The organism is Pedobacter africanus (assembly GCF_900176535.1).
Lineage (GTDB): Bacteria > Bacteroidota > Bacteroidia > Sphingobacteriales > Sphingobacteriaceae > Pedobacter > Pedobacter africanus.
On sequence record NZ_FWXT01000001.1, the window covers coordinates 2,479,878 to 2,595,220 of the forward strand.

110 protein-coding genes (2 of these 110 cut by a window edge) are annotated in these 115,343 nt (G+C 44.3%); 61 read left to right on the forward strand and 49 right to left on the reverse strand.

What is annotated here, in order from left to right; all coding sequences use genetic code 11:
* The 4 genes from B9A91_RS10250 to gltX all read right to left on the reverse strand — a co-directional run.
* Positions 1-809, reverse strand: partial view of a response regulator gene (locus tag B9A91_RS10250; RefSeq protein ID WP_084238237.1) — the 5' end (the start) only. Its footprint begins 2,782 nt before the window's first position; the window shows 809 of its 3,591 coding nt (coding positions 1-809); the start codon lies at positions 807-809; its stop codon lies off the left edge, out of view.
* 11 nt (positions 810-820) lie between these two features.
* The gene (locus B9A91_RS10255) at positions 821-1,945 is read right to left on the reverse strand and encodes a hybrid sensor histidine kinase/response regulator (RefSeq protein ID WP_084238238.1); all 1,125 of its coding nucleotides are present in this window, start codon (positions 1,943-1,945) and stop codon (positions 821-823) included.
* Positions 1,946-2,061: 116 nt separating this feature from the next.
* Positions 2,062-2,901 carry a KPN_02809 family neutral zinc metallopeptidase gene (gene ypfJ, locus B9A91_RS10260; protein WP_084238239.1) on the reverse strand — a complete coding sequence of 280 codons (840 nt, stop codon included), beginning with the start codon at positions 2,899-2,901 and terminating at the stop codon, positions 2,062-2,064.
* A gap of 69 nt (positions 2,902-2,970) precedes the next feature.
* Entirely contained in the window at positions 2,971-4,479 is a 1,509-nt protein-coding gene (gene gltX / locus B9A91_RS10265; protein ID WP_084239668.1) for a glutamate--tRNA ligase, read from the reverse strand.
* 47 nt (positions 4,480-4,526) lie between these two features.
* Between gltX and B9A91_RS10270 the strand changes: the two genes are divergently transcribed.
* The 3 genes from B9A91_RS10270 to B9A91_RS10280 are packed head-to-tail and all read left to right on the forward strand — an operon-like array spanning position 4,527 to position 6,644.
* On the forward strand, positions 4,527-5,744 hold the full coding sequence (locus tag B9A91_RS10270) for a sensor histidine kinase (protein ID WP_084238240.1): 1,218 nt from the start codon (positions 4,527-4,529) through the stop codon (positions 5,742-5,744).
* A complete protein-coding gene (locus B9A91_RS10275; RefSeq protein WP_084238241.1) occupies positions 5,722-6,225 on the forward strand; it encodes a DinB family protein in 504 nt (167 codons plus the stop codon). The genes B9A91_RS10270 and B9A91_RS10275 overlap by 23 nt, the downstream gene beginning before the upstream one ends.
* A complete protein-coding gene (locus B9A91_RS10280) occupies positions 6,222-6,644 on the forward strand; it encodes a hotdog fold thioesterase (protein ID WP_084238242.1) in 423 nt (140 codons plus the stop codon). Before B9A91_RS10275 ends, B9A91_RS10280 begins: the two co-directional genes overlap by 4 nt.
* An 8-nt stretch (positions 6,645-6,652) precedes the next feature.
* Here the strand turns inward: B9A91_RS10280 and B9A91_RS10285 are convergent, their stop codons facing one another.
* Positions 6,653-7,219, reverse strand: a complete 567-nt coding sequence (locus tag B9A91_RS10285; RefSeq protein ID WP_144008891.1) for a Crp/Fnr family transcriptional regulator — start codon at positions 7,217-7,219, stop codon at positions 6,653-6,655.
* A gap of 103 nt (positions 7,220-7,322) precedes the next feature.
* Here B9A91_RS10285 and B9A91_RS10290 point away from each other — a divergent pair, with 103 nt between their 5' ends.
* The gene (locus tag B9A91_RS10290) at positions 7,323-7,646 is read left to right on the forward strand and encodes a DMT family transporter (protein WP_084238244.1); all 324 of its coding nucleotides are present in this window, start codon (positions 7,323-7,325) and stop codon (positions 7,644-7,646) included.
* 6 nt (positions 7,647-7,652) lie between these two features.
* Here the strand turns inward: B9A91_RS10290 and B9A91_RS10295 are convergent, their stop codons facing one another.
* The 3 genes from B9A91_RS10295 to B9A91_RS10305 all read right to left on the reverse strand — a co-directional run bounded on the left by B9A91_RS10295 (position 7,653) and on the right by B9A91_RS10305 (position 10,290).
* A complete protein-coding gene (locus B9A91_RS10295) occupies positions 7,653-8,207 on the reverse strand; it encodes a DUF2911 domain-containing protein (protein ID WP_084238245.1) in 555 nt (184 codons plus the stop codon).
* Between the two features lie 28 nt (positions 8,208-8,235).
* On the reverse strand, positions 8,236-8,418 hold the full coding sequence (locus B9A91_RS10300; protein ID WP_084238246.1) for a hypothetical protein: 183 nt from the start codon (positions 8,416-8,418) through the stop codon (positions 8,236-8,238).
* Positions 8,419-8,484: 66 nt separating this feature from the next.
* Positions 8,485-10,290, reverse strand: a complete 1,806-nt coding sequence (locus B9A91_RS10305; RefSeq protein ID WP_084238247.1) for a glycoside hydrolase family 9 protein — start codon at positions 10,288-10,290, stop codon at positions 8,485-8,487.
* A 148-nt stretch (positions 10,291-10,438) separates the two neighbouring features.
* On the opposite strand from B9A91_RS10305, the gene B9A91_RS10310 reads away from it, so the two are divergent.
* From B9A91_RS10310 to B9A91_RS10335, 5 genes are all read left to right on the forward strand, one after another.
* Positions 10,439-11,065: a TetR/AcrR family transcriptional regulator gene (locus tag B9A91_RS10310; RefSeq protein ID WP_084238248.1), complete on the forward strand. Its 627-nt coding sequence runs from the start codon at positions 10,439-10,441 to the stop codon at positions 11,063-11,065.
* A complete protein-coding gene (locus B9A91_RS10315) occupies positions 11,058-12,371 on the forward strand; it encodes a TolC family protein (RefSeq protein ID WP_084238249.1) in 1,314 nt (437 codons plus the stop codon). Before B9A91_RS10310 ends, B9A91_RS10315 begins: the two co-directional genes overlap by 8 nt.
* Positions 12,372-12,391: 20 nt before the next feature.
* Positions 12,392-13,435 (forward strand): HlyD family secretion protein, encoded by a 1,044-nt coding sequence (locus B9A91_RS10320; RefSeq protein WP_084238250.1) that lies wholly within the window; start codon positions 12,392-12,394, stop codon positions 13,433-13,435.
* Between the two features lie 3 nt (positions 13,436-13,438).
* Entirely contained in the window at positions 13,439-14,986 is a 1,548-nt protein-coding gene (locus B9A91_RS10325; RefSeq protein ID WP_084238251.1) for a DHA2 family efflux MFS transporter permease subunit, read from the forward strand.
* Between the two features lie 236 nt (positions 14,987-15,222).
* Complete coding sequence (locus tag B9A91_RS10335; protein WP_084238253.1) at positions 15,223-17,811, forward strand: phosphoenolpyruvate carboxylase; 2,589 nt, start codon at positions 15,223-15,225, stop codon at positions 17,809-17,811.
* A gap of 82 nt (positions 17,812-17,893) precedes the next feature.
* Here B9A91_RS10335 and B9A91_RS10340 read toward each other — a convergent pair whose 3' ends face one another.
* From B9A91_RS10340 to B9A91_RS10360, 5 genes are all read right to left on the reverse strand, one after another.
* Complete coding sequence (locus tag B9A91_RS10340; RefSeq protein ID WP_084238254.1) at positions 17,894-18,142, reverse strand: DUF6952 family protein; 249 nt, start codon at positions 18,140-18,142, stop codon at positions 17,894-17,896.
* Entirely contained in the window at positions 18,142-18,450 is a 309-nt protein-coding gene (locus B9A91_RS10345) for a thioredoxin family protein (protein ID WP_084238255.1), read from the reverse strand. The genes B9A91_RS10340 and B9A91_RS10345 overlap by 1 nt, the downstream gene beginning before the upstream one ends.
* A gap of 13 nt (positions 18,451-18,463) precedes the next feature.
* Positions 18,464-19,096 (reverse strand): peroxiredoxin, encoded by a 633-nt coding sequence (locus B9A91_RS10350; protein ID WP_084238256.1) that lies wholly within the window; start codon positions 19,094-19,096, stop codon positions 18,464-18,466.
* A gap of 108 nt (positions 19,097-19,204) precedes the next feature.
* Positions 19,205-21,559: a S9 family peptidase gene (locus B9A91_RS10355; RefSeq protein WP_084238257.1), complete on the reverse strand. Its 2,355-nt coding sequence runs from the start codon at positions 21,557-21,559 to the stop codon at positions 19,205-19,207.
* Positions 21,556-22,764: a hypothetical protein gene (locus B9A91_RS10360; protein WP_144008892.1), complete on the reverse strand. Its 1,209-nt coding sequence runs from the start codon at positions 22,762-22,764 to the stop codon at positions 21,556-21,558. The genes B9A91_RS10355 and B9A91_RS10360 overlap by 4 nt, the downstream gene beginning before the upstream one ends.
* 44 nt (positions 22,765-22,808) lie before the next feature.
* On the opposite strand from B9A91_RS10360, the gene B9A91_RS10365 reads away from it, so the two are divergent.
* A complete protein-coding gene (locus tag B9A91_RS10365) occupies positions 22,809-24,209 on the forward strand; it encodes an aldehyde dehydrogenase family protein (RefSeq protein ID WP_084238259.1) in 1,401 nt (466 codons plus the stop codon).
* Positions 24,210-24,232: 23 nt separating this feature from the next.
* Here B9A91_RS10365 and ygiD read toward each other — a convergent pair whose 3' ends face one another.
* Entirely contained in the window at positions 24,233-25,060 is an 828-nt protein-coding gene (gene ygiD / locus B9A91_RS10370; RefSeq protein ID WP_084238260.1) for a 4,5-DOPA-extradiol-dioxygenase, read from the reverse strand.
* Positions 25,061-25,067: 7 nt separating this feature from the next.
* Positions 25,068-25,640, reverse strand: a complete 573-nt coding sequence (locus B9A91_RS10375) for a YceI family protein (protein WP_084238261.1) — start codon at positions 25,638-25,640, stop codon at positions 25,068-25,070.
* A gap of 116 nt (positions 25,641-25,756) precedes the next feature.
* Between B9A91_RS10375 and B9A91_RS10380 the strand changes: the two genes are divergently transcribed.
* Genes B9A91_RS10380 through B9A91_RS10395 form a run of 4 tightly spaced genes read left to right on the forward strand, consistent with a single transcriptional unit; the run spans position 25,757 to position 29,471 of the window.
* A complete protein-coding gene (locus tag B9A91_RS10380) occupies positions 25,757-26,479 on the forward strand; it encodes a peptidylprolyl isomerase (protein WP_084238262.1) in 723 nt (240 codons plus the stop codon).
* A gap of 3 nt (positions 26,480-26,482) precedes the next feature.
* On the forward strand, positions 26,483-27,253 hold the full coding sequence (locus tag B9A91_RS10385) for an exodeoxyribonuclease III (RefSeq protein WP_084238263.1): 771 nt from the start codon (positions 26,483-26,485) through the stop codon (positions 27,251-27,253).
* 2 nt (positions 27,254-27,255) lie between these two features.
* Positions 27,256-28,500, forward strand: coding sequence for an imidazolonepropionase (gene hutI, locus B9A91_RS10390; RefSeq protein WP_084238264.1), 1,245 nt, complete (start codon positions 27,256-27,258; stop codon positions 28,498-28,500).
* Positions 28,500-29,471 carry a formimidoylglutamase gene (locus B9A91_RS10395; RefSeq protein ID WP_084238265.1) on the forward strand — a complete coding sequence of 324 codons (972 nt, stop codon included), beginning with the start codon at positions 28,500-28,502 and terminating at the stop codon, positions 29,469-29,471. Before hutI ends, B9A91_RS10395 begins: the two co-directional genes overlap by 1 nt.
* A gap of 47 nt (positions 29,472-29,518) precedes the next feature.
* Here B9A91_RS10395 and B9A91_RS10400 read toward each other — a convergent pair whose 3' ends face one another.
* The 8 genes from B9A91_RS10400 to B9A91_RS10435 all read right to left on the reverse strand — a co-directional run bounded on the left by B9A91_RS10400 (position 29,519) and on the right by B9A91_RS10435 (position 38,314).
* A complete protein-coding gene (locus B9A91_RS10400; RefSeq protein WP_394334668.1) occupies positions 29,519-31,336 on the reverse strand; it encodes an OmpA family protein in 1,818 nt (605 codons plus the stop codon).
* Positions 31,337-31,437: 101 nt separating this feature from the next.
* Positions 31,438-31,998 (reverse strand): 5-formyltetrahydrofolate cyclo-ligase, encoded by a 561-nt coding sequence (locus B9A91_RS10405; protein ID WP_084238267.1) that lies wholly within the window; start codon positions 31,996-31,998, stop codon positions 31,438-31,440.
* A 369-nt stretch (positions 31,999-32,367) separates the two neighbouring features.
* Complete coding sequence (gene efp, locus B9A91_RS10410; RefSeq protein WP_084238268.1) at positions 32,368-32,928, reverse strand: elongation factor P; 561 nt, start codon at positions 32,926-32,928, stop codon at positions 32,368-32,370.
* A gap of 156 nt (positions 32,929-33,084) precedes the next feature.
* Entirely contained in the window at positions 33,085-33,699 is a 615-nt protein-coding gene (locus tag B9A91_RS10415; protein ID WP_084238269.1) for an ABC transporter ATP-binding protein, read from the reverse strand.
* A 9-nt stretch (positions 33,700-33,708) separates the two neighbouring features.
* The gene (gene lpxA, locus B9A91_RS10420; RefSeq protein ID WP_084238270.1) at positions 33,709-34,494 is read right to left on the reverse strand and encodes an acyl-ACP--UDP-N-acetylglucosamine O-acyltransferase; all 786 of its coding nucleotides are present in this window, start codon (positions 34,492-34,494) and stop codon (positions 33,709-33,711) included.
* A complete protein-coding gene (locus B9A91_RS10425; protein ID WP_084238271.1) occupies positions 34,491-35,900 on the reverse strand; it encodes a bifunctional UDP-3-O-[3-hydroxymyristoyl] N-acetylglucosamine deacetylase/3-hydroxyacyl-ACP dehydratase in 1,410 nt (469 codons plus the stop codon). Before B9A91_RS10425 ends, lpxA begins: the two co-directional genes overlap by 4 nt.
* A gap of 2 nt (positions 35,901-35,902) precedes the next feature.
* Positions 35,903-36,973, reverse strand: a complete 1,071-nt coding sequence (gene lpxD / locus B9A91_RS10430) for a UDP-3-O-(3-hydroxymyristoyl)glucosamine N-acyltransferase (RefSeq protein WP_084238272.1) — start codon at positions 36,971-36,973, stop codon at positions 35,903-35,905.
* 117 nt (positions 36,974-37,090) lie between these two features.
* Complete coding sequence (locus tag B9A91_RS10435; protein WP_084238273.1) at positions 37,091-38,314, reverse strand: HD domain-containing protein; 1,224 nt, start codon at positions 38,312-38,314, stop codon at positions 37,091-37,093.
* A gap of 105 nt (positions 38,315-38,419) precedes the next feature.
* Between B9A91_RS10435 and porX the strand changes: the two genes are divergently transcribed.
* The 4 genes from porX (at position 38,420) to B9A91_RS10455 (ending at position 42,708) form a co-directional block, all read left to right on the forward strand.
* Positions 38,420-39,973, forward strand: coding sequence for a T9SS response regulator signal transducer PorX (gene porX / locus B9A91_RS10440; protein WP_084239669.1), 1,554 nt, complete (start codon positions 38,420-38,422; stop codon positions 39,971-39,973).
* A gap of 327 nt (positions 39,974-40,300) precedes the next feature.
* A complete protein-coding gene (gene tsaE, locus B9A91_RS10445) occupies positions 40,301-40,726 on the forward strand; it encodes a tRNA (adenosine(37)-N6)-threonylcarbamoyltransferase complex ATPase subunit type 1 TsaE (RefSeq protein WP_235012520.1) in 426 nt (141 codons plus the stop codon).
* A 62-nt stretch (positions 40,727-40,788) separates the two neighbouring features.
* On the forward strand, positions 40,789-42,015 hold the full coding sequence (locus B9A91_RS10450) for an alanine dehydrogenase (RefSeq protein WP_084238274.1): 1,227 nt from the start codon (positions 40,789-40,791) through the stop codon (positions 42,013-42,015).
* Between the two features lie 12 nt (positions 42,016-42,027).
* Complete coding sequence (locus tag B9A91_RS10455) at positions 42,028-42,708, forward strand: M15 family metallopeptidase (RefSeq protein WP_084238275.1); 681 nt, start codon at positions 42,028-42,030, stop codon at positions 42,706-42,708.
* Here B9A91_RS10455 and B9A91_RS10460 read toward each other — a convergent pair.
* Complete coding sequence (locus B9A91_RS10460) at positions 42,656-43,765, reverse strand: aminotransferase class I/II-fold pyridoxal phosphate-dependent enzyme (RefSeq protein ID WP_084238276.1); 1,110 nt, start codon at positions 43,763-43,765, stop codon at positions 42,656-42,658. The genes B9A91_RS10455 and B9A91_RS10460 overlap by 53 nt on opposite strands.
* Positions 43,752-45,104, reverse strand: a complete 1,353-nt coding sequence (locus tag B9A91_RS10465) for a D-alanyl-D-alanine carboxypeptidase/D-alanyl-D-alanine-endopeptidase (protein WP_084238277.1) — start codon at positions 45,102-45,104, stop codon at positions 43,752-43,754. Before B9A91_RS10465 ends, B9A91_RS10460 begins: the two co-directional genes overlap by 14 nt.
* Before the next feature lie 85 nt (positions 45,105-45,189).
* Here B9A91_RS10465 and B9A91_RS10470 point away from each other — a divergent pair, with 85 nt between their 5' ends.
* The 3 genes from B9A91_RS10470 to B9A91_RS10480 all read left to right on the forward strand — a co-directional run bounded on the left by B9A91_RS10470 (position 45,190) and on the right by B9A91_RS10480 (position 47,686).
* Positions 45,190-46,386, forward strand: a complete 1,197-nt coding sequence (locus B9A91_RS10470; RefSeq protein ID WP_235012521.1) for an aspartyl protease family protein — start codon at positions 45,190-45,192, stop codon at positions 46,384-46,386.
* A gap of 36 nt (positions 46,387-46,422) precedes the next feature.
* Positions 46,423-47,397: a hypothetical protein gene (locus tag B9A91_RS10475; protein WP_084238279.1), complete on the forward strand. Its 975-nt coding sequence runs from the start codon at positions 46,423-46,425 to the stop codon at positions 47,395-47,397.
* A gap of 97 nt (positions 47,398-47,494) precedes the next feature.
* Positions 47,495-47,686 (forward strand): cold-shock protein, encoded by a 192-nt coding sequence (locus tag B9A91_RS10480; protein ID WP_084238280.1) that lies wholly within the window; start codon positions 47,495-47,497, stop codon positions 47,684-47,686.
* A 70-nt stretch (positions 47,687-47,756) separates the two neighbouring features.
* On the opposite strand, the gene B9A91_RS10485 is transcribed toward B9A91_RS10480, so the two are convergent.
* Positions 47,757-48,554 (reverse strand): glycerophosphodiester phosphodiesterase, encoded by a 798-nt coding sequence (locus B9A91_RS10485; RefSeq protein ID WP_084238281.1) that lies wholly within the window; start codon positions 48,552-48,554, stop codon positions 47,757-47,759.
* Between the two features lie 157 nt (positions 48,555-48,711).
* Between B9A91_RS10485 and B9A91_RS10490 the strand changes: the two genes are divergently transcribed.
* From B9A91_RS10490 to B9A91_RS10510, 5 genes are all read left to right on the forward strand, one after another.
* The gene (locus tag B9A91_RS10490) at positions 48,712-52,023 is read left to right on the forward strand and encodes a DUF4175 family protein (protein ID WP_084238282.1); all 3,312 of its coding nucleotides are present in this window, start codon (positions 48,712-48,714) and stop codon (positions 52,021-52,023) included.
* A 10-nt stretch (positions 52,024-52,033) separates the two neighbouring features.
* Positions 52,034-52,468 (forward strand): rRNA maturation RNase YbeY, encoded by a 435-nt coding sequence (ybeY, locus tag B9A91_RS10495; RefSeq protein WP_084238283.1) that lies wholly within the window; start codon positions 52,034-52,036, stop codon positions 52,466-52,468.
* 293 nt (positions 52,469-52,761) lie between these two features.
* Positions 52,762-54,624 (forward strand): ABC-F family ATP-binding cassette domain-containing protein, encoded by a 1,863-nt coding sequence (locus B9A91_RS10500; RefSeq protein ID WP_084238284.1) that lies wholly within the window; start codon positions 52,762-52,764, stop codon positions 54,622-54,624.
* A 149-nt stretch (positions 54,625-54,773) separates the two neighbouring features.
* Complete coding sequence (gene mnmG / locus B9A91_RS10505; RefSeq protein ID WP_084239671.1) at positions 54,774-56,636, forward strand: tRNA uridine-5-carboxymethylaminomethyl(34) synthesis enzyme MnmG; 1,863 nt, start codon at positions 54,774-54,776, stop codon at positions 56,634-56,636.
* Positions 56,637-56,838: 202 nt separating this feature from the next.
* The gene (locus B9A91_RS10510) at positions 56,839-58,407 is read left to right on the forward strand and encodes an Ig-like domain-containing protein (protein WP_262497611.1); all 1,569 of its coding nucleotides are present in this window, start codon (positions 56,839-56,841) and stop codon (positions 58,405-58,407) included.
* Here the strand turns inward: B9A91_RS10510 and B9A91_RS10515 are convergent, their stop codons facing one another.
* Together B9A91_RS10515 and nadB are read right to left on the reverse strand one after the other, a co-directional pair.
* Positions 58,408-58,917, reverse strand: coding sequence for a gamma carbonic anhydrase family protein (locus B9A91_RS10515; protein WP_084238286.1), 510 nt, complete (start codon positions 58,915-58,917; stop codon positions 58,408-58,410).
* Positions 58,918-58,920: 3 nt separating this feature from the next.
* The gene (nadB, locus tag B9A91_RS10520; RefSeq protein WP_084238287.1) at positions 58,921-60,507 is read right to left on the reverse strand and encodes an L-aspartate oxidase; all 1,587 of its coding nucleotides are present in this window, start codon (positions 60,505-60,507) and stop codon (positions 58,921-58,923) included.
* 544 nt (positions 60,508-61,051) lie between these two features.
* On the opposite strand from nadB, the gene nadA reads away from it, so the two are divergent.
* Together nadA and thiL are read left to right on the forward strand one after the other, a co-directional pair.
* The gene (gene nadA / locus B9A91_RS10525; RefSeq protein WP_084238288.1) at positions 61,052-62,050 is read left to right on the forward strand and encodes a quinolinate synthase NadA; all 999 of its coding nucleotides are present in this window, start codon (positions 61,052-61,054) and stop codon (positions 62,048-62,050) included.
* Between the two features lie 65 nt (positions 62,051-62,115).
* Positions 62,116-63,156, forward strand: coding sequence for a thiamine-phosphate kinase (thiL, locus tag B9A91_RS10530; RefSeq protein ID WP_084238289.1), 1,041 nt, complete (start codon positions 62,116-62,118; stop codon positions 63,154-63,156).
* Here the strand turns inward: thiL and B9A91_RS10535 are convergent.
* Entirely contained in the window at positions 63,151-64,461 is a 1,311-nt protein-coding gene (locus B9A91_RS10535) for a DNA recombination protein RmuC (RefSeq protein ID WP_084239672.1), read from the reverse strand. The two genes, thiL and B9A91_RS10535, sit on opposite strands and share 6 nt — an antisense overlap.
* A 275-nt stretch (positions 64,462-64,736) precedes the next feature.
* On the opposite strand from B9A91_RS10535, the gene B9A91_RS10540 reads away from it, so the two are divergent.
* A complete protein-coding gene (locus B9A91_RS10540) occupies positions 64,737-65,429 on the forward strand; it encodes a zinc metallopeptidase (protein WP_084238290.1) in 693 nt (230 codons plus the stop codon).
* Here B9A91_RS10540 and apaG read toward each other — a convergent pair whose 3' ends face one another.
* The gene (gene apaG / locus B9A91_RS10545) at positions 65,430-65,816 is read right to left on the reverse strand and encodes a Co2+/Mg2+ efflux protein ApaG (protein ID WP_084238291.1); all 387 of its coding nucleotides are present in this window, start codon (positions 65,814-65,816) and stop codon (positions 65,430-65,432) included.
* Positions 65,817-65,849: 33 nt separating this feature from the next.
* Complete coding sequence (gene dusB, locus B9A91_RS10550; protein WP_084238292.1) at positions 65,850-66,857, reverse strand: tRNA dihydrouridine synthase DusB; 1,008 nt, start codon at positions 66,855-66,857, stop codon at positions 65,850-65,852.
* A 53-nt stretch (positions 66,858-66,910) separates the two neighbouring features.
* On the opposite strand from dusB, the gene B9A91_RS10555 reads away from it, so the two are divergent.
* Together B9A91_RS10555 and B9A91_RS10560 are read left to right on the forward strand one after the other, a co-directional pair.
* A complete protein-coding gene (locus tag B9A91_RS10555; protein WP_084238293.1) occupies positions 66,911-67,819 on the forward strand; it encodes a CPBP family intramembrane glutamic endopeptidase in 909 nt (302 codons plus the stop codon).
* On the forward strand, positions 67,816-68,625 hold the full coding sequence (locus B9A91_RS10560) for a phosphatidate cytidylyltransferase (protein WP_084238294.1): 810 nt from the start codon (positions 67,816-67,818) through the stop codon (positions 68,623-68,625). Before B9A91_RS10555 ends, B9A91_RS10560 begins: the two co-directional genes overlap by 4 nt.
* A 5-nt stretch (positions 68,626-68,630) precedes the next feature.
* On the opposite strand, the gene B9A91_RS10565 is transcribed toward B9A91_RS10560, so the two are convergent.
* Together B9A91_RS10565 and mfd are read right to left on the reverse strand one after the other, a co-directional pair.
* Positions 68,631-68,843 carry a DUF3820 family protein gene (locus B9A91_RS10565; protein ID WP_084238295.1) on the reverse strand — a complete coding sequence of 71 codons (213 nt, stop codon included), beginning with the start codon at positions 68,841-68,843 and terminating at the stop codon, positions 68,631-68,633.
* A 9-nt stretch (positions 68,844-68,852) separates the two neighbouring features.
* Complete coding sequence (gene mfd / locus B9A91_RS10570) at positions 68,853-72,194, reverse strand: transcription-repair coupling factor (RefSeq protein WP_084238296.1); 3,342 nt, start codon at positions 72,192-72,194, stop codon at positions 68,853-68,855.
* Positions 72,195-72,363: 169 nt separating this feature from the next.
* On the opposite strand from mfd, the gene B9A91_RS10575 reads away from it, so the two are divergent.
* The 5 genes from B9A91_RS10575 to B9A91_RS10595 all read left to right on the forward strand — a co-directional run bounded on the left by B9A91_RS10575 (position 72,364) and on the right by B9A91_RS10595 (position 76,547).
* Complete coding sequence (locus tag B9A91_RS10575) at positions 72,364-72,678, forward strand: DUF2752 domain-containing protein (protein WP_084238297.1); 315 nt, start codon at positions 72,364-72,366, stop codon at positions 72,676-72,678.
* Positions 72,679-72,691: 13 nt separating this feature from the next.
* Complete coding sequence (locus B9A91_RS10580; RefSeq protein WP_084238298.1) at positions 72,692-73,051, forward strand: TM2 domain-containing protein; 360 nt, start codon at positions 72,692-72,694, stop codon at positions 73,049-73,051.
* 27 nt (positions 73,052-73,078) lie between these two features.
* Complete coding sequence (locus B9A91_RS10585) at positions 73,079-74,176, forward strand: Nif3-like dinuclear metal center hexameric protein (RefSeq protein WP_084238299.1); 1,098 nt, start codon at positions 73,079-73,081, stop codon at positions 74,174-74,176.
* Positions 74,176-74,919, forward strand: coding sequence for a zinc ribbon domain-containing protein (locus tag B9A91_RS10590; protein WP_084238300.1), 744 nt, complete (start codon positions 74,176-74,178; stop codon positions 74,917-74,919). Before B9A91_RS10585 ends, B9A91_RS10590 begins: the two co-directional genes overlap by 1 nt.
* A gap of 131 nt (positions 74,920-75,050) precedes the next feature.
* A complete protein-coding gene (locus B9A91_RS10595) occupies positions 75,051-76,547 on the forward strand; it encodes a tetratricopeptide repeat protein (protein ID WP_084238301.1) in 1,497 nt (498 codons plus the stop codon).
* Here the strand turns inward: B9A91_RS10595 and B9A91_RS10600 are convergent.
* The 4 genes from B9A91_RS10600 to rsfS are packed head-to-tail and all read right to left on the reverse strand — an operon-like array spanning position 76,544 to position 80,874.
* Positions 76,544-77,626, reverse strand: coding sequence for a 3-oxoacyl-ACP synthase III family protein (locus B9A91_RS10600; protein WP_084238302.1), 1,083 nt, complete (start codon positions 77,624-77,626; stop codon positions 76,544-76,546). The two genes, B9A91_RS10595 and B9A91_RS10600, sit on opposite strands and share 4 nt — an antisense overlap.
* A gap of 55 nt (positions 77,627-77,681) precedes the next feature.
* Positions 77,682-78,326, reverse strand: coding sequence for a LutC/YkgG family protein (locus B9A91_RS10605; protein WP_084238303.1), 645 nt, complete (start codon positions 78,324-78,326; stop codon positions 77,682-77,684).
* 54 nt (positions 78,327-78,380) lie between these two features.
* Positions 78,381-80,474, reverse strand: a complete 2,094-nt coding sequence (ftsH, locus tag B9A91_RS10610) for an ATP-dependent zinc metalloprotease FtsH (RefSeq protein WP_084238304.1) — start codon at positions 80,472-80,474, stop codon at positions 78,381-78,383.
* Between the two features lie 25 nt (positions 80,475-80,499).
* Positions 80,500-80,874, reverse strand: a complete 375-nt coding sequence (rsfS, locus tag B9A91_RS10615; protein ID WP_084238305.1) for a ribosome silencing factor — start codon at positions 80,872-80,874, stop codon at positions 80,500-80,502.
* An 83-nt stretch (positions 80,875-80,957) separates the two neighbouring features.
* Between rsfS and B9A91_RS10620 the strand changes: the two genes are divergently transcribed.
* Both B9A91_RS10620 and pfkA read left to right on the forward strand, forming a co-directional pair.
* On the forward strand, positions 80,958-81,692 hold the full coding sequence (locus tag B9A91_RS10620) for a biotin--[acetyl-CoA-carboxylase] ligase (protein WP_235012523.1): 735 nt from the start codon (positions 80,958-80,960) through the stop codon (positions 81,690-81,692).
* 60 nt (positions 81,693-81,752) lie between these two features.
* Complete coding sequence (pfkA, locus tag B9A91_RS10625) at positions 81,753-82,736, forward strand: 6-phosphofructokinase (RefSeq protein WP_084238307.1); 984 nt, start codon at positions 81,753-81,755, stop codon at positions 82,734-82,736.
* Positions 82,737-82,780: 44 nt separating this feature from the next.
* Here pfkA and B9A91_RS10630 read toward each other — a convergent pair whose 3' ends face one another.
* Together B9A91_RS10630 and B9A91_RS10635 are read right to left on the reverse strand one after the other, a co-directional pair.
* Positions 82,781-83,104, reverse strand: coding sequence for a YbjQ family protein (locus B9A91_RS10630; protein WP_084238308.1), 324 nt, complete (start codon positions 83,102-83,104; stop codon positions 82,781-82,783).
* Positions 83,105-83,153: 49 nt separating this feature from the next.
* Positions 83,154-83,672, reverse strand: a complete 519-nt coding sequence (locus B9A91_RS10635; protein ID WP_235012524.1) for a 5' nucleotidase, NT5C type — start codon at positions 83,670-83,672, stop codon at positions 83,154-83,156.
* 168 nt (positions 83,673-83,840) lie between these two features.
* Here B9A91_RS10635 and B9A91_RS10640 point away from each other — a divergent pair, with 168 nt between their 5' ends.
* The 8 genes from B9A91_RS10640 (at position 83,841) to B9A91_RS10675 (ending at position 89,434) form a co-directional block, all read left to right on the forward strand.
* On the forward strand, positions 83,841-84,425 hold the full coding sequence (locus tag B9A91_RS10640; RefSeq protein WP_084238309.1) for a 30S ribosomal protein S16: 585 nt from the start codon (positions 83,841-83,843) through the stop codon (positions 84,423-84,425).
* 73 nt (positions 84,426-84,498) lie between these two features.
* Positions 84,499-85,026 carry a ribosome maturation factor RimM gene (gene rimM, locus B9A91_RS10645; RefSeq protein ID WP_084238310.1) on the forward strand — a complete coding sequence of 176 codons (528 nt, stop codon included), beginning with the start codon at positions 84,499-84,501 and terminating at the stop codon, positions 85,024-85,026.
* 15 nt (positions 85,027-85,041) lie between these two features.
* Positions 85,042-85,719 carry a tRNA (guanosine(37)-N1)-methyltransferase TrmD gene (gene trmD / locus B9A91_RS10650; protein ID WP_084238311.1) on the forward strand — a complete coding sequence of 226 codons (678 nt, stop codon included), beginning with the start codon at positions 85,042-85,044 and terminating at the stop codon, positions 85,717-85,719.
* Positions 85,720-85,911: 192 nt separating this feature from the next.
* A complete protein-coding gene (locus B9A91_RS10655) occupies positions 85,912-86,208 on the forward strand; it encodes a hypothetical protein (protein WP_084238312.1) in 297 nt (98 codons plus the stop codon).
* A 20-nt stretch (positions 86,209-86,228) separates the two neighbouring features.
* The gene (locus B9A91_RS10660; protein ID WP_084238313.1) at positions 86,229-86,498 is read left to right on the forward strand and encodes a hypothetical protein; all 270 of its coding nucleotides are present in this window, start codon (positions 86,229-86,231) and stop codon (positions 86,496-86,498) included.
* Between the two features lie 141 nt (positions 86,499-86,639).
* Positions 86,640-86,987 carry a 50S ribosomal protein L19 gene (rplS, locus tag B9A91_RS10665; protein WP_084238314.1) on the forward strand — a complete coding sequence of 116 codons (348 nt, stop codon included), beginning with the start codon at positions 86,640-86,642 and terminating at the stop codon, positions 86,985-86,987.
* Between the two features lie 90 nt (positions 86,988-87,077).
* Positions 87,078-88,304, forward strand: a complete 1,227-nt coding sequence (locus B9A91_RS10670; RefSeq protein ID WP_084238315.1) for a Glu/Leu/Phe/Val dehydrogenase dimerization domain-containing protein — start codon at positions 87,078-87,080, stop codon at positions 88,302-88,304.
* Positions 88,305-88,306: 2 nt separating this feature from the next.
* On the forward strand, positions 88,307-89,434 hold the full coding sequence (locus B9A91_RS10675) for a mechanosensitive ion channel family protein (protein WP_235012525.1): 1,128 nt from the start codon (positions 88,307-88,309) through the stop codon (positions 89,432-89,434).
* Between the two features lie 48 nt (positions 89,435-89,482).
* On the opposite strand, the gene B9A91_RS10680 is transcribed toward B9A91_RS10675, so the two are convergent.
* From B9A91_RS10680 to B9A91_RS10690, 3 genes are read right to left on the reverse strand one after another with little or no spacing between them, the layout of a single operon-like run.
* Positions 89,483-90,142: a phosphatidylserine decarboxylase family protein gene (locus B9A91_RS10680; protein WP_084238317.1), complete on the reverse strand. Its 660-nt coding sequence runs from the start codon at positions 90,140-90,142 to the stop codon at positions 89,483-89,485.
* Positions 90,143-90,183: 41 nt separating this feature from the next.
* On the reverse strand, positions 90,184-90,723 hold the full coding sequence (hpt, locus tag B9A91_RS10685; protein WP_084238318.1) for a hypoxanthine phosphoribosyltransferase: 540 nt from the start codon (positions 90,721-90,723) through the stop codon (positions 90,184-90,186).
* Between the two features lie 13 nt (positions 90,724-90,736).
* Positions 90,737-92,899, reverse strand: coding sequence for a transglycosylase domain-containing protein (locus B9A91_RS10690; protein ID WP_084238319.1), 2,163 nt, complete (start codon positions 92,897-92,899; stop codon positions 90,737-90,739).
* Positions 92,900-93,015: 116 nt separating this feature from the next.
* Here B9A91_RS10690 and B9A91_RS10695 point away from each other — a divergent pair, with 116 nt between their 5' ends.
* The 3 genes from B9A91_RS10695 to B9A91_RS10705 are packed head-to-tail and all read left to right on the forward strand — an operon-like array spanning position 93,016 to position 95,101.
* Positions 93,016-94,107, forward strand: a complete 1,092-nt coding sequence (locus B9A91_RS10695; RefSeq protein ID WP_200815629.1) for an Mrp/NBP35 family ATP-binding protein — start codon at positions 93,016-93,018, stop codon at positions 94,105-94,107.
* A 55-nt stretch (positions 94,108-94,162) separates the two neighbouring features.
* A complete protein-coding gene (locus B9A91_RS10700) occupies positions 94,163-94,408 on the forward strand; it encodes a NifU family protein (RefSeq protein ID WP_084238320.1) in 246 nt (81 codons plus the stop codon).
* A 54-nt stretch (positions 94,409-94,462) separates the two neighbouring features.
* Positions 94,463-95,101: a hypothetical protein gene (locus B9A91_RS10705; RefSeq protein WP_084238321.1), complete on the forward strand. Its 639-nt coding sequence runs from the start codon at positions 94,463-94,465 to the stop codon at positions 95,099-95,101.
* A 6-nt stretch (positions 95,102-95,107) separates the two neighbouring features.
* Here B9A91_RS10705 and def read toward each other — a convergent pair whose 3' ends face one another.
* Together def and B9A91_RS10715 are read right to left on the reverse strand one after the other, a co-directional pair.
* The gene (gene def, locus B9A91_RS10710; protein WP_084238322.1) at positions 95,108-95,668 is read right to left on the reverse strand and encodes a peptide deformylase; all 561 of its coding nucleotides are present in this window, start codon (positions 95,666-95,668) and stop codon (positions 95,108-95,110) included.
* An 18-nt stretch (positions 95,669-95,686) separates the two neighbouring features.
* Positions 95,687-96,916: a M16 family metallopeptidase gene (locus B9A91_RS10715; protein WP_084238323.1), complete on the reverse strand. Its 1,230-nt coding sequence runs from the start codon at positions 96,914-96,916 to the stop codon at positions 95,687-95,689.
* A 126-nt stretch (positions 96,917-97,042) separates the two neighbouring features.
* Here B9A91_RS10715 and htpG point away from each other — a divergent pair, with 126 nt between their 5' ends.
* The 7 genes from htpG (at position 97,043) to B9A91_RS10750 (ending at position 108,103) form a co-directional block, all read left to right on the forward strand.
* Positions 97,043-98,932 (forward strand): molecular chaperone HtpG, encoded by a 1,890-nt coding sequence (gene htpG / locus B9A91_RS10720; protein WP_200815630.1) that lies wholly within the window; start codon positions 97,043-97,045, stop codon positions 98,930-98,932.
* Positions 98,933-99,023: 91 nt separating this feature from the next.
* The gene (locus B9A91_RS10725) at positions 99,024-99,536 is read left to right on the forward strand and encodes an RNA polymerase sigma-70 factor (RefSeq protein ID WP_084238324.1); all 513 of its coding nucleotides are present in this window, start codon (positions 99,024-99,026) and stop codon (positions 99,534-99,536) included.
* Between the two features lie 75 nt (positions 99,537-99,611).
* On the forward strand, positions 99,612-100,808 hold the full coding sequence (locus B9A91_RS10730; RefSeq protein WP_084238325.1) for a FecR family protein: 1,197 nt from the start codon (positions 99,612-99,614) through the stop codon (positions 100,806-100,808).
* 24 nt (positions 100,809-100,832) lie between these two features.
* A complete protein-coding gene (locus B9A91_RS10735; RefSeq protein ID WP_084238326.1) occupies positions 100,833-104,342 on the forward strand; it encodes a SusC/RagA family TonB-linked outer membrane protein in 3,510 nt (1,169 codons plus the stop codon).
* A gap of 17 nt (positions 104,343-104,359) precedes the next feature.
* Positions 104,360-105,754, forward strand: coding sequence for a RagB/SusD family nutrient uptake outer membrane protein (locus tag B9A91_RS10740; protein ID WP_159451683.1), 1,395 nt, complete (start codon positions 104,360-104,362; stop codon positions 105,752-105,754).
* Complete coding sequence (locus B9A91_RS10745; RefSeq protein WP_084238328.1) at positions 105,755-106,855, forward strand: AhpC/TSA family protein; 1,101 nt, start codon at positions 105,755-105,757, stop codon at positions 106,853-106,855.
* A 6-nt stretch (positions 106,856-106,861) separates the two neighbouring features.
* On the forward strand, positions 106,862-108,103 hold the full coding sequence (locus tag B9A91_RS10750) for an amidohydrolase family protein (protein ID WP_084238329.1): 1,242 nt from the start codon (positions 106,862-106,864) through the stop codon (positions 108,101-108,103).
* A 47-nt stretch (positions 108,104-108,150) separates the two neighbouring features.
* On the opposite strand, the gene B9A91_RS10755 is transcribed toward B9A91_RS10750, so the two are convergent.
* Positions 108,151-108,744, reverse strand: coding sequence for a helix-turn-helix domain-containing protein (locus B9A91_RS10755; protein WP_084238330.1), 594 nt, complete (start codon positions 108,742-108,744; stop codon positions 108,151-108,153).
* Between the two features lie 146 nt (positions 108,745-108,890).
* Positions 108,891-109,355 carry a pyrophosphohydrolase domain-containing protein gene (locus tag B9A91_RS10760; protein ID WP_084238331.1) on the reverse strand — a complete coding sequence of 155 codons (465 nt, stop codon included), beginning with the start codon at positions 109,353-109,355 and terminating at the stop codon, positions 108,891-108,893.
* A gap of 245 nt (positions 109,356-109,600) precedes the next feature.
* On the opposite strand from B9A91_RS10760, the gene B9A91_RS10765 reads away from it, so the two are divergent.
* The 3 genes from B9A91_RS10765 (at position 109,601) to B9A91_RS10775 (ending at position 112,325) form a co-directional block, all read left to right on the forward strand.
* Positions 109,601-110,314: a DUF4397 domain-containing protein gene (locus tag B9A91_RS10765; RefSeq protein WP_084238332.1), complete on the forward strand. Its 714-nt coding sequence runs from the start codon at positions 109,601-109,603 to the stop codon at positions 110,312-110,314.
* A gap of 116 nt (positions 110,315-110,430) precedes the next feature.
* Positions 110,431-111,021, forward strand: a complete 591-nt coding sequence (locus tag B9A91_RS10770) for an RNA polymerase sigma factor (RefSeq protein ID WP_084238333.1) — start codon at positions 110,431-110,433, stop codon at positions 111,019-111,021.
* Positions 111,018-112,325: a hypothetical protein gene (locus tag B9A91_RS10775; protein WP_084238334.1), complete on the forward strand. Its 1,308-nt coding sequence runs from the start codon at positions 111,018-111,020 to the stop codon at positions 112,323-112,325. Before B9A91_RS10770 ends, B9A91_RS10775 begins: the two co-directional genes overlap by 4 nt.
* A 13-nt stretch (positions 112,326-112,338) precedes the next feature.
* Here the strand turns inward: B9A91_RS10775 and B9A91_RS10780 are convergent, their stop codons facing one another.
* The 3 genes from B9A91_RS10780 to B9A91_RS10790 are packed head-to-tail and all read right to left on the reverse strand — an operon-like array spanning position 112,339 to position 114,325.
* Positions 112,339-112,959, reverse strand: a complete 621-nt coding sequence (locus B9A91_RS10780) for a hypothetical protein (protein ID WP_084238335.1) — start codon at positions 112,957-112,959, stop codon at positions 112,339-112,341.
* Entirely contained in the window at positions 112,949-113,452 is a 504-nt protein-coding gene (locus B9A91_RS10785; RefSeq protein WP_084238336.1) for an RNA polymerase sigma factor, read from the reverse strand. Before B9A91_RS10785 ends, B9A91_RS10780 begins: the two co-directional genes overlap by 11 nt.
* Positions 113,453-113,455: 3 nt before the next feature.
* Complete coding sequence (locus tag B9A91_RS10790) at positions 113,456-114,325, reverse strand: TraB/GumN family protein (protein WP_084238337.1); 870 nt, start codon at positions 114,323-114,325, stop codon at positions 113,456-113,458.
* 181 nt (positions 114,326-114,506) lie between these two features.
* Here B9A91_RS10790 and B9A91_RS10795 point away from each other — a divergent pair, with 181 nt between their 5' ends.
* Positions 114,507-115,106, forward strand: coding sequence for a TlpA family protein disulfide reductase (locus B9A91_RS10795; protein ID WP_084238338.1), 600 nt, complete (start codon positions 114,507-114,509; stop codon positions 115,104-115,106).
* 69 nt (positions 115,107-115,175) lie between these two features.
* Positions 115,176-115,343, forward strand: the 5' portion of a protein-coding gene (locus tag B9A91_RS10800; protein ID WP_084239676.1) for a hypothetical protein. Its footprint extends 231 nt past the window's final position; 168 of the gene's 399 nt are visible here — the first part of the coding sequence; it begins with the start codon at positions 115,176-115,178; its stop codon lies off the right edge, out of view.

The following is a 115,343-nucleotide window of genomic DNA, read 5'->3' on the forward strand; positions in this document are numbered from 1 at the left end:
TACTGTAAGGATTCGGCCATGCTGTTCAACGAGCCTGCCAGGCTCCCCAGGTCATCCCTTTCGGCCTCATCAAGCCGCACCTGGTAATCCCCTTTGGAAATCTGGCCTGCAATTCCCTGGATAACAGCAATCCTGTTGTCCATTTCTTCACGCTTTCGCTGCAACTCCTGCTGTAATTGGATGCGGACGTTAAAATCGTGAGAGACTTTGCGGTAAAAAAAGAAAGTGATCAAAACCGCAATGATAGCGGCCAGGATAATGAGCATTGGTGTATAGCCGGCCAGCTTGTTCATATCGGCTGTTCGCAGCTCCAGCAAGCGTTTCTCCTCTGTCTGCATCAATTTGATCAAATCACGAGCGGCATCCATATAGGTTTTTCCGTTCACCAGCTCTGCAACGCTTACATTCCCGCCCCTGCTTTTTATTCCAACGGTCTTCTGCAAGATCTCCAGCCGGCCTACAATAATCTCACGCAGTTTCTTAACATTCTTTTGCTGTACCGGATTGTCCCTGGTCTCTTTACCTACCTCATCCAGCAGATAAAGCGCATTTTGCTTTGCGCCTACATAGGGGGCCAAAAAATCTTTTTCCCCAGTCAGCAAATACCCTCGCTGTCCGGTTTCAGCATCTTTTAAGGTAGAAATCACCCCATCCAGCTTGGTCATGACTTCATTGCTGTGCGCTACCATCTCTCCGCTCCTGATGAGATTTTTGATACTGATGTAAGAGGCCAGCGAGGTAATGAACAATACCAGCAACGATAGCCCCAAACCAATGCGAAGGTTATTTTTTATAGATTTTTTACTCATAAATTTCTGTTTTAATCTGTTACCGGAACAGTGTTCAGCGGCAGGGTGAAATAAAATTCCGAACCCTCGCCCAATTTACTTTTAACCCCCACTTCACCACCATGACGGTTAATAATTTCGGCCGAGATATACAAGCCTATGCCTAAACCCTGGAAATGGATGGAAGTTTCTTCAACCCTATAAAATTTTTCAAATACATGTTTCTGCAGCTCTGGTTCAATACCTATTCCGAAATCACGAACCCCCAGGTATAATTTGTCGCCTGTGGTATGCAGGTTGATCTCTACTCTGCTCGTTCCCGGAGAGTATTTAATGGCATTGGTCAGAAAGTTAACGATCACCTGCTCAATACGCATCTCATCGGCATAAATCTGCTGGGGCGCAGTCCCTTTTCTAATGAAATTAAATTCCGGATTGGCCTGATGTATGATCTCCAGAACGCCATCCAGCAAGGTATCCAGTACAAAATGTTTTTTGTTGAATTTAAGTTTCCCGCTCTCTATTTTGGAAATATCCAGCAAATCGGCAATCAGTTCATTGAGTTTTTCCAATTGCACCTGCGCTTTGGCCAGGTGCTTCTTAACCGTAGGGATATCGCCTTTGTCCACACTTCTGCCCAGCAGCTGTACGTAGCCCTTTACACTGGTTAAAGGTGTTTTTAACTCATGACTGGCAATACTGATGAATTCATCTTTTTTACGCTCCGCCTTTTTTCTGAATTCAATTTCATCCAGCAGGGCTTTCTGTATTTCTATGAGTTTCCGGCTTTGCTCGTAAATGCGGTAAAAGGTTTTTACCTTTAACAGCAGGATATCCATATCCACAGGTTTAGTGATGTAATCCAGGCCCCCTGATGAATATCCCCTGGTGATAAATTTAAGCTCTGTATTTGCTGCTGATAAAAAGATGATCGCTGTTTCTTTAGCTTTGCTGTATCCCGAAATCGCTTCTGCAACCTCAAACCCATCCATTCCAGGCATCTGTACATCCAGGATGATCAGCACATATTCATTTCTAAGTACTTTTTTTAAGGCTTCTTCTCCCGATGACGCGGTATCTACTTCAAAATTATGCCGTTCCAGCACCTTTTTTAAAGAGATCAGGTTCTCCGGGGTATCATCTACTATTAATATCATTATTTAAACATAAATAAAGGCTTTACTCTTGTATAACACTTTGCAGCTAAAATTATACAAGTTTATAAGTTTAAACTTATATATCATCATTTTGTTGCAAAAGGTCTAATTATAAATTATAACCTGTTGGAATTAAAAGTATCTCCCTGCCTGAAATCGCCGGTATCAAATCCTTTTTTGAACCAGTACATCCGTTGGGCCGAAGTACCGTGTGTAAAGGCATCCGGCACCACCTCTCCTTGCGCCTGTTTCTGAAGCTTATCATCGCCAATTGCATTGGCAGCGGTCAGTGCCTCTTCAATATCTCCCTCGTCCAGCCTGAAATTGGCCTGGTTTTGCGCATGATGTGCCCACAGTCCGGCAAAAAAATCGGCCTGAAGCTCCAGCTTAACCGAAAGCTTATTGTATTCCACTTCAGTTAAGTGTGCCCTTTCCCGCTGTACCTTTTCTGAGATCCCCAGCAGGTTTTGCACGTGGTGCCCAACCTCATGCGCAATCACATAAGCCTGCGCAAAATCCCCGGCAGCGCCAAAACGGTCCTTTAAATCTTTATAAAATGTTAAATCAATGTATACTTTATGATCGGCCGGACAATAGAACGGCCCTACCGCAGAACTGGCATTGCCGCAGGCCGATGCCACCATATTGTCGAACAAAGTAAGTACCGGGGCCTCATACTCACGCCCCATTTGCTGAAACTGTGCTACCCATACCGAGTCCGTCGACTCCAGTACACCGGCAACAAACTTCCCTTCAACATCGGTGGGAACCCCTCTTTTACCTTCTGCAGGGGCTTGCTGACCAACAGGAAGCTGGCTCACTAATCCCGAAAAATCCTGTCCGAAGATCAAACCTAAAACTACTACGATGATGGCCGCGCCACCACCAAGCACCTTTCCGCCACTCATTCCCCTCCTGTCATCAACATTACTGCTACCTTTTCCGAACCATTGCATATATATCCTGTTTATTTGGTTAATAAAAGTTTGCGACAATTGTTATACCAAAAATAAAAGAATATAAGATTAATTAAATGCAGCTATAGCTTTATGGATTCTTTCGATAGTTTCTGCTGCCCCAAGGCTCACCGCAATGTCGAACACGCCCGGCCCGAATTTTCCGCCAACAAGCATAACCCTCAAAGGAAGCATCAGCTCTCCGGGCTTAAAATTATGCGCTGCAGCCAGTATTTTAAACTTTTCCTCCAGCACTGCCGCGGATTGTCCATCTTCCAGCTCCGAAGCATAGGCTTCAAAAAAAGCAGCCTTTTCAGCAGTCCATTTTGGTTTTACTGCGTCCAGGTCATAATTCCCCGGAGCATTAAAAAAGTAAGCTCCCTGCGCAACAAAATCACCAAGCAGGTTACAGCGGTCTTTAATCAGGTCAATCACTTTCGCCAGCTGTACATCTTCTCCGGTTTCTGTATCCGCAGCGGCAAAAGCTTCCTTTACAAATGGAAGCAGTTCCTGTGCTTTACTCTTTTTTATCCATTCATGGTTATACCATTTGGCTTTTTCAAAATCAAACTTTGCACCAGCTTTACTGATCCTTTCTACTGAAAACTTATCTATCAGTTCGGCCATAGCAAACAACTCCTGATCTGTACCATCGTTCCAGCCCAGCATCGCCAGCAGGTTTACAAATGCTTCCGGCATAAAACCCAGCTCCTTAAAGCCTTTGGTCAGGTCGCCGGTTTTTGGGTCTGTCCAATTTTGTGCATAAACGGGGAATCCCAGCCTGTCGCCATCCCTTTTGCTCAGCTTACCATTGCCGTCCGGCTTCAGGATCAGCGGCAAATGCACCCACACAGGCATTTCGTCTCCCCAGCCCAGGTACCTCCACAACAAGACATGGATAGGTGCAGAAGGCAGCCACTCCTCCCCTCTGAAAACATGGCTGATCTCCATCGCCCTGTCGTCCGCAACAACCGCCAGATGATAGGTGGGCATGCCATCGGCTTTCAGGAGTACTTTATCGTCAATCAGGTTGGTATCAAAGCTCACGTGCCCCCTGATCAGATCCGTAAAAGATACCAGCTCATTTTCAGGGATTTTAATCCGCACCACATGCGGTGTATTACTGGCCAGCAAGGCCGAAACTTCTGCAGCATCAAGGGTCAGTGAGTTTCGCATCACGGCCCTTGTTGCCAGTCCGTAAGTAAAATTAGGGATCTCTTTGCGTTTGGCCTCCAGTTCCTCGGAAGTATCAAAAGCATAGTAGGCATGCCCGCTGGCAACCAGCTGCTCAGCATACTGCCGGTAAGTCGCCTTCCGTTCACTTTGCCGGTAAGGCCCAAAAGGACCGCCAAGCGAAGGGCTCTCATCAGGCTTTAATCCACACCATTCCAGGCAGGAAGCAATATATTCTTCTGCCCCATCCACAAAACGGGTCTGGTCGGTATCTTCTATCCGCAATACAAATGTACCGTTGTGCTTTTTGGCAAACAGATAATTGAATAAAGCGGTACGCACGCCGCCCAAATGAAGTCCCCCTGTCGGGCTGGGGGCAAACCTTACTCTTACTTTCTTTTCCATAATTACTGCTGCAAAGATATATATTTTGTAATTTGCCTTCATATGCTATGAATCCATACGAGAAAAAACGCCGCTGGAAATTCTTTTTACTTGTCTTTGCCATTCTAATTGGCACAGCTTCTGTTTTTTACAGCGATTTCTTTGTAAAAAAGATGGAACGCGAGGAACAGCTCCAGTTCCAACTCTATGTTAAGGTAACAGAACAGACCCTGGCCATGTACGATGATGACCGCTATACAGGCCTGATCGACCTGATCCGTACCAATACCAAACTGCCTGTGATCATGACCGATTCCAGGGGCGATATCATCAGTTACCAGGGGCTGGATTCCACCAAAACGAATTACGACCTCGAAAAGAAGGCTGGTGTGAATTACGACCCCGCTTATTTTGCGCGGGAACTCAAAAAAATGAAGCAGCAGCATTCCGCAACCCCAATACTGGGCGGCGATGATACCCGCTGGTACATTTACCATAAAGATTCTGCTACCCTAACCCAGCTGCGCTATTTTCCTTATATCCAGCTCGCAGTAATCGGCCTCTTCCTGCTTACCGCGTATATCGCCTTCAGTTCGGCCCGAAAGGCGGAACAGGACCAGGTATGGGTAGGTATGGCTAAAGAAACCGCCCATCAGCTAGGTACTCCCATCTCTTCCCTTATGGCCTGGGTAGAGCTGATCAAATCCCGCTTTGACGCCGAAGAAGACCCGCTGATAGCAGAAATGGAGAACGACATCAAACGGCTGGAAGTCATTACCGACCGTTTCTCAAAGATTGGCTCCAAACCTATCGTAGAGGACCATGTAGTCTATACTGTCATCTATAATTTTGTGGAATATTTCAAACTGCGCACTTCCGATAAAATCGTCTTCAAAATCATTGGGGATGAACAGGTAAGGGCTTTGCTAAATGTTCCGCTGTTCGATTGGGTGACTGAGAACCTACTTAAAAACGCAGCAAATGCCATCGAAAATGAAGGCACCATCACCATCAATATTATAGAAAACCTGACCAAGGAAGAAGTATTCATTGATGTAACAGATACCGGCAAAGGCATCGCCCGGTCAAAATTTGATGCCGTATTCCAGCCGGGCTATACCACCAGAAAAAGGGGCTGGGGGCTGGGCCTTTCACTTACCAAAAGGATCATTGAAAATTACCATAACGGACAGATCTTTGTGAAAGACTCTGAACTGGGCAAAGGCACGACTTTTCGTATCATTTTAAAAAGCAGCATAACTTATGAACCGACCTCAAACACATGAGTACCCCGTTTGGGGAGCACAATACATCAGCCTGGTTGACGACGATGTATTGGGTATACTGAAAAAACAAGCATCTGAATTCCCGGACTTCCTCAACACATTGATCGAAAAAGCCGACTATGCCTATGCCCCGGGCAAATGGACCATAAAAGAGCTTGCCGGGCATGTTATAGACACAGAACGCATCCTCACCTATCGCTTAACCTGTTTTGCGCGTTCCGAGCAGCATGCCCTTCCGGGATTTGATGAAAATGATTATGTCGCCAATGCGCATTTCTCCGACAGGAGCCTGCTTAGCCTATCGGAAGAATTTGCTTTATTGCGAAAGTCTAACCTATACCTCTTCAACTCACTTACTGAAAAAGAACTGAACAGAAGCGGAACGGCCTCCGAAAGGCAGATCAGCGTACGCGCACTTCTTTTTGTAATTGCCGGTCATCTGATCCACCATACCCAAATTATAAAAAGCCGTTACCTATGATCTGGTTTTCCAACTTTAGCCCCGAAGCATTAAATGACAGGCCCAAAAACCATATGGGCGCTTTTTTGGACATACAATTCACCAAAGTAGAAGCAGACACCCTAACGGCAACCATGCCCGTTGATGAGCGGACACACCAGCCCGCAGGCATTTTACATGGCGGAGCCTCTGTTGTCTTGGCCGAGACCCTGGGCAGTATCGCCTCCTTTATGTGTATAGACCCTGAAAAATATTACGCGGTAGGCCTCGAGATCAATGCCAACCATTTGCGGCCTGTGAAATCAGGATTGGTAACCGGAGTCTGTAAGCCCCTGCATATTGGCGCAAAAACCCATGTATGGGAAATTAAGATTTATAACGACAAGGGAAAAATGAACTGCATCAGCAGACTAACTGTTGCCATCCTTAAAAAGGCCTGAAAGCAGGCTTATTTAATTTCCGATCTGATCCTGCTTAAAGTGACCTGTGTTACCCCAAGGTAAGAGGCAATATAACCCAATTGTATCCGCTGCACCAATGCCGGGTTGTCGCGCAGCAATTCGCTGTACCTTTCTGTAGCGGTCTTAAAGAGGCGGCCGATTAAACACTCTTCCGATTTGATCAGCTCCAGCTCCGCAAGCTTCCGGCCCCAGTTGGCAAATGCGGCATCTTCCTTAAACAGAACCTCCAGTGCCGCCGTTTTGATCTCATACAATACGCTGTTCTCCAGCAGTTCCACACTTTCATAACCCGGCTGGTCGTTGATATAGCTGTTGTAAGAGAGGACCAGATCGCCCTCCATTCCAAACCAGAAGGTGATCTGGCTGTCGGCACTTTCACAAAAAGCACGGGCAATCCCTTTTTCAATAAAATAAATAGATTTTTCCGTGCGCCCCGCCCTGATAATCAATCTGTTTTTGCGAATTTCCACACGCTGCATGATCCCTAATAACTGATTCAGCTGGGCTGTACTTAGGGGATAAATGCCTTTTATTTTATTTAAAATGTTCTGCAAAAGGAGATTTTTTATAAAGATAAAATACCAGGGGCTCATTTTTTAACATTTGTAAAAAATGAGCCGCCGGAATCGGGGTATCTTTGTCGCAAATTATTAAATTATGAACTGGATTATCTTAGTTATTGCCGGAGTTTTTGAAGTAGGGTTCACAACCTGTTTAAAATTGTCCAACAATTTCAGCAACATGAAATGGAGCATTGCCTTTTTCATCTGCATTACATTGAGCTTTATATTGCTAAACAAAGCTACTCAAACCCTGCCAATGGGCACAGCATATGCCGTTTGGACTGGTATCGGTGCAGTAGGAACCGTTTTGGTCGGAATTTTCTTTTTTGAAGAACCAGCGAACTTCTGGCGGATCTTTTTTATTGCCACACTGATTGGTTCTATTCTGGGCCTGAAATTCCTGGCCGGAGGCCATTAAAATGCACTATTTAATTTCAATAGGAAGCTCTACCACTGTACGGTCCCAGCCCAATACCATATTGGCTCCCTTGGGTTGGGGCGTAAAGGTAATCGAAAAGGCCTCTATCGGTTTATCCTGTAGTGCAACCGGCACCTCTACCCGGACAACATCTTCGGCCTGGTTATAGCTGAATGCTCCCCAGCGGTCTGTCTGTTTATTGATGATCAGTATCCATTTCCCCGGATTTGGAATAGCAAACAGGCTATAGCTGCCAGGTTTAATGGTTTTACCCCCCACCACAACGCGTTTGAAGAATTTAATTTCAGTGCATTCATTGGCACCAACGCGCCATACTTTATCAAACTGCTCCAGCACCCCAAAAATTTCACGTCCTTTTCTTGTCGGCCTGGAATAAACCACTTTAATAGATGGTGTTGAGCCGTCTTTGGCTTTGGCTGAATTTAATGGGTAGTAGACAATGTCTGCGGGACTGGCATCTACAGGCGCAAACTTTAACTCCTGTGCCCTGGCGCCAAGGGTAAACACCGCCAGAATTGCGATAAAACTTAATCTCTTCATGGGCCTTTTCCCTGATAAGGTTAAACGACTAGTATTCGCGGCCTTTAACGATTCCGTTTAAAAAGACAGCACCAAATATAAATCCGATAATTCCGCCTAAAATAGACCAGCCAAAGCTTCCTGAAATGATAGCCGCAGTTAAAATCCCAAAAAACAGGCCCAGTACATAATAAACCCAATCAAATGTGTTGTTGTTCTCTTCTTTAATCATTACATTAATTCTTAGGCCCCAAAGATATTGAATTATTTGATCTGTGTATAATTATTGCAGCTTTATTTATGGGTTTATCCGGCTTTGATAGGCCGCCAGCAGGTATATCAGTGATGCGGTGCCGTCCATTGTAGGCTCATTGGTACTGTAATCGCCAAAATCATCATGATAAACCACCAGGGGCGACTGAAATTCGGCATATTCATCGGGCTGGTACAGGGTAATGCCAATCAGGTTCCTGTAAATGCTGCCGTAAACCGGTCCGTCAACCAATCCCCCGTCTAAGGGGTACTGGTGCAGATGCGTTAATGCCGAATGCGGGTCCTGCGGCGTATCTCCCCAGGCCGGCAAGCCATAAACCATGGAAGTTCCCCAGGGGTTGCAGCCAAACAGCCAGTCAAAATTTGCCTGCGCCAACTCTTCGTATTCCGCATTTCCGCTAAGCTTATGGTACAAAAAAGCCTGTATGGCAAATGATGTGGTGAGGTTATTGGAACACCAGATAAAAGGAACGCCACGATAAAAAGCATTTTGCTTTGCCTTTTCCCAAACCTTTTCCAGCCCCTCCCTGTAATGCTGCTTTGCTTTTTCCGATAGCTCCGCGTGCTGGGTTTTGGCGAGCTCGTAATGCCCGAAATTGTGAAAAGGGTACCACTGATAATGCCTTGCTGTATCTGCACCCATCCAGGGGCTTACAGGTTCTTTGTCCGCATATCCTGCGGCCTGCAGCAAATACTTTTTGGAGCCCGACCCCTGATACAGTTCGGCCGCGGCAAGTTCCATATCGTCTGTCCAGTTGTCTTCTTCATAAAAATAAGGCGCACGGTTTGGGGCGGTCTGCTGTACCCCGGGTTTCTTCAGACCAAAGGTATAGGCCGATAGGGATTTCTGTTCCAGTTTCCGGGCGTACTTTTTGTCGATGCCTTTATACAGCCTGCTACCAAGAGCAAAAGCACTGCTAAACTTTCCGGCAACAGAGGCTGTTCCTGTTGCCCTGCTCTGGTATTTGCCCAGGCCCTGCGGCTTTCCGTTGGCAAAATAAACCGGCCGCTCCCTTCCTTTTCCGTAATCGACATCATCTTTTGTAGGTAGCCGCAGCCCTTTATGGTCCCGGTCGTCTGCAATCTGGTTAAACAGCCAGTCTTTCCGTGGATGCATTTTTAAAAGCCATTGCAGTCCCCAGTCAGCCTCATCCAGTACATCAGCCCTCCCGTTCCCACCCTCAAGTCCGTTCGCCAGGTAATGATCGGCAAAAACTTCCGGAAAATCCCGGTATGCCGCAAGCAAATGATAAGTAGCATTTGCAGAGGTGGTGGCATATTGCAGGTAATCGGAGGCATCATGCCAGCCCCCGCTCACGTCTATATGCGTACTGTCAGGCATCGGTCCGTACATGGTGTAGCCGTCTTGCGTATGGCAGCTGTCTTTCAGGTAGGGATTGTAGCCGCTGCGCTGCTGGCGCATGTACCGCAAAGCAAAATCGGCGGCCCCTGCATAAACATCCCGGCCTATGATCAGCTCCGGCGATTCGGCCCCACCCGCCCTGATAAAATACCGGCCCGGAGTGTTAAACTCGCTAAAGTCTAACCTGCAGGCCTTTTTAAAAGGACCATAGGCACCAAAAGCACTAATTTTTTCTGTGGTATAAACTACTTTCCCGCTTTGTTTTTCCACAATCTCAAAACCGGATGGAAGCCTGTCTCCATTCCTGGTAACCCAAACGGCCACTTTTACAGACCGGGGCTGATAGCCCAGCTGATTTATCCTGATCCAGGCCTCAGCGGCTCCGGCCCGATCAACCGCCGGATGAAAAGAAAGGGACAGCAACCCGCTCAAAAGGATACCGAGACTAAATCGTTGTATGTTATTCATAAAGAAATGGTTATCATAGATAAATAGAATGGTTTAGGAAACCTAAAAATAACAAACACTTGTCAGTTTTTGGTCAATTATTTTAGACAAAGCAGCAAAACTTAAAATTAATCAATCGATTGATTAATTTTGTGGCTTCAAATTTCAAATGGAAAAAACAGACAAGAAAGCCAGTATCCTGGAGGCGGCAGAGAAACTCTTCGCCGAACTCGGTTACGAGGCCACTTCTACACGGAACATTGCCAAAGAAGCCGGTGCAAATATGGCCATGATCAATTATTATTTTGGCTCCAAAGAAGGTGTGTTCATGGAAATCATGAGCAAAAGGATCGTCGATTTTAATACTCAGCTGATGAGCATTGACCAGGACAAACTCTCCGGGATGGAGAAACTCGTCAAAGTAATCGAAGGGTATGCCGCAAGGGTACTTTGTAACCATAGCCTGCATAAAATGATGCACAGGGAATTGTCCATGCCCCACCGGCCAGAGATGTTCTTTAAAATAAAGAACGCAATGGCCGAAAACCTGGTGGTCATCGAAAAGATCATCAACACCGGCATTGCCGATGGCAGTTTCAGACAGGTAGATGTAAGGATGCTGATTGCAACCCTAATGGGCACCATCAGCAATGTGGCCGTATCTCCTTCTAAAATTACTTATGGTACTACGCTTGATATCAATAACGACGAAGACCGGGAAATCATCACCGCAAGGCTGATTGCCCATTTAAAAGACCTCCTCATTACGTTTCTAACACCAAAAAAAGATGCATAAATCAATTAAATTATGTTTTTTGACCTTGATGCTGCCAGGCTTTATGTACGCCCAGGACATCAAAAAGCTGAGCCTGCCTGAAGCCATTGCGCTGGGCATAGCCAACAGCAAAAACTTAAAGCTTTCACAAAATAAAATAGACCAGGCTCTTGCACAGCTAAGTATGGTTAAAGATAATGCTTTGCCCACAGCAAAAGCATCTTTCCTGTACAACCATGCAGAAATCCCAACCAACACACTGAGCATTGGCGGCGGCAACCCCATCCACCTGCCTAAACGGGCAGATGCTTTTGTAGGCACCGCAGCCGTAGAAGAACTGGTTTACGGAGGCGGAAAATTAAAGTATGCCGAAGAATCTACACGTCTGCTAAGCGATGTGGCCCGCCTGGATGCCGACAAGAACAAAGAGGAAGTAAGCTATGCGGTAATCAATACCTATTACGCCCTCTATAAAGTGATGCAAAGCAAAAGCGTAATTGCCCAGAACCTGGAGTCTATTGCCGGCCAGCTCAAACAGTCCCAGCGTTTCTTTGAACAGGGCATCGTCACCAAAAATGATGTCCTGAGGTTCCAGTTGCAGCAGGCCAATGTTTCCCTTACCGGCATGGAGGCTGAAAACAACAGGAGGATCATCAACTATAACCTGGATATCCTGCTGGGCCTTGACGAAAAAACGCAGATCGAGATTACCGAACCGGATGCTGCAATGAAGCCTATTGCCCCTTTGAGCGACTACCTGCAGCTGGCACTGGCCGAAAGGCAGGAACTGCGTCAGCTGGATCTTCAGAACAAGGTGGCAGACATCAACATCAAATCGGTTAAGGCCAATACCCTGCCAACTGTAGGTGTAGGCGCCAACCTATACTACATCAACCCGAGCGGCAAGTTTATCCCGCCTGCCGACCAGTACATCATGCCGGTAACCCTTGGGGCCAATATTTCCTGGAACATCGGCAATTTGTGGACCAACAAACACAAAATAAGTGATGCCCGCATACAGCAAAAAGAAGTCGGCATCCAAAAAGATATCCTTTCCGATCAGGTGAAAACCGAGATCAATAAGAATTACCAGAACTACCAGCTGGCGCTCGATAAGATTAAGGTATTGGAAACCTCGATTGCCCAGGCAACAGAGAACGACAAGCTCCTGGCTTCAAAATACAAAAACAATGTGGCTTCGGCAATAGACAGAATAGACGCCGAAACCCTGCTTTACCAGGCCAAAATTAACCTGGAGCTGGCCAAGGCGGATGCAGGACTGGCCTATTATACCTTACTGAAATCTACCGGAAAAATTTCTCAATAAACACCAAAACAAATCAGGCAATGACAACTGAAAAGAAAAAAAAGAATAAAGTTATACCCATTATACTGGGCGTATTGATCCTGTTAGGCGCCATATTCGGCACTAAAGAGTACATCTATTACAGCAAACACGTAGACACCGATGATGCACAGGTTGATGGCGACATCAGCCCTGTTGTTGCCCGTGTAGGCGGATATGTACAGGAAATTAAATTTGAAGAGAACACCCGCGTGCAGGAAGGTGATGTGCTGGTGAAGCTGGACGACAGCGACTATAAAGTTAAGCTGGAACAGGCATTGGCCGGTCAGAAAGGTGCAAGTGCAGGTGTTGGGGTTTCCCAATCCCAGATCGCGGCCACAGCGGCCAATACCAGTACTGCTAAAGCCAATATAGAAGCAGCAAAAGTAAAACTGACCCTGGCGCAAAAAGATTATGAGCGTTATGCCAACCTGGTTAAAGACGGCTCTGTAACCCAGCAGGCTTTCGATCAGGCCAAAGCCCAGAAAGAATCTGCACAGGCTGCATTCAACGCCGCTACAGATCAGTACAATGCCGCGGTAAAACAGGTAGGTACTACCCAGTCGCAATTGACGGTAAGCAATACCGGGGTAACCCAGCGCCAGGCCGATGTAGACTTTGCACGCCTGCAATTGTCTTATACCGAAATCAAGGCCCCGGCTACAGGAATTGTCTCTAAAAAGAATGTGCAGAAAGGCCAACTGGTACAAGCCGGACAATCGCTCTTCTCCATCGTAAATGACAACAGCATTTACATTACAGCAAACTTTAAGGAAACCCAGCTGGAAGACATCAAAACCGGCTTAAAAGTAAAAATTGATGTAGATGCCTATCCCAATGAAGAGGTAACCGGAGAGGTTTACAATTTCGCCCCGATTACCGGGGCAAAAGGCTCCCTGCTGCCGCCAGACAATGCAACAGGGAACTTTGTAAAAGTAGTACAACGTGTGCCTGTAAAAATAAAGATCACCAAAGCCTCAGCCGCTGTTCTTGCCAAACTCCGCCCGGGAATGAGTGTAAAAGTTTCAGTTTCTATAAAAGACTAAAAAATGGCCGAAAAAGGTTTAAAAAAGTGGATCATCACCTTTACAGTGATCACAGCCTCCCTGCTGGAGCTGATTGATACGACTATTGTAAACGTAGCCATACCACAGATACAGGGTAACCTGGGTGCAACACTGGAAGATGTGGCCTGGTTATCTACAGGCTATGCCGTTGCCAATGTAATCGTCCTTCCCATGTCAGGCTGGCTGGGCAGCCGCTTCGGACGGAAAAATTACTTCCTCTTTTCCATCGTCCTGTTTACCATCGCGTCCTTCCTCTGCGGAAATGCGACCAATCTGGAAGAGCTCATTGCCTTCCGTATTTTACAGGGTCTTGCAGGCGGGGGCTTGATCTCTACTGCCCAGGCCATCCTGATCGAAACCTGGCCCCGGGAAGATGTGGGCATCGCCACGGCTTTGTTCGGACTTGGCGCTGTAGTAGGCCCAACCGTAGGCCCCACAATAGGCGGCTACCTTCTCGAAATCAGCACCTGGCCGCTCATATTTTATGTGAATATACCCGTCGGCATCCTTGCTGCCTACTGTACCTATATGTTTGTCCGCGAAACCCCTAAAGACGGAAAAGGCATGCCGGTCGACTGGTGGGGGATTCTTCTGCTGGCTATCGCCGTAGGCAGTTTACAGACCGTACTGGAGAAAGGCGAAAGCGAAGACTGGTTTGCCACACCATACATTACCGCATTGGCTGTCACGTCGGTACTTGGCCTGCTCCTGTTCATCTGGCGTGAGCTGAGCACAGACCATCCGATTGTCAACTTTAAGATCATGCGGCACCGCAGCTTTTCTGTGGGGATGTTCACTTCCTTTATCCTCGGTTTTGGCTTGTATGGCTCCGTATTCGTGTTTCCGGTATTCTGCCAGAACCTGCTGGGCTTCTCTCCGCTGCAAACCGGAGAACTCCTGTTCCCCGGAGGCCTCTGTACCATCGTTATGATGCCTTTTATTGGCATCATGCTGAAGAAAAACATCCCGGCACAGTTCATGGCCACCATCGGAATGTTCCTGTTCTTCGTGTTCTGCTACATGCTCAGTAAGTCTACCCTGCAATCGGGCACCAACGACTTTTTCCTGCCGCTGATGATCAGGGGTGTGGGCATGGCGCTGCTGTTCGTACCTTTAACCACCTTAGCCATCCAGGACCTGAAAGGCCCGGAAATAGGCCAGGGATCGGGCCTCAACAACATGATGAGGCAGCTGGGCGGATCTTTCGGGATTGCCGCATTAACTACACTGATCCATGTGCGCCAGGGCTTCCATCGCAGCAACCTGCTGGTCAACATCAATGAATACAATCCTGCATTTACCGAAAGGTTCAATGCTTTTATCAAGAGTTTTATGGCCAAGGGCTATTCCTACCTGGATGCCAAAATGCTGGCTGCAAAAGCCATAGAGGGTACAGTAACCAAGCAATCGCTACTGCTCACCTACAGCGACGCCTATTGGGTGGCCGGACTGATCCTGCTCTGCTCAATCCCCTTGTTGTACCTGCAAAAGTTTAAAAAGAACGTTGCCGTTCCTGCAGATCTGCATTGAAAAAAAGCAGCCGCTGGAAAATTCCAGCGGCTGCTTTTACCCCAAAAAAATAACAATTACCGTACAACCTGCGCTACAGCGGCACAGGCCATACATACCTTTAAAAGATTTTTTGAATCTCTATAATTCTAAGTTAAAAAAATCCGGCGGAAAAATCAAAATAATTTTATCCACCGTTTAAGTCGTTTTTTCAATCATTTTTGCTACTTTAAGCGCGAATTTTTTTCCACCAGATTATGATGCAGAAACTACGCGCAAAAGGGCAGAGGGAATCTACGTTTAACAACGAAGTTGTATCCCGGTTCGAACTCTACAACAGCCTTTTTCTTACCCTTCCGTTCTACAAAATTAAAGACACAGGTACTTTGCTGCCCCTTTTTATCAAATACTGCGAGGATGGCGTAAACAACCATGAAACCCCGGCAGCTATTATCGATGCTTTTTTTAAGAAGTACACCCAAACCCAGGCCAGCAAGGATATTATCGACCTGCTGTTCCGTTTTATCCAGTACATAGAACGCCAGGTGGTATTGTTCGATGCCGTAGAAGATGCTTCTTTCAATAAGCTGAATGCTTCTGATGAACACAATGCCTTGCTGTCTTACCTCAAAAAAGGAATAGACAACAAAGCGCTGAACGACAAGATCGAAAAACTCATCGATGAGTTTTCCCTGCGCCTGGTGTTAACGGCACATCCTACCCAGTTTTACCCGGGTAGCGTGCTTTCCATCATTACCGACCTGACCACAGCCATTAAGACCAACGATATATCCAGCATTAACCTGCTGCTCCAGCAGCTAGGCAAAACCCCTTTCTTCAATAAAAAATCGCCAACCCCGGTTGACGAAGCGCTGAGCCTGGCCTGGTACCTGGAAAATGTATTTTACTTTGCCGCCGCCAATATCCAATCGGAAGTAGACAAAAGCCTGAACGACTACAACCTGGAATCCAAAAAGATCATAGAACTGGGCTTCTGGCCCGGGGGCGACAGGGACGGTAATCCTAACGTTCATGCCGATTCCACCATACAGGTATCCAAAATGCTCCGGCAGATCCTCTTCCGCTGCTATTACCGCGACTTCAGGAACCTGAAACGCAGGATTACTTTCAGGGGCGTGGAAGAGCCTATTGCTATTGTACAGGATGTGCTGTACAAAAACGCATTCGACCCCAATATCGAAATGGAAAACATTTCCAGCTTCCTGATCGAGAACCTGAACAGGATCAGGACCACGCTGATGGACGATCATGACGGCCTGTTTGCAGACCTGGCATCCGACCTGATCCGAAAAGTAGAGCTTTATGGCTGCCACTTCGCCTCTCTCGACATCCGTCAGGATAGCCGGGTGTTGAGGAATGTACATGCCTTCTGCCGTCAGAGCAAACCCATCATCTCCCTCTTCCCTGAAAATTACGACAGCCTCAGCGAAGCAGAAAAGATCAAAGCACTTTCCTTCAAAAGCGCTAAACTCAACTATACTGAAAATGCAGATTCCCTGGTTAAAGACACCCTGCAAACCATTGCCGAGATCAAACAGATTCAGGAGAGCAATGGTGAACTGGCCTGTCACCGTTTCATCATCAGCAATTGCCAGCAGGCCAGTGACATCCTGCAGTTGATGGAGCTTTTCCTCTGGAATGGCTGGGAAGAAAGCAACCTGCCGATAGATTTCGTTCCCTTGTTTGAAACCGTGCATGACCTTGCTGATGCCGCTGAAATTATGGAAACCCTGTATGCCCACCCTTTTTACAAGGCCCACCTCAAAAGAAGGGGCAACAAACAGCACATCATGCTGGGCTTCTCCGACAGTACCAAGGATGGCGGCTATTTGATGGCCAACTGGTCTATCTTCAATGCCAAGGTATCCCTGACTGAAACCGCAAACAAACACAACATACAGTTGGCCTTTTTCGACGGCCGTGGTGGCCCCCCTTCCAGAGGCGGCGGTAAAACACATCGTTTCTATGCCTCTATGGGTAAAGAAATTGCCAATAAAAATATCCAGCTTACCATACAAGGACAAACCATCAGCTCCCAGTATGGCTCTATTGACAGTGCCGAATTCAACATCGAGCAGCTGATCAATGCGGGCATGTCGGCCGGAATTAAAGAAACACACAACATCCTGCTCGACCCGCTGCACAAAGACCTGCTGGATGTGATGGCTAAAGAAAGCTACGATTCTTTTGTCGCCCTGCGCCAGCACCCCTTATTTTTAAGCTACCTGGAGAAATTCTCACCGCTCACGCTTCTGTCCAAGATCACCATCAGCAGCAGGCCGGTAAAACGCAATGCCGGAGGTGCACTAAAACTGGAGGACCTGCGGGCCATCAGCTTTGTAACCGCATGGAGCCAGCTGAAACAGAACATTCCGGGCTTTTATGGCATGGGCACAGCCCTGAAAAACCAGGAAAAGCTGGGCAACTGGGACAAAGTGGTCAAAACCTATCAGGAGTCGGGTTATTTCAAAACCATTATCGACAACTGCATGATGTCTATGAGCAAATCTGATTTCTCCATTACCGCACACTTTGCCAACGACAAAGAATATGGCGCATTCTGGAAAACGCTGCACGACGAATTTGAGCTCTCTAAAAGCATGCTGCTAAAGCTTTCGGGCCACAGCACCCTGATGGAGAATTACCCGGTAGAGAAGAGCTCTATTGCCGTGAGAGAGAAAATTGTACTGCCGCTGGTACTTATCCAGCATTTTGCCCTGGAGCAGCTGCAAACAGCACTCAGCGAGGAGGAACAGCAATCTTACGAGAAACTGGCCATCAGAACGGTATATGGCATCGTCAATGCCGGCCGTAACCTGGCTTAAAGGAACCCGGCACAGGCCGGAACAGTCATAAAAAATGGCGGCCTCTTTCGGGGCCGCCATTTTTCTAACTTCAAGAGCTCAATTACCTGTCAATAGCGCCCATTACTTTCTGTCCGAACGCATTCAGTGCATCTCTTTCCGCTACGCCCGACTTTACGCTTTCATGTACTTCAAGCGCGCCGCAGATGTTGGTGATCATTTCCCCTGCCACATCTATTTCTTCTTCACTTACCCCTCTGAACTCACAAAAAGCCTCTAAAACACCAAGGGTTGCCTCAAGTTCTTCTGGTGTGCTGTTCTGGAACAGTTGTCTTATTACCGGAATCTTCATTACTTTATCTTATTAAATAATTCGCCCAATACTTCAGCCTTATTGGTTTGAACCTGATCAACCAGTGCCCCGCCTTCAAAGGCAGCAAAAGTCGGCAAATTATCAACGTTAGCCAGTTTTCGCGAGCCCGGAAGTTTTTCAGCATCAACAATAAGGAAAGCAACATCTTCATTTTCCGCTGCCAGCTTTTTAAACTTCGGCTTCATGATCCGGCAGTTTCCGCACCAGGATGCGGCATATTGAACCATTACCTTGTTGTTGTCTGCAACATATTGTTGAAGATTATCTTCTGTTAATTCTAAAAACATGATTTTTAATTTATTAGTTAGCGCTTAAATATTCAGCAACACCAGTCCTGTTGGCGTTCATTGCCGATTTTCCTTCTTCCCAGTTTGCAGGGCAAACTTCGCCATGCTTTTGTACGTGGGCATAAGCATCAATTAAACGCAGGTATTCTTTTACGTTTCTGCCTACAGGCATATCGTTTACACTTTCGTGGAAAACCTTACCGGTTTCGTCAATTAAATAAGTTGCCCTGAAAGTTACGTTTGAGCCAGAGAAAGACTCGTTTCCTTCTTCATCATAAGCAACATCCTGATCAACAATACCTAAAATATTGGCCAGGTGTCTGTGTGTATCTGCCAGGATCGGATAAGTTACACCTTCAATACCGCCATTGTCTTTTGCCGTATTCAACCACGCAAAATGCACCTCATTGGTATCGCATGAAGCACCGATTACGATGGTGTTCCTTTTTTCAAAATCAGGCAGGGCAGCCTGGAAGGCATGTAGTTCTGTTGGGCATACAAAAGTGAAATCTTTTGGGTACCAGAATAATAAAACTTTGCTTTGTTTGCTTACTGCTTCTTCAAATACATTGATCTTCAGATCATCGCCCATTTCGGACATTGCATCAATACTTACACTAGGGAATTTTTTACCTACTATTGCCATAATTATATTATTTTTTTTGATGGCACAAAGGTACGGCTATCGCCCTTCAAAAACAATGAATTTGCAGATATAACACATACTTAATGTTGATGTGGATATAGAGAAAATCTATGGCTGCTTTAAAGTCGACTCGAATAATTTATATATCCTTTTGTACTCGTCTGTCCAGCTGCTGGGCGTGGTAAAACCATGGTCTTCTACCGGGTACACCGCCAGTTCCCAATTGTCTTTTCCCAACGCTATCAGCCGCTGCGAAAGCCTTACGATATCCTGAAAATGCACGTTCACATCTACCATGCCATGGCACATCAGCAAATTGCCCTTTAGTCCCTCTGCAAAGTAAATGGGCGAACTGCGCTTATAGGCCAGCTCATCATTATAAGGCTCGTTTAAAATATTCGAGGTATAGCCATGATTGTAATGGGCCCAGTCTGTCACCGACCGTAACGCCGCCCCGCTGGCAAAGACCTCCTGCTCCTTAAACAAGGCCATCAGCGTAAGGAAACCACCGTAAGAGCCGCCATATAAGCCCACATGTTTGGGGTTTACCCCATATTTTTCTACCAGCATTTTCACCCCGTCTACCTGGTCGCTCAGGTCTTTGCCACCCATATGCCGGTAAATGCCGGTACGGTGCTTGCGCCCATAGCCCGAGCTGGCCGTATAATCGATATCGATCACGGTGTAGCCGTTATCGGCAAGCATATTGTTGAACATATACTCCCTTGAATACTGGCTCCACCAGTAATGCACGTTCTGCAGGTATCCTGCCCCATGTACAAATACCACTGCCGGTCGGTTGGGGTGCGGTGTTTTGGCCGGATAAACCCTGGCATACACCTCATCACCATAACGATTTTTAAAGCTGACCATATCCGGCTCCCGCCAGCTGTAGGAATTGAACTCCGCTGTGGTAGAACTGGTGATCTTTTGGGCTTTTGACCCTGCCTTATTGGGCTGTACATACAGCTCCCAGGGCTTGTTCATGTACGAATGGTTAATGGCCAGCCATTTTTCATCAGGAGACAGCAGGACTTCATTTCCACCTTTCATACTGGTGAGCTGCTGCAGCTTTCCACCTGTGATATCCATGCTGTAAAAATGGGTGATCCCCGGATGCTCCTTATTGGCACTGAAGTAAAACCGCTGTTTATCCTTGGAAAGCTTTAAAGATTGCACCTCCCAGTTTCCGGCAGTCAGCTGTCTTTTTTTACCGGTATGTACATCCGCCACATAAATGTGTGCATAGCCACTGGCCTCGCTTCGGTAATACACCCGGTCATTGTCCAGCCACTGTACTTCCCCTACACCAGGGCCGCCAATCCAGGCCTCGTCACGCTGCCGGTCTACCAGGCTCAGCCCCCCGCTTGCAGCATCCAGTCTCAGCAGCCAAAGGTCTTTGTTATCATGCGATGCAGCCACTATAACCGCCGCGGTGCCCCTCTCGTTCCAGTTCGGTGCCGAAAGCTCCACAAGCCTGTCGGCATTCTTTTTTTTCCGCTCTTCCAGCGCCTCAGGGTAATCCTTTAAATAATCCGGTAAATCTTTGATCCCCGGGATCTGTGCCGTAAGGATTCTGTACACAGTATCCCTCCTCAAATCATAAATATAAATTTCAGCAGCAACGGGGGTTTCCCCAACCTTGGCCCTGGTATTCAGCTCCTCCGTATAGCCCGAGGCCGTAACATAGCTGGGTACAATTGTTCTTTTCTCTTTATCCGAGGCTTCCCTTAGCTTATAGCTCAGGTAATGTGCATCAGGGCTCAGCACCAGGTCGCTCAACCTTTTATCCCCAATATAAACGGGCTTCATTTTTTTGTCTGCCCCTTCCTTATCCGTTGCCGATAAAAGTTCGGGCAGATCCACCTTACTGTTTTTGAGCACATCAAACAGTTCGCTTTGCTGCTGCTTTAGCCATTCATCTTTCTTTGAGGTGTTCTTCTTATCTCCACCCGGCGCTTTGTCAGCTTTAACGATATTGCTCAACTGCCGGGTCTCGCTGGTTTTAAGGTTAAGCTCAAAAAAGTTACTGCCCTTTTGATAGGCAATATTTCCATTGTTTAAGAACATCGGGCTCCCTTCATATTCCTCAGTTTGGGTCAGCCTCCGGGCTTTGCCCGTTTTCAGTTCGTAGCAATAAATGTCGCCCCCTTTTTCGGCCAGCCCCATCGAACGATCTCTATTATACTTATAACTCATCCCTACGGCCTCATCGGCAGCCAGTGCCTTTATCGTATCTGTTTTACCGGAAGCCACATTTACCTGGTAAAGCCCTGCTTTGGCCGCTCCCTTTGGGTTCCAGTTAAAAAATATCCGTTTGCTGTCGGCCGACCAGCGGAAAGCTGAAGGCGAAACGCCAATCCATTTCTGGTCCCTCATGATCTTTTCTACCGTCAGCGGGGCAAGCTGCTGCGCCGAAGCCGTCGACACAAACAAACAAAACAACAGGCCAAGTTTTCTCATCTCAACACCCTCCCCGCTTTGTCTGTATTGACCACAAAAGGATTTAAATATTCATTCACCAGCACGGCAAATTCCCTGCGTGTAGCCACCCTGGCCTCATCAAATTCTGTTTTAAAATGATAGCCCCTGCCCCATTTCTTCTTCACCTCCTCCCTGGTCGTTTCCAGAGATTTATTGCCTACCCTGCACACCAGGTCCAGTACCCCTCCAAGGGTCATATCAGCAGATTTATAGTCATCAAACCAGATCTGGGCCTTGTAATAAAATTCTTTTATGGGTTCCTTTACTTCCGCGGTTGTTACAGGCTTATCCGGCATAAACCTGGCCTCTCCCTCGGCAATCCCAGCTTTCAGAAAACCTGACAAGCCAATGAACTGAATGGCCTGCCAGTTGCTGTCGGCATTCGGGATGTCAGCAAAAGGCATAAGAGAAAGCTTATAGTTGATCAACTCGCGCTGTATCGCCTTGAGGTTGGAAAGCGAGGTTTTGATCTTAAAAAAAACGGCATAGGCCGCTGTAGCCCCAGCTGCCTGTCCTCCGGCCATGCTTTCTGTTTCCCTGTTCAGCAGCACCAGGTTTTCCTGTTCGGGTAAGAGCAGGCTGTACAGCTGTACAAACTGAGCAGTAGTATTGCCTTTGGCATATCCGGCAGCAATACTGTTCCGGTAAAGGTTGCTTGCGTAACTGAAATCCTGCCAGGTTTCGGCAGGCTTAACTGCAAGCGGTATGGCCCCGTCAACATTACCGCTGCCGTCGGCATTTACCAGTACCTCGGGCTTTATTGTCCTGCCATCGGCCAGCAGAACATTCCAGTTGTTGCCCGAGCGTTTGATCCTTGACCATTTGATGTTCCGGATCACCGTCAGGTTTTTAAGGCTGTCGCCCCAGGACTTCAGCACCGCATTGGCGCTTGTCCCATCGACATAAACGGCAGTCAGGCTGTCTTTGATCCCTTTCGCCTTACGCATTTTATGCAGGAAATCCAGCTCCAGCCCTGATGCCAGGTTCCTGTCCATTTCCGAAAGCTTGTATTCCCGTGCCTGCAGCAGCAGGATCGTTTTTACGCCGGAAATGGCCGACTGAAATCCCGCACCAATTGCATTATTCCCATTTCCAATCACCAGCACACCGGTTTTTAGGGTTTGCGCCCTGCAGATCTGCGCCATCAGCAGCATTGTGAAAACAAAAAACAATCTTCTTTTCATCCTGTATCTCTTATATTTAAATCTGATCTGTAATAACCTGTTCCATGAGCCAAACTCTCAACTCCATATTTGAAGCCCAGCAAAAGCATAAATATACGCTTAGAAACAGCAATGCGGTACAAAGAATTCAGAAATTAAAAACTTTGATGGCCGCTATTGAAAACCATGAGGAAGACATTTATGCGGCCCTGCAAAGCGACCTGCGTAAGAGCCGCTTTGAGGCGGCCGTAACCGAAGTGATTTTTATTTACAGTGAGATCCGTTTTGCCATCAGCAAGCTGGGCAGCTGGATGAAACCCAAAAGGGCAGGTAAAACCATGACCAGCTTGCTGGCCCGGAACCGCATATGGTACGAGCCCAAAGGCTCCTGCCTCATCATCTCGCCCTGGAACTACCCGTTCCAACTCATGATGGCGCCTCTGGTCTCGGCTATTGCTGCGGGTAACTGCGCTATCCTGAAACCTTCGGAGCTTAGCCCTGCCACCAGTGCCATTATCACTAAAATTGTTAAGGCCTGCTTTGAGGAAAAGGAAATCTGCTGCATTGAAGGCGATGCAAGTACGTCTACAGCCTTGCTGACCCTACCTTTCGACCATATCTTTTTTACCGGCAGCACCGCCATAGGCAAGGTGGTGATGGAAGCCGCAGCCAAACACCTCAGCTCGGTAACTCTGGAACTCGGCGGAAAGTCGCCCGTTATTGTAGATGAAACCGCGGACCTGAAAGTTGCGGCAGAAAAAATTGCCTGGGGCAAGCTGCTCAATGCCGGGCAAACCTGTATTGCACCCGATTATGTGCTGGTGCCCCTGTCGCTGCAGGAAAGTTTTATAGGGCATTACCAACAAGCGGCTTCGGCCATGTTCCTGAAAGCAGGGGGGCAGCCTAACCCCGATGGTTATGCCAAAATCATCAATGAAAGACATTTCAACAGAATAGCAGGATTGATAGACGAAGCGGTGAATAGGGGCGCCAGGATAGCTTTCGGCGGCGAAAAAGAGGAGGCCAGCCAATCCATATCCCCAACCCTGCTCAGCCAGCTGCCCGTGGGGACTGCAGTAATGGAAGAAGAAATATTCGGCCCGGTGCTGCCACTGATCGCTTACGCAAACCTGGAAGAGGCCATTGCCCGGGTAAACGAAAAAAGCAAGCCCCTGGCGCTGTACATTTTCAGTTCCTCGAAAAAGAACATCCGTCATATCCTGAAAAACACATCATCTGGCGGGGCCTGTGTAAATGATGTGCTGGTACACATTTCCAATCCGCGGCTCCCATTTGGCGGCGTAAATGCAAGTGGCATCGGTAGCAGCCATGGTTTTTTTGGCTTTAAAGCCTTCTCGCACGAAAGGGCCGTAGTGTTTCAGCCGGGCATCAATACCACAAAAATCATTTATCCGCCTTATGAGGGAAAATCCTGGCTGCTCAAGTGGCTGAAAAAACTAATGTGAGAGAATTAATTGCATCGACGTGCTCAACCAATTCTGACTGAGGTCATCGTGAGTGAGCCGCCCACCGCTTTATCGTTAAACAAGGAAACGGGTTCTGTAGCATTCTGCAGCCCCAGGGTATACATCAGAGGCAGGTAATGTTCGGGCGTTGGAATAGCCAGCATCGCTTCCCTGCCCAGGTTCTGGTAGTCGAGCAACCGCTGATGCTCATTATTCAGGATCAGGGATTTGAACCGTTCATTCATTTCCAGCGCCCAGTCGTAGCCACCGCCATTGATCATTTCCCAGCTCATCATCTGCAGGTTATGTACCATATTGCCGCTGCCCAGGACGAGTACCCCCTTTTTGCGCAGGGCATACAGCTCTCCGGCCAGCTGGTAATGATACTCGGGGGCCTTGGTATAGTCTATGCTCAACTGCAGCACAGGAATATTGGCCTGCGGATACATGTGCCGCACTACTGTCCATGCCCCATGGTCGAGGCCCCAGTCATGGTCCAGACCAACAACAGCACTATGAATCAGGCTGGCCGTTTCTGCGGCCAAAGCCGGATCGCCCGGGGCAGGGTACTGTACATCAAACAAGGCCTGCGGAAAACCTCCGAAATCGTGGATGGTCTTTGGGAAGTCCATAGCGGTAACATGCGTTCCGCGTGTAAACCAATGGGCAGAAACCACCAGTACAGCCTTAGGCTGCGGAATATCCCTGGCCATTCCAGCCCATGTGGTGCTGAACGCGTTGTTTTCAATCCCATTCATCGGAGAACCATGACCGATAAACAAAACGGGCATCAAGCCGTCCTGCTCCTGCAGGTTACCGGTAAATGTTTTGAATTCAGCTAATCCAGACATGATTGACTTATTTTGCCTGAACAAATTCCAGGTTTAGGATCACTTTAACCTCTTTACCCACACCAGCCCCTGTCGGGTCGTATTTAATGTTATAATCCAGCCTGTTTACCGTTGTCGTTGCCGTAAAGCCTGCTTTGGTATTGCCCTGCTGATCTTTGGCCGTCCCGCCATAAACCACATTAAAGATCACATCCTTAGTTACGTCACGGATAGTCAGTTTTCCGTTCAGCGCATAATTGTTCCCTTTTAGCTTTTTAAAGGAGGATCCCTCAAAAGTCATGGCCGGGAATTTTTCGGCATTAAAAAAATCGTCTGTTTTCAGGTGATTGTCGCGCATGTCCACCCCTGTTGTGATGCTGTTCACATCTACTGTAAAATTGATCTTCGCATCCGTAAGGTCGGCCTTGGCGGCGGTAACCGAGCCGTCAAATTTTTTAAATGAGCCGTCAACAAAAGAAATGCCCATGTGCCTTACAGAGAAATTAACAAAGGAATGCATCGGATCTACCGTCCATTTAGTCTGTGCGAAAGACGCAACGCTGATTGACACTGCAACCAGGAATAAAAATACCTTCTTCATCTTCTTTTTGATTTAAATGATTTACAAAGCTATAACGATCCAGGGCCGCAATTGTTGACCTATGATAAGAAATTCTGCGGCTAAATAAATAACTTAGCCGGGTAATTGAACTCAACATGAAGAAGTATTTTACGTTAATGCTTTGCCTTTGCTTCGCATCGGCTTTTTCCGCAAAACCCAAACATCAGTACGTTAAAATCAAAACAGCGCTGGGCGAGTGCGTCATCCGCTTGTATAACGAAACCCCGCAGCACCGCGATAACTTCCTGAAACTGACAGAAAAAGGAACTTATAATGGCACACTGTTTCACCGGGTCATCAAAGATTTCATGATCCAGGGGGGCGACCCGGACTCTAAAACCGCTCAGCCAGGGGCTTTGCTTGGCGAAGGTACCCTAGGCTATACTGTTCCGGCAGAGTTCCGCGACAGCCTTTTCCATAAAAAGGGGGTACTGGCAGCTGCACGCGACAACAATCCGGAAAAGGCCTCCAGCGGAAGCCAGTTCTATATTGTTCAGGGCAAAACATTTACCGATGCCCAGCTGGACGATCTCGAAAACAAACGCCTGAAATTTAAACTGCCCCAATACCAGCGCGAAGTCTATAAAACCCTCGGCGGCACCCCGCACCTCGACCGCAACTATACCGTATACGGAGAAGTGGTGAAAGGCCTGGAGATGGTCGATAAAATCGCCATCGTAAAAACAGACGGCAACAACAGGCCCCTTGAAGATGTAAAAATGACCATTACTGTTTTAAAGCGCAGGGAAGCCCGGAAACTGGAAAAAGAACTGGCCAAACAGGCAAAAGCTGCCGCAGAAATAAAAAAACTATCATAAGCTATGAAGATTATCTCCTATAACGTCAACGGCATCCGCTCTGCCTCCACTAAAAATTTCTTCGGCTGGCTGCAGGCCACCGATGCCGATATGGTTTGCATGCAGGAAGTGAAGGCCCTGCCCGCTCAAATCCCGGAAATTATTGCGCTGATTGAACAGCTGGGCTACCATCACTACTGGTTCCCTGCCGAAAAAAAGGGTTATAGCGGCGTGGCCATCCTGACCAGGATAAAGCCCAATCATGTGGCGTACGGCTGCGGCGAAGAGTGGATCGATAAAGAAGGCCGCATCCTGCGGGCAGATTTTGACGACTTTTCCCTGATGAGCGTATACCTTCCTTCAGGTTCCAGCGGTGATGAGCGTCAGGTGAAGAAATACGAGTTCATGCGCTTTTTTGATAATTACATCGGCGAACTGCGTAAAACCCTTCCTAACCTGATCATTTCGGGCGATTATAACATCTGCCATACGGCCATCGATATCCACAATCCAAAATCCAATGCCAACTCTTCAGGCTTCCTGCCCGAAGAAAGGGAATGGATGGAGCTGTTCATCAACAACGGCTTTATCGATACCTTCAGGCATTTCAACAAAGACCCGCACCACTATACCTGGTGGAGTTTCAGGGCCAATTCAAGGGCCAAGAACCTGGGCTGGCGCATCGATTACCACCTGGCCACACAGCCCATGCTGGCCCGCTTAAAGCATGTGGCCATCCTGGCGGATGCCATACATTCCGACCATTGCCCCGTTTTGTTAGAACTTAACCCATAACCATGTCAGCACTCCTCATCACCAATATCGGCTGCCTCACAGGCACACACCCACAAGACACCCTGATGCTCCGGGGCAGGCAGATGCAGGAGCTCCCTGTAATTGACAATGCCTGGATCTTATGTGAAGACGGTAAGATAGCAGATTTTGGAAAAATGGACAGCCTGCCAGCACAACTGCCCAATGCCCTGCACAGGCACGACGCCAAAGGCGGTTTTGTTTTCCCCTCCTGGTGCGATTCGCATACCCACATCGTATTTGCAGCCCCCAGGGAAGAGGAATTTGTCATGAAAATAGACGGCAAAAGCTATGAAGATATTGCCGCTGCAGGAGGGGGCATCCTAAATTCTGCCCGTAAACTACAGCTCGCGTCAGAAGAGGAGCTCTATGAATCCGCAGCCATCAGGCTGAACGACATGATCAGACAGGGAACAGGCGCCGTGGAAATCAAAAGCGGTTATGGCCTCAGCACAGACAGTGAACTGAAAATGCTGCGCGTGATCCGCCGCCTCAAAGAAAGCTTCCCCATTCCGGTAAAGGCCTCTTTTCTGGCCGCCCATGCCTATCCTGCCGAATACAAAAACGACCATGCCGGCTATATCAAACTGATTACAGACGTCATGCTGCCCCGGGTTGCAGCCGAAGGCCTGGCCGACTATATGGACACCTTTTGCGAACAGGGCTTCTTTTCGGTGGAAGATACCGACAGGTTGCTTACCGAAGCTGCCCGGTACGGCTTAAAACCTAAAATACATGCCAACCAGCTCTCCATATCCGGAGGCGTACAGGTGGGAGTAAAACACCATGCCGTTTCAGTGGATCACCTGGAAGTGACAGACGAGGAAGTCATACAAAGCCTGCAAAGCAGCAATACCATTGCCACACTGCTGCCTTCCTGCTCGTTTTACATCAACATCCCTTTTGCCAATGCACGCGGACTAATGAACGCAGATATTCCGGTGGCCCTGGCCAGCGATTACAATCCCGGCTCTACGCCTTCCGGCAACATGAACCTGGTGGTATCCCTGGCCTGTATCAAGCTCCGGATGCGTCCCGAAGAAGCCATCAATGCCGCCACCTTAAACGGTGCTGCTGCGCTGGAGCTGAGCGGGCAGACGGGCAGCATTGCCAAAGGTAAAATGGCCAACCTGTTCATCACCCGAAAAATGCCTTCCCTGGCCTTCCTGCCCTACAGCTTTGGCCAGTCGCAAATCGAAACCATTGTACTTGGCGGAAAGATCAGCTGATGGACCGCCTGAAAATATACAGCCAGACCGATCTGACCGAATTGATCAGCTACAGGGAAGGGGAAACCAAACTGGGCGAATGCGTACAGCTTGTCGCAAGCCTGGACGACCTGGCGGCCTCCAGCGCAAAATTTGTTTTGCTGGGCATCCCGGAAGACATCGGTATAAGGGCAAACCATGGCATTGCCGGGGCCGCAACAGCCTGGCATCCGGCCCTGAAAGCCCTGATGAACATTCAAAGCACCGGATTCCTCAGGGGCGAAGAACTCCTGGTCCTGGGGCATTTCGATATCGCGGATCCTGCCGATACCAGCATAAAGGGCCTGGAACAGAAAGTGCAGCAAATAGATGAGCTGGTGTATCCTGTAATCCGGAAAATAGTGGCTGGAGGTAAAATCCCTATCGTGATAGGCGGAGGGCACAACAATGCCTATCCCATCATCAAAGGTACGGCAACCGCACTGAAACGGGCGATTGATGTGATCAACATTGATGCCCATGCCGACCTCAGGCCTGCCTCCGGAAGGCACAGCGGCAATGGCTTTAGCCATGCGCTTGCGCAGGGACTGCTGAACAATTATGGCCTTTTTGGCCTGCACCAGAACTACAACAATACCCACATCCTGGAAGCCATTGTCGGCAACCCGAATATCCATGCCGTATTTTTCGACGACATGCTGCAAAGCCCGCAGCCCCCGGCGGCATTCTGGACCGACCTGCTGAAACACATGGATGCGGCACCCGGACTGGAGATCGACCTGGATTGCATAGCAAACATCCTGTCGAGCGCCATGACCCCCTCGGGCTTCAGCTTAAATGAAATCAGGCGACTGTTGTTGACCCCGCTCAAGAAATTTAGCTACTTACACATTTGCGAAGGCGCTGTGACCTTAATTGATGGCCGACAGGCTCAGACCACAGCAAAGGCCATTGCCTATCTTATAAGCGATTTTATAAAGTCGCAGCAATAAAAAAGGGCTTGTCTATGCAAGCCCTTTTATCCCCCTCAGCCAATCCCCTAGAATTTCAATACCTTGATTTCTGTACGCCGGTTGGCCTGGTGTTCGTCCTCACTGCAGTCTACCCCATTTGCACAACGGTTCAGCAGCCTGGTTTCCCCATAGCCTTTGGCCACCATTCTGTCACGAGCCACACCTTTGCTCACCAGGTAATTTACTGCAGACTCAGCCCTTTGCTGCGACAGACGCAGGTTGTAGGCATCTTTGCCCCTGCTGTCGGTGTGCGAGGAAAGCTCTATCCTTAAACCGGGGTTCTGGGCCATTACATTCACCAGGTTATCCAGTATGCGCCCGGCGTCCGCCCGGATGTCCCATTTGTCGAAATCATAGTGGATGTTTTTCAAAACAAATACCGCCCCGGCATCCAGGTTGCTTACCCCGAGTTTCAGGGTCACATACAGGGTTTTGCTCCTGTCGAGCCCTTTAGTGGTCACGCTTTCGGTTTGCGAGAACTTACCGGCCTGACTGGCCACAATGTGATAATCTGAAGCCTGTTCCAGCTGGTATACAAATTTGGCCTCTGCATCAGAAATCTGGGTCATGTTCCTGTTGTTCCCGGTATTGGTCAGCACCGTGCCAATTCCCGGCAGTTTGCTGCTGTCATTTGCCCTTACCGTTTCACCGATCAGTGTAAACCTTGGGTCGTCATGGAAGATCTCCTTATAGATCACATTTCCAGCATTGTTAAAATCCTGTTCAGAAATGTTTACCGGCTCGGCAGCGATGCCATTTTTTACCGCTGTAATCAGGTAAGTGCCTTTTTCGGCGGCTTTAATCCGTTCGGCCTGCCCATCGGCATTGCTGATAGAGGCATTGTCGATCCCATTACGGCTGATCTTAACGGTTACCCCGCTCAGTGCAAAACCGGTTTGCTTGTCTTTAACCACCACCAGGATATCCTTGGGTGCTGCCAGGGCAGACGGTGCTACCGTTTTGGTAACCGGGGCAGGCGCAGGTTTGCGTTTGCTGCCAAAGGTATATTTAATCCCCAGGCTCACATTTACCGCCTGTACAAATGTTTTTTGAGTAATGGGTTGTTCTTCATAGAAATCCAGTAGGTTAATGAGCTGTCCGTCTTTTACATTCAGCACATCCTTAGTGCCGAGCGCTTTCTTTTCGTTGTAGCGGGTAACATAAAACTCGCTGGAGTCTTTCCCGAAGCTTTTGCCGAAAGCCCTCAGGTAATCGGCCTGCGCAAACAGTCCCCAGTTGTTGCTGAGCGCATAAGATAGGCGTATGCCGCCCAGGCCCATCCATGACCTGGTCTTCTCTTTGGAGTTGCTGGTATAATAGGTATCAAACAATTTCGCTGGCGGACCAGAAGCGGCATTGACATAAATGGACTGTGCATACTGCGGGAAGCCTTCAAACAAGAGCCCGCCGCGCAGGAAAGCTTCCACATCCACTTTACCAGAACCGGCCTTATAGGTTGGGCCTATACTTACTGCAATGTGCTGAAAAGAAGGGTGGTTGAAATAAGTAGTGCCGATATGGCCGTTGTCGAAAAATACGCTGTCGAACTTGCGCATGTCGTGGTTCAGGAAACGGGCGTCCAGTCCGATGCCCCATTTATTGCCCCTGAAGTACTGATCTATGGCCAGTCCGCCAAAATAACCGTTCTTAGCGCGGCCGATTTCGTTTTTGTACTTACCCATGGGCATACTCAAACCGCCAAAAGCAGAAAGCTGAAGCCTGCCAGGCGCAGTATCGTCGACCCGCGCCCCGCGTTCATTGGAAGTGTTCTTTGTGGGGCTCTGCGCCCAGGTAAGGCCGCTGAACAGGACAGCCATTACCATTAATATTAACCTTTTCATCATTTCATTCCTTTAGTTTAAAATCAAACTGTTTGGAACTATATCATCCGGGTTGAATATTTGTTACCCCTGTTAAAAGCGATCTGTATAAAAAAGGCAATAAATTAAAAATAGTAAACCCGCTCCGGCGTAATGCAGCAATCCAGTTTCACATCGTAGGTGTTGACATCATCTATCCTTTCAACCGGCCCAAAGAAAGACAGCCCGATCCTTTGCGCCCCCAGGCGCGCTAAAAAGCGATCGTAAAAACCTTTTCCATAACCTGCACGGTAGCCCTGAAGGTCAAAGGCCAGCATCGGTACCAGTACCATATCCACCTCTCCTGTATGCAATTCCCCTTTAGCCGGTTCCAGGATATTGTAAGCATTTTTCAGCAGCCCTTCCCTTCCGGCATACACATAATGCTGCATCAAAGCTGTCTCAAAATCTGCCTTTGGCACAATGATCCTGATCCCGGGATGCTGCGAAGCCAGCCAGTCAATGAATAAAAAAGTATCCGGTTCCTTTTTCTCTGCGATAGGCAAAAAAACATGCACCGTCCGAACCGAAGAAAAATCCAGCGCAGCAAAATGTTCCAGCAAAGCCCTGCTATACGCTGCTACCTGGGCATCCGAAAGCCCCTTTCTTTGCAAAATTGCCTGTTTCCTGATCTCTGCCTTTGTCATCCCCAAAGATAACAAAACCACAACCATCAACATAAACCGACATCAAACCAGAACTCAAACCCTGTTCACCAAAAAAGCCCCTGCTATTCAAAAGTATACTGCAAAACCTGCTCCGTGCCAATAAATAACACCCCACCTAAACCCCGAAGACCTCCTTTTTGGCGGCTAACCTTTGCGCCCAGAGAAAAACAAGATTGTCCCGGAGAGGCCTAGGAATTTTTGGCGAAGCGAAGCGAGCCAAAAGGTTCCAGCTTCGGAGGCACATCTTGTTTTTCAATCCCGAAGCAAAACAAAAAGCAAAAAAGAAGGCTTCGGGAACCACTCCGAAGCCTCAATCAACCTAAACCTAAAACTAAACTATGAAAATTCTTATTTTACTCTTTCTATATAGTCACCTGTACGCGTATCAATCTTCACTTTATCGCCCTGATTGATAAACATCGGCACTTTTATCTCTACTCCGGTCTCTACTGTTGCATATTTCAATGCATTTGTAGAAGTATCACCTTTAACTGCAGGCTCTGAGTAGGTTATTTCCAATTCAACATGCGAAGGTGTCTGTGCCATAATTGGCTCATCACTTTCAAATGCGATGATGACATTCATTCCTTCTTTCAAGAAACGGACAGCTTTACCGAACAATAGTTTAGGAATATTAAACTGTTCATAAGTATTGTTATCCATTACTACCAGTGCATCGCCATCTTCATACAAATACTGGTAATCGCTGGTCTCCACACGGCAAATCTCTACTTCTTCATCTACACGGAACCTGTATTCCACCAGCTTACCGGTTTTTACGTTCCTCATTCTGGCTTGGTAAAACGCGCGCAGGTTACCCGGCGTACGGTGCAGAAACTCTTCTACTTGTACCAATTCCCCGTTAAAACGAAGAATATTACCATTTTTGATGTCTGATGCTTTTGCCATTCTTTCTGAAATTGTGCCTAAACTTTCGGCCTTTTTTCGTGCCGCAAAGGTAAAGACTATTTATTAATTATACAATAGTAATTTAAAAATATTTTTATAAAGGTATTTTAAGCGCTAAAAACGGCCTTCCGGCCTGTTTTCAAATATAAATTTTAGTTATTTATAATTCGTCAGCTCCACAAAATGGTTACAAAAAGCATACTCAGCTTCCTGGTTCGAGCCAATAATCAGCGTTCTTTTTGCTGTAAACCGCTCCATCAGCCCCAGGTACCAGGCCATTCCCTGCTTATCCAGATTGGAAGTCGGCTCATCCAGGAACAACAACGGCGTATCCGCACAGCAGGCCAAAGCCAGCTTGGTACGCTGCTTCATCCCAGAAGAAAAGTACTTTAATGCCTTGTCCTGCGATTTTACCAGTCCCAGCAGGTCCAGCACCGCTGCAGCGTTCATGCCCTCATGATACGATTTGAACTTAAAATGAAAATCTATGGTTTCCTGCAGCGTGAATTCCTCGATCAGGTCCAGATAAGGCGCCGCAAAGCCGATTTCTTTGTAAACATCTTCTACCCTGATGTCGGCAGTTCCTTTGTAATGGATCTTGCCTTCAGAGGGCGACAAACTGCCCAGTAAAACGCTCAGCAAGGTCGATTTACCCGAACCATTAGGCCCCAGCACCGCATATTTCCCTGCGGCTTCAAACCGGTAGCTCAGCCCCCTGAAAATCCATTCCTGGTTAAATCTTCTGCCAACGTTCTCTAAGCTGATCGTCATTGCCCGGTTCTAACTTCCTGAACCGAAGCCTTTCATCACCCCTCGGTTTGAATTCCGGATAAAATCAACGATCTCATCCCGGATCTCTGTAGGCTTAAATTCAGCTTCTATCATGTCAAGGGCCTTGGTCACATTGTTGTGTTTTACAAACAATACCCTGTAAATTTCCTGTATTTCATTGATCTTTTCCGAAGAGAAGCCCCTTCTTCTTAAACCAACGGAGTTGATCCCTGCATAGGAAAGCGGTTCGCGTGCAGCCTTCACATAAGGAGGAACATCCTTTCTTACCAATGAACCACCGGTTACAAAGGCATGAGAGCCCACTTTTACAAACTGGTGGATGGCCACCAATCCGGCAAGAACCACATAATTACCAATGGTAATGTGCCCTGCAAGGGTAGTACTATTCGAAAAGATGCAGTAATCGCCCACCTCGCAATCGTGAGCAATGTGCGAATAAGCCTGGATCAGGCAATTGCTGCCAATTACCGTTTTCCATTTATCCTTTGTACCCCGGTTAATCGTTACGCACTCCCTGATGGTGGTATTGTCGCCTATTTCGGCTGTTGTTACCTCTCCGGCAAATTTTAAATCCTGCGGAACCCCCGAAATCACCGACCCAGGAAATACCCGGCAGTTCTTTCCGATCCTTGCACCATCCATGATCACCACATTGGAGCCAATCCAGGTACCCTCGCCAATCTCCACATCTTTATGAATCACCGCAAAAGGCTCAATCACCACATTGTCAGCTATTTTCGCCTGAGGGTGTATATATGCTAAAGGTTGTATCATGTAGTTTCGCTTTCTTTAACTTTAACGATCTGGGCCATCATTTCTGCTTCCACAACAACTTTTCCGGCAACCATTCCCACGCCTTTCATCTGTGCAATTCCACGTCTGATCGGCTCCATCAGATCGCAGCGGAAAACGATGGTATCCCCAGGCAATACCTGGGCCCTGAAACGTACGTTGTCGATTTTAAGGAACAAAGTCAGGTAATTTTGCGGATCGGGCACCGTGCTCAGCACCAGGATGCCCCCGGTCTGGGCCATAGCCTCAATCTGGATCACCCCCGGAAAAACAGGGGCACCCGGAAAATGTCCTTTAAAGAACTCTTCGTTCATGGTTACGTTCTTCACACCAACCACATGGGTCTTGGAAAGCTCCAAAACCTTGTCCACAAACAAAAACGGTTGTCTGTGCGGCAAGATGTCCATGATCTGAACGGTATCGTACAGCGGTTTCACGCTTGGGTCATACACATGCTGTACTTTTTTGTTTTTTTCCTTTTTGATGGCTGCTTTAATTTTTTTGGCAAAAGCTACGTTGGCAGCATGACCAGGTCTGGCCGCCATAATATGACCTTTCAGGTGTACGCCTACAAGGGCAAGGTCGCCAATCATGTCCAGCAATTTGTGCCTTGCCGGCTCATTCTGGTGCCTCAACTCCATGTTGTTCAAAATTCCCTGCGGGGCAACATCTATTGCTTTTCGTTTAAATATCTTGGCCAGGTGGTCCAGCTCTTCTTTAGTAACTTCCTTATCTACAATTACAATGGCATTGTTCAGGTCGCCCCCCTTGATCAGGTTGTTCTGCAGCTGGTACTCCAGTTCATGTAAAAAGCAGAAAGTCCTGCAGGAAGCAATCTCTTTCTTGAATTCAGCAATGCTGGTTATCCCGGCATGCTGGCTGCCCAATACCGGTGAATTGTAATCAATCATACAGGTAAACCTATAGTCGTCAAGCGGCATAGCCACAATCTCAACTTTCCTGTCAGGTTCTGTATAAGCTATGTTGTGCGGGATCTGAAAATACTCCCTGTCTTTTTCCTGTATCTGTACACCTGCGCTCTCCAGTGCGTCCAGAAACTGGATGGCGCTGCCATCCATGATTGGTGTTTCCGGACCATCAAGCTTCATCAAGACGTTATCCAGATCCATACCCACCAGCGAAGCCATCACGTGCTCTACCGTGCTTACACTGGCGCCGTTCTGGGAAATGGTGGTTCCTCTTGCCGTATCGGTCACATTATCGCAATCTGCATCTATAACAGGCTCGCCCGGAAGGTCGGTCCTTTGAAATTTAAAGCCGTGGTTTTCCGGTGCCGGACAAAAAGTGAGCGTAACGTTAGCCCCGGTATGCAAGCCTACACCCTTTACCGAAACCTCATTCTTTATGGTCTTTTGTTTAACGTTCATTATTATTTTGGTATACTGTTTTGTTCAATGAGTTCATTCAGCTGCCTGATCTGCGCCTCCAGGTTAGCTATCCTTTTCTCAACGTTGGGCAGCTGCTTAAAAATTACAGAGGCCCGCATCCAGTTCCGCAAGGGTTGTGCCGGACTGCCATGCCATTGTTTATTTTCTTCGGTAATGTTAAAATTGATCCCTGCCTGGGCGCCGATCTGGGTGCCTTTAGCCAATGACAGATGCCCGGCAATGCCCACCTGTCCGCCTACAACCGATTTCTCGCCCAGTTTGGAGCTTCCGGAAATTCCGCTTTGCGCCGCAACCACACTGTGTTCACCAACGTCTACATTGTGTGCAATCTGGATCAGGTTGTCCAGTTTAACCCCTTTACGTATAAAAGTAGAGCCCATGGTGGCGCGGTCTATAGAACTGTTGGCGCCTATCTCCACATCGTCTTCGATCACCACATTGCCAATCTGTGCAATTTTGGTATAAGTACCATCTGCCTGGGGCGCAAAACCGAAGCCGTCGCTGCCAATTACGGTATTGGAATGAATGACGATGTTGCTGCCCAGCACCGAACGGTTGTACAGCTTCACCCCCGGAAAAAGGGTGCAGTTGTTGCCCATACTGGAATCGGGCCCGATAAATACCTGGGGCGAGACTTTACAGTTGTCACCGATCACTACATTTTCTGCCACATAGCTAAATGCGCCAATAAATACATTTTTACCAATTTTTGCCGAAGGGTGAATAAAGCAGGGCTGTTCTATGCCCACCTGTGCATTGCCCAGGTTAACGGCCTCGTTGTATTTTTCCAGCAAGACTGAAAAAGCACTGTAAGGATCGGCCACCCTGATGAGGGTACTACTGACCTTCTGACTGGGTACAAAGTCTTTCTTAACAATGACTACCGAAGCATTTGTCTGGTATAAATAGTTCTCGTACTTAGGGTTAGATAAAAAGCATAAAGACCCGGTCTTACCATTTTCTATTTTTGAAAGCTCGCTAACCTTTGCGTCCTCATCGCCCTCGATGGTACCATCTATAAACTCACTTATCTGCTTGGCAGTAAATTGCATCTTACAAAGTTATATGTTAAATTGATATGAACAAAAAAACCTGTTTAGGTTACTCCGTTCATTTTAAATTAAGAATCTAAAAACGGGATAAATCGTTAAATATTTTGTTAAAAAATGCTAAATAATCCGCGGATAACACAGGATATGCTTTTTCACTGTCTTGTCCAGTGACGCTAAGTTAGATAAATCAGAGGCTTTCGCAATGTCTACTATCGTATTGTTTTTCAACAAGATATTGATATTTCCGCTCCCTGCATTATAGGCCCTGTTCCTGATGACATCCGTAAATACAAAATAGCAGACCTCTGCCTCGTCCAGGTTTAAAACCTCAGCTATGCGCGCCCTCAGTTCCTGTACCCGGCTTTCATCAGGGGCCTCATTACTGATCTCCACTTTATAGAGGTTCCGCTGCGTAAGCATACCGCAAAGCTGCGCCAGGATCCGGTCTGAGTGGCTTACCCAAACCTTCACCGAGGCAAAAATATCCTGATCGTCCAGCCTCGAAAAATGCGCCAGATGCGCTCCTCCCTTAAAAAATTCCGCCTCTGTGATCTCATTTTTCAGGAAATGCTGCAGCGCAGGTGTGGCAAAGAGCGCTTCGCCATGCGTAGCCAGGTATTTTGCCCTTTCCAGGATTTTTACCAGGACCATCTCGCCGGCCACCACCGTTTTGTGCAGGTAAACCTGCCAGTACATCAGCCGGCGGGCGATCAGGAATTTTTCTATAGAATAAATGCCTTTCTCCTCAATCACCAGCTCCTTATCCAGCACATTGAACATTTTAATGATGCGGTCGAAACTGATTACCCCCTCACTAACCCCCGTAAAAAAGCTATCGCGGTTCAGGTAATCCATCCGGTCCAGGTCCAGCTGGCTCGAGACCAGTTGGGGCAGGAAATGTTTTGGGTAATCGCCCTTAAAGATGCGGATGGCCAGTGTCAGCCGGCCGTCAAACTCTTCGTTCAGCATCTCCATCATTTTCATAGAAATGTCCTCGTGCTGTATGCCGTTGACCAGGGTATGCTCCAGCGCATGCGAAAAGGGGCCATGACCAATGTCGTGCAGCAAAATGGCTATCGTTGCCGCCTCTTCCTCCTCGGCCGTTACCTCATGGCCTTTGCCCCTAAGTACCTCTATAGCAAGGCTCATCAGGTGCATGGCCCCCAAAGCATGATGAAAGCGGGTATGAAGGGCCCCTGGATATACCAGGTGGGTCATCCCCAACTGCTTGATATATCTAAGTCGTTGAAAATACGGATGCGAGATCAGATCGAATATGATTTCAGAAGGGATATTGATGAAGCCATATACCGGATCATTTATGATTTTCTTTTTGTTCAATCCTTAAAATTAAATTATACGGTACAAAAATTGCTATTTTTATCCATACTACCACAAAAGGGCGTGCTCTTTTTAAGGATTTATTTACATTATACACATATAATGATGCAAGAAACGAAGATTTTATGGGCTGATGACGAGATTAACCTGTTAAAACCACATATTTTACTGCTCAACGAGAAAGGATACCATGTAACCACCTATACCAATGGTAACGATGCGCTCGAAGCCTTTGGAAAAGAACACTTTGACCTGGTTTTCCTGGATGAAAACATGCCGGGGATGAGCGGACTGGAAACGCTGACAGCGATTAAAAACATCAGGAGCGATGTTCCTGTGGTCCTCATCACCAAAAGCGAAGAAGAAAACCTGATGGAAGATGCCATCGGATCTAAGATAGACGACTACCTGATCAAGCCTGTTAACCCTAAGCAGGTCTTACTGACCATTAAAAAGATCATAGACAACAAAAGACTGGTCAGTGAAAAAACTTCTATGGCCTACCAGCAGGACTTCAGGCGTTTGGGCATGACGCTTAACGACCGCCTCAGCTACGAGGAATGGGTGGATGTTTATAAAAAGCTGGTTTTCTGGGAACTCGAATTGGAAAAGCTGGACGATCCGCAGATGCATGAGATCCTGACCATGCAAAAATCGGAGGCCAATATGCAGTTTTCCAAATTTATAGAAGACCATTACCTGAGCTGGGTGAATGGCAAAGGCCAGGCCCCGCTGCTATCGAACGAACTGCTGAAAAAAAAGGTTTTCCCGCTCATCAACGGTGGTGTGCCGGTGTTTTTTATACTGATCGACAACCTGCGTTACGACCAGTGGAGGGTCATCAACCCACTCATTACCGAGCATTTCAGAATGGATGAAGAAGACATTTACTCAAGCATCCTGCCAACCGCAACGCAGTATGCCCGCAATGCAATCTTTTCCGGACTGATGCCGCTTGAAATGGAAAGACGTTTCCCCAATCTGTGGCAGAACGACGATGACGAGGGTGGCAAGAACCTGCATGAAGGAACTTTTCTGGCCGAACAGATCAAAAGGAACCTGCGCAAGGATTGTAAATTCAGTTACCATAAAATACTGACCTACGACGATGGAAAGGCGCTGAACGATCAGGTAAACAACCTGATGCACAATGATTTTAATGCCATCGTTTACAACTTTGTGGACATGCTTTCGCATGCCCGTACGGATATGCAGATGATCCGGGAGCTGGCCAACGATGATGCCGCTTACCGCTCGCTGACACTGTCCTGGTTTGAACATTCGCCTTTAATGGACCTGCTGAAAAAGATCTCGCAGAAAAAAGTTAAGGTGGTGATCACCACAGACCATGGAACCATTAGGGTAAAACACCCCAGTAAAGTGATTGGCGACAGGAACACGAATACCAACCTGCGCTACAAACAGGGACGGAACCTGAACTTCAATGCGAAAGAGGTTTTCCTGATCAAAAACCCGCATGAAGCACAATTGCCAAAGATCAATATCAGCTCCAACTATATTTTTGCAAAGGAAGACCAGTATTTTGTTTACCAGAACAACTACAATCAGTTTGTGAATTACTACAACGAAACTTTCCAGCATGGGGGCATCTCACTGGAGGAGATGATCATTCCTGTTGCCACTTACAGTTCAAGATAAAAGGATGCTGTTCAAATTATGGAAAGGGGGCCTTTGTGCTCCCTTTTTGTTTTACCTGTCAGGCCAGTAATCACTTATTGCTTATAAGAAAAACACATATAAATAACATAGTTGGAATACCCTTGACTTACCCTTGGCTTACCCTTGGATTACCCTAGGGGTATATCAAGGGTAAGCCAAGGGTATCTTAACGGTATAGCAACCTTATCTCAATTGTGTTATTTATATGGAGTTTACCTGTGATTTATTAGTTATTATTGGCTCCTCTTATTTAAGTCTGCCTTAAGGCTGATGAAATCAAGCCGATTTCTTCTATTTTTGCAGTTAATGGAAAGTATTAAAATTCAGGTTAATGGCCTTACAGAGCTGGATCTTGCGGCCCGTAAAATTTTAGATCTGGCCGCTCATGCGCACATCTTTATTTTTGAAGGCGACATGGGCGCCGGTAAAACTACATTGATTAAATCACTTGCCAAAGTAATGGGGGTAACAGAAGTGGTTTCGAGCCCCACATTTTCTATCGTAAATGAATACGATGCCAAAGGTAAGCCCATTTATCATTTTGATTTTTACCGTATCAAAAATATTCAGGAAGCCTACGATATCGGGTATGAAGAATATTTTTACTCGGGGAACACCTGCTTTATCGAATGGCCCGAAAAAATTGAAGGACTGATTCCAGAACATTATATCAAAATAAGCATTGAAACCCTGGCTGAAAATGAAAGGTTACTGTCAATTTCAAAAATTTAAATTTCAAACGCATTAAATTTCAGCTATTTTGCTTAATTTAAAGCCCAAATCTATAAATAAAAATGGCTACAGGATTACGCGAAGGTATGGCCTCCATTGCTCAAAAGGGGCTGATACAGCCAAAAGAAGCATTGTCAGAAATTAACAAGAAGAACAACAGTTTATACATCGGCATTCCCAAAGAAATCTCCTTTCAGGAAAACAGGATTGCCCTTACGCCACTGTCTGTTGCCTTACTGGTCAACAATGGGCATAAGGTGATCATTGAAAGCGGGGCAGGTGTAGGCGCCAATTTTTCGGATAACGACTACAGCGAGCAGGGCGCCATCATCTCCTTTAATAAAAAGGATGTTTTTGATGCCGATATCCTGGTTAAAATTGCACCGCCTACAATTGAAGAAGTCGGCCTGATGCACAAGGGCCAGACCCTGATCTCGGCCCTTCAGATGGGCGCATTGAAAGAGTCTTACCTCAAGGCCCTGCTGAATAAAAAAATAAATGCCCTCTGCTTTGAAAACCTGCGCGATGAGGGAAATATCCTGAGTGTGGTGCGTTCCATGAGTGAAATTGTGGGGGCCACCTCCATTCTGATTGCCGCAGAATACCTGAGCAATGTTACCGGCGGAAAGGGACTGATGCTGGGCGGCTTTACCGGTGTTCCGCCAACGGAGATCGTCATCCTGGGGGCAGGCACCGTAGGCGAATACGCAGCCCGTACGGCCATATCGCTGGGTGCGGAAGTAAAGGTGTTTGACAGCTCGATCTTCAGGCTCAGGCGCCTGCAGAACAACCTTGGGAGCCGGGTATTTACCTCGGTAATGCAGCCTATCGTTTTGAGCAAGGCCATCACCACCTGTGACGTGGTGATCGGCGCAATCCGGGCTTCGCACGGCAGAAGCCCCTGCATTGTCATGGAAGAAACCGTTGCGCGCATGAAACCCAACTCCGTGGTGATTGATGTGAGTATAGATCAGGGCGGTTGTTTTGAAACTTCTGAAGTCACCAATCACAAAGACCCGGTATTCCGGAAACACGACGTGATCCATTATTGTGTCCCTAATATTGCCTCCAGAGTGCCTAGAACGGCCTCCTATGCCCTTACCAATATCTTTACCCCGATACTGGTAGATATTGGCGACATGGGCGGACTGATGAACGTGGTATGGAATAAACCCGGTATCAGGGAAGCCCTGTACATTTACCAGGGGCACCTGACCAGTAAAGACCTTTCGAACATGTTTAACCTGCCGTATAAAGACATTGAATTGCTGGTAGCAGCCAACCAATAAGCCCAGCCCTGCATGAAAAAAATCCTTCCGCTTTTGTTTTTTGTTCTTTCCCTGAATGTACGTGCCCAGCAAAAGCCATCGAATCCACATGGCTTGAAAGTAGATGGCTATGCCAGCTATATGGATTCCTGCAAAACGAACAGCGACAACAAACTACTGGAAATCAAAAAATTTGTTCCAGGGGTTGTGCTCGACATCAGGTATGCCACCGCAAACAATTTCATGAAATGCATCATGTACAGGCAGGCCCGGGCCTTTGCACGGAAACCAGTGGTCATGCAGCTCAAAAAAATCCAGGCAGAACTAAAAAAACAGGGCTATGGCTTAAAGATATTTGACGCCTACAGGCCCTATCAGGTTACGCTGGCCTTTTACGAAGGGGCGGCTGATAAGAACTTTGTAGCGAACCCGGCCAAAGGTTCCAAGCATAACCGCGGTTGTGCAGTAGACCTGACCATTATTGACCGGAAAACAGGCCGGGAAATTGCTATGCCTACCCCCTACGACAGCTTTGCCCCGGAAGCGGCGGCTGATTATGCCCTTCTGCCTGCGGAGGTACTGAAAAACAGAAAAATGCTGATTGATACCATGCAAAAATACGGCTTCCGGGTAATACCGAACGAGTGGTGGCATTTTGACTTTAAAGGCTGGCAGCGTTACGATCTGCTCGATATCCCCTTTGAAAAGCTGTAGGCCCCGCGGGTTTTAATGCACTTAATAGCCGGTCTAAGCTTTCTTTTGTTGCCCAGCTGCTCAGTACCACCCGGTTCAAAGGCCTTCCTTTATGGTCCGGATAGGGAAAAGAGGAAATGAGGATCTGCTGTTCCAGCAGCATGGCGTACAATTCGGGGTCCTGACTAAAATAAACCGGGTAACCGGGTATAAAGTTCCAATCCCCGGAGTCAATTTTACCTGAAAAATAATGCATCAGCTCCTGCAGTTTCCCGAGTTCGTCACGATAAATGTCTGCAGCCTGCATAAAAGCATAAAGCCCTGCTGCCGCCGGTGGCGATGCGCCCAAAAATGCGTTGCTGCGCTTTAGCATGCCGATGACCCCGGTACTGCCCAATATAATGCCCGCATCTATTCCGAGCGCTTTGGCCATAGAAGCCACCACCGTTACTTTAACATTTGGCAATACGGGGATGGTGTTTAAGACGCCCCTGCCCTTATCGATCAAGCCTATGCCATGTGAATCGTCCACAATTAAAAACAACTCATTTTCAGGAAGGATGTCCCTCAAAAAAGAAAAATCGTATTGCTCCGGGAAAAGGTTGTTTAGAGAATTGCTGATCAGCACCCATTTATTTTGCGGACTTCCATTAATGCGCTCAACTGTTTTTTTAGCCCATGCTGAAAAACCACCCCTAGTTTCGGGAGCTCCGTTTAACCACAGCGCAGGATGGGTTTGAGGCGCATAGATCAGGTGTTCGGAGGCAAAGGCCCTGACCAGCAGCTGAGCCGCCAGATAACCGCTGGACGTAATGAGCGCGGCCTCTGCACCAAAATATTCAGCGGCATAAGCCTCGGCTTCGTTATAAATCCCGAGCTGCACGTTGTTGCCCCTGCTGGTGCCATTGTTAAGACCGAATTTTTTAAGCCCATCCTGGTAATGTCCGATAAAGGCGGAATTTTGAGGAATGCCCAGATAGGCCGTGCCGCTAAAATACAGGTAGTCCTGCCCTTGTATATTGATATTCAGGGAAAGCGGACCCTGAATATTGGTCAGTTCCACATTAAAACTGCTCATGGATATAGGTCATAATGCGCACCATTTCTTTTCTGACTTCGGTGGCAGAGGTTACATAATTGTTGTTCATAAAGGAAAAGATAAAGGTTTTTCCTTTTTTAGTGCGGATAAAGCCGCTTTGGTTATGCACCCCGGAAAGCGTTCCGGTTTTGCCAAAAACAAAAGGCTTATCGGTTTTGGGATAGGCATTTTTTAAGGTGCCGCTTTTCCCTCCGGCAGGGATCATGTTAAACAGCTTTTCGGGGTTATTGAGCTCTTTATAGATCATGTCCAGCAGCTTAACCACAGACCTGGGCGTAAACAGATTGTACCTGGACAGGCCGGATCCATCTGCCCAGCGGGGCTTATCGGGCAGGGCCGAAAGATATGTTTTTTCGATATGGGAAATGGCTTTATGGGTATTCAGCTCTTCGCCAAGCTGGTTGGCACAAACCAGCAGGAGCTGTTCGGCTATAAAATTATCACTCGGCAGCATCATTTCCTTCAGCACAGTATCCCGGTTTAAATTGAAGATTGTTCTGGCATCCAGTGGCATTTTCAGGCTGGCCAGTCCTACCGGTTTATGAAGGGTATCGGAAAGCAGGCTCAGGGTAAGCGGAAGGCTTACCTTATAAGGCACATCCTGGGTATAGCTTTCAGGAATGACCATAAGCGGGTATTTAAAATGGTTGCTGTTGAAATCCCGGACAAGCCCGAACGTTTGCCCTATAGCTGCAGAATCTGCCCCTAAACAATCTTTAAATAAGGCCGGGAGCAGGGTTATTTTTCCTTTTTCGGCCTTCACATGCAGCAGGTTGTCCATGAGTGGCAATTCATTTATTTCGGCCTGGTAATAATCGTTGTAGTCGTCCCACTGCCATCCGCTGCCATAAAAATCGCCGGTATACCTGCCCGGGGCATAAAACAGTTTTTTAGCCGCCGATTTTAAGAACTCTGCCGCCCGTGTGCCTTTGAGCTTGCTCTGTAAAAAAGAGGGGTCGCCAGTGCCCCAGAAGATGAGTGAATCGCCGCGCTCTACATACCTTAAAGAAGGGATAGAATCGGGCAGCATTTTCAAGCTGGCATAAAAGGTGAACAGTTTGGTATTTGAGGCGGGTGTGAAATACTGATCGGCATTCTTTTCAAACAGCATATGTCCGCTGGCCAGGTCGTATAAAGCAAAGCCTGAGTAATGATGTTTCAATACCGGCGCGCTGGCAAAGACCTTTTTAACACCCCTGGAAATGCGTTTTTCTGTGGAGCAGCCCATACAAAAAAGCAAGAGGGAAAAGCCTGCAAAAAGCAGTATTTTGAGCCCCCGAATTTTTACTGTAATACTTTTATATCCGGATACAATCATACTGCTACTAATTTATTAATTTAGTTTAATGAAATTGTTAATGCGCCTGATTAATTTCAGTCAACTCCGGGTTTTCTTGTGGGTCATGATGGTTCAGACCGGTGCGGCAATTCAGCTGCTGGCGCAGGATTTTTACTTTAAAGGAAACAAAAGCAAGGATGCCATTTCTTTCGCCCTGGTTAAAAACCTGGTCATCGTGCCGGTATACCTCAATAACCATGGCCCTTTCAATTTCATCTTAGACACCGGTGTAGGACCTATGATCATTACCGATCCGAAACTGATTGACAGCCTGGGCCTCAGGGTTTCGCGGACGCTGGAAATATCGGGCCTGGGGAGCGGCGCCAAAATTGATGCTTTCATTGCCAATGATGTATCGGTCAGGGTTGGCAATGCCTGGATAGACAACATGCCCACGGCGATATTAAAACAGGATATTTTTGGGCTGTCTAACTACCTTGGCACCAAGATCTACGGACTTTTAGGTTATCATTTTTTTAAAAGTTTTGTTGTTCAGCTGAATTATTCGGGTAAAAGAATGGTTTTTGGCCATCCCTGGGCCTTCAGAAAAATAAAAGGGGAAAGGGTGCCTATCGAGATCGAAAACAGCAAGCCGTATGTGAACATCGACATTGAAACGGCTGAGCAGGGCCACCTGACCGTAAAAACACTGATGGACAATGGGGCAAGCCATGCCATCTCGCTGGAGCGGTTAAAAGAGGAGCCTTTTCCGGTACCAGCCTCTTCCATATCGGCCAATCTGGGCGTGGGCATGAGCGGGCCTATTGCCGGAAATATCGGCCGCGTTTCGTCGCTCACGATCGGAGGCTTTAAGCTGAAAGGTGTCCTGGCTTCTTATCCCAGGTATGACGATGTTGCGGCCAAGGTGATCCTGAAAGACCGCAACGGAAACCTTGGGGCCGATATACTGAGTCGTTTTAACATTACGTTTGATTATGCCGACAACTCCATATACCTGCGGAAGAACGGGCAGTTTAACCGCCCCTTTGAGCACGACATGTCGGGCATAGAAGTTTACCTGCAGGAAGATAAAACCAGACGCTATTTTGTAGGGAGGATAGAGCCCGGTTCACCGGCAGACCTGGCGGGAATCAAGGCAGATGATGAGATCATACTGATCAATTTCTCCCCTGCGGCCAGCTTTAAGCTCGACGATATCAATAACCTGTTCAAATCGGCCGATGGGAAAACCATCATCTTATCCATATACCGCGATAAGGAAATTGATGTGAAGGTGTTTAAGCTCAAACAAAGAATTTAAAGGATTCTTTTAACTTTGCAGCCTACGATCCGAGATATGACGAAATCCTTTATACTGAGTGCCCTGAGTGCCCTTGCTTTGTTCATCTGCAGCTGTAACCCGAACCCCAAAAACCCCGGCAAGGCAAGTCCTGATAAGCCGGTTGATGAGCCTCTGCCGGTTACCGGAAGGGAGCCTTTTGATCCTATTATTGGCATTAAATTTTACGAGGTAAAGCGTCGTTTCAGTACCGGGCTTTCTTTCAATGAAATTGGTTTTCAACAGGAACCTTCCTGGATCATCCGGTTTAAGTCGAGGGACACGATAGAGGCCTACAGTCCGCAGTTCGACCGTATGCAAAGCTTTTACCTGCATTTTGACCATAAGAATGTGTACAATTTTGCCAAAGAATGGTTCAGGATAAAAAAGATCAGCAAGGATAGCCTCGTGTTTCAGCGGCTGCATTTAACCGGTCGCGAAATCTCGAAAGACATCCGCTCGGACGTGAACCTGACCTGGTACTCGGAAGATTACATACATAAGGTACTCAAAACCACGGTAGAGGAGCTGCAACGTCCCACAAAAGCCGATACGCTTTATATACAGGAACTGGCAGACAAATCGGCCCTGGACCCGGGAAATGCCAAAACTGCCTTTGGGGCCCGGCAGCCGGTGGAATTTGTTCCTGTAAGCAAAATCATCCATGTGAAAAAGCTCAGTACAGTGGATAAGCTGCTCGGAAGAACGGAGTCCTACGATTACCTTTTTCCCCGCTACAGGATTGATATTGTGAATGCCTACGACGATTTTGGCTATGATTTTTCGATAATTGTGGATGCAAAAGGCAAAATTCACCTGGGTGCTTTCCATACCAGTTTTCAGGAAAATTACGGGCCCCGCAAGAAAACACTCGAGGCGATCATCAACGTTTACCTGCAAAACCTATTGCAGGTTAGCCCCGGCAAAACACTCGGAATTCCACATTCCAGCGAGGTTAATTTAGTGGTTACCGGCCGCAAACGGGCAAAATAAGGCTGGTTTTATTTTATATTTATCAAAAAATGAAGCATTTGCATGTTATCAAAAAATAATATGTACATTGCAGACTTAATTTTAATAAATAAATACAATGCAAGAAGGAACAGTAAAATTTTTTAATGTGACCAAAGGTTTCGGTTTTATTATCCCAGCTAATGGTGACAACGAAATTTTTGTACATTCAACAGGCCTTATCGACGAAATTCGTGAAAACGACAAAGTTGAATATGACGTTGAAAACGGCAAAAAAGGATTGAATGCGATTAATGTTAAAGTAATCTAGATTATTAAAAACATAAATTGGACAGCATCGCGGATAACCCGCGATGCTTTTTTGTTTTAAAGGCTGTTGGTTATTTATGGTTTTTGATGACCTCAAAAAGCAGCTCCGGCTCGTTGGTGGTAATAAATTCTACGTTGTTGTCCAGCAGCCATTTCATTTCTGCCTCGTTGTTTACGGTCCAGGCATTTATGGTGAGCCCCAGCTCTTTTGCTTTTTTGAACCACTCCCCTTTCTGGTAAACACTGTAGTGGTAGTCGGCACCGCTCATGTTTGCGGCTTTCAGTTCTTCGAGCGATTTATCGCCTTTAAGATAGGCAATATGGGCTTCTGGTGCAATTTCACGTAGCCTCAGCATGGTGTCCCAGCTAAAGCTGATGTAATCTACCCAGGCTTCAGCCTTTAACTTTTTAACCATGGCCACACAGGCGTCTGTAAGTGCTATATCCCCTGCTTTACCCGTTTTGGTCGGCTTGATCTCGAAAACCAGGCGGGTACCTTTTTGTTTGATCCCTTCTTTGATATAGGCTTCTGCAGTAGGGATGGACTCCCCGTTACTCAGCTTTTTCTGAAGCAATTCAGCATAGGTAGATTGTTCGATGTGCAGGCCCTGAAAATCGGCATCATGATTCACCACAAGCACCTTGTCTTTGGTCATATGCACATCAAATTCACTACCATGACAGCCCAGGCGGATAGCCTCTTTTAAGGATGCTATAGAGTTCTCCGGAAGGTTTTGTTTTTTCCAGGCGCCGCGGTGTGCAATAACTACATTCTTGTTCCAGGTTTTGATTGCTTTCGTCTTTTTTTGGGCGAAAGCACTATTTAATGTTACTGCCATCAGAATAATGACTAAAGATGAGTGTTTCATATGTTGTGTTTTTTTTACTAAAATATCATTTAAAAGGCAATATTGAAAGCTTATTTAAGTTAATTTAACATTACGAGCTTATGAGCAAACCTATATTAGTGCTTTACTTTTATCAAAAAATTGCTGACTTTTAAGCTTTCAGGTTTTACAGATCAGGATGAACAGCAACTACGAGCTTTTGATTTCAAAAATTAATGAGTTTACACAGAAGTTTTACCTCAATAAACTGCTGCGTGGCCTGATCTATACAGCCGCGCTGCTCCTGGCCCTATACCTGATCCTGTTCGTATTGATTTATTATCTACAGCCCGGTCCGGCAACCAAAACCGCCTTGTTTTTTGGGTTTGTAACCATAGGCGTCCTGGCCACTTCATGGCTGATCATCAGTCCGGCCCTCTCCTATTTCAAAATGGGTAAAAACCTGAGTATTGAGCAGGCCTCGGCCATTATTGGCCATCATTTTTTCAGCATCAAAGACAAGCTGCTGAATACCCTGCAGCTGAAAGCAATGGCCGAGGCCTCGACTGAACACAATGCCCTTATCCTGGCGGGTATAGACCAGAAGATTGCGGAGCTGAGGCCTATTCCTTTTACCAATGCCATTAAGCTGGCCGACAATAAAAAATACATGAAGTATTTTCTGGTCCCGGCCTCGGTTATTGTGCTGATTGCCATCATTGCGCCGGCAATTTTAAAGGAAGGCACCAGTAGCCTGATACAGTACAATACACAGATTTTGCCCAAAGCACCCTTCAATTTTGTGTTGCTGAATACCAATCTCGGCGTGGCGCAAGGCGATGATGTGAAACTGGAGCTGAAACTAACCGGCAACGAAATCCCACAGGATGTTTATGTGAGCATTGGGGCAAACACCTATAAGCTGGAAAAAGAAAGCACGACAACATTCTACCATACCTTTAAGAACATCCAGAAGAGTATGGTCCTTTCTTTTTCTGCAGGAGGCTTCGATTCAAAGGAATACAGCATCACCGTAAATCCGAAACCTTCGGTATTGATGCTTAGGGCCCGGCTGAAATACCCGGCCTATCTGAACAAAAAAGACGAAATCCTTCAAAATGCGGGCGACCTGCTCCTGCCGGAGGGAACCCATGTGAGCTGGCAGATGGAAACCAGGAATACCAGGGCACTGACTTTTATACTGGACGGTAAAGCCCAGGTACTTTCGGGAGAAAACAACCTCTTTACCTATACCAGGACCATTCGGCAGGCTTCGGCATACAGCATTATCCCAGAAAACAGTTTCAGCAGCAGCGATTCCTTAAGCCACCAGATCAATGTGATCAAAGATGAATTCCCTGGTATTTCTGTAATGGAAACGCCGGACTCATTGAGTAGCAAGGCTTTATATTTTTCAGGCCATATCAGTGATGACCATGGCTTCAGCGCCTTAAAATTCAAATACCAGGTAAAGGAAAATGGCAAGGTTAAAAAAACGGTGACATCGCTGATCCCCGTTAAGAAAAACCAGCTGGAAAACACATTCTTTTACTTTTGGAACCTGAAGGAAAGCCAGCTGGAACCCGGGCAAACGCTGGAGTATTATTTCGAAGTATCGGATAATGATGGGGTTAACGGGCCCAAATCGGCTAAATCAGAAATCCGTTTGCTTGCGGTGCCAACGGCAAGAGAAGCTGCAGCAAAAATTAATGAAAGCAGCCAGGCCCTGAAACAGCAAATGGAAAAAACCATTAAACTGGCCGGCCAGGTGGAAAAAGAAAGCAAGAAACTGGCAGAAACATTACTGGACAAAAAGCAACTTACATTTGACGACAAAAAACAAATTGAACAGCTGCTGAACAAACAGAAACAGCTGGAAGAGGCCGTTAAAGACATCAATAACCTGAACAAGAAAAACAGTCTGGATAAGGAAGAAAACGGCGCCCTGAAGGAGGAGCTTGCTGAAAAGCAGAAAAAAATAGATGATCTGTTTAACAATGTGCTGGATGAAAAGACCAAAGCCTTGCTGGAAAAGCTGCAGAATTTAATGGACCAGAACAATAAAGACCAGGCCCGGAATGAGCTTTCCAAAATGCAGATGGATAACAAATCGCTTAAAAACGAGCTGGACCGCATTTTAGAATTGTACAAACAACTTGAATTTGAGCAGAACCTGCAAAATCAAATCGACCGGCTCAACGAGTTGGCCAAGGTACAAAAGGAACAGGCCAAACAGAGTTTAAGCAAGAGCGCACAGTCACCGGAGCTGAAAGACCAGCAGAAAGCGCTATCCAGATCTTTTGAGGAACTACAGAAAGACCTGAAAAAACTGGAACAAAAAAACCAGGAACTTGAACGGCCCAATCCTTTTCAAAACCCGGAAAAGGAAACCAGGGACATCAAACAGCAGCAGCAGGAAAGTGAAAGCCAGCTGGATAAAAACGACCGTAAAAAAGCGTCGGAGCAGCAGCAAAAAGCCGGAGAGCAGATGGAACAGCTGGCAAAAAAAATGGAAGAAATGCAGCAGGAATCGGCCGAAATGGAAAATAACCTGAATGCACAGGAACTCCGTCAGTTGCTGGAAAATCTGCTGAAAACTTCATTTGACCAGGAAAAAGTAATGTTGAACCTCAAACGTTTGAGCAGCAGTGACCCTCAGTACACGGTCAATGTTCAGAAACAGCGCGCAATAAAAGACAATGTGAAAACCATTGCAGACAGTCTTTTTTCTTTGAGCAAAAGGGTGCCGCAGATCGAAACTGCCGTAAATGAGGAAATGCAGAAGATCAATTTCAATATGGACAAAAGCCTGGAAAACCTGGGTGAAAGAAATACTGCGGCAGCGAACCGGAACCAGCAGTACACCATGACTTCCATCAATAACCTTTCCCTGATGCTGAACGAAGCCCTGGATCAATTGCAAAACATGATGAAAAACAGCAAAGGCGGGGGCAAAAGCAGCAAAAAACAAAGCATGAAACAGCTGGAACAGCTGCAGCAGCAGCTGAACAGCAAGATGCAGCAGGCCCGCGAACAAATGCAGAAAAACGGCAATAAAGGAAATGTTCCTAAAGGAAGCATGAGTGAGGAATTTGCTAAAATGGCACAGCAGCAACAGATGATCCGGGAAGCGCTGCAAAAAATAAACCGGGAAGACAATAAGGACGGCAAGGGCCCGCTGGGCAACCTGAACCAGATGATACAGGACATGAAAGAAACAGAAGCTGACCTGGTAAACAAGCGTATTGAACAGCAGACAATGAACCGTCAGAAAGAGTTGCTGCTTAAGCTGCTGGATGCGGAAAAGGCAGAAAGGGAACAGGAACAGGATGCAAAAAGAGAAAGCAAGGCAGGCCATGATTTCCCTCCTTCCTATAAGCAAATGCTGGAGAAATTCAAGTTGCAGCAAAAAAACGAGACGGAGTGGCTGCAAAAACTCCCGCCAAATTTAAACCACTATTACAAAAATAAAATTACCGAGTATTTTAAATTGCTAAATTCGGGGCAATAATTCTGATCTGATGAGCAAAGCAAAAATCCATTTTTTTACAGAGGACATTACCTACACCTTAAAAAAGAAAACTGCCATTAAGGACTGGCTGAAACACGCTGTTACCGCGGAAGGTTATGTTTTGGAGGAACTGAACTTTATTTTTTGCTCAGACGAATACCTGCTGCGCATCAACCAGGAATACCTGCAGCACGACGATTATACCGATGTCATTACTTTCGACAATTCAGAACAGCCAAAAACAATTGCAGGTGATGTTTTTATCAGCATAGAGCGGATCAGGGAAAATGCGAAAGGCCTGAAAGTTTCCGCACATGATGAATTGTGCAGGGTAATCATTCACGGAACATTGCATTTACTGGGCTATAAAGATAAGGATAAAGCTGCAAAGCGGCAGATGACTGCGCGTGAAGATCATTACCTCTCCCTGCTGCAAAATCCCTGATTTACCCTCCCTGCCGCGACTTTTCCACCCGGCTTTCTTAAAAAAGACCACATCGCCGTTTTAGGTGTTTTTAAGCGTTTTAAGCCCTCTTTCGCTTTTTATGACTCCTATGTCGGATTCAGGTATTTTTCTTCTTTAAAAGACCCGTATGAAGGTGTGTTTTTAGCGTTGCCTGTCATTTTTGTTTACCTGAGATCAAAAATATTTTATAATGAACTGGCCCAGGCATATACCAAAAAATTAATGTTTACTTTTGCAGTAATTTTCTTACCTCTAATATCGTTTAAACAGAATTGAGCACACTTATTGCAGCCGAAAACCTGGGCCATGGTTATCATGACGAATGGCTATTTAAAAATTTAACCCTGGGCATACAGTCTGGCCAGCGCGTAGCGTTGGTTGGCATCAACGGGGCCGGGAAAAGTACCTTATTGAAACTCCTGGCCGAGCGGTTCTCCCCTCTTGAAGGAAAGATTGTAAAAAATAAATCAGTAAAGATCGGCTTTCTTGACCAGGAGCCAGCATTTCCTGATGGCTACTCCATTAGTGACTTTATATTTTCACTGGAGAACAAACAACAGCAGCTGATCAGGGAATATGAAGAACTGATAGAACAGCCTGATCCAGACGAGCGGCAATTGAACCGCCTGTATGAAGAATTAAGTGAGCACAATGCCTGGGAATACGAGCATGAGATAAAGACAATTTTAAGCAGAATGGGCATTAACCACCTGCAGCAAAAGATATCGACCTTATCGGGCGGGCAAAAAAAACGCCTGGCCCTTGCCAAGCTGCTGATCGAAGATCCTGAAATTTATGTATTGGATGAGCCTACCAACCACCTGGATATTGATACCATAGAATGGCTCGAGAAATTACTGACCTCCGGAAATAAAACACTGCTGCTGGTTACACACGACCGCTATTTTCTGGACAATGTATGCAATACCATTGTAGAGCTTGATCGCGGAAAGATTTACAATTACAACGGAAACTATGCTTATTTCCTGGAAAAAAAATCTGAACGGGAAGCAGCAGGCGAAAGTACATTTCAGAAAAATAAGAACCTGCTGAAAAAGGAATTGGAATGGATGCGCAGGATGCCTGCGGCACGTACCACCAAATCGCAGTCCAGAATAGATGCCTTCTATGATCTGGAGAGCAAAACTAAACAAAGAACTGACAATCAAAAAGTTACGTTAAATGTAAAGATGTCCAGACAAGGAAATAAGATTCTTGAGCTGGATCATATCGGTCAGTCTTTTAATGGCAAGGACATCATCAATGATTTCAGCTATACCTTTAAAAAAGCAGACAGGATTGGATTGGCCGGAAAAAACGGCACGGGAAAATCTACCTTATTGAACATCATTACAGGCCATTTAAATCCGGAACACGGCAAAGTAAGTACAGGAGAAACTACAGTTTACGGATATTATAAGCAAGGTGGTTTAGCTTTTAACGAAAAGGAACGTGTAATAGACATTGTGAAATCGGACGCGGAATATATAAAAATGGCGGATGGACAAACCATTTCGGCTTCGCAATTACTCACGCTTTTTCTCTTCCCTCCCAAGAAGCAGCATGGAATGGTAGAAAAATTGAGTGGTGGGGAAAAGAAAAGGTTACACCTGATGAAGGTCCTGATGCAAAATCCAAATTTTCTGATTCTGGACGAGCCGACAAATGACCTGGACATTGACACCTTAAATGTACTGGAAGAATTCCTTGAAAATTTCCCGGGAGTTTTAATTCTGGTTTCTCACGACAGGTACCTGTTGGACAAAATGAGTGAGCAACTGTTCATCATGGAAGGCAATGGAAAAGTTGCCATTTACAATGGAAATTACTCGGAGTACCGCTTGAGTTTGGATGTACCAAAAGAAAAATCAGAAAACAAAATAAAGGAAAATTTGAGCTCCATAGCTCCTGTTGCTCCTGTAAAAAAATTGAGTTATAAAGAACAAAGGGAATTAGAGGAATTGGAAAGCAGGATTGCAGAGATAGAAAGAGAAATTGTATCCCTTACAGATTCGCTGACAAAAATAGACAGCGCGAATTATGTGGAACTACAGGCAACGACTAAATCCATTGAAAATTTAAATTCAGAACTTGAAGAAAAATCGGAAAGATGGCTCATGCTTTCAGAAATATAAAAGTATAATCAAACTGGACACAACAATATTAATTGAGTAAATTAGTTAAAAAAGTAATCTGTTTCACGTGAAACAAATAGAATTTCAAATAAAAAATCTATTAAAAAACAAAGCTGTTCCACGTGGAACAAACACAAAACGAAAACAAAATGTTTAAAGAATATGATGTAATTGTAGTGGGTGGAGGACATGCCGGATGCGAAGCTGCTGCTGCTGCTGCAAACCTGGGTTCTTCTGTACTGCTCATTACCATGAACATGGAAACCATTGCCCAAATGAGTTGCAATCCGGCCATGGGAGGAGTAGCGAAAGGACAGATCGTTAGAGAAATTGATGCTATGGGGGGCTATTCCGGCATCATTAGCGATAAAACAACCCTGCAATTCCGTATGCTGAACCTTTCAAAAGGTCCGGCAATGTGGAGTCCAAGAACGCAGAACGACAGAAAAAGATTTGCTGAAGAATGGAGACTTGCACTGGAGCGGACGCCGAATGTAGATTTCTGGCAGGATATGGTAAACAGTCTGATCATCAAAAACAATACCGTTATTGGCGTAAAAACTTCTATAGGTGTAGAGATCAAAGCCAAGTCTGTAGTGCTTACGAATGGAACATTTTTAAATGGTCTGATCCATATTGGTGAGAAAAAATTCGGAGGGGGAAGAACAGGTGAAAAGGCTGCCACCGGTTTAACTGAGCAGCTAACTGTTATGGGATTTGAAGCCGGCAGAATGAAGACAGGTACCCCACCCCGGGTGGATGGCCGGTCGCTAAATTATAGTGTCATGGAAGAACAATGGGGCGATGAAAACCCAGGCCGCTTTTCTTATACCAATGTTGAACTTCCGGAAGCGCAACGCTGCTGCTGGATTACTTATACGAATGCGAATGTACACGAGACCCTGAAAGAAGGATTCGAAAAATCGCCTATGTTTACAGGCAGAATCAAAGGCCTTGGTCCGAGGTATTGTCCGTCTATTGAAGACAAGATCAACCGCTTTGCGGAGCGCGAGCGCCATCAGATCTTTGTAGAACCAGAGGGCTGGAACACTTGCGAAATTTACGTAAATGGCTTCTCTACTTCCCTGCCAGAGGATGTTCAATATAGGGCCCTTACCCAGATCCCCGGGTTTGAAAATGCCAGAATGTTCCGCCCAGGATACGCCATTGAATACGATTATTTTCCTCCTACCCAGCTTTCACTGACCCTGGAAACCAAACTGATCAGCAATTTGTTCTTCGCAGGACAGATTAATGGCACAACAGGATACGAAGAAGCTGCTAGTCAGGGTTTTATAGCCGGAATAAATGCCCATCAGAAGGTAAATGACCAGCATGAACTCATCATGAAGCGATCTGAATCCTATATTGGGGTATTGATTGATGACCTGGTGACAAAAGGCACTGAAGAACCTTATCGGATGTTCACCTCCAGAGCTGAGCATCGTTTGCTGCTGCGCCAGGACAATGCAGATATCAGACTCTCCCCTATTGCCCATAAACTAGGGCTGATCTCCGATGAGCGCCTGGAAACCGTAAACCAGAAAATACAAAATTCTGATGCCATTGTTGCCTTTTCTAAAAAGCAGGGAATAGACATGGGCAGCGCTAATGCCATGCTCAAGGAATTAGGCACCAGCCCGCTGAACCAGAATGTAAAACTATTTAGCTTGCTCAGTAGACCTCAGGTAGGTATAAACGACGTCAGAAAAATGAGCTCCGCACTGGACGAACTGCTCAGTCAGTTTGATAAGGAAACCATTGAGCAGGCGGAAATCAAAATTAAATACGAAAGCTATTTTGAAAAGGAGCAGGAAATCGTAAACAAAATGCAGAAGATGGAAGATAAAGACATCAATCCAGATTTCGATTATACACAACTTGTTTCCCTTTCAAAAGAAGCAAGGGAAAAGTTATTGAAAATAAAACCGCGTACTTTAGGGCAGGCTTCCCGAATTTCAGGTGTTTCTCCTTCAGATATATCCGTTTTAATGGTCCATATCAGCAGGTGACATATAACTTATTGATTTAAAACATCTTACGCTAAAAACACTACATAAAGAAAAGAGCTATTTAAAAGCGATATAAGAGACTTTTAACTTTTTTTAATGATAAGGGTCGGAAAAGCATATAAATTAAATACAGCGCATATAAATGGGTAAAAATAGAAATACAGTAAACTTGTCGATTTTTTTTGTTCTTATGGTCATGAGCATGCTCTTTTATTCCTGTGCAAGTATTCAACAGCCACAAGGAGGACCAAAAGATACCGAGCCGCCTAAAGTTTTAAAGATGACCCCAAAAAATCTGATGGTCAACTTTACGGCGCCAAAAATCGTCATCGAATTCGACGAGTATTTTAAACTGCAGAGCGAGTTTAAAGAGTTTTCCGTTTCACCCGAAATGGAGACCCCTCCTACTTTGAAAGCAAAAGGCAAAAAGCTGGAAATCACTATTCAGGATACACTGGAAAAGAACACCACTTATACACTTAATTTTGGCAAGGCCATAGTAGACGTAAATGAAGGTAATGTGGTCAAGAATTTTACCTATGTATTTTCAACCGGCCCACAACTGGACTCACTAAGTATCAAAGGAAAAGTGACCAATTCTGTTACCGGATTACCTGAACTGGATGCATTGGTATTTATATTTCCGCTAAACCGGGATACCTTGTTTGGAAAGAAAAAACCTTCCATTTTTACTACTACAGATAGCAGCGGTAATTATGCCTTGAATAATTTAAGAAAAGATACTTATAAAATTTATGCAATTAAGGAAAAAGGCGGTGATAAAATTTACCAGCAGGTTAGCGATGATGTGGGCTTTTTAAAAGATTCCATTGTATTGGATAAAGCCCTGGACAACATTAACCTGCAGCTTTTTAAAGAGCGTGCAGAAACCTTCAGGGTACTGGACAAACGCATCAATGCAGATGGAAGCATTTCTTTGGCCTTTAACCAGAAGCTCAAAAAGCCGGAAGTTACAGTAACAGATCCCCCCACCCTGGATGCGGCAAAACTGATTAAATTTAGCCGCAATAATGACTCATTGCGGGTCTGGCTTAAGGATATGAGTTTTGACTCCACAAAAATAGCCATTAAAGACCAGGGTAAATTGCTCCAGACTACAAACCTGACCAGGGGTAAAAAAGAGACCTATACCAGAACCCTTACGGCAACCGACAATATTGAAAACAAAGCGCTTAACCCAAATCAGCACCTTAGACTGACTTTCAATTTTCCGCTGGAAAGCACAGATATAAGTAAAATAAGCCTGCTGGAAGATTCTGTTGCACGCACTGGCTTTACGTTGGTAAAAGATAGCGCTGACCTGCTCTCTTATTATTTGCGTTATCCCTGGAAAGCAAAAAAGACCTATGAGGTAAAGTTTGCAGCGGGCGCTGTAACAGCTATATTCAATACAAAAAACAAAGAATTCATCAAGACTTTCCAACTGGGCAATAAAGACGATTATGGTACGCTGATTGTTAAAATTGTAACCCCTGAACCCAATAAAAGCTATATACTTGAAGTCATAGACGGCAATAAAAATGTAGCCAATACACTGGTCGTGCAACGGGATACTACAGTAAGGTTTTCGAATTACAAAGCAGGAAAATACTGGTTGCGCATCACCTATGATACCAATAAAAATGGGGTTTGGGACACCGGAAATGTAAAGCTGGGCCAGCAACCTGAGCGCATATGGAATGAACCCAAAGAACTTTCTATAAGGGCATTATGGGAGCGGAACGAAGTGGTAACTATTCCTAAAGAATAGCTACCTGAACCAGTCGGAATACATGATGTAATTGTCTGGCAGCTTATTCAATAAAGCCCTTTGCTCCTCAGTAATGGGCTTTATTTTTTTTGCAGGCGTACCTGCATAAATATAACCACTTTCGCAGCGTGTATTTTCCAGAACTACGGCCCCTGCAGCAATGATACAATACTCTTCCACCAAGGCATAGTCCATAATAATGGCGCCCATTCCAACCAGAATATGGTCTTTCAGGATACAACCATGCACAATTGCATTATGGCCTATTGACACCCTGCTGCCTATAATGGTTGACGCTTTGAGATAGGTAGCATGGATCACCGCACCATCCTGTATATTGGTCTCATTTCCAATGGTAATGCTGTTCACATCCCCTCTGATCACTGCATTAAACCAAACGGAACAATTGTTGCCCATCAGGACATCACCCACAATTGTTGCATTAGGTGCAATAAAACAATCGCTACCCCATTTAGGTTCTTTATCTTTAACTGGTAATATCACTGGCATGTGCTAAAAAATTGTGTCTTTTAATTCTGTTGAATGTTGGGGATAGTCTGTCGTATAGTGCAGGCCCCTGCTCTCTTTTCTGATCATAGCGGCTTTTATGACCATAAAAGCTACCTGTATGACATTCCTGAGCTCACATAACTTAACGGAAACCTTATTTGCCTTATAAAATTCTTCCGTCTCTTCATGCAATAAAAACAGTCTTCTCATTGCCCGTTCCAGTCGGAAATCGGAACGCACTATACCTACATAATCGCTCATCAATTTTTGTGTTTCTCTTAAATTATGCGTTACCAATATGTCTTCATTAGATTGGGTAACTCCTTTTGCATCCCAATCGGGAATGTTATCTGGTATAATGTTATTTTTAAAGACTTTGACTGCATCTTTATAAATGCGGTGTGCAAATACAGGCGCCTCCAATAAAGAATTGGATGCCAGCCTATTGGCCCCATGCAAACCGGTTGAAGAACATTCCCCGCAGGCGTACAGGTGCTTAATGGAAGACCTTCCATACTCGTCTACCAGAATACCGCCACACATATAATGTGCCGCGGGGGTAACCGGAATAAGATCTTTGGTCATGTCTATACCGATGGACAGGCATTTGGCATAGATATTAGGAAAATGCGCGAGAATATCTGCTTTTTTTCTATTTCTAATGTCCAGATACACAAAATCCTCACCGGATTTTTTCATTTCAGCATCTATAGCCCTGGCTACAATATCCCGTGGCGCCAATGAACCCCTCTGGTCATATTCGTACATGAATTCTTCACCATTTTTTCTCCTTAATACCCCTCCAAAACCACGTACAGCCTCCGAAATTAAAAAAGCCGGGTACTCTCCGGGATTGTATAAAGCTGTTGGATGGAACTGAATAAATTCCATATTCCTCACTTTTCCCTTGGCCCGGTACACCATTGCCATTCCATCCCCGGTGGCAATTACCGGATTGGTGGTACTCGAATACACATGCCCTGCACCACCTGAAGCCATAATAGTCACATTTGCGAGGATCTTTTCCACATCATTAAGCTCTGTATTAAAGGCATATATGCCATAACAGTTGATATCTTCAGTACTCTTATCCACATGCTCCCCCAAATGATGCTGCGTAATCAGCTCGAGACAGAAGTAATGTGTTAATATCTCTATGTTCTTATTCTGGTGAATCTGCTTCAGTAAAACGCTTTCAATTTCGTATCCGGTAACGTCTTTATAATGTAAAACACGGTGTTCTGAGTGCCCACCTTCTTTTGCCAGATCATAATCACCGCTCCTTGCCTTGTCAAAATTAATTCCATAATCGATAATTTCCTGGATACGCTGGGGGCCTTCCTTCACCACAATCTCTACTATCTGCCTGTCACACAATCCATCACCGGCTATAAGCGTATCTTCTATGTGTTTCTCAAATGAATCATCTTTGTCGATCACTACCGCTACCCCACCCTGGGCATATTTGGTATTGGATTCATCTTCATTTGATTTGGTCACAATTAATACTTTGCCATGCTGAGCGGCTTTCAACGCAAAGCTTAAACCGGCAATCCCAGACCCTATTACTAAAAAATCTACTTTTCTCATGCGTACCTGCTGTTCCTTTTCAATTTACTATCAAGCTTTTAAGGCTATATATACTCTTTTCATTACTGCTGCAAAACCTCTTTTGTGCTATCAAAAACAATGTTTTGTTAACAACGTGGATATCTATGTGGATTACGTGTATAAACAAAAAGAACAATTTTTTTTGAATGTTTAAAGCTAAGCTAAAAAGAGAATTTGCCACAATATTTTAAGTTATTTTTAAGCAGCTTCTTCTGGTTTATCCACTTTTTACACACCTCTTAACAATAAACATATTTGTATTGATAAAATTATAGCCCTAAAAATATAGCGCTGTAAATCAGCGAATATTTTAAAAGAAAATGTAATCTAAATGTTAGTAAATTATTAATAACTCATATAATCGAACAGAAAACGGATATTTATACACAGTATCCACAGGCTAATAAACAATAGAAATCTATTTATATTAAAATAATTATAATTTATTGAAGTGTTGAAACTGCGTACCTTTACAAAAGTTAAAAAACAGAAAAACTGTAAAAACTAACATAAACTCATTCTGATGAAAACGGATACCTTGGAGGAATTGAACAGGAAAGGTTTTATAGAGGAAAGTATTGATCCGACTCTAGACCTCTTTGAAGAAATTGAAAAATTAAAGAAAGAAAAGAATGCAATTGTACTGGCTCACTATTACCAGGAGCCTGATATACAGGATATAGCAGATTATATTGGCGACAGTTTAGGGCTTTCCCAGGAAGCTGCAAAGACAGAAGCCGACGTAATTGTATTTGCAGGTGTACATTTTATGGCTGAGACGGCGAAAATCCTTTCGCCGGAAAAGAAGGTATTGTTACCTGATTTAAAGGCTGGATGTTCATTGGCAGATAGTTGTCCTCCTCATTTGTTTAGAAAGTTTAAAGAAAAGTACCCTGACCACCTCGTAATTACCTATGTGAACTGTACGGCAGAGCTAAAGGCTTTGAGCGATATTGTGTGTACTTCTACAAATGCAGTACAGATCGTAGAAAGTTTGCCTAAAGAACAAAAGATCATATTTGGTCCTGATAAAAATTTAGGTGCCTGGGTTGCTAAAAAGACAGGAAGAGACCTGGTATTATGGAATGGGGCCTGTATGGTTCATGAAATATTTTCGAGGGAAAAGATCACCAAATTAAAGGAACGTCATCCGAAGGCGAAATTCATTGCCCACCCTGAATGCGAGGAATCGGTATTAAAAATGGCGGATTATATTGGTTCTACAACGGGATTACTTAAATATACGATCAATAATGAAGCCCAGGAGTTCATTGTAGCTACGGAAAGCGGAATTATTCACCAGATGGAAAAGGCCAATCCCGGAAAAACCTTTATTCCGGCACCACCAAACAACAGCTGCGCCTGCAATGATTGTCCGTATATGAAAAGAAATACGCTGGAGAAGCTGTATTTGTGCATTAAAAATGGCCTTCCGGAAGTTACCGTACCTGCAAATATCATTGCTGAGGCGAGGAAGCCGATTGAAAGAATGCTGGAAATTTCAGCAAATCTGGGTCTTTAACAGGCATAATCTGTTGTAATTAATGATGTGGATAACCTGTTAATTTATTGTAAAAGAATAAAATAATGTTTGAAAATAAAGAACGTACAGCTATTGCTGAATTGGGGGAGTTTGGATTGATTAAACACCTGACAGACCATTTTAAGGTGAAGCATAAGAGCAGTATCAAAGGTATTGGCGATGATGCTGCAGTGTTGAATTTTGAAAACAAAGAAGTTTTGATTTCTACCGATCTGCTACTGGAAGGTATTCATTTTGACCTGGCCTATGTACCACTCATGCATTTAGGCTATAAAGCCATACAAGTGAATCTGAGCGATATTTATGCCATGAATGGCATTGCTACCCAGGTAACAGTTTCTATCGGCATATCGAGCAAATTTCCACTGGAGGCTGTCGAAGAGATTTATAAAGGGATACAGCTGGCATGTGATAAATTTAACATCGATCTGATCGGAGGAGATACTTCTTCCAGTAAGCAGGGCCTGGTCATCAGTGTGACCAGTATAGGGTATGCAGAGAAGAAAGAAGTTGTATACAGGAACGGTGCCCAGGAGGGAGACCTCATCTGTGTTTCCGGGGATCTTGGCGGAGCTTATGTGGGCTTACAGATCCTGGAAAGGGAAAAACTCATATTTATGGAAAACCCTAATATACAGCCTGATCTGGAAGGAAAAGACTATATCATTGAGCGGCAACTGAAACCTGAAGGAAGAAGGGATATTGTTGACCTGCTGGCCCAGATGGATATTTTGCCTACAGCGATGATTGACGTTTCGGATGGATTGGCTTCAGAGGTACTGCACATCTGCCAGCAATCTGAAAAAGGGGCTACTTTATATGAAGAAAAACTGCCCATTGACCCGATGACTTATGAAACTGCAAGGGAACTGGGTCTGGACCCTACTGTTTGTGCGCTAAACGGGGGTGAGGATTATGAATTGCTGTTTACCATTAAACAATCCGATTACGAGAAGCTAAAACATGATGTAGATATCAGTATTATCGGTCATATCACTGATAAAAATTCGGGATGTAAAATGATATCTAAATCCAATGTGGTGCATGAGCTTAAAGCCCAGGGATGGAATGCATTTAAATCATAGGCTATCCTCCTGATCCAAAAAACGGGTGTCAATCTGCTTTGTTGCTTTGGCACCCAACCTTTTAATCTTTTCAGAAGTATTTGACAGGTTTCCGGTACCTGTAGATAATTTGTTCAATGCTTTATCGTAGGCATCCTGGCTAAGCTTAATGTTGCGGCCGATGCTTTCCATATCGATTAAAAAACCTACAAATTTATCGTACATACTGCCACTTAAACGGGCTATTTCGAGTACATTTCTGTTTTGTCTTTCCTGTTTCCAGATGCTGGCAATGGTTCGTAATGTAGCCAGTAAGGTAGATGGGCTTACGATCACAACTTTTCTGTCCCAGGCATAATTGAACAATTCGGCGTCCTGCTGTACGGCAATACCGAATGAAGATTCTATGGGAATGAAAAGGAGCACAAAATCGGGGGAATTGATCTGGTAAAGTTCCTGGTAATTTTTTGACGACAGGCCCTGGATATGTGTTTTGATAGAGAAGATGTGTTGTTTTAGCTGCAGTTCCCGTTCTTCGTCTGTATCTGCAGCAACCAGTCGTTCATAAGCTACCAGAGAGACCTTAGAATCGATTACAATATGTTTGTCGTCTGGAAGATCGATGATGACGTCCGGCTGCAACCTGGAGCCTTCTGATGAGCTGAGATTACTTTGTATCCTATACTCTCTGTCTTTCTGCAGACCTGAGCGTTCCAGCACCCGTTCCAGGATAACCTCTCCCCAGTTGCCTTGTTTTTTGCTGTTGCCTTTAAGGGCTTTGGTTAAATTTCCCGCTTCTTCCTGAATCTGTTTGCTCTGGTCCATGAGCTGGGAAATTACGCCTTTGAGCACATTGCGCTCGTCAGATTCGGCTTTATAGACTTTTTCTACCTTTTCTTCAAATGCTTTTATATTTTCTTTAAGCGGGTTTAAAATGACATCCAGATTTGCACGGTTCTGGAGGGTAAATTTTTCTGTTTTTTCTTCCAGGATTTTATTGGCTATATGCTCAAATTCCAGTTTAAACCGCTGTTGCAACTCAGCAATGTATTTTTCCTGCTGGGCATATCTTTCTTTCTGGGCCAGGAGGTTTTCTTCGGCCTTAATGACCTTACCGCGTTCTGTAATGAAATTGAGGCGTAGATCATTCAGTTCATCTTCCAGTTTTTGTTTATCATCCTTTAACCAGTTTAATGATTTCTGGTGTTCCTGCTCTTTTAATTCCAGGAGTGCGCTGTGGTTTTTATCGGATCCCGGTTTTTTAAACAATAAAAAAACAAGGGCTGCCAAAATGATTATAGATAATACTATTCCTGTTGCTTCCATACTAATATTGTTATCAAATGTCATCAATAATTTATGGGTTTGCAAAAAATAATAGTAATAAAATTTAGTGTTACTTATTGAATGCCACATTTAGCAAGGTTATATTGACTGCTTTTAACCACACCGATCAGATAAATGATTTTCCTCAGGATAAAAAAGTAGCTGATCCTACAAAAATGTAAGGCATTCAGCATGTAAATTCAGTTACTTCTTTGTTAGAAAGTAAAATAGGAACACTTTTTGATCAACATAGGTTGAAGAACATACTTAAAAAAATGGGAACTTATATTGTTTTGATAATTCCGATACTGATTATTAGCATGTTTGTACAATGGCGTTTTAGAAACAGATTTTCAAAATACGCTGAAATGCAATTAAATTCGGGGTTTTCGGGGAAAGAGATAGCAGAAAAAATGCTGCGTGATAATGGGATTTATGATGTAAGGGTGGTGAGTACGGATAAAACACTTTCTGATCACTACAATCCGGAAGACAAAACCGTTAATTTAAGCACAGACGTATATTATGGGCGGAGTGTGGCTGCTGCTGCTGTTGCTGCTCATGAATGCGGGCATGCGGTACAGCACGCAAAGTCATACCATTGGCTGGAATTGAGATCAAATATGGTTCCTGTGGTTAGTATTACTTCTAATTTGCTACAATGGGTGCTGATTGCCGGGGTATTGCTGATTGCATTTACTTTTAATCCTATAGTATTAGGTATCGGCGTAGCAGGACTTGCTTTGATCACTATATTCAGTATCATTACGCTTCCTGTTGAATTTGACGCCAGCAGGCGGGCCTTAGGCTGGTTGAAGGATAACAAGGCAGTGCTTTATACCAACGAAGAACATGTGCAGGCAAAAGATGCGCTCTGGTGGGCAGCAATGACCTACGTGGTGGCTGCGATGGGTGCGCTGGCCAACCTGTTTTATTATGTTTCTATTCTTTTTGGAAAAAGCAGGTAATTAATTCAGGCGGTAAGGGACGATCAGTTCAAATTCCGGAATATCAACGATAAAATCACGGTCGTCTGCAATACGGTACATCAGGTAATTGCCACTCATGGTGCCCATATCGGTATTTAAGTTGCAGCCGGATACATAAGAATGACTTGCGCCTGGCTCAATTACCGGTTGTTCCCCTACTACGCCCTCTCCTTCTACTTCGCGCTGTGTACCGTTTGAGTCGAATATAAACCATTGCCTCCTTTTTAGCTGAACTGCGTAATCTGTCAGGTTCTCTATAGTGATTCGGTAGGCAAACATAAAATGTGCGTTTGCCGGATTGGAATGTTCTTCCTGGTAGGTTGTTTCAACAGAAATTTTAACTCCGAATGTAATTGCTGTAACCATTTTAACTTATTATTTAATCCATAGTTTCAAAAATCAAGCCATTTCGCCCGAGGGGTAAATATGTTGATATTTTTCTGCTATTTCATCTAAAATGCTATGAATTGTGTCAATATTTTCTTCTTTAACCAATTGCATCCTATAGGTTTTAAAGTCGGGAATTCCTTTGAAATAATTTGCGTAATGACGCCTCATTTCAAAAATTCCTACCCTTGGGCCTTTCCAGTCAATTGATTTTTCAAAGTGTGTGCGGCATACGTTTACCCGTTCTTCTATTGAAGGACCAGGCAATATTTCGCCGGTGTTGAAGAAGTGCCGGATCTCCCTGAAGATCCAGGGGTAACCTATGGCTGCCCGGCCAATCATGATCCCATCCACTTCATATTCCATGCGCCAGTCGGCAGCTTTTTGTATACTGTCTACATCCCCATTACCAAAAATCGGTATTTTTACCCTTGGGTTGCGTTTGATTTCACGGATCAATGTCCAGTCTGCCTGCCCTTTGTAGAGCTGTGCCCTGGTACGTCCGTGAATGGTGAGGGCCTGTATGCCCACATCCTGTAAGCGTTCTGCAACTTCCTCTACATTTTTGGTGTTGTCGTCCCAGCCCAGGCGTGTTTTTACGGTTACCGGCAAATGCGTAGCCTTTACTACGGCGGCTGTCATTTTAACCATTTTATCAATATCCTGTAGCAGGCTGGCACCAGCGCCCCGGCAAGCTACATTTTTAACCGGACAGCCATAGTTGATGTCCATTAAATCGGGGTTGGCCAGGGTGGCTATTTCAGTCGCTTCGCGCATGTGGTCTATTTCGCTGCCAAATATCTGTATGCCAATGGGCCTTTCATATTCAAAAATGTCGAGCTTGGCCCTGCTTTTAGCTGCGTCCCTGATCAATCCTTCAGATGAAATAAACTCTGTATACATCATGTCTACCCCGCTTTGTTTACATACAAAACGGAAAGGAGGATCGCTCACATCTTCCATTGGGGCCAGCAGCAGGGGAAACTCCCCCAGATCAATATTTCCTATCTTTACAGACATTTTTATATCTTCAAACCAAAATTTACGGCACAAAGGTACAAATAATACAAATAATGAATTTCATACAAAAAACGAGGGAAGAAAACAGTCCTTTTGTACAACTTTTTATTTTGGTCCTTTGTGCGGTTTTCGGGCTCATTGTGATAAGTGCGATAGGCATAGGCGTTATTTATCTGATCTATGGACGGGAAATATTGGCAAATATGAACTGGATGTCGGGCACAGACAGGCATTACCTCCCCGCTCAGCGGATTTTGATCAGTGCCCAGCAGATTGGCTTATTTTTGTTTCCTGCTTTATTCCTTGCAAGGATAGAGGGCCGAAAAATAAATGGATTTTATGGGCTTAAACGACCTGAGCCAGGATTGATTTTAATGGTGTTCCTAATGATGGCTGCTGCTTTGCCCCTATTGGAATGGGTAGTGGCACTGAACCAGAAAATGGTATTTCCGGATGCCTTAAAAGGAATAGAGCGCTGGATGAAGGCAGCGGAAGAGCAGGCTATGGAAACAACAAAGGCCCTTTTGAAAATGGAAAGTGCAGGGAGTTTTCTGATCAATATCGCGATGATTGCGCTGTTGCCGGCTGTAGCAGAAGAACTGATGTTCAGGGGCGCTTTGCAGCGTGCCCTGGGGCGGATCTACCATAACCCCCATCTGGCGATCTGGTTCTCGGCATTTATTTTCAGTGCTATTCATATGCAGTTTTATGGCTTTTTGCCGCGTATGCTGCTGGGTGCAGGTTTTGGATACCTGTATTTCTGGGGCGGCAGTTTGTGGTATGCCATGTTTGCCCATTTTATAAATAACGCCTATGCGGTTTGTGCGGCATGGTATATGCAAAAAAACAACATACCTTTGTCTGATACTGATAAGACGATGAATATTGCCTGGTATGGTTATATCATCAGTGCAATACTGACTTTTTTGCTGTTCCGATATTTTAAAAAACAAGCCAGATGAAGACAAGAGCGATAACTGCTTTCTTTTTTACTATTGTAATGCTGGGCTCCATCTTTTTAGGGGCTTATACTTTTACTTTTTTTTACCTGATACTGAGCCTGGCGGCCTTGCTGGAATTCTTTAATATGATTAAAACTGCAGGGATCAGGCCGCATAGAAATGTTGCCTTATTTGTTGCCGGACTGATTTTTTTAATGATTGCGGGCTATCATTTGCTGCAGTTTGAAAACAGGTTTATGTTGCTTATTGTTCCTTTGATTTTTTCGGTATTCATCAGCGAGTTGTATAAGAAAGACAAAATTCCATTTTCCAATATCTCTTACACCTTTGCAGGGCTTATTTATGTGACTGTGCCTTTTTGCTTTTTTTATTCCCTGGGTTTTATACAGGACCAGGCTATCTATAGCTTTCATTTACCGCTTGCCTTTTTGTTGATGTTATGGGCCAATGATACCGGGGCCTATCTTTTTGGGGTTAAATTTGGAAAGACACGCTTGTTTGAGCGGCATTCGCCAAAGAAATCATGGGAAGGCTTTTTTGGAGGGGTATTTGTGAGCCTGTTGGCTTCTTATATCATCTCTTTGTTTTTTAAAGAGATCAATGCTTTTGTATGGGCCGGGATGTCTGTTTTGATTGTCTCTTTTGGCACCCTGGGTGATCTGGTAGAGTCGATGTTAAAACGCAGCCTGAATGTGAAGGATTCAGGAAACATACTGCCAGGTCACGGAGGCTTTTTAGACCGTTTTGACGGCCTGTTGCTGGCCGCTCCGGTTGTTTATACCTATCTGTATCTGATATTGCGTTAAAAGGGCTATTTTTTCTTCAGGGGTTGCAGTAAATACTCCAGTCCGTTTAGTTTAATTTCATAAAGGGTTGCAATAAGCTGACCTAGTTTTCCGGGCGGAAAGCCTTCTTTGTGGAACCAAATGAGATAGGACTCCGGAAGATCACATAGGATCCTGCCTTTGTACTTTCCGAAGGGCATTTGCATGGTAACGAGGTCTTGCAGAAGCTGAGGGTTCATATTTGAGGTTTAGTTGACCACCATTTCCAGCATTTCTACTGCTTCATCAACTGTATTGAGGTTGTCGAATGCAATGCGGAGCGAATCTTTAACCTCTTTAAGGTTGCATAAACGCGGATGGATTTGTGCAAAATGCAATATTTTATTGAACATGGTAGAGTCAAAAAATGCGGAGCGTTTATCGGTAATGAAATACCCCCGCAGGACCCCTTTTTTAAAACTCAGTTTTTCGAATGCCAGTTTTTTGGCTACCCATTGTAAACGCAGAACATTCAGCATGGTTTTTACAGGTCCGGGAACCGGGCCGAAGCGGTCTTTTAAACTCAGTTCAAAAGCTTTTAGCTGTGCCTCATTCTCAATTTTCGAGAGTTCAGTGTATAAATTGTACCGTTCTGTAATGTTGGTTACATAGTCGTCGGGTATGTAGAGCTCCAGATCGGTATCCACCTGTGTAAAGTTTACAAAAGGGCGTTGGGGTTCATCTTTAAAAAGATCCTTAAATTCATCGGTTTTGAGTTCCTGAATGGCTTCATCCAGTATTTTATGGTACATTTCGAAGCCTATCTCGGCAATGAAGCCGCTTTGCTCTGCACCCAGGAGATTTCCGCTGCCGCGGATATCTAAATCCCTCATGGCAATATTAAAGCCGCTGCCGAGGTCTGAAAATTCTTCAATTGCACTGAGGCGCTTACGGGCCTCTGAGGTGAGCGTAGACAGAGGCGGGCTTAACAGGTAGCAGAATGCTTTTTTATTGGAACGGCCTACCCTGCCCCGCATCTGGTGAAGGTCACTTAAACCGAACATATGAGCATGGTTAATGATGATGGTATTCGCATTTGGAATATCCAGGCCGGCCTCGATAATGGTGGTGGCTACCAGCACATCTTTTTCTCCGTTGATAAAGTCGAGCATGACATCTTCCAGGGCATCTCCCTCCAGTTGACCATGCGCTATGCCAATGCGTGCTTTTGGTACCAGGGTTTTGATGAGTCCGCCCAATTGGGGCAGGTCGTTTACCCTATTGTGGATAAAAAAAACCTGTCCGCCCCGGTCCAGCTCAAACTGGACGGCTTCCTGGATCAGTTTATCATTAAAAACGTGAAGTTCGGTATTTACTGCCTGCCGGTTTGGGGGCGGAGTGCTGATGATAGAAAGGTCTCGCGCGCCCATTAACGAAAAATGAAGTGTGCGTGGTATTGGGGTTGCGGTAAGGGTCAGGGTATCCACATTTACCCTTAAAGCCCTCAATTTTTCTTTTGAGGATACTCCAAACTTCTGTTCTTCATCGATGATCATAATGCCCAGGTCCTTGAATTTTACATCTTTACTGAGCAAACGGTGTGTGCCGATGATGATGTCTATTTTACCTTCGGCTACTTTGGCCAGGGTATCCTTAACCTGCTTGCTGGTCTTGAAGCGGTTCACGTAATCTACGGTACATGGAAAATCTTTAAGGCGGCCGGAGAAAGTTTTAAAATGCTGCAGGGCCAGGATGGTGGTTGGCACCAATACTGCTGCCTGTTTGCCATTTGCTACGGCTTTAAAAGCGGCCCTGATGGCAATTTCTGTTTTTCCGAAACCTACGTCGCCACAAACCAGTCTGTCCATTGGATGCGGGGCCTCCATGTCTTTTTTTACGTCGTTGGTGGCTTTTTCCTGGTCGGGCGTATCTTCATAAATGAAGGAGGCTTCGAGTTCGGTTTCCAGGTAACCATCCGGACTGAAAGCCGTGCCCACCTGCGATTTTCGCAGGGCATAAAGTTTAATCAGGTCGCGGGCAATGTCTTTAACTTTTTTTTTAGTTGTTTTTTTGAGCTTATCCCAGGCTTCGGTGCCCAGTTTGTTCATTTTTGGGGCTGTTCCATCCTTTCCGCTATATTTCGCAATGCGGTTAAGGGAATTGATGTTGACATACAGCAGGTCATTGTCGGCATACACCAGGCGTATCATTTCCTGGGTTTTGCCATTGACCTCTACTTTTTCGAGTCCTGCGTATTTACCTATTCCATGGTCGATATGGGTTACAAAATCACCTGGCTTAAGGTCTCTCAGTTCTTTGAGGGTAATGGCCTGACTGCGCTGGTAACCTCTTTTTAGCTTATATTTATAGAAGCGGTCGAATATCTGGTGATCGGTATAAAAAGCAAGTTTTTGCTGGCCATCTACAAAGCCTTCCCGCAACGGAATGTTTACCGGGGTAAACTTAGCCGTTTTATCTATATCGTCCAGGATGGCATAAAGACGTTCGGTCTGTTTGGTGGAGGCACTGAAAATGAAATTGTGTATGTTTTGCTTTTCGTTCTCTTTCAGGTTATGTATCAGGAGGCTAAAGTCCTTATTGAAAGAAGGCTGGGGCTTGGTTTCGAACTGGAAAACATGTTCGGTTTTGTAGAAGAACTGCTTGCCGAATTCCACCAGCGGAAAATCATGGAACATATCGCCCATCATCTTCTCATCTGTAAAAGCAAATTTAGGGTCTATCCAATCCTGGTTTTCCTGCTTTTCTTTAGCAGGTAGGGCTTTCCACAATTCAACCGCCTTTTTATAGCCGCCTTTGACGATATCTAGTGTAAATTCGATGTCTTTGAACCAAAGCTGGGTGTCTTTTTCGATGTAATCAAGAATGCTGATGTTGTTTTCCGTAAGGTACCGGGATTGTACGTTGGGAATGATGGTGAGTGTTTTTACATCTTCAACAGAAAGCTGACTTTCAATTTCAAATGTCCGGATGCTTTCTACGATATCGCCAAAAAATTCAATCCTGTAAGGCAGGTCGTGGGAGAATGAAAATATATCTACAATACCTCCACGAATGGAAAACTGACCCGGTTCGTAAACAAAATCGGTCCGGTTAAAGTCGTAGTCAATTAAAAACTCGTTGATGAAGTCAATTCCCAGCCTGGCATTTAAGCTGATTTCCAAAGTGTTTTTTTCCAGTATATTGCGGTCTATCACTTTTTCGGCGATGGCTTCAGGATAAGAAACGACTATTTTTCCATATTCAGAATGGTGGTTCAGTTCGTTTAAAACCTCTGCCCGGGCCAGTACGTTGGCCGTATCTACCTGTGTAAAATCAAATGCTTTACGGAAGGACGAAGGGAAAAGCAAAACCTCTTTATCGAGAATACTTTCCAGATCGGCCAGGAAATAGGAAGCTTCTTCCCTATCGGGAAGAACAAATAACTGGGGCTTATGCAACAGGAAATAGGAAGCTACTGCAATTGTTGCATCGGCAGATCCTACCAGCCCCTTTAACTGGATCTTGGAATTTTTACCGGCGTTAAGAGCCTTTGCCAATGCTACAATACGCTCATCTGTTTTGTACTTATTGATCAGTTCGCGAATGTTCACCTTACAAAGGTAGGATTTATGGCGGGTTTTGGATGTAACAAAGTTTCAACCTGTTGATCTAAAGGAAAAAAGGACTTGAAAACTATTGAAATGCTGAAATGAAAGAACTCAGGTTACTGCAGATTGTTTATATTTAGCCCTTCTGCGGCATTTGCAGTGGTTAATTGAAATGAAAAGAATAAAGCGCATACCTTTTGAGCTGATCTTCTGGACCACAGCTTTAATCCTGCTGGCCCTGGCAAAGCCCCATGTGCATGTTACGGAGCAGCACTTTACGCTTTGTCCGCTGGCCAATATGGGCTTCGGCTGGTGCCCCGGATGTGGCATCGGGCGCTCTATAACACAATTGCTGCATGGAAACCTTGCCGCGAGTTTTAAATATCACTGGTTTGGTTTGCCTGCCTTGATGATCATTTGCTGGAGAATAGTGGTTTTGACCAGGATAAGTTTGAAAAATAATAAGCTATTAAATTTAAAATATTAAGGAGGAAAAAGAGATGTTTGATTCACCGTTTATGTCGCTTCCAGGTATTACGCCACAGGAATATTCGTATTTGCAGAGTGCAACTACCGGATTTAGCGAGCAGCAGTTGCGCGGATTTTTAATGATTTACAGCAGTAAAAGAAGGAACCCTGACGATATGATCCTGTACTGTATACTTGGTTTTTTTGTACCTGGTTTGCCCCGGTTTTTGGTTAACCAGATTGGTATGGGTATTTTGTATTTTTTTACAGTTGGGCTTTGTTTTATCGGGACCATTATCGACCTCATCAATCACAAAAGCCTGGCCTACGAGTACAACCAGCGTATGGTTTTTGAAAGCCTGCAAATGGTAAAAATGGGCAATTTACAGTAATTAAAATCTGTCGTATATTTACAGGATATGAGGTTATCTGTCTTAATAAAGCACCTGGAAGCATTTGCGCCTTTGAACTATCAGGAGGATTATGACAATTCGGGACTGATTGTGGGCCATCCGGATCAGGAAATCCTGGGGGCCCTGGTTGCACTGGATTGTATTGAAAGTGTGGTTGATGAGGCCATTTTGCATGGTTGTAACCTGGTGATTACACATCACCCCATAGTTTTTAAAGGGCTGAAAAGTTTTACCGGGAAAAACTATGTGGAAAGAGTGGTATTAAAGGCGATAAAAAATGACATCGCATTATATGCCATTCATACCAATCTGGACCATGTTGAAGCTGGAGTAAACAGGGTTATTGCGGAACGGCTGGGCCTGAAGAACACTAAAGTACTGAGCCCGAAAGGATCCATTTTAAAAAAACTGGTTACTTTTTGTCCGGTAGCGCAGGCAGATGTATTGAGGGATGCTTTGTTTAAATCCGGGGCAGGAGACATTTCCAATTACAGTGAATGCAGTTTTAACGCCGAAGGCTTTGGCACTTTTAAGGGTGGGGAAAATACCGATCCTTTTGTGGGCGAAAAAGGCTTACAGCACCAGGAACCTGAGATCAGGATAGAAACCGTTTTTAAAGTACAGGACGAACGCCGGGTATTGCTGGCCTTGTTTGAACATCACCCTTATGAAGAGGTGGCCTACGATATTTATCCTTTGGACAACAAGCTCCAGTCTGCCGGGGCCGGAATGATTGGCTGGCTGGATGAACCCCTTGAAGGCACTGAATTTTTGAAAACGGTAAAAAACCGTATGGATGCTGTAGTGATACGGCACACGCGACTGTTGCCCAAGAAGATCAGAAAGGTGGCTGTTTGTGGCGGTTCGGGTAGCTTTTTGCTTAAAGAGGCCGTAGCAGCGGGGGCTGATGCATTTGTTACGGCCGATTTTAAATACCATGAGTTTTTTGATGCAGATGAAAAACTGGTGATTGCAGATATCGGACACTTTGAAAGTGAACAATTTACATCTGATTTGTTGATAGATATTATTCAAGAAAAATTTCCTAACTTTGCAATCCGTTTAACGGAGCATAATACAAACCCCATAAATTATTTCATTTAATGGAACAAACTGTAGAGCAAAAGCTAAAAGCTTTATACGAATTACAAACCCTGCATACCAAAATTGATAAAATACGTCAGATAAGAGGTGAACTGCCAATGGAAGTTGCCGATTTAGAGGATGAGGTAGCCGGATTGGAAACACGTATACAAAAATTCAAAGGCGAATTGGATGATACTGAAGATGCCATTGTAACGCGCAAAAATATGATCAAGGAAGCCCAGAACCTGATCAAGAAATATGAGACTCAATTGAAGGATGTTAAAAACAACCGGGAGTATGATGCCCTTACCAAAGAGGTAGAGATACAAACACTTGAGATCCAGGTTTGTGAGAAGAAGATCAGAGAGTTTGGATTTGAAATTACCCAGAAGACTGAGGTTTATGATAAGGCCCTTGCCGATCTGGAATCAAGAAAAAAAGATCTTGAGATCAAGAAGGGAGAACTGGAAACGATTACGGCAGAAACAGAAAAGGACGAACAGACTTTGTTGAAAAAAGCAGAAAAAGCGGAAACTCAGATAGAGGATCGGCTTTTGGTGGCCTATAACAGGTTGAGGGGAAATGCAAATAATGGTTTGGCAGTTGTAACGATTGATCGTGATTCCTGCTCTGGCTGTTTCAACCAGATCCCGCCTCAACGCCAACTGGATATCCGTCAGCGCAAAAAAATTATTGTTTGTGAGCACTGCGGAAGAATCCTGGTGGACGAGGCGCTTACCCAGGAAGTGGTTCCTGCTTAAGGCTTCCGATAACGATATAAAGGGTCAGAAATTCCATCTGGCCCTTTTTTATGACTAAATTTAAGGATAAGGTAAAACATAGGTGGCCATACCGCGTTATAGTCCATTTGAATTATAGAAAACAGAACTTTATGCCGCAGATCAAAATATTAAACAGTAAACTTTCTTTAGCCGTTCTTCTGTTGTTTCTGCCTGGCCCTTTATTTGCAAAGTTTGATTTCAATGCAAACTGTTTAAAGGCATATCAGCTCGTATTTGAGCTTAAGCTGAATGCGGCAAGGCAAATGATCACTGCAGAGAAGAAAATGAATCCTGACAATGCTATTGTGCCTTTGCTTGAGAATTATGCTGATTTCTTTCAGCTGCTGACCAGCGACAGCAAAGAGGATTTCAACAGGTTAAAAGGAAATAAAAGCGCCAGGTTAGATCAGATTTCTGATGACGATGCCAAATCCCCCTATAATTTGTATGCCCAGGCCGAGATCAATTTGCAATGGGCCCTGATCAGGGGAAGGTTTGGGGAGCAGTTCAATGCTGCAATGGAAATCAAAAAAGCCAACAGCTACCTGCAGGAAAACGCGAAGAAATTTCCCGCTTTTCATTTAAATTTGAAAGGGCTGGGGCTGATCAATGCCGTTCTGGGAAGTTTGCCTGATGGTTTTATGAAAAATACGTTATCGACCTTTGGCATCAAGGGCAATACAAAATCCGGATTGGCGATGATGCAAAAACTGGCAGATGCACTACCTAAATCGACCTATGAGCCTTTTTACGAAGAAGTGATTTTTTATTACTCGTTTGTGCTTACAGATGTGACGCACAGCGAAAATGCGTATGCTGAGACCATGAAGTATGCTGCACGGATATCCGATGCCAGCCTATTGAAATCGTATCTGAAAGCGTATGTAAGTGCAAAAAGGGGACACAATGAAGAAGCAATTAAAACACTGGCAGAGCGGCCTTCAGGGAGCCAGTATCAGGCTTTTCCCTATCTGGATTATTTAATGGGTGTTGCCAGGCTGAATAAACTGGATTTTAGTGCCGCTAATTATTTCAATAAGTTTTTACAGGGCAATAAGGGGGTCAGCTATGTTAAGGATAGCTACCTGCACCTGGCCTGGATGGAATTGCTGAGCGGTGATGGAAAAGGGTACCAGTTGTATGCGGAAAAAGTGAAGTCGGCAGGCTACACGCTTCATGAGCGCGATAAACAGGCATTAAGTGAAGTAATGTCGGGCGCACCAAACACAGGCCTGCTTAAAGCACGATTGTTGTTTGATGGCGGCTATTACAGCAAATCCCTTGAAGTCTTATCAGGAGTTAAAGAAGCAGAACTGGGCCAGCTTAAGGATAAAACGGAATACCATTACCGCCTGGGAAGAAATAATGAGGAGCTTGGTAAATTAGATGAAGCGCTGGAGCATTACCAGAAGGCGGTTCAATATGGCAAGGGATTGAAAGCTTACTTTGCAGCCAATTCTGCATTGTTTATGGGAAAGATCTATATGAAAAAGAAGAATTTTGGCCAGGCAAAGGCAAGCTTTAATACGGCAATAAACATGAAAGGCCATCAATATGAAAACAGCATTGAAAGCCAGGCACGGGATAGCTTAAAAAGATTGAACTAAAAACGATAAACAAAGGCATTGATGTGCATACCGGCCCCAACAGAGGCAAATACCGCATATTCTCCCTTATTAATTTTATAGCCATCTACCTGGCCCTTACGTACAAGGTCTAACAGTGTAGGAATGGTGGCCACAGAACTGTTGCCAAGCCAGGATATGGTCATAGGAACAAGTTTTTCAGGAACAACATCCAATCCATATAGCTTAAATACACGTTTCATTATGGCATTGTCCATTTTTCCGTTTGCCTGATGTATGAAAACGGTTTTGATATCCGTGATGTCGATGTTCGCTTTGTCAATGGCCATTTTGACTACAAGGGGGACATTTGTTACAGCGAACTCATAAAGCTTCCGGCCATTCATTTTCAGATAGGCATTGCCATTACATTCTCCCGGGTTATTGCTCTTGCCCATGGTTAGCAAAGAAGCATAGTTTACGGCATAGGTTTGGGTTTTGTGGGCAATAATTCCGGTTGGGCCCTCACTGTCAAGCGCTTCAAAAATTACGGCAGCAGCCCCATCCGAGAAGATCATACTGTCACGGTCGTGCGGGTCTGTAATTCTGGATAGTGTCTCGGCTCCGATCACCATTACCCGTTTGGCATCTCCGCTGCGAATGAGGTAATTTGCCTGAATGGCACCCTGTACCCAACCTGGACAACCAAAGATGAGATCGTAGGCTACGCAATCAGGATTTTCGATCTGAAGTGTTTGTTTGACTTTGGCCGCCAGAGAAGGAAGTATGTCCATCCGGTTGCTTCCGGCCTTTACGTCCCCAAAATTGTGGCAGCAAATGATATGGTCGAGCGTTTCTTTGTCCAGCCCGGCATCATCAATAGCCCGCTTTGCAGCTATGGCACCGATATCACTGTTTACAATGTCGTCATCCACATATCTCCGCTCCAGTATTTCCGTAATCTCTGCGAACTTATTGATGACCTCTGTCATATCTTTTTCCAGCGCTACCCCATTGTCGTAGAATGTGGCATTTAAAAAGGAATCTCCGGATATTATATTTTCAGGAATATAACTCCCTGTACCTGTGATAACAGAGTGTATAGTTGTTTTTACGCTCATTTTGAACCGTATACCATTTTAGTGTACAGTATAAAACTAGGATTTATTTATTACATTAAGAAAAATCGTCGATTAAAAATACAAATAATTCTTTAGGGCCGTGTGCCCCGAGGACTAAAGTTTTCTCTATATCGGCTGTTCTGCTTGGGCCGGTGATGGTGCTGATCATAGAAGGGATCTGTGCACCATATTTATCGCGGATGAGCTTAAATGCATCTTTAAGGTCCATGACCATCTGCCCGCTTCGCGCGATCACAATATGGTGGTGTGGGTATATGCTCAGTCTTCTGCCTGCTGCATTTTGATTAGAGAGCATTACAGAGCCGTTGCGGGCAATTAGAGCTTCGCACATGGTTATGCCCACTTCGGCCATTTCGAAGTCTTTATCGGTCTGATAAAAGGGAAATTCATAGGTTGAAAGGAGCTCCTGAAGTTCGGGTTCCCAGCAGTATATTTTCCTCCAGTTAAATTTTTCGGCCAGATGAAGAATGTTCTCAATGAACTCTATTCCGTTTTCGCAATAAATGAAATTTCCGGAAACAGCGGTGAGCTGTTCTGCAAATAAAACTTCGGGGTATTCAGTACACTCTGTGTAGAGAGGAGTGTCTTCTAAATTGGGATAAGGGTTATCTCTTCTTTCCAGAAGGGCTTTTCTTATCTTTTTCAGCATCAACTCTTTTGAAGAAATGTTTTCCTGCATAGGTAATGGATTTGCTGCCGGCCATTAGGGACCGGCAGCCCCATAAATATTTGATTAAGACTCTGTAGTTGCTGGGTTTATTGGTGTCGCGGCAGGATCCGCCGGCTGGCTTACCCCATCGTGCAGCAATCCTTCGGCAGCAGGCTTCTGATCGCCGGTACCATTCACAAATTCATCATAAGTGGTGCGGTTATCGAAAGGGCGTTTGCCCAGGATCTCTTCTAAATCTGCCTGGAAAAGAATCTCTTTCTCTATTAATTTCTGAGCCAGTTTTTCTAACCCGTCCCGTTTTTCGGTAAGCAACGCTTTAGTTCTCGCATATACATCAGCAATTAAAGTACGAACTTCAGTGTCGATCATTTCGGAAGTTTTTTCCGAGTACGGCTTGTTGAAGTTATATTCGTTTTGCGGATCGTGGAAAGAAACGTTACCAATGGTATCGTTCATGCCATAGATGGTCACCATAGCGTAAGACAATTTCGTGATCCTTTCCAGGTCGTTCTGTGCACCTGTAGAGATTTTACCGAATACAATGTCTTCCGCAACACGGCCCCCCATGGTCATACACATGCCGTCTGTCAATTGCTCTGTAGTATACAGAAATTGTTCTTTAGGCAGGTATTGGGCATAGCCAAGGGCTGCAACACCGCGCGGAACAATGGATACTTTTACCAGTGGGTCTGCGTGCTCCAGGAACCAGCCGGCAATTGCATGCCCGGCTTCGTGGTAAGCAACGATACGTTTTTCTTCAGGAGATATAATTTTGTTTTTCTTTTCCAGACCACCGATTACACGGTCAATAGCATCCTGAAAATCCTGCATGTCTACAAACTCCTTATTGCGGCGTGCAGCAATTAAAGCGGCTTCGTTACACACATTCGCAATCTCTGCACCGGCAAATCCGGGTGTTTGAGCAGATAATTTTTTAGCATCTACGATTTTATCTGTTTTAATCGGCTTCAGGTGAACTTTAAAGATCTGCTCACGTCCAACCAGATCCGGCTTGTCAATGGATATCTGCCTGTCGAAACGGCCTGGTCTTAGTAAAGCAGAGTCTAGTACATCAGGGCGGTTTGTTGCTGCAAGGATAATGATACCGGAGTCTGTACCGAAACCATCCATTTCAACCAGAAGCTGGTTCAGGGTGTTTTCCCGCTCATCATTTCCCCCCATCATGCTGTTCTTACCGCGGGCGCGGCCTATGGCGTCTACCTCATCAATAAAGATGATACAAGGAGCTTTGTCCTTTGCCTGCTTAAACAAATCGCGTACACGAGAAGCGCCGACCCCGACGAACATTTCCACGAAATCCGACCCTGAAAGAGAGAAAAATGGAACCTGAGCTTCTCCGGCAACGGCCTTGGCTAGTAAAGTCTTACCTGTACCAGGAGAGCCTACCAACAGGGCTCCTTTAGGGATTTTACCCCCAAGGTTGGTATATTTTTTAGGATTTTTAAGGAAATCTACAATTTCCATTACCTCTTGTTTGGCTTCTTCGAGTCCGGCAACATCGTTAAAAGTAACGTTTACCTGGCTTTCTTTATCAAATAACGTAGCCTTGGATTTTCCAATGTTAAAAATCTGGCCGCCACCACCGCCGGCACCTCCGCCCATGCGGCGCATGATGAAAATCCAGAATGCGATAAATAGGAGTACCGGAAGGATGATGCTTACGAATAAAGAACCAAAGTTATTTGTGCGGCTTACCTTTTCGGCCCGGACCTGTTGGTCAAGTGGAATATTTTTTTGTGATTCTTGCAGGTCTTTGTCCAGGCCATCCATCGTTCCGGCGTTGAAATAAACAGTTGGCCCCTCGTTGGTGCCAAAATTATTCCTGCTCTGGTATTGCTTGTATCTTGGATCTTTAAGCCGGTCTTTTTTGATAAAAACCTCTACTTTTACTACATCTTCGTTTTTATAGGCGACCAGTTTTTCGACGTCTCCAGGTTGCAGCATCTGGGTTTCAAATGTTCTGTAGGAAACGGTTTTTGCAGTATCGCCGCTAAATAAAAACTGCAATAGGATAAGACCTAAAATAATTGCAGCATATACCCAGAAGATATTAAATTTTGAACCTTTTTGAGGTTTTTTGGGAATATTGGGAATTCTCTTGATCAACTTGGGCTTTGTATTTGGATTCTCTTTCATTGTTAGTCAAAAAATTGTTGAATGATCAGGCGCTTTGGTAGGAAGTAGACTGGGCATCGCCCCACAGGTCTTCAATGCCATAAAATTCGCGCTTTTCAGTTTTAAATACGTGTACAACTATGTCAAAATAATCAAGAATAATCCAGTCTGCATGTTCCAGCCCTTCTTTTCTCCAGGGATTAATTTGTGTTTTTTTATAGATTTCTTCCTCTACACTATCGGCAATTGCTTTTACCTGTGTTGCGGAATCTGCGTTGCAGATGATAAAGTAATCAGAAACTGAACTGTTGAGTTCTCTCAGGTCTAATCTTACAATATCGTTTCCTTTTTTTTCCTGTATGCCATGTACAGCGATCTCAGAGAGGTATGTAGAAAGGTTTCCGATTTTCTTTTTTACCATTAAATTGTTTTAATTTTGATAAACAAATATACAATCAACACTTGCAAAATAACACTTTTTCAACATTATTTGTTGGTCAAAATTTGATCAGATTATCTGAGGTTGATTCTACCAATAACTTTTTAAAGACAAAAGCTTCAAATTCCGAGCCATTACCGGAAGGGACTGTTATTATGGCAGATAAACAATTTGCTGGACGTGGGCAGCAGCAAAATACCTGGTATGCGGAACCGGGTCTGAACCTTACATTCAGTATTTACCTTTGCCCGTCCTTTTTGGCTGTAAGTCAACAATTTCTGTTGAATATGGCTGTTAGCGTGGCTTTAAGAGATGCATTAGGGGATTTGCTTGGGCCTTTTTTAAAAGTGAAATGGCCGAATGACCTGTATTACAAAAACCAGAAACTCGGTGGGATCCTGATTGAAAATATCATTGCCGGAACTACCTATAAAGCTTGCATTATTGGAATTGGGCTTAACGTAAACCAGCAAAGTTTCGACCCGAAGCTGCTGGGTAGGGCAACTTCTGTCTGGAAAATTTTACAGCAGGATGTTAATTTGATAGAGCTGCTGAGTTTGATTTGCAGTAATGTGGAGGCGGAGTACCTAAAGCTGAAATCAGGAAACGTTAATAAGTTACAGTCAGATTACATTAATGGCCTTTATCTTTTCAATGAGCCGGCACTTTACCGCCATAATGGCCAGTCTTTCAAAGGCAGGATTGTAAATGTAAGCCAGAATGGCTTATTGACAATCCTGTCGGATGCGGTTGAAAGGGAGTTTAATTTTAAAGAAGTAGAATTTTTGAATAACATTTAAAGATTATAGCTAATTTCACGGCCTTGTAAAAGAAATGTTTTTAAAAGGCTGAGCTATCAAATGAACAAGATAAAGAATATCGGGGTACTAACTTCCGGGGGCGATGCCCCTGGGATGAATGCTGCCATCAGGGCGGTTGTCAGAGCTGCAATTTATTACGATTTACAAGTTACCGGAATTCTGAGGGGATATGAGGGACTTGTTCATGGAGATTTTATGGAAATGAACAGAAAGTCTGTTGCCAATATCATCCAGCGCGGGGGAACGATCTTAAAAACCGCGCGCAGCGAAGCCTTCAGGACTAAAGAGGGCCGTGTGCAGGCATACGAGCAATTAAAAAAACAAAATATAGATGCGCTGATCGTAATTGGCGGAGACGGAACTTTTACAGGGGCTAATTTGTTTACCAATGAATTTAATTTTCCTGTAGTAGGCTTGCCGGGCACGATTGATAACGATTTGCAGGGAACCGATTTTACCATAGGGTACGATACAGCCATCAATACGGTTGTAAATGCTGTAGATAAGATCAGGGATACCGCAGAGTCGCACGACCGGTTATTTATTGTGGAAGTAATGGGCAGGGATTCTGGCCTGATAGCTTTAAGAAGCGGTATAGGCGTAGGGGCAGAGGCAATTCTTATTCCAGAGGCAAATATGGGGGTTGAAGGGCTTATTCAACGTTTGGAGAATGGCCGCAGGGACAAGGCTTCGAAGATCATTATTGTGGCAGAGGGCGATGAAGTAGGCGGAGCTTTTAATGTTGGAGAGGCGCTGAAGGAAAAATTCCCGAATTATGACATCCGGGTGTCTGTTCTGGGGCATATACAACGTGGAGGAAAACCGAGCTGTATGGACCGGGTTTTGGCGAGCCGTTTTGGTGTTGCCGCTGTTGAAGGGGTTTTGAATGGTCAATCTGGTGTGATGGTAGGACAGGTAAACAGAGAAGTTGTTTTTACACCGTTTGACCACGCAATTAAACACATAGATGCACAGGAGGTGAGTCCGGCCTGGTTAAAACTGGTTGAAATATTGTCGTTATAAAAAAAGGCATTTCAATTTGAAATGCCTTTTTTATTGATGTTAAATTAATCTTCAACGATTACAGCAGTACCGGTTGCGGCAACCATAAGCATGCTGCCACCGCTGCCGACAGTTTCGTAGTCAAGGTCTACACCGATAATTGCATTGGCACCCATTGCTGCTGCATACTGCTGCATTTCATTGATGGCCGTGTTTTTTCCTTCCCTCAATACCTGCTCATATGAACCAGACCTGCCACCAACGATGTCACGGATACCTGCAAAAAGATCTTTAAAAATATTGGCACCAATAATGGTTTCGCCACTAACCAGGCCGATGTATTTTACTACTTTTTTGCCTTCTATGGAATTGGTTGTTGTAACTAGCATAACTGTTTATTTTAAGGTTTGACCATAATCGAAGAATAATGTTACATTATTAGAGCAATTTCTGGAGGACCTGCTGCCAGGAATCTACCCGCTCATAGCCGTTAATAAGCATATTGTGCGGGGATGAAAAAAGCAGTTTACGCCCATTGAAGCCATGAAAGTTTTTTATCCGGTCATCGATCATTACATCTGCATTTACGATCTTATTTCCGCAGAATACAATGTTTTTCCAGCCGACAAAAGGGAAATGATCCGCCAGCCAGTCGAGTTTGTCTTCCAGTGAATTTCTGAATTCTGTAGCTGCGGAGACAACATATACTTCATGTTTTTCCTGTAGTGTTTTCACTGCGTCTATACTTCCCGGAATGACTGGCAGATCTCTGAAGAAGCCTTTTTCGTTGATGTAATCGAACCATTTGTTGTTGGCGTGTTCGGGAACATGATGGTATATTTCATTTCCAGGGTCCAGAACCAGGTCTAAAGGGACGCCATAATCGCGGTGATACAGCTTAATAAACTTACTTAAAGGGTCGGCAAGGACTTCGTCCATATCGATTGCTATTCTCATCAGGGTATTAATGGGGTTTACCCAAATATCTTCTAAATGGACCAATAATTACATAAAATGAATTTAAAAATATTGCATCTTGTTAATCATTAGTATTTTACTTACTTTTGCAGCCCCGCAAGCACGAAGCTCCGGGAACTATGTTGAATACATAAACTAAAAGAAGAAATGGCAACTAAAATCAGATTGCAAAGATTCGGTAAAAAAGGGAAACCTTTTTTCCACGTAGTGGTAGCGGATTCCCGTTCACCAAGAGATGGTAAATTTATTGAGCGTTTAGGTTCTTATAACCCAAATACCAATCCTGCTACTATTGACCTTAATTTTGATAAAACTCTTGACTGGGTAAACAAAGGTGCTGAGCCTACGGATACTTGTCGCGCTATCCTTTCTTATAAAGGTGTTTTGTACAAAAAACACTTAGAAGGTGGTGTTAAAAAAGGAGCTTTGACCGCAGAGCAGGCAGAAGCTAAATTTGCGGAGTGGTTGAGCGCCAAAGGAGAAAAAATTGAAGGCAAAAAAGACAGCTTAACCAAGGCAAAAGACGAGGTTAAAAAAGCTGCTTTAGCTGCTGAGGCAAAGAAAAATGCTGATCGTGCTGCTGCAATTGCAATTAAAAACGCACCTGTAGAAGAAGAGGTGGCAGAAGAAGTTGCTGTTGAAGAAACTGCAGCTGCAGATGAGGCTCCTGTAGCTGAAGCTTCTGCTGAAGAAGCTCCTGCTGCTGAAGAAAGCAAAGAAGAAGAAGCATAGGTTTTTATATTGTGCTGATGATAGCGAAGAATTCATTCCAATGGTTCTTCGCTATTTTTATTTTTAGGTATTTATGAAACAGGAAGAAGCATTTTATATTGGGTATATTACCAAAACCAAAGGTCTGAAAGGAGAAGTTCAGGTATTTTTTGAATACGATGAGCCGGAATTGTTAGACCTGGATGTTGTTTTTGCAGAGATCAATGGCAAGATGGTTCCGTTTTTTGTATCGTCCTGTAAACTGCAGCACAACAATACGGGTAATTTTTATTTTGATGACATTGATCATATAGACAAGGCGCAGCAATTGGTAAAGAAAAAGGTGTACCTGCCATTGACCAAAATGCCTGACCGCTCTGATGATGATTTTCATTACAATGATCTTAAAGGCTTTGTTGTTTCGGACGAGACTCAGGGCGAATTGGGCGAGATTATTGAAATAAACGAATATCCCCAGCAATTTGTGGCGACCATTTTGTATCAGGGTAAAGAAATAATGTTCCCTTTAAATGAGGATATGATTGTGGAGATCGACCAGGAGCAAGGTAGCATGCTGGTTGATTTACCAGAAGGCCTGCTTGATATTTATCTGTCAAATTAGTTTTAACTTTACCGAATGCGTTTTGACATCATATCTGTTTTACCTGATCTGCTTGGGAGTCCTTTTGCCCATTCTATATTGCTGCGGGCACAAAAAAAAGGAATTGCCGAAATTGTGGTGCACAATCTGAGGGATTACGCCAGCAATAAACAAAAGAGTGTTGACGACTATCCTTATGGGGGAGGCAGCGGTATGGTCATGTCTATTGAGCCTTTTGCACGCTGTATTGAAACACTAAAAGCGGAGCGGGTGTATGATGAGGTTATTTTTATGAGTCCGGACGGAGAAACCTTTAACCAGACAATTGCGAATGAATTGTCGGGAAAAGCAAATGTCATGATCCTTTGCGGGCATTATAAAGGCATTGATCAGCGGATCAGGGACTTATTTGTAACCCGGGAAATTTCTATTGGTGATTATGTGCTTTCAGGAGGAGAACTGCCCGCTGCGGTTTTGGTCGACGCGATTGTTCGTCTTATCCCGGGGGTACTAAATGATGAAACCTCAGCCCTTTCCGATAGCTTCCAGGGCGAATTGCTGGATGCTCCGGTTTATACCAGGCCTGCAGACTGGAGGGGACATAAGGTTCCCGAGGTGTTACTGAGCGGACATGAGGCAAAAATTAACGAGTGGCGTCATGAGCAGGCCCTGGTCCGGACGCAGCAGCGCAGGCCTGATCTTTTAGCAGATTAATCCATTTCATTTTTGCCATCCCGGCCATACAGGCTTTTTTGAATGCTTTTTGTTTTTTAAGCAAAAAAATTAAATATTTTGTTGGGGCATGAAAATTTTTTGAGTACGTTTACACTAAAAAATTATAATGGCGCTGTATTTTTTATGAGATATTCCGTAAAAAATAATTAACACTAACTAAATATAATGTTTATGAGCGATAAAGCAAGAAAGTACAAGATCAACGATTTTTTGTTGAAGTTGCCGGTATCTCAATACAGGGATGCTGTAAAAATCATTCCGAAGGTACTTGGGGTTTCCCTGAATACCTTTCATAATTACAGGAACATTTTAAGTGGGGATAAACAGGATATTCCCTATGAGAAAGTTGTACTGTTTGAAAAGCTGTTTGGCCTGAAGAGTGGCGGGCTGATTAATAAAGAAACAAAATGCAAGCCGCTGAACGAACTTTTGAATAAAGAACGGATCGGGAGTGGCCCGAGTAAGTAACGCCAAAGCTTATTTGTAAAATGGATAAGTATAAAATAAATGAATATTTATATCGGTTGAATGTTGTTGAATATTCAGCCGCCAGAAAAATTATTCCCAAAGTGCTCGACATCTCGCTGAATACTTTTCATAACTACAGAAATATAAAGATTGACTCTGAAACTGACATTCCTTACGGGATCATCAGAAAACTGGAGATTCTTTTTGATGTGAAGAGAGGCGATCTGGAGAATTTTCAGCTCAAGGGAAAAGATTTAAAAACACTGATCTATAGCGAAAAGGGGAAATAAAAGCGCTTCTACGGGTTTTTGGTTTGTGGAAATATTAAAGAATGTGGAAAAAAATAAAAAACGTTTTTATTTCTAAAATAAAATTCCTAATATTGCAGTCCGATTTTAAACAACAAAAAATCGGCTTAATAGCTTAAAATCATGGATTTAGTAAAATTTGTTGAAGAGCAGGTAATCGCAAAAAATGAGTTTCCTGCGTTCAAATCAGGAGATACAGTGAGTGTTCACTATAAAATTCGCGAAGGTAATAAAGAGCGTATTCAAATTTACCAGGGCGTAGTATTACAACGTAACAGCGTAGGCGCAAGCGAAACGTTTACTGTTCGTAAAATGTCTAACGGTGTTGGTGTAGAGCGTATATTCCCTATCAACTCTCCAAACATTGCTAAAATTGAAGTGAACAGCTACGGTAAAGTTCGCAGAGCTAAATTGTTCTACCTGCGTGAGTTAACTGGTAAAGCAGCTCGTATCAAATCTAAAAGAGTTTAATTTCTTTAAAAAAAATACAGGAACCTCCCCGATCATATCGGGGAGGTTTTTTTGTTTGTATATCTTTGCGGCAACTAACTTAATATAATAATGAAAGAACTGTTAAAAAAATTCGAGGAGAAGCGACCCGAGATCGTTTTTGAGTGGAAAGATAAAGAATCTGAAGCGGAAGGCTGGGTGGTGATCAACTCACTTCGCGGAGGGGCTGCGGGTGGCGGTACCAGGATGCGTAAGGGTTTAGATAAACGTGAGGTTGAATCTCTGGCGAAAACCATGGAAGTTAAATTTACTGTTTCAGGACCTCCGATTGGGGGCGCCAAGTCGGGAATAAACTTTGATCCTGCAGATCCCCGGAAAAAAGAAGTACTGGAACGCTGGTATAAAGCGGTGATGCCATTGCTAAAAAACTATTATGGCACAGGCGGGGATCTAAACATTGATGAGATTCATGAGGTCATTCCTATTACTGAAAATTATGGGTTATGGCACCCGCAGGAAGGGGTAATCAGCGGACATTACCAGGCAAGGGAAAATGAGCGCATTCACCAGATCGGACAGTTGAGATATGGGGTATCAAAGGTATTAGAGGATTTGAATTATACACCGGACATCAAGAGAAAATATAAAGTAGCAGATATGATCACCGGTTATGGGGTAGCTGAATCTATTGGTCATTTTTATAGCATCTGGGGCGGAGCGCTGTCCGGTAAAAAAGCCATTATCCAGGGATGGGGAAATGTTGCTGCTGCTGCAGGTTATTACCTTGCACAGAATGGTGTGAAAATTGTGGGTATTATTGACCGTGTGGGAGGCCTGATCAATAAAGAAGGCTTTACCAAAGAAGAGATCATTGATTTGTTTAACAACAGGGCTGGAAATACCCTGGTATCTTCGGCGCTGATCCCTTTTGAACAGGCCAGTCAGGAGATATGGAATATTGGCGCGGAAATATTTGTTCCTGCGGCCGCATCCAGGCTTGTACAGCAAACGGAAGTAGACCAGCTGATCAAAGTAGGGCTGGAAGTGATTGCCTGCGGTGCAAACGTTCCTTTTGCCGACAAAGAGATTTTCTTTGGAAGTATTATGGAGCATGCAGATAACCATGTTGCCGTTATCCCTGATTTCATTGCAAACTGCGGTATGGCCAGGGTATTTGCCTATCTGATGCAGAGAAATGTGGAAATGAGCGATGATGCTATCTTTACAGACGCGTCTGACGTAATTTATAAAGCAATGAAAGCAGTACACAAGGAATCTTCTGAGCGGAAGCAATTGTCAAAAACTGCTTTTGAAATCGCATTAAAACAACTGGTATAATTATGATGGATAACCAATTTTTTGAACAAATCTTCTGGGGCAATACAGTTAAACAATACTGTATTTTTGTGATCATTATTTTACTTGGATTATTTTTCAAAAGATTGGTATCCAGGTTGTTCAGTCAGGCGCTTTTTAAGGTCTTCAGAAAATTTGCCGAAGAAGTAAAGGGCGAGACATTTGTTGCCCTGCTTTTAAAACCGATCGAATCCTTCATTACGTTTTGTACGATATACCTAGCCATTAACACATTAAGCCATCCGCTGGATATTGTTATTGGGCATAGGACGAAAGCAAAATTGCCGGTAACGATTGGCGATTGCCTGGATAAGATATTCCTGTTCCTGATCATTCTTTCTGTTTTCTGGATCATTTTAAGGATTGTTGATTTCATCGCCTTTGTACTGAAGCATAAAGCATCAATTACAAACAACAGGGCCGACGACCAGCTGGTCCCGTTTCTAAAAGAGCTGACCAAGACGCTAATCTGTTTTCTGGGATTTTTTGTCTTGCTGGGCTTTGTTTTTGAAATCAATGTGCTTACCCTGATCACCGGTCTTGGAATCGGAGGTATTGCAATTGCCCTTGCCGCAAAAGAAAGCCTTGAAAACCTAATTGGATCATTTACGATATTCCTGGATAAACCCTTTACCGTAGGCGACGTAGTTAAGGTAGACGGCATAGAAGGAACCATTGAAAAGGTTGGTTTCAGGAGCACATGGCTGATCAGTCCGGATAAAACAACAATTGTGATCCCCAACAGGGCAATGATTGACGGGGTATTGGAAAATGTTACTTTGAGGAATTACAGGCGTGTCAGCTTTTTTATCGGAATTGTATATGAAACCAACCCGGCCGATATTAAGGCCATCCTTAGCGCCATAGAAGAATATTTATCGGCCAACAAAAATACAAAAGATGGTTATGCTGCATTTGATAATTTTGGCGACTCAGCTTTAAATATTCAGGTTGTTTACCTGGTAGTCAATATGGAGCATAGTAACTTTGTTAAAGTTAAGGAAGAGATTAACTTTAAACTGATGGAAATTGTACAGGACTATCGGTCAGACTTTGCTTATCCAACACAGCGGTCTATTGGTGATCCGCTGCCTCAGAAAAATGAGAAGTAACAAAAAGGCCCCGATTTTCGGGGCCTTTTTGTTATAAGTGTTTTATGCTTAGCTGAGTTCCGCCAATACGGTGATCCCGCCTTTTACGACCTGATTGAGTTCCAGGTTAACCTTTGTGCCCAGCGGTAGAAATATATCCACCCTGGAGCCGAATTTGATAAATCCAAACTCTTTATTCTGGGTTACATTGTCACCTTCTTTAACATACCAGACAATTCTTCTGGCCAGGGCGCCGGCGATCTGTCTGAACAATACCGGAGTGCCGTTCTTATGCTCTACTACTACCGTAGTCCTTTCATTTTCGGTGGATGATTTGGGGTTCCAGGCTGCTAAATATTTGCCCGGATGGTATTTAAAAAACTTCACTATTCCAGAGATCGGGTTTCTGTTGATGTGAACATTTACCGGCGACATGAAAATAGAAACCTGCAGTCTTTTGTCCTTAAAGTATTCTCCTTCTTCTGTTTCCTCAATAACCACAACTTTACCATCCGCCGGGCAAATCACGAGGTTTTCACCATTTGTAAAAGTTCTGGAAGGATTACGAAAGAACTGCAGTACTGTGATGAACAGGAACAGGGAAAAAAGATAGATCAGCCACTTCAGCCAGGTAATGTCAGCATATCTATAATCGACAACTGCGTTGATGATAAATATGAAAAGTACGGAAAGTGCAATGGTGGTGTAACCTTCTTTGTGTATGGTCATGGATCTGAGATATATGTTTCCGCAAAATTGAGAAAAAAAAATTACATTTTGGCCCTGTAAATATCTTTCAGGTTCCTGCCCAGTCCATCATAATCCAGGCCATAGCCTACAACAAATTCGTTCCCGATTTCAAAGCCAACATATTCCAATTCTTCAATTTCTGCTTTTAATGCCGTCGGTTTGAATAGGAGTGTGCAAACCTTTACAGAAGCAGGCTGCTGCTTTTGTACTTCTTTAAGGATATGTGTGAGTGTAAATCCGGTGTCAACGATATCCTCTACTATAATCACATCCCGGTTGTGCAGGTTTTCCGGCAAGCCAAAGGCCTGTTTAATGGCTCCTGAACTTTCTGTGCCCTCGTAAGATGAAACCCTGATGAATCCGATCTCACAGGGAATTTCAATTTCTCTGATCAAATCGGCCATAAAAAGAAAGCTGCCATTGAGCACTCCAATGAATACCGGGCACCTGGACTCATAATCCACATTCATCTGTATCCCGATCAGGCGGATTCTTTTGCTGATGTTATCGTTGTCCAGAAGTATTTCAAACTCCTTATCTGCTATATGAATCTTGTGCATGCCCCCTGATGATTTAAAGTTGTGCCGCTTTTTCTTTTTCCTTTTCTTTACGGCGTTGTTCCCTTCGCTCCTGTCTCAACTCTTTTCTGGTTTTTTGAACGGTATCCGTCTTTAGGGGTTGCCTGTTTGAGGTAGTATCCTTTTTAGAGCGTCCAAACAAGCGGTCGAAAAGGTTCTTTGAGGCATCCTGCGTTTCTACAGCAGGCAAAGGATCTTCATTGTCGAAACTATTGGTGTCAATTTTTGTGGTATCGGGCAATAGGTATTGCCTTAATCCTTCACGTAAACGCACGTTGTAAAAACCGTAGCCGCTGGTATCGCCAGGGGTAAGGCCTCTTCTGGCCATAATGTTGCCAATGTATTTGAAATAAGGATAAAGATAGTCTTTAAGCCCCCCGTCTCCTCTGAATTTGTACAGTGCAATTTTAGGCCTGGGAACAATATTGGCAAGAAAGATACCTTCTCCTATGTTGAGGTCTGAAGGCTTTTTACCAAAATAATAGCGGGTTGCTTCACCTATCCCATAAATGTTCTGGCCCATTTCAATGATGTTGAAATAGACTTCCAGCATCCGGTTTTTGCTTACCAGCCTGTTGTTTTCAATAAGCCATACAATGAGAATCTCTTCGGCCTTCCTGGACAGTGTTTTCTGCCTGCTCAGAAACACATTCTTTACCAGCTGCATGGAGATGGTACTGCCTCCCCTGACAAATTTCTTTTCTTTAAAGTTAACTGCAAAAGACTTACGTATAGACTCCTGCACAAAGCCTTTGTGGGTAAAGAAAGAAGGGTCTTCGGAAGTTAGGATGGCATTTTTGAAATTGCTGGAAACTTCTGAAAGCGGTGTGAAATTAGGATTGGATGGTCCGATCAGGATATCACGCATTGGCTTTCCGCGTTCATATGGCGTGTATACAAAATCACCATTGATCTTTTGAAGGTTGGTTTTGCCCCATTTCAGAATTTTAAAATTATGAGGGGTAAGTCCTGAATAAAATTTTACACTATCAGGCTGGGTACTGTCCAGATAAAAGCTGAGGTCATAGCTTACTTTTCCGCTTACTTTCATGCCATCAAGGGATTCAAACAGGCCCTGTGGAAAGGAACTCAGCACTTCCTGGGCATCCTGCTCAGGTGCATGTAATTTAAGTTCGTATATTTTATTCGGAGAAAGCGTATACTTTACATAAGGGTGAATGGCCGCCTTTTTTAAGAAGACGGTTGAGGAGCTGTCCAGTGCCACATAATTCTTTCCGATAAGCATATCTGCATCTATTTTGGCGTCGGGAACGACAATGTCATTGGAAGCGATTTTAGGGTGATTGACCAGCAGGTTCTTTACCGACCATGAGCCCGATATTTTAAAGGCATCTCCACTGTATTCGGCACTTTTCATTTCCGTTCTTACGGTATCAAAGCTAAGTTTAGCCTGAAGCTTTTTGTTCAGGTAGGGAAGTTCTACCTTTTTATTGTCGGCAAACAGCATAATGTCGAGTTGTTTCCTGCCGGGCTTAACCGTTCCGTTAATGTGCCAGGTTGATTCTGTTCCGTTTACAAGGACGGTTGATTTTAAATCCCCATCATCTATGGTTGCCGTTGTGGTCAGAAAAGATAGCTTTGCAGTGTCGTTGTCATTTACATTCAGCAGAAAATCCTTAATCTCCATATTGTCAGGGATTTTATACAAAACCTGGTTTAAAAGGTTATGAGCAAGATCGCCAAGGTCTACTTTGTTTTTCTTTTCTGTACTGTCCTTCTTCTTCCTTTTAAGAAAGAAATCCAGGTTGCTCAGTGAATCCCTGAAAACGATGTTGAGCTTTCCGGTATTTAAGTTGATTTCAGAAAGTTTGACATCTCCAAACAGCAAAGGGAAAAGCTTTACACCAATGGTCATTTCGTTGATCGTGCTGAGTGTGTCTCGGTCTTTCGGGACCACCGAAATGGCTTCCATACGTACAGTATTTAGACCACTGAAGCCATATCCCTTAATTTTAACATCCAGCCCATAATCTTTTTCCGCCTTGGCTATGGCCCTGGCCATCATCCGGTTTAAGAGCGCCTCCCTTTTGTTATAGGCAACAGTTCCGGCTATGATGAGGATGAGCAGAAAACTCCCCAGTACCCAGGCTCCGATCATTACATACTTCTTTGGGATATTGATTTTAGGAAAATGCATGCTATAAAATAGATATTACTGCTAAACGTTAAACTCAAATGTTTATTTCGTGTTAAAATTACAATAAAAAGGGGCATTAAAAATTTATTGTGAGCGTCTTTTGTTATTTTTGAATAATGATAATTACCCAGGAACAAGTTCTAGCGGCTTTGAGGAATGTTGAAGATCCGGATCTTAAGAAAGATCTGGTAACCTTGAACATGATTAAAGAGCTAAAAATAGAGGATAACCAGGTCAGTTTTACCCTGGAGTTGACAACCCCGGCCTGTCCGATGAAGGATATGCTGAAGAATGCATGTGTAAATGCCATTAAGCATTTTGTTAGTCAGGATGCTGAAGTCGGGATCGACATCAGCTCGAGGGTAACAAAACCTATGGATAGTTCACAGCTGAATGCCATCCGGAATATTATCCTTGTTTCCTCCGGTAAGGGAGGTGTTGGAAAGTCTACTGTAGCAAGTAATCTTGCCGTTGCCCTGGGTGCAGGGGGTGCAAAAGTAGGTTTAATCGATGCAGACATTTATGGCCCGTCAGTCCCAACGATGTTTGGTTTGGTAGACGCAAAACCTAGTGCAAGGGAAACGGAGGGAGGAAAAACACTGATTCTGCCGATTGAAAAGTACGGGATAAAACTACTTTCCCTTGGGTTCTTTGCCGATCCGGATCAACCGGTGCCATGGCGGGGACCTATGGCTTCGAATGCGGTAAAGCAGCTTTTTAATGATGCCGATTGGGGTGAACTGGATTATCTGATTGTTGATCTTCCACCGGGCACTGGCGATATTCACATTACCATTACCCAGGGATTCCCGATTGCAGGAGCAGTTATCGTAACCACGCCCCAGCAGGTGGCTTTGGCCGATACCAGAAAAGGATTGGCCATGTTTAAAATGCCATCTATAAATATTCCTGTTTTGGGTGTAATAGAGAATATGGCTTATTTTACCCCGGAAGAATTACCCGACAATAAGTATTATATTTTTGGCAGGGACGGAGGAAAAGAGCTGGCAAAATCATTTGACGTTCCTTTTCTGGGAGAAATTCCGCTGGTACAAAGCATTACTGAAGGTGGTGATAGCGGTGTGCCGGTTGCAATGGAAAGTGCCGGGACATTGGCAGCTTCCTTTGCAACGATTGCCGGGAAGGTGGCCCAGCAAGTTGCCATTAATAATGCCCAGCGGGCAGGTAGCCTATCTTCGATCGACTGAAAATGATGTTATAAGGAAAAAAATTACTATTTTTATATTTTAATAATTTACCAAAATGAATTTAACAGAACAAGTAGAGCAGGCGTTGGAAACCATCAGACCATATTTAGTTGCTGACGGAGGGGACGTTGCGATAGAAGAGATTACGCCGGAAAACGTCGTTAGATTAAAATTATTGGGTAATTGCGGCTCTTGTAAAATGAGTTTTATGACGATGAAAGCCGGAGTGGAGCAGGCTATTATGAAAGCTGTTCCGCAAATTACCGGAGTTGAAGCGATAAACCTGACCGAGCCGGTATAAATGATTTAACACTATTTAACTAGCACTCTTAGTTGTAAGCGCTATTTTTGTAACATGAAGTATTTGCTGACCGTCATATTGTTCCTCTTAGTTTCTTCTGTATTTGCACAGCATACTACAGAGAAGCCTTTGATCCAATTCACCGGTATCATTAACGATGTGGACAGTAATACTGCAGTTTCTTATGTGACGGTTACCAATTTAACGAATAAAGGGCAGCGATACGCGGCCAATTACAAAGGTTATTTTTCTTTTATTGCTCATCCTGGCGATACCATTCTGTTTACGGCGATTGGTTACCGGGATGTTTTAATGAATATTCCTGCAGACATCAAGGACAGTAAATATACCGCGATGGTGAAGATGAAAGCGGAAATTGTAAACCTGCCCACTGTACGTGTTTACCCATGGGCTACGGTGGAGGAGTTTACAAGAGATTTCATGTCGATGAGAATTGCCGATGACGATTATGTGATCGCTGCCAGGAACCTTTCACCGGAGAGCCTTAGCGGGTTGATTCAGACCTTGCCTAGGGACGGCGGGGAGATCCAGAGCATCAATAATCGTTTGAACCACGACCGGGCGCTGAACAAAAACATGGTCCAGACCAATCCACTTTTAAACCCTTTCGCATGGGGCAAACTCATGCAATCTATTTTTAAGGGGGATAAAATCAGAAGCGAAAGCAATTAAAAGCGCTTAACGCCTTTTGCTTTGCTGCGGGAATCGCATTTTATAATCAGCCTTTACGTTTCCTTTAGATATGGCATCCAGCTTGCTTTTTAGCATTCTTTTACGCAACAGGCTTAGGGTATCTGTAAACAGCTTGCCTTCAATATGGTCATATTCGTGCTGTATTACACGCGCCGGCATTCCTGTTACTTCCTCTTCTTTAAGGTTCCAGTGCTCATCGTAGTACCTGATGCGGATATTTGGTTTGCGCATCACATCCTCCCTGATGTCGGGAATGCTCAGGCAGCCTTCATTGAAAGCCCAGGGCTCGCCGGTTTCTTCCAGGATCTCGGCATTGATGAAAACTTTTTTGAACTTATCTTTATCGTCCTCATCGGCTCCGGTGTCTACAATAAACAGGCGTATGGGCAAGCCAATTTGCGGGGCCGCAAGACCTACGCCATGCGCATTGTACATGGTCTCGAACATGTTGCTGATCAGCTGATCCAGCTCCGGATAGTTTTGCTCAATTGGCGTGCATACTTTTTTTAAGACCGGATCTCCGTAGGCTATAATGGGTAACTTCATGGTACAAAAGTACAAATATTACCCTAAAGGATAAAAAGTTAGCGAAGTAAGATTACTTTCATCCAATATTTCATTTGCAATATTCGCCATGTCGGTAGTGCTAACGGCCTGGATTTTCCCAAATATGGTTTGCAGATCGTCTATCCTGTCATAGTCCAGCAGGCTTTTGGCCATGGCGATGATCAGTCCAATACGGTTTTCTTCCCCAAGGGCAATTTGTCCGATAAACTTATTTTTTGCCTTTTGCAGCTGGATTTCAGTCAAAGGATTTTGCTTTATTTTTTTAAATTCCTTCAGTATGAGCGACCGGGCCTTGCTTACTTTTTCCTTATCTGTACCAAAATAAAGGCTGAAGATCCCGGTATCGCTTAGGGGGCTGTAGCTACTTTCAATGGTATAGGCAATCCCATATTTTTCCCTGATCTGCAGGTTTAGGATCGAGCTCATCCCCGTTCCTCCCAATAAATTGTTTAGCAGGAGTAAGCCCGTTTTGTAAGGATGGTGCAGGGAATAGGCCTGCATGCCCATCATAACATGTGCCTGTTGAATAGGTTTGCTGAAAGTTTTTGCAACTGCAATTGTTTGCCGGGGAGCAAGCCTGGTGTGGCTGTACAGGTTCGCAGGAATTTCCGAATAATATTTTGCCCCGGTTTTAACAACCTTGCTCAATGGATAATTACCCAGTACAGCAATCACGATTTTATCGGTATGATAGTTGTCTTTAATAAACTGAAGAATGTCTTTTTTCGTGATGTTAGAAACGCTATCTACCGTTCCAAGGATATTTCTCCCCATAGGATGACCTGCAAAGACCAGATCTTCAAAATCATCATAAATGGCTTCCTCTGGTTGATCCAGATAGGAGGCAATCTCATCCAGCACTACACTTTTCTCTTTCTCCATTTCATCTTCAGGAAAAACAGAGTGAAATACAATGTCGTTAAATAACTCCAGTGTCCTGTCTAAATACGGATTAAGGAAAGAGGCGTGTATGCAGGTATATTCTTTGGTTGTATAGGCATTTAAATCTGCCCCAACACTTTCCAGCCGGTTTAATATCTGGGTGGTATTCCGCTTTTCGGTGCGTTTGAAGATCAGGTGCTCAATAAAATGGGCAAGGCCGGCCTGGTACTCCTTTTCATCTCTGGATCCGCTGTTGATGATGATACAGGCATGAGATATGGCCGATGCGGCAGGCACATGAAGCAGGCGGATGCCGTTTGGCAAGGTATGAACGTTGTATTCCATTAAAGGGCAAAGGTACATAGAAATATATCATGGCATTATAATTTTATTTGAACTGTCAATTTGACAACAAATGCAGTTTGGAATAGGCATTGATAGGGCTTTATGTACTTAAAAATGAGTTATTATATGAGCATAGAAGAAAAAGGAACGATATCCATTCACACGGAGAATATTTTCCCGATCATCAAGAAATTCCTGTATTCAGACAACGAGATCTTTTTAAGAGAGCTTGTATCCAATGCCGTTGATGCGGTACAAAAGATTAAACGCCTGGCCGCTTTGGGTCAGTATAACGGCGAGTTGGGCAACCCCTTGGTGGAAGTTTCCGTAGATGAAGAGAAAAAGACGATTACCATAACCGATAATGGTTTGGGCATGACTGCCGAAGAAATAAAAAAATACATCAATCAGGTTGCTTTTTCGGGAGCAAGCGAGTTTGTAGAGAAGTTTAAAGATGCAAAGGATGCCAATGAGATCATCGGTAAATTTGGTCTGGGCTTTTATTCTGCGTTTATGGTGGCCGACCTGGTTGAAATCCAGACGCTTTCTTACCAGGAAGGTGCTGAGCCCGCCCGCTGGGTTTGCGACGGCAGTACCGAATTCGAAATTACCGCAGGCAACAGGACCAGCAGAGGAACGGAGATTACTTTACATATCAATGCAGAATCTGAAGAATTTCTGAGTAAGCACAAACTGGAAGAGATTTTAGACAAATACGGAAAGTTCCTGCCTGTTCCGATTAAGTTTGGCACCAAAACCATACAAGAGCCTGATGGCGAAGATGAAGAAGGAAAACCAAAAACGAAGAGTGTAGAGGTAGACAACATCATCAATACCACCAATCCGATCTGGACCAAAGCGCCTGCAGATTTGTCAGATGAAGATTACCTGGATTTCTACAAACAGCTTTATCCTTTTTCAGAGGAACCTTTATTCTGGATCCATTTGAATGTAGATTATCCGTTTAACCTTACCGGTGTATTGTACTTCCCTAAAGTGAAGAACGACTTTGATCTGCAGCGCAATAAAATTAAGCTGTTCTCCAGACAGGTGTTTATTACAGATGAGGTAAAAGACATCGTACCTGAATTTTTGATGCTTCTGCATGGGGTAATTGATTCGCCAGACATTCCGTTGAACGTTTCAAGAAGCTTTTTACAGGCTGATGGAAATGTTAAAAAGATCAACAGCTACATTACCAAAAAAGTTGCGGATAAATTGCAGGAGCTCTTCAACAAAGACCGCAAAGGTTATGAAGAAAAATGGAATGATATCGGGCTTTTTGTGAAATACGGAATGGTAAGTGAAGAGAAGTTTTATGAGAAAGCTAAAGATTTTGCCTTACTGACCAACACCAAAGAAGAACACTTTACGTTGGATGAATACCGTGATAAGGTAAAAGATATTCAAACCGACAAGAACGGCCAGCTGGTGTACATTTACGCCAACGATCCTGCCAAACAGGACAGCTTTATCCAGTCTGCCAATAAACTGGATTACGATGTGTTGCTGATGAACTCTCCGATTGACAACCACTTTGTAAATCATCTGGAGCAGAAACTGGAAAAGACTTCCTTGAAACGTGTGGATTCCAGTGTAGCCAGCAAGCTGATTGAGAAAGACGATAATGTTGAGTCTGTTTTGACAGAGGAGCAATCTAAAAAAGTGGCGGCCATTTTTGACAAAGCCATTAACAAGCCGGGCTACCATGTGGAAATTGTTGGTCTGAACCCGGAAGAACTGCCGGTAACCGTTACTATGGACGAGTTTATGCGCAGGATGAAAGACATGGCCGCTATGGGTGGCGGAATGGGCTTTTATGGCAACATGCCAGACAGCTATAAGGTAGCCATCAATGGAAACCATAAGCTGATCGGAAAGATCATAGCAACCGATAGCGAAGAGGAGCAGGGCTTATTGGCCAAACAGGCAGTAGACCTGGCGCTGCTGGCGCAGGGAATGCTGACTGGTGCAGACCTGACTGCTTTTGTAAGCAGAAGTGTAGCGTTGATTTAAGTTCAGCTTTCTGAAGCTTGTAAAAAGGCCCGGCATTTGCCGGGCCTTTTTTGTATATTTTTGTATTCTTGTAAATCGGGAATATTATATCATGTACCAGCAGTTTGAACAACTTTTTCGGGAACATTATCAGACGTTGTGTTATTATGCCAATATCGTTACCAGAGATATGGAAGCTGCAGAAGACATTGTTCAGGATGTTTTTGTGAAATGCTGGGCAGCTATCCAGAACGATCATCTGGAGATTCAGCAGGAACATTATTTATATCGCTCAGTAAAAAATGCTGCTTTGAATTATGTTAAGGCACAGAAGGTAAGGAAAAATTATGCAGATGATTATGAATCTACGCACTCAGAAGCAGATGCAGGAAATGATTCCATGATCGCTGCAGAAACCCGGAGTCGCATTATGGAGGCAATTGATAGCTTACCCCCGCAATGCCGAAAAGTTTTTTTGCTTTGTGTACTGGAAGATAAAAGTTACAAAGAAGCTGCGGAGCAGCTGGGCATTTCTGTCAATACCGTCAAAACCCAAATGACCAAGGCCTTTGCTACACTGAGGCCCAAGTTGAAGGATTTAACTTTTCTTGTTTTCTTTCTTTAAATAGCAAAAAGAAAAAAAGATAAAAATTCAAATCAGACATCACCCTTTTTTTCTGTTGAGTTGTCATGGTGGTATATGGAGGAGATGAACACTCACGACAAGAAAGAAATACAAGAACTAATGGTAAGGAGCATTACCTCGGGGGAATTGAACCCTGGGGAGCAGGCTAAGCTTAACTCCTGGTTGTTGCTGGATGCAAAAAATCAGCAGGAGTATAATGACCTTATTGCTGTTAAAAACCTCTTTGCACATAAAGGATTGAAAAGACCTGATGTTGATGCAGGATGGGAAAACGTTAGGCAACGCATCTCAGAAGGGTCTATCCAGGTGATTTCTTCGGCAAGACCATTCTCCTGGCTCAGGTATGCTGCTGCTGTAGTTATGCTGGTTGCAGTAGGACTTACAGTTTATTTGTCGAATAGAACAAAGGAGCAAGCAACACTAATGGCGCAGGTTATACAACCGGGCGGGAACAGGGCTGAATTGATACTGCCTGATGGAAAAAGACTGAGTTTACAGAATAAATTGACCATTGATATTTCGGGAGAAAAGAATAGTCCGATCGCAACAAATAAAGGAAATGTGCTGATCTATAATTCAACCTTTGGGCAACAAGGTTTTCACCGGCTCGTTGTGCCAGAAGGAGGGCAATACGAAATTATCTTGCCGGATAAAAGCCATGTATGGGTCAACTCTGGTTCTGAATTGACGTATAAAGTAGACTTTAGCAGCGCCGCTATCCGTGAAATCAAACTGACAGGAGAAGCTTACTTTAAAGTTGCGAAGGATAAAAAGCACCCTTTTATTGTTAAAACGGAACATATGGATGTTGAAGCTGTGGGGACGGCGTTTAATGTAGCTGCCTATAAGGGGGCAAAATACGCTGAGGCAACTTTGGTAGAGGGGATTGTGAACGTAAGCGACCGCCAGGGGAACAAACAACGGATGCTCGCAGGGTCTAAAATCAGAATAGAAAGTAAAAAGCCGAATGTGTTGCCTGCCCTTCAGAAAACTGTATCGGTATATGGGGATTATGCCTGGAAGGATGGTGTATTTGTTTTTGATAATATGCCATTGGTGCAAATCATGGAACGAATGAGTCGATGGTATAACATCAAAATCATATTTACAAACACTGAAGCAAAACAGTTGCGTTTTACGGGCTCAATAGAGAAAGACAAAACATTAAACACCGCGCTTAAACTGATTGGCACATCTACAAACGTAAAGTTTGAAATCAAAAACGAAACACTGTACATCACTAAACCTTAATAACAATCAACTAACCTTTAATTTATGAACCAAACTTTTACTAAAAGCGGTCGTAAGCGCCGCCTGTCAAAATTGGTCAGGGCTTTCTTCCTGATCTACCTCAGTTTTATATGCTGTCTTCCGGCTGGGGCCTTTGCCCAGTCAGGCCGATTTACCATTTCTGCTAAGCAAGTTAGCTTAAGCGAAGTATTCAAAATGATGAAGACCCAACAAAAAGGGCTGGATTTCTTTTATAGTAACAATGAATTTGACGCCTCAATAAAAGTAGATGTAAATGTTTCGAACGTTTCATTGGACGAACTGATGAACATTCTATTGCCGGAACAGTACGGATATCAATTGATAGACAACAAGCTTGTCATCAGACCTCGTACAGCTACAAAAGCTGCGGTAGAGCAAAAACAAGATGAGCAGATATCAGGAGTTGTCAGGGACAAATCCGGACAGGTGTTACCTGGTGTAATTGTTAAAGCAGTTGGATCCAAAAGCACAGCAATTACTGATGTAAACGGCAGATACACGATTCATGTTCACGGCAACGATGTACTGGTTTTTAGCTACATTGGTTTCGAAAAACAGGAGCAGCGTGTAAATGGCAGAGCGGTACTTGATGTTGTATTAGCAGAGGATGTTGCGGCTTTAAAAGAGGTTGTTGTAACAGGGTATCAGACGCTGCAGAAAAAAAACACGCCAGGATCTACAGGCGTAATCACAAGCCAGGAAATAGAACAAAATAACAACCGGTCTTTGAACAGACTGCTAGAGGGGGCGGTACCTGGACTTAGTATTTACAAAGACGCAAAAGGCCTGGATGACCTTAGAATACGAGGGGGCAGCTCTCTACGTGCAGGAACCCAGCCTCTGTTGGTGGTAGATGGTTTTGTTACCACTATTCTTCCCAATATTAATGAAATTGAAAATATTACTGTTTTAAAAGACGCCTCGGCCTCAGCAATATGGGGGTCTCAGGCATCCAATGGTGTGATTGTACTCACCACAAAAAAAGGTAAAGAAGGCAAATTGAAAATCAATTATTCAGGGAATATTAGAATCGCGAACCGGCCTGATTACAATGAACTTAGACGAGCTGATGCTCCAACATTGATTGATTATCAGAAAGAACAGTATGATAAAGGATATATAATTGCACCTATTTTTGATGGTTCTAAATCGGGTTATTCCCAATCTATAGGTATTTTCAACGATTATGACCGAAAGGATATCACCCTGGCACAGCGTGATGAGAGGCTTGCCGCTTTGGCAGGCTTGTCCAACAGAGAACAGATCGACAATTTGTTGTTACGTCCTGCGGCCAATCAAAGCCATTACCTGTCTTTTTCAGGAGGAGCAGATAGAATGAAGTATTTTTTATCTGCAAACTATCAGTCTAACCTTGGTGGGGCAAAGCGGAACAAATCTGATGTGATGACGATAAACTCCCGTAATACATTTTCCCTGGCCAGCTTTGTAGACCTGAGAACAGATCTGTCGGCTACTTATTCTTCCGGAAGAAGCGGTTATTCAGATGTGGAAGGAAACATCCGGAGGTTATTACCTTATCAAATGTTGAAAGATGCTCAGGGCAATTATGTTTACGACTATATAAATTTTAACAAAGTTGAAAACGACAGGCTCAAAGGACTCGGCTATCTGGATAATGGTTTTAACCTGCTTCAGGAAAATGAAGAGTCAAATAATACAAGCAAAGGCTGGGGGCTGAAAACCAGGTTAGGTGTTGATTGGAAAATCATTCAGGGATTAAGCTTGTCGAATGATTTTATTTATGAGCGGACCACCAATACCCTGAGAAACCTGTATGGGGAAAAAGGTTATGATGCGCGCACGCTGATCAATCGTCTCACATCTGTTGATGTTGCAAATAAACTAGTCTTTAATATACCAAAAGGCGATATTTTGGATTTAAGCATTGGAACATATAACAATTATGCGTTCCGTAACCAGCTCAATTATGTAAATACGTTTGACAAAAAACACTATGTAAATGCAATTGCCGGTTTTGATCTCCGTAAGACCGTTAACGAATCGAATAAATCACGTCGTTTGGGTTACAACGATGAACTGCTGAGTTCTCAAAATATCGACGCAAAAGTGCTGAGTTCTCCTGGAATTGTCTGGTGGGATGGTAGCCGCCAAACGTATAGTCCTGGCTCTTATGAAGGCCTGGGCTTTGTAGATAACCGGGAATATTCCTTTTACTCGACGTTAACTTATACGTATGATGGGCGGTACAACATAGCCGGAAGTTACAGAACTGATCATTCTAACCTGTTTGGGGCAGATCCTAAATTTAAACGGACCCCTCTATGGTCTATTGGCGGTCAGTGGAATATCAGCAATGAGCATTTTTTTCAATCCAATACCATATCAAATCTTGGACTTCGGATCACTTATGGCCTGACGGGGAATTTCGACAGGAGCAGCTTGACAACGACCTATCTGGTGGCTTCCCGACTTTTTAACGCAGTGATCAATGACTATTTTGCAAGAGTAAATACTCCTCCTAACCCTAAATTGCGCTGGGAACGGTCGCAGACTTTTAATCTTGGGACAGATATTGGGTTATTGAGTAACCGTTTTACGATGGCACTGGATTATTACCGTAAATATAGCTATGATTTACTCGGCAGTCAGGATCTAGATCCTACAGTAGGTTTAGCAAATGCTATCATAAACGCGGCGAATATGATCAACCATGGTGTAGAACTGAGTATCAAAGCTGGCGTGATTTCAACTGAGGATTTTAGCTGGAGCAGCAACTTTAACCTCGCCTATAATAAAAATAAGGTAACCAGTAATAAAATTACAGACAGCAGCCCGGCAATTAACAGGCCTAACGGAGTCGTGCAATTTTTAGAAGGGTACGAGCGAGAATCAATCTGGAGTTACAAGTGGGCGGGACTGGATAACGCCGGTCGCCCTCAGGTATATGACGGAGAAGGGAATAAGATCTATGTTCCAAATGTGGGATCTTTGGTTTACAGCGGGACTGCGAGACCGAAGGTCAGCGGGGGCTGGACCAACACTTTCAGGTATAAAGGTTTCGAGGCAATGGCATTCCTTGTATTCAACTATGGACATGTGATCAGAAGAGAAATGCCAAATATGTACGGCTACGACTGGAGTGGCGCATACAACAATCAGATTGCTCAACGCTGGCGAAAACCAGGAGATGAGCAGACTACGGATATCCCTGCCATTCCCGCGTTAGTGGATTTGAGTGATAACTATTCAAGGGCAGCAACTTTATCCAGCAATAGTATTGCTGATGCTTCCTTTGTAAGACTTAGAGAAATCCAGCTTGGATATAATTTTAAGCCAGCTTTTTTAAAAGGGACTCCATTTAAAACGATAAGACTGGTAGCCCAGATGAACAATGTATATATGTTCAGAAAAAATAAATATGGCATCGATCCGGAGGCCTTAACTGGGGCCAATTCAACTGCGAACGTAGCATCTATATATTCCCTACCAGAACCTCTTACGACAACTATCGGGCTTAATTTCGGACTTTAATTTATACAGATATGAAAATGAGATTTTCAAAAAATATTAAAATATTCAGTCTTTTGTGGATTGCAGCAATTGCAACTTCCGGTTGCCAGAAGTTCCTGGATGTAACCCCAAAAGGTAAATTCATCCCCAAATATATTAAGGACTATGAAGAACTCGCATCTAACCCCTCGTATTCTAGTAATGGAAATGCAGTGTTGGAACGGTTATCGGATAACATCTATCTGAGCGATGCAAGGATTTCAACTTCACTTACCCAAAATACTACTAAAGCTTATCAATGGGCTCCAGAGCTCTACGTCGAAACAGAAACAGATGGAGCCTGGGATCCTATGTACAATAACATTTACAATGCAAACATCATTATTCAGGATGTAGAAAAGCTTACCGATGGGACCGAATTACAAAGGACACAGGTTTTGGGTGACGCTTTTTTTAACAGGGCCTACGCTTACTGGTGCCTGATTAATACCTATGGAAAAGACTATGACGCAAATACTGCTGCTACGGATTTAGGCATACCCTTGATAACCATTCCTGACCTTGAAGCTAAGCCTTCACGAGCTACAGTTGCCGAAGTTTATCAGTTGATCCTTCAGGATCTTTTAAAAGCAAAGGACCAGCTTCCGGCTGCGGCAAAGAATGTATACCGTAATGATAAAACTGCAGCGTTGGCATTACTAGCCAGAGTTTACCAAAGCATGGATAATTATCCGGAGGCAAAAAAATATGCAGCTGAAGCGCTGCAATTAAAAAACACACTTTTTGATTACAATACGCTTAGCTTTAAAGACCCTTTAAAACCATCAGCAGCAGGTGTCAACAACCGGCCTGTTGATTATCTTCATCCGGAGATGATCTCTTACAAAGCAACAAGTTTCGGATCTATCCTGACCGGCTTATGTGTCTCTCCCGATTTTCTGAGTGTTTTGGGCACTAAAGATTTGCGTTATGTATTTAATTTTTCAAACCTGGAATCTAACGGAAAACCAACTACAGAACTTTATGCGATTTACCTGAGATTTGATCTGAGTTATAATATCGCCGTTCCCGAGATGATGCTGATCGTTGCCGAAGCGGAAGCCCGCTCTGGGCAAATAGCACCCGCATTGCTGCAGCTCAATACCCTTAGAAAGAAAAGGTTTAAGCCTGCTGATTATGCAGATTTAACTGCAGCAACTGCTGATGATGCCCTCAAACTTGTTATTGATGAGCGGAGAAGAGAACTGTTTGGCAAGGGGCTCAGGTGGTTCGACATGAGGCGCCTGGACAGTGACCCAAGGTTCAGAAAAGCCTATACCCGTGCAAATACAGGAGGTACTTATAAACTGGAACCAGGGTCACCAGTATTTGTGCAGCAAATCCCACCTAAAGTAATGTTGTTAAACCCGGGGATTCTTCCTAACCCAAGATAGATGAGGATTTTAAATATCATGAAAGCTGCGGGGATAGTTTCTGCCCTGCTGCTGGGAAATGCTGCTTTTGCGCAGCATAATTACGAGATAAAAGGACAGATGGCTGGATTAACCCAGCCATCAACGGCCTACCTGTACAATTTTGACAAAGGCAGGAAACTGCTGGACAGTGCTGCGGTAGTTAATGGGGCGTTTAGTTTTAAAGGAGCCGTAAAGCACCCCCTTTCTGTATCCATTCAAATTAAAAAAATCCGCAAGTCGGTATCTTTCTTCCTGGAGAATGAGAATTACACCATACTCATGCAGCCCGACTGGAAGAATAAGGACAGCGTTAGCGGGGGTAAAGAGATGGGCATACAGCGCGCTTATGAAGCCGAAACCGCCAGTCTGCAGGCACAATTGCAGGAACTGGGACGCAAATACAGTAACCTGGGCAAAGAAGAGCGCATTAAGGAAGGAGAAGAAATGGGGATGCTCAATGAAAAAAAGGCGGCCATTGACTATAAATATATCCGCAGATACCCAGCCTCTCTGGCCATGCTGCACATGATGCGGCCGCATTTCGAAGTCATGAACTTTAAGCAGCTTCAGGAAATAAAGGCGCTTTTTTCGCCCGAACTGGCTTATTCTGATGTCTACACCAGATTACTCGAACTTTATGAGAAAAAGAAGACGGAATTCCTAGTAGGCCAGCCGGCACCAGATTTTACCCTGCCAGACCATAACGGCAAACCAGTCACTTTATCTGCCTTAAAAGGTAAATATGTGGTGGTCGATTTCTGGGCCTCCTGGTGTACGCCCTGCCGTGCGGCAAACCAGAAAATAAAACCGATTTACGAAAAGTATAAAAACAAAGGTTTTGATATGGTCTCCATTTCTATGGACGATAAAAAGGATTTGTGGGATGCCGCGGTTAAGAAGGATGCCCTGCCCTGGATACAGGTATCGGGGCTAACTGGAATCAAGGACTGTCCCGTTGCAAAAAAATACAGTGTCACCAGTCTGCCTACCGTTTTTGTGCTCGACAAATCGGGTAAGGTGATCGCCCAAAACATTTCCGAAAAAGAGCTGGAAGCGATACTGGAACAAAACCTGAACTAAAATACCATGAGAATCAAGATTATTTTACTCCTGCTGTGCCTGCAGGGGAGCGCATTTGCGCAGCGCGCAATATTACTAAAAGACGCAACAATTATTGACGGGGATGGCAGTGTAAAACCTTACCAGGGATCAGTGTTTATTAAAGATGGAATTATTAAAGCTGTTTTTAAGGGAGAATCGGGGAAGGCAGATGCCGGAGCTGAGTTAATAGACTGCAAGGGTAAATTTATTGTACCCGGACTTATTGATGCCCACGTACATCTGGGGACAGGCAATCTCGACGATTGGAAGAAAGCATCGTTAACCCGCGACAGCATTGCAGAAAACCTGCTCCGACATGGCATTACTACAGTAAGGGATATGGCCGGATACGCTCCTTTTCTTGCCGAATACAAAACAGCTGTGACAAGCGGAAAAATACCAGGACCCGATATATTTTACGCCGCTCAGTTTGCAGGGCCATCTTATTTTGAAATGATAGCCCGTGGCTCAAAAGACCGTAAAGGCCAGGGAACAACTGCCTGGTACAGGGCCATCAGCAATAAAAAGGAAGTTAAACAAGCAATAATGGAAGCCAAAAAGGCTGGTGTTACAGGGATAAAGATTTATGCCAGCCTGAGCAGAGAACTGATCGCTGAAATAACCAGGGAGGCCCACAAGCAAGGCCTGATGGCCTGGGCCCATGGTGCTATTTTTCCTTCAAAGCCTATTGATGTAGCCCTTGCAGGGGTGAATAGCATGTCGCATGCCAATGATCTCGTATTTGAACAGCTAAAAGGCGATACGATTGAAATAGGAAGGGCTTGGGCGCAATTGTATAAAGGGCTAAAAGCCGATACAGCAATCCTGGACAGGCTGTTGCTAGCGATGAAAGAGCGGAACATATACCTGGATGCAACGGTCTTTCATGCCGAAAACAATAAAATGGTTAATGCTGCAATCATTACACGAAGGGCAAACCAGCTGGGTGTAAAAATTGTTTCGGGAACGGACTGGATATATCCTACTAAAAACGAAGATGTTGCATTAATGCAGGAAGTGAAATTGCTGGCTTCCAAATGTGGAATGAACAGCCTGGAAGTTATACAATGTGCAACATTGAATGGAGCACAGGTAACCGGCTTAAACGATCGGGGAGTAATCCGGTCCGGAAAAAGAGCTGATTTGCTGGTTTTGAGACAAGATCCGCTGAACGATGTAGAGCATCTCTTTCATCCGGAGATCGTTTTTAAGCGAGGCATAATGTGAAAGGCGGGTTATAGCCCGCCTTTCTGCTGATAAATTCGTTAACCCCTCTATCTTAAAAAAGGAATGGCGGGTTTATAATAAACCTTTTGGTTGTTATAACTTCTAACCGCGTTGATGATAACCAACAGGATGTTTAATCCATAAAGTAATGGGACAAACAATATGATGAGCTCTATCCCACCCAGATTTAACATAGAAAAAGGTAAACCAAGATGCATCACCGAGCCCAAGAATAGAAACACGAAAATTCCAAAAAAGGCCATACACCAGGTAATCTGAAAATTAATTAGCTTTTTTCCTGTGTGGTTCAGGTTTTTAATCTTGTCTTTCTTCATGAACCATAGTGCCAGTGGAATGATGATCCCCAGCAAAGGAAACGCAAGAAAACTCAGGGCAGATAAATTCAAGAAAGCAAGAAATCCCCTATCTTCTTCTTCTGCCCAGTCAATCAGTTCATCGGGCGTAACGTTCAGTGCCCTGGCCAATCTTTTCATGCTATCGCCACGAGCCTCCGTCTCCCCGTTTTCTATCCGTTGAATTGTTCTCAGGTTTAAGCCAGAGGCTTCAGCAAGTTCTTCCTGGCTCATACCTTTGCGGCCGCGCAGCTCTTTGAGTTTTCTGGTAAGTTCAGTGTTTTTCATTTTTTGTCTTTTTCTGTTTTCAGGGCAAAACTAAAATGAAGTCCTCATTTTTCTTGTCGGCATGTTTGCGGCATTCTTACGGCATCCTTGTCTAAGCTCTGTTAAAACCGGTTTTTCCGTCAGCCGGGCGCTCAAAAACAAATCCATTAAAGCATGCTTTGTAAGTCGGCAGGCGAGTAGTTGATGGATTTTAAGGTCTTGTCATCGTTGGAACGATATACCAGGAACAGGGAATCTTCTTCTTTATGATAGGCATCGCACTGGTGGTTTTTCCGGTAATGCTGTATGGTTTCATTGGCTTCTTCGACCGATTTGCAGGCCTTGCTCATATTTGAACGGTGCACCTCATCAAATAGCTGTTTGAACTTTTCTCCAAGCCCAAATTCCAGGATGGCACCAGACAGCACATACTGCAAATCGCAAAGTGCATCGGCTACTTCAACAAAATTATTGGCTTCAATGGCCTGCTTTAATTCCTGCAGTTCTTCTGCCAGTAACGAAACCCTCAGGTTTGCCCTTTCCCTTGAAGGGATGCCCGGCGTTTCCTTAATCGGATGTTTAAATGTTTTGTGAAATTCTGCTACCTGGTTTAATGAATTGGACTCTTGCATAGGTTTAAAATTGCGGATTAATTTACAATTGTTTCAATGCAAAACTAAACTATATTTTTCTGGAAAATTGAGGATGTCTAAAAAAATATAGCATGTACTGTAGCGTTTTTGAGATCACGCTCGTTTTAGCAACAAAAAAGAGTTAATGGCCGTTAACCCCTTATTTAATTGAACTAAAATATACAAGCCCTGACTTTGATAGTTACAATCAGCTATCAACAGGCTTTTACACAAAAGACACGATAATGAAAAACTCAAGTAAATTCAAAACGATATTTAAAACATTTGTTGCAGCAATAGCCCTTTCGGTAGTGTTTGCTGCCTGTTCAAAAGACAGAATAGAGCCTCAGCAGGTTGCAGGCCTTTCTGTTATCATGGCTTTTCCTGATACCATGTCTTTAGACTTTATCATCGATCAGACCCGGGTAAATGATCGCAACCCATTGAAATACAATAGTAAAATTGATTATTTAAACCTGTTTCCTGGCACCAGAAGGTTAGGGGTAACCAAAAGAAACGGAAATAAACTGTTGATGTCTGAAAACTTTAACCTGCAATCTGGTGTAGGCTACTCTGTATTTGTACTGGATACACTTTCTACCAATACAAAGAAATTCCTTTTAACCGAGGACGACCTGAGCGCTCCTGAGGCCGACAAAGCAAAAGTTCGTTTCATCAACTTAAGTAAAGACGGAGGTGCACTGAGCCTGGGTATTCAGGGTAAAGAAACCAACCTCTTTACCAGCAAGGCTTTTTACGAGTATACTACTTTTGCTGCGGTTGATCCCGGTGAAAGTGTAACCTTTAACATCAAGGAAGGTACCACGGCAACAGTTAAAGCAACGGTTCCTAATGTGAAGATTGAAAAAGGAAAAATCTATACGATCTACGCCAAAGGAATTCAAACGGCAACCATCGACAGCTTAAAACTAGGTGCTGCAATTTACACACACAAATAATATCTGCTTATATTTGAGGATGTTCTATGCAATAGTATAGGACATCCTCTTGTTTAAAAACAATTGTATATTGATGGACAACGTATAACCCAAACCCTTAATTGTACCAGGAAAGAATGCTCAGATTTGAGGACGCAATAGCGGGGTGTTTAAGGAATGACAGTAAGAGTAAAGAAATGGTCTATAAATCTTTCTATGGGTATTTAATGGGCGTAGTTTTGCGGTATGTTGATGATAGAAATGATGCAGAAGAGCTTGTAAATGATAGTTTTATAAAAATATTTAAGAGTATAGGGCAGTTCAGCGCTCCCCGGTACGACGACCAGCTGCAGAAAGCTTTTAAGGGATGGATTGCCAGGATCTCGTCCCGTACAGCGATAGATTTTTTAAGAGGTAAAAGGACTTTTTTATATGTTGATGATATTGTGGAGGAACAGCAGCCGGTAACTGAGCTGACTGCGGTTTCGCGGTTAAATGTGCAGGACATTATGCGTTTGCTCAATGGATTGCCCGAAACACATAAACTGATTTTTAACATGTATGAAATTGAAGGCTTTTCGCACGAAGAGATTTCAAAGATGCTGAATATCCCTGAAAACTCTTGCAGGGTTTATCTTACAAGAGCAAAGAACAAGTTGCGGGAACTGTATAAAAACTCGCTGACGAATGCATATGAACAAACAACAATTCAAACCCGAAAGATATGAAACCAGCTGAAGACGAGCTGTTAGCTCATATTAGGGAAAGTTTAACCGGGCACGAGGAGGCCTATGCCCAGGGGGCATGGGAGCGCTTTGAGAAGAGAGAGGGAGGAGTGCGTAAAGGACGGAGGTTGCTTTGGCTGCTCAGCCTGAGCAGTGCCGCCGCGGTATTGCTTATTGGATTTGCTTTGTTCTTTACAAATAGTCGCAAAAATCCTGTAAATGAAATCCCGCAACAGGCGCAAACCAAAGCGGGTCAGCCTCAAAAGATACAGGAGCAAACGCCTTCAGGGCAAGAAATAACCGCAGACCCGACAAGCGGTGCGGCTAAAGCAATAACTGAAAAACTCAATACTCCGATAGCGGAAAACAAGGCCGTGGTTGCACAACGTCAAAATAACAATGTACCGAACAGCCCTTTAATTGTTGCCTCGCAGCTGCCTTCGGTGAAAAAAGCTGAAGATATTCCCGTAAAACCAATTGATGAAGCCGTTAAAACAGAAGCACTTGTTGCTGCGCTGCCTGTAAAAAAACCAAATCCTGTTGATTCCGGGCTTATTGCAAAAACTCCCCCCAAAGCCGATAAGCCCCGGAGTTTCCAGGAGTTTCTGGAAGCGGAAGTAAAAGCGAACCCACAACTGGCCCAGACAAAAGCAGTTGCTAAAAAGAGCGACAAATGGGAAATGGGGGTTATGGTGGCACCTTCCATTGGGAACAGCAAAAAATTGAATATGGGCTATGGTGTAAGCATGGCTTATGCTTTGTCCGACAAAGTTTCCATCGGTTCGGGCGTGTCCTATAGTGAGATGGGTGCTACAAAAGACATGACCAGTGGAAGAGAAGGCATGTTAAACAACCCCTCCACGAGTATGGCTATGGTTGCTGAAACCAAAAACCTTCAGTCTGTTGATGCGAGTCTTGTAGGGCTTGATATTCCTTTAGAGATCAAATACCACTTTACCAGGAAACTGTATACCAATTTTGGGGTTTCGGCCTTTGCTATCTTAAACCAGAAACAGCGCAATAATTACCTGCAGGGATCAGTAGAGACCCTCGCTTCTGCCGATGTAAGCCAGCCGGGCTTTAACGCGGTGTTCAGTCAAAGGAGCGTTTCAGAACCGGTTCCAACCGGGGAGATCAGGAATAATAAATACCTGGGCTTTTACAACATCTCTTTTGGTTATAAACAAAGCGTTTCTGAGAAGCAGTCCTTTTCTGTGGAACCCTTTATGAAACTGCCTATGAAGGAATTCTCAAAAGAAAACCTGTACCTTATTGGTACAGGTATAAGGTTGAAATTTGATTTTTAATGCACACAAGCACTTAGTCTTCTTTGAGTGATTTCAGTACGTTCTCTATTTCTGTTGCGTACTTCTGATAATAGGCTTTAAGCCAGTATACGGCTGAAAAGTGCAGTATGATGTAAATAATGACCACACTAAGGCCGAAATAGATGTAAAAACTGCTGTGTGAGAAATCAGATTGCAGGAACCGGACCATAAGCTCATATTTATTGTTAACCAGAAGCAGGCCCAGCATCAGGTAAAGGAAAGGGAACAGCATATAGCAGAACATTTTATAAAGCTCCATATTCAGTTTGATGTCGTAATGAACTTCATACAAAGCATCTTTAGTGCTTAGGGAGGCAGCGCCTGCACGTTTATAAAAAACATAAAAGCGTGTAAAAAAGTAAACACAGGTAATTACAAACAAAATGTATATGGCGTTGAAAGGTAACAGCAGTGCCGGCTTAAGTTGGTAAAGCTGCGGTACAAAAGCGATGACAATTACTGCGATCAGCTGTGCAATAAATTCATAACGCATGTTTTTCCTGATCTTGTCCAGGGGCAGTTCTGCCCGCTTAATCTCTTCAATTTTATTGGGTACCTGTATGTTTGCTCCTGAGTCTTTTTTCCAGGCCGATTTCATATCCTCAAAATTCATATCCTTGTTTTTTTATAAGTTCTTTTAATTTGTTTTTTGCCCTGTTTAATTTTACCCGTGCATTTCCTTCGCTGATCCCCATATTTTCTCCGATTTCCTTGTGTGAATAATCTTCGAGGTAATAAAACATCAGGGCTTTTTCGATCTTGTCCAGTTGCTGCAATGCTTTGTAAAAATGCGCCAGCTGTAACTCTTTTGTTTCAGCATCTTCTGATGGCATTTCTATTTCCCGGGCAATGATGGCATAGGCATCTTCTTTTCTTTTGTGTTTTTTGAAGTAAACGATTGCGGTATTTAACGCCACCCTATACATCCAGGATGAAAACTTGCTTTGACGGTTAAACGAATCATAAGATTTCCACAGCTGGCAGATGATTTCCTGAAAAAGGTCTTTCTGGTCGTCCTCATCATCTGCATACATCCTGGATATCTTATGGATGATCCCCTTGTGGGCTTCCACCTGTTCCAGGAATTCTTTTTCTCTTGTTTTCAAACCTTACTTTAGTATTGGTTTAAGGGTATAGCCCTGGTCTTTTAACAATTGTAAAATGCCTCCCTTGCCACCTAAATGACCTGATCCTACGGCAAAAAAGCAGCTTTTGTTCTTCATCATTACAGGCATTTGTTTTGCCCAGCTGGTATTTCTAACTTCCAGCATCCATTTATTGCTTTCGTCGGTGTTGCCAAATCTCTTATCGTTCAGTACAGCATACAACCTTTTCAGGTCTTCTTTTTTATAGGCATCAATCATTTCGGTAAATACCGCTTTATAATCATCAAAGCTAAGGATCTGATCAATGATCACCTGATCTGAAAAGGCTTTTTCGAAATATTCGCTTTGTTGTTTTACGGTTTCCAATGCGCCAATTGGTTTGTTCTGCGTTTTTGCAAAACTAGCAAATTCCAGCTCATAAGACTTTATTTCGGTACATGGCAGTGTTTTGGCAATGGCAAAACTGGAAATGGTAGTCATGCTGAACTGCTCCATTGATTTCAGGCTGGCACCTGTTTTTAAGGTCAATACAGAATCGAGTAGCCTGAATTGAACGGGGCTTAGCTTTTTGCTCAGCGGTACTGGAGACATCATCGTTTTCTGGAGTTCGGCCATTTCTGCCGGATCCGTGAAGTTCACCTCCATTATCAGCTCCTCGGCCGTGCCGAATGCTTTTTTTGTTTTATCAGCAATGTTAAAATCGGCCGGGCACATCATATGTATGGTGCCAAAAATGTAGGATGGCTTAGCCAGGCCTTTTCCGCTGACCTCCCAAAGCAAGGAATTCCCGTTATTTTTTGACTGTGCCTTGGCCGCTCCTGTTAATAAGAGCGTGGTGCAAAGTGCGGCTGTGAATAAGTTGGTTATTTTCATGATAAAATGGTTTTAGTGTTTTTACATACAGTAAGTATTTGACCTGCTTATTTCGTTACAGAAAATTTTAAATTTTATTTTTCCTTGCTTTAAGGGAGCTTCAACAAGGGAATGTCAAAAGACAAACGCGTTTGTACGGGTGGAAGTATTAATCTCTATTTTTACGTAAATACGTTTGCCGATGAAGAAGATATTGAACAAAAAGAATATCATAAATGCTGTTTTTATAGCGTTTTTCCTGGTGCTGATCTTCGTTCCGGCGGCAAAAGCGCTAATGATCAGGGGGCTAATGGAGATTGGACTTTTTAGCGCAGATGTGAAGGAAAGTTCGCTGAAGCCAGCAGAAGCGCTCAGTCCGGCCGACCTTTCGGGGATCAGGTTTAAAGATGCATCTGGCAGGGAACTGGACTTAGGAAGCCTGAAGGGGAAAGTAATTTTTTTGAACTTTTGGGCCACCTGGTGCCCGCCCTGCCTGGCGGAAATGCCTTCTGTAAATAAATTGTACAATCAATTTGTTGACGATAGGGATGTGGTTTTTATACTGGTGGATGCCGACAGTGATTTTAAAAAGGCACAGCAGTATATGGACAGAAAGGGCTATAAGCTTCCGGTATACAACGTCGCCAGCAATATCCCCGAAGTCATCTTTAAAGGGTCATTACCCAGTACCGTAGTTTTCGATAAAAAAGGACGCCTGGCCTATAACGAAGCCGGGGCAGCAAACTACGGCAGTGAAAAATTTATAGATTTTATTAAAAAATTAAAAGCCAGTAACATTTAAGGCGGTTTGCTCGTCTTATGTACGGATGCGTTATGATTCATGCTGCATCCATCAATTAAAATTATACAAATGAAAACGAATTGGATTTTTGTATGGACTTGTGTAGCGGCATTGGCGTATTCATCAGGCGGCTATGCACAAAAAAATGATCCCGTTAAGGATCAGAACCCAAGGTACCAGGAAAGTCGCGCCAAGTATATAGAGCAGGCCGATTCTCTAAACAGAACGCAAGGCACA

Coding starts and splice junctions, on each gene's coding strand:
- B9A91_RS10680 (WP_084238317.1), bottom strand. CDS start 90,142: ATGACCATACACAAAGAAGGTTACACCACCATTGCACTTTCCGTACTT.
- B9A91_RS10635 (WP_235012524.1), bottom strand. CDS start 83,672: ATGAGAATAGCAATCGATATGGACGAAGTCCTTGCCGACCCTTTAAGT.
- B9A91_RS10700 (WP_084238320.1), top strand. CDS start 94,163: ATGAATTTAACAGAACAAGTAGAGCAGGCGTTGGAAACCATCAGACCA.
- B9A91_RS10475 (WP_084238279.1), top strand. CDS start 46,423: ATGACGAAATCCTTTATACTGAGTGCCCTGAGTGCCCTTGCTTTGTTC.
- B9A91_RS10300 (WP_084238246.1), bottom strand. CDS start 8,418: ATGATTAAAGAAGAGAACAACAACACATTTGATTGGGTTTATTATGTA.
- B9A91_RS10755 (WP_084238330.1), bottom strand. CDS start 108,744: ATGAAAAACACTGAACTTACCAGAAAACTCAAAGAGCTGCGCGGCCGC.
- nadB (WP_084238287.1), bottom strand. CDS start 60,507: ATGAGAAAAGTAGATTTTTTAGTAATAGGGTCTGGGATTGCCGGTTTA.
- rplS (WP_084238314.1), top strand. CDS start 86,640: ATGGATTTAGTAAAATTTGTTGAAGAGCAGGTAATCGCAAAAAATGAG.
- gltX (WP_084239668.1), bottom strand. CDS start 4,479: ATGGAAAAGAAAGTAAGAGTAAGGTTTGCCCCCAGCCCGACAGGGGGA.
- B9A91_RS10400 (WP_394334668.1), bottom strand. CDS start 31,336: ATGATGAAAAGGTTAATATTAATGGTAATGGCTGTCCTGTTCAGCGGC.
- B9A91_RS10590 (WP_084238300.1), top strand. CDS start 74,176: ATGGAACAAACTGTAGAGCAAAAGCTAAAAGCTTTATACGAATTACAA.
- hutI (WP_084238264.1), top strand. CDS start 27,256: ATGTCAGCACTCCTCATCACCAATATCGGCTGCCTCACAGGCACACAC.
- B9A91_RS10655 (WP_084238312.1), top strand. CDS start 85,912: ATGAGCGATAAAGCAAGAAAGTACAAGATCAACGATTTTTTGTTGAAG.
- B9A91_RS10565 (WP_084238295.1), bottom strand. CDS start 68,843: ATGAACCCTCAGCTTCTGCAAGACCTCGTTACCATGCAAATGCCCTTC.
- B9A91_RS10405 (WP_084238267.1), bottom strand. CDS start 31,998: ATGACAAAGGCAGAGATCAGGAAACAGGCAATTTTGCAAAGAAAGGGG.
- B9A91_RS10540 (WP_084238290.1), top strand. CDS start 64,737: ATGGGAACTTATATTGTTTTGATAATTCCGATACTGATTATTAGCATG.
- B9A91_RS10270 (WP_084238240.1), top strand. CDS start 4,527: ATGAATCCATACGAGAAAAAACGCCGCTGGAAATTCTTTTTACTTGTC.
- B9A91_RS10595 (WP_084238301.1), top strand. CDS start 75,051: ATGCCGCAGATCAAAATATTAAACAGTAAACTTTCTTTAGCCGTTCTT.
- B9A91_RS10325 (WP_084238251.1), top strand. CDS start 13,439: ATGGCCGAAAAAGGTTTAAAAAAGTGGATCATCACCTTTACAGTGATC.
- B9A91_RS10580 (WP_084238298.1), top strand. CDS start 72,692: ATGTTTGATTCACCGTTTATGTCGCTTCCAGGTATTACGCCACAGGAA.
- B9A91_RS10675 (WP_235012525.1), top strand. CDS start 88,307: ATGATGGATAACCAATTTTTTGAACAAATCTTCTGGGGCAATACAGTT.
- B9A91_RS10470 (WP_235012521.1), top strand. CDS start 45,190: ATGATGGTTCAGACCGGTGCGGCAATTCAGCTGCTGGCGCAGGATTTT.
- B9A91_RS10450 (WP_084238274.1), top strand. CDS start 40,789: ATGGCTACAGGATTACGCGAAGGTATGGCCTCCATTGCTCAAAAGGGG.
- B9A91_RS10600 (WP_084238302.1), bottom strand. CDS start 77,626: ATGAGCGTAAAAACAACTATACACTCTGTTATCACAGGTACAGGGAGT.
- B9A91_RS10255 (WP_084238238.1), bottom strand. CDS start 1,945: ATGATATTAATAGTAGATGATACCCCGGAGAACCTGATCTCTTTAAAA.
- B9A91_RS10465 (WP_084238277.1), bottom strand. CDS start 45,104: ATGATTGTATCCGGATATAAAAGTATTACAGTAAAAATTCGGGGGCTC.
- ygiD (WP_084238260.1), bottom strand. CDS start 25,060: ATGTCTGGATTAGCTGAATTCAAAACATTTACCGGTAACCTGCAGGAG.
- B9A91_RS10345 (WP_084238255.1), bottom strand. CDS start 18,450: ATGTTTTTAGAATTAACAGAAGATAATCTTCAACAATATGTTGCAGAC.
- B9A91_RS10510 (WP_262497611.1), top strand. CDS start 56,839: ATGCTCTTTTATTCCTGTGCAAGTATTCAACAGCCACAAGGAGGACCA.
- B9A91_RS10735 (WP_084238326.1), top strand. CDS start 100,833: ATGAACCAAACTTTTACTAAAAGCGGTCGTAAGCGCCGCCTGTCAAAA.
- B9A91_RS10670 (WP_084238315.1), top strand. CDS start 87,078: ATGAAAGAACTGTTAAAAAAATTCGAGGAGAAGCGACCCGAGATCGTT.
- B9A91_RS10415 (WP_084238269.1), bottom strand. CDS start 33,699: ATGACGATCAGCTTAGAGAACGTTGGCAGAAGATTTAACCAGGAATGG.
- ybeY (WP_084238283.1), top strand. CDS start 52,034: ATGAGCAAAGCAAAAATCCATTTTTTTACAGAGGACATTACCTACACC.
- B9A91_RS10715 (WP_084238323.1), bottom strand. CDS start 96,916: ATGGAATACAACGTTCATACCTTGCCAAACGGCATCCGCCTGCTTCAT.
- B9A91_RS10745 (WP_084238328.1), top strand. CDS start 105,755: ATGAGGATTTTAAATATCATGAAAGCTGCGGGGATAGTTTCTGCCCTG.
- rimM (WP_084238310.1), top strand. CDS start 84,499: ATGAAACAGGAAGAAGCATTTTATATTGGGTATATTACCAAAACCAAA.
- htpG (WP_200815630.1), top strand. CDS start 97,043: ATGAGCATAGAAGAAAAAGGAACGATATCCATTCACACGGAGAATATT.
- B9A91_RS10725 (WP_084238324.1), top strand. CDS start 99,024: ATGTACCAGCAGTTTGAACAACTTTTTCGGGAACATTATCAGACGTTG.
- efp (WP_084238268.1), bottom strand. CDS start 32,928: ATGGCAAAAGCATCAGACATCAAAAATGGTAATATTCTTCGTTTTAAC.
- B9A91_RS10515 (WP_084238286.1), bottom strand. CDS start 58,917: ATGCCAGTGATATTACCAGTTAAAGATAAAGAACCTAAATGGGGTAGC.
- lpxA (WP_084238270.1), bottom strand. CDS start 34,494: ATGATACAACCTTTAGCATATATACACCCTCAGGCGAAAATAGCTGAC.
- dusB (WP_084238292.1), bottom strand. CDS start 66,857: ATGTCTGTAAAGATAGGAAATATTGATCTGGGGGAGTTTCCCCTGCTG.
- tsaE (WP_235012520.1), top strand. CDS start 40,301: ATGGAAAGTATTAAAATTCAGGTTAATGGCCTTACAGAGCTGGATCTT.
- B9A91_RS10460 (WP_084238276.1), bottom strand. CDS start 43,765: ATGAGCAGTTTTAATGTGGAACTGACCAATATTCAGGGTCCGCTTTCC.
- thiL (WP_084238289.1), top strand. CDS start 62,116: ATGTTTGAAAATAAAGAACGTACAGCTATTGCTGAATTGGGGGAGTTT.
- B9A91_RS10575 (WP_084238297.1), top strand. CDS start 72,364: ATGAAAAGAATAAAGCGCATACCTTTTGAGCTGATCTTCTGGACCACA.
- B9A91_RS10555 (WP_084238293.1), top strand. CDS start 66,911: ATGAATTTCATACAAAAAACGAGGGAAGAAAACAGTCCTTTTGTACAA.
- B9A91_RS10585 (WP_084238299.1), top strand. CDS start 73,079: ATGAGGTTATCTGTCTTAATAAAGCACCTGGAAGCATTTGCGCCTTTG.
- mnmG (WP_084239671.1), top strand. CDS start 54,774: ATGTTTAAAGAATATGATGTAATTGTAGTGGGTGGAGGACATGCCGGA.
- B9A91_RS10385 (WP_084238263.1), top strand. CDS start 26,483: ATGAAGATTATCTCCTATAACGTCAACGGCATCCGCTCTGCCTCCACT.
- B9A91_RS10365 (WP_084238259.1), top strand. CDS start 22,809: ATGAGCCAAACTCTCAACTCCATATTTGAAGCCCAGCAAAAGCATAAA.
- B9A91_RS10315 (WP_084238249.1), top strand. CDS start 11,058: ATGCATAAATCAATTAAATTATGTTTTTTGACCTTGATGCTGCCAGGC.
- B9A91_RS10375 (WP_084238261.1), bottom strand. CDS start 25,640: ATGAAGAAGGTATTTTTATTCCTGGTTGCAGTGTCAATCAGCGTTGCG.
- B9A91_RS10340 (WP_084238254.1), bottom strand. CDS start 18,142: ATGAAGATTCCGGTAATAAGACAACTGTTCCAGAACAGCACACCAGAA.
- B9A91_RS10305 (WP_084238247.1), bottom strand. CDS start 10,290: ATGAATAACATACAACGATTTAGTCTCGGTATCCTTTTGAGCGGGTTG.
- hpt (WP_084238318.1), bottom strand. CDS start 90,723: ATGCACAAGATTCATATAGCAGATAAGGAGTTTGAAATACTTCTGGAC.
- B9A91_RS10730 (WP_084238325.1), top strand. CDS start 99,612: ATGGAGGAGATGAACACTCACGACAAGAAAGAAATACAAGAACTAATG.
- B9A91_RS10380 (WP_084238262.1), top strand. CDS start 25,757: ATGAAGAAGTATTTTACGTTAATGCTTTGCCTTTGCTTCGCATCGGCT.
- B9A91_RS10360 (WP_144008892.1), bottom strand. CDS start 22,764: ATGAAAAGAAGATTGTTTTTTGTTTTCACAATGCTGCTGATGGCGCAG.
- B9A91_RS10455 (WP_084238275.1), top strand. CDS start 42,028: ATGAAAAAAATCCTTCCGCTTTTGTTTTTTGTTCTTTCCCTGAATGTA.
- apaG (WP_084238291.1), bottom strand. CDS start 65,816: ATGGTTACAGCAATTACATTCGGAGTTAAAATTTCTGTTGAAACAACC.
- B9A91_RS10355 (WP_084238257.1), bottom strand. CDS start 21,559: ATGAGAAAACTTGGCCTGTTGTTTTGTTTGTTTGTGTCGACGGCTTCG.
- B9A91_RS10535 (WP_084239672.1), bottom strand. CDS start 64,461: ATGGAAGCAACAGGAATAGTATTATCTATAATCATTTTGGCAGCCCTT.
- def (WP_084238322.1), bottom strand. CDS start 95,668: ATGAAGTTACCCATTATAGCCTACGGAGATCCGGTCTTAAAAAAAGTA.
- B9A91_RS10280 (WP_084238242.1), top strand. CDS start 6,222: ATGATCTGGTTTTCCAACTTTAGCCCCGAAGCATTAAATGACAGGCCC.
- B9A91_RS10705 (WP_084238321.1), top strand. CDS start 94,463: ATGAAGTATTTGCTGACCGTCATATTGTTCCTCTTAGTTTCTTCTGTA.
- B9A91_RS10290 (WP_084238244.1), top strand. CDS start 7,323: ATGAACTGGATTATCTTAGTTATTGCCGGAGTTTTTGAAGTAGGGTTC.
- B9A91_RS10770 (WP_084238333.1), top strand. CDS start 110,431: ATGCTCAGATTTGAGGACGCAATAGCGGGGTGTTTAAGGAATGACAGT.
- B9A91_RS10790 (WP_084238337.1), bottom strand. CDS start 114,325: ATGAAAATAACCAACTTATTCACAGCCGCACTTTGCACCACGCTCTTA.
- B9A91_RS10310 (WP_084238248.1), top strand. CDS start 10,439: ATGGAAAAAACAGACAAGAAAGCCAGTATCCTGGAGGCGGCAGAGAAA.
- B9A91_RS10660 (WP_084238313.1), top strand. CDS start 86,229: ATGGATAAGTATAAAATAAATGAATATTTATATCGGTTGAATGTTGTT.
- B9A91_RS10630 (WP_084238308.1), bottom strand. CDS start 83,104: ATGCTAGTTACAACAACCAATTCCATAGAAGGCAAAAAAGTAGTAAAA.
- B9A91_RS10490 (WP_084238282.1), top strand. CDS start 48,712: ATGAACAGCAACTACGAGCTTTTGATTTCAAAAATTAATGAGTTTACA.
- B9A91_RS10425 (WP_084238271.1), bottom strand. CDS start 35,900: ATGAACGTTAAACAAAAGACCATAAAGAATGAGGTTTCGGTAAAGGGT.
- B9A91_RS10760 (WP_084238331.1), bottom strand. CDS start 109,355: ATGCAAGAGTCCAATTCATTAAACCAGGTAGCAGAATTTCACAAAACA.
- B9A91_RS10690 (WP_084238319.1), bottom strand. CDS start 92,899: ATGCATTTTCCTAAAATCAATATCCCAAAGAAGTATGTAATGATCGGA.
- trmD (WP_084238311.1), top strand. CDS start 85,042: ATGCGTTTTGACATCATATCTGTTTTACCTGATCTGCTTGGGAGTCCT.
- B9A91_RS10295 (WP_084238245.1), bottom strand. CDS start 8,207: ATGAAGAGATTAAGTTTTATCGCAATTCTGGCGGTGTTTACCCTTGGC.
- ftsH (WP_084238304.1), bottom strand. CDS start 80,474: ATGAAAGAGAATCCAAATACAAAGCCCAAGTTGATCAAGAGAATTCCC.
- B9A91_RS10350 (WP_084238256.1), bottom strand. CDS start 19,096: ATGGCAATAGTAGGTAAAAAATTCCCTAGTGTAAGTATTGATGCAATG.
- B9A91_RS10695 (WP_200815629.1), top strand. CDS start 93,016: ATGATAATTACCCAGGAACAAGTTCTAGCGGCTTTGAGGAATGTTGAA.
- B9A91_RS10765 (WP_084238332.1), top strand. CDS start 109,601: ATGAAAAACTCAAGTAAATTCAAAACGATATTTAAAACATTTGTTGCA.
- pfkA (WP_084238307.1), top strand. CDS start 81,753: ATGAACAAGATAAAGAATATCGGGGTACTAACTTCCGGGGGCGATGCC.
- lpxD (WP_084238272.1), bottom strand. CDS start 36,973: ATGCAATTTACTGCCAAGCAGATAAGTGAGTTTATAGATGGTACCATC.
- B9A91_RS10480 (WP_084238280.1), top strand. CDS start 47,495: ATGCAAGAAGGAACAGTAAAATTTTTTAATGTGACCAAAGGTTTCGGT.
- porX (WP_084239669.1), top strand. CDS start 38,420: ATGCAAGAAACGAAGATTTTATGGGCTGATGACGAGATTAACCTGTTA.
- B9A91_RS10560 (WP_084238294.1), top strand. CDS start 67,816: ATGAAGACAAGAGCGATAACTGCTTTCTTTTTTACTATTGTAATGCTG.
- B9A91_RS10605 (WP_084238303.1), bottom strand. CDS start 78,326: ATGCAGGAAAACATTTCTTCAAAAGAGTTGATGCTGAAAAAGATAAGA.
- ypfJ (WP_084238239.1), bottom strand. CDS start 2,901: ATGCAATGGTTCGGAAAAGGTAGCAGTAATGTTGATGACAGGAGGGGA.
- B9A91_RS10640 (WP_084238309.1), top strand. CDS start 83,841: ATGGCAACTAAAATCAGATTGCAAAGATTCGGTAAAAAAGGGAAACCT.
- B9A91_RS10750 (WP_084238329.1), top strand. CDS start 106,862: ATGAGAATCAAGATTATTTTACTCCTGCTGTGCCTGCAGGGGAGCGCA.
- B9A91_RS10320 (WP_084238250.1), top strand. CDS start 12,392: ATGACAACTGAAAAGAAAAAAAAGAATAAAGTTATACCCATTATACTG.
- B9A91_RS10775 (WP_084238334.1), top strand. CDS start 111,018: ATGAAACCAGCTGAAGACGAGCTGTTAGCTCATATTAGGGAAAGTTTA.
- rsfS (WP_084238305.1), bottom strand. CDS start 80,874: ATGGTAAAAAAGAAAATCGGAAACCTTTCTACATACCTCTCTGAGATC.
- B9A91_RS10275 (WP_084238241.1), top strand. CDS start 5,722: ATGAACCGACCTCAAACACATGAGTACCCCGTTTGGGGAGCACAATAC.
- B9A91_RS10780 (WP_084238335.1), bottom strand. CDS start 112,959: ATGAATTTTGAGGATATGAAATCGGCCTGGAAAAAAGACTCAGGAGCA.
- B9A91_RS10335 (WP_084238253.1), top strand. CDS start 15,223: ATGATGCAGAAACTACGCGCAAAAGGGCAGAGGGAATCTACGTTTAAC.
- B9A91_RS10740 (WP_159451683.1), top strand. CDS start 104,360: ATGAGATTTTCAAAAAATATTAAAATATTCAGTCTTTTGTGGATTGCA.
- B9A91_RS10795 (WP_084238338.1), top strand. CDS start 114,507: ATGAAGAAGATATTGAACAAAAAGAATATCATAAATGCTGTTTTTATA.
- B9A91_RS10395 (WP_084238265.1), top strand. CDS start 28,500: ATGGACCGCCTGAAAATATACAGCCAGACCGATCTGACCGAATTGATC.
- nadA (WP_084238288.1), top strand. CDS start 61,052: ATGAAAACGGATACCTTGGAGGAATTGAACAGGAAAGGTTTTATAGAG.
- B9A91_RS10485 (WP_084238281.1), bottom strand. CDS start 48,554: ATGAAACACTCATCTTTAGTCATTATTCTGATGGCAGTAACATTAAAT.